Below are 115,343 nucleotides of genomic sequence, written 5' to 3'. Positions count from 1 at the left end.
GGGAATCAATCAACTTTGGTCTTGACCCCAGCAATGTGACCATTGAAAAATTTCCGGTGGTGGTGAATGCGGTGCAACACCCGCCATTGGTAAGGCAATAGCTTAGCAGGAAGTACGAAGTAAGAAGAACCTGACATTCGTACTTCCTAACTTTTATTTCTGATTTTGAGATCTATAGATTTCTGGATCTTATCAGGTTCGGTTCACTGCCAAATCTCAAAATCCCGAAATCCCAAAATCAGCAATTAACGAATTAATCAATCTTATACTCTTCCATCTTCCTGTACAACGTCGTTAGGCCTATGCCTAATAATATGGCAGTCCTCGTCTTATTGCCATTGGTATAGCGCAGTACTTTTTGTATGTGGCTTTTTTCAACACTGGCCAGGGTAAGGTTGGAAGAACCGCCAGACTGTTTCTGAATATCGAAAGGTAAATGTTCAGGCAAAATGGTATCCCCATCGGCCATGATCGTGGCTCTTTCGAGCACATTGCGCAACTCGCGGATATTGCCCTTCCAGGTATGCTGGTTCAGTAACTGAAATGCCTCTTTGCTTATTTGCATTACGGGCCGGTTCTCTTTGGCAGCATAGTATAGTAAAAAATGATTGGCCAGGGCCGGAATATCTTCTGCATGATCACGCAAAGCGGGCAGGGCAATAGTAAACACGTTTAACCGGTAATACAGGTCTTCGCGGAATGTACCTTCTTCTACCATTTTTGCCAGGTCTCTATGGGTAGCCGCAATAATGCGCACATTTACTTTGGTGGTCTTTATATCGCCCAGTTTTATGAACTCGCCATTTTCAATTACCCGCAACAGTTTGGCCTGCAGGTCAATATTCATTTCCCCTATTTCATCGAGAAAAAGGGTACCGCCATCGGCCATTTCAATCAATCCTTTTTTATCTTTTGTAGCGCCGGTATAGGCGCCGGCCTTATGCCCGAACAACTCGCCTTCCAACAGGTCTTTGGCAAACGCACTGCAATTGATAGCGACAATGGCTTTATCGTTCCGCTTGCTGTTTGCGTGAATGGCATTGGCAAATACTTCCTTACCCGTACCGGTTTCGCCCAGCAGCAACACGTTGGAACCGGCAGGAGCAATTTTCTGCGCCAGCTGAATAGCTTGTTTTATCAGCTGGCTCTCACCAATAATGTCACTAAAGGTAAAGGCGCCTTTTTCTTTTATTTTTATGGCCGACTTCTTCTGCGCCATGGCTTTTTCAAAGGCCTGGTACAGGAGGGGCACAATGCGGTCATTATCGTTGCCCTTGGTGATGTAATCAAAAGCCCCGTTCTTGATGGCCTGCACGCCGTCGGGAATATTGCCGAAAGCCGTTAATAAAATGATCTCGATCAGGGGATGTTTTACCTTTAATTCCTTTACAAAATGAACCCCATCGCCATCGGGCAGTTTTACATCGCACAAAACGATGTCGGGTTCCTTTTGGGCAAGCGATGCCCGGGCCGCTTTCAACGTGCCCGCCTGTTCAACGGTAAATCCTTCGAGTGAGATAATTCGGCTTAATAATTTCCTGAGCTGTTCTTCGTCATCGATCAATAAAATGGAACCGGGCATATGGTAGTTTAAGAGCCTAAAGGTAGCTGTTCTGGAAAAAACCAGGAAGGTATTCTATTATCCACCATTATTAGTAATCCTTTACATATTGAATGGAAGCAAATTTAATCAATTACAATTCAATCAGGCGAAATGGAACCAATGTCAATCATTTTACACAACAGATAGATTATCTGGAATTGTTCCTGGAAAGTTCGGTTGGAAGGTTGCTTAGGACGCCGCATATGTTGCAAACTATGGGGCACTTGTTGCAAACGATGGGACACTTGTTGTAAACGATGGGACACTTATTGCAAACCATGGGGCACTTGTTACAAATGATGGGGCACTTGTTACAAATGATGGGGCACTTGTTACAAATGATGGGGCACTTGTTCGCAACTTTTTGTGGAAAGTTCAAAACATCGCCTGGAAAGTTGCGAAGATTGTGTGGAAAGTTCAAAACATCGCCTGGAAAGTTTCGAAGATTGCCTGGAAAGTTCAAAACATTGGGGCGTAAGTTGCGAACAGTGGGGCGAAAGTTGAGAACTTATGATCTTCAAAATCCGAAATCTGTTTGTCAAATTATATAACCACGACAATGTTCGAAAGTTAGCAATAATATTCAATAATTATTATTACCCCAAAACGAAAAAAGCCTCCCGATGCATCGGGAGGCCCTTTCTATACCTATGAAGACTATATTCTTTTGCTGTTATATATAAGGCAAGGCCCATACCATGCCAAAGCTACGGCCGGGTTCCCCAAACGCCCACAATGGCAGAACCGCCCACCACCCGTTGATTTCCAACTGGTTGACCTCAAAAAGAAGGTATGAAAATAAATAAAACAATGCATACTTACCAGCGTAGGAATACGCAAATTTGTTTCAAAACCGGAATTAACACCTTTTTTTGGGAAAGAAAATCATCATTCCGACCATACTCTGGACAAGTTTACCAGTATTCCTTTCTGTTATACCCTTATTCAGCTTCTATTAGCCAGTAAGAGGTGTTGATACCCTGTTTCTTATTATTTTTGGCCATCAATACATAGAAATGACTATAACCCTGATCATTATCATTATAACAGTCCTGGTTTCCGTTGCAGCGTTTACGAATGATAAAATAATGAACGATTTCATTTTTGATCCGCCCGCCGTTACCTATGACAAACAATGGTACCGCTTTTTGACCTGCGGGCTGGTGCATGCTAATTTTCTGCACCTGTTCTTCAATATGTACTCATTTTACATGTTTGGCGATATTGTAGAGCAACATTTTATACTTATTTTCCATGAAAAAGGGAAGCTGTTTTACCTACTATTGTATGTTACCTCGTTGATTGCCTGTTTAGTTCCCACCTATCTGAAACATAAAACCGATAACCACTACCGCAGCCTGGGCGCTTCCGGTGCTGTTTCGGCAGTGATCTTTGCGTATATTATTCTTAATCCGCTGAATGATCTGGGATTGATCATTGTACCGGGGTTCAGATTACGTGCTTTTATTTTTGGGTTTATATACCTGGTTATTTCTTCTATTCTCGATAAACGGGGCGGCGGCAACATCAACCATTCGGCCCATATTTTTGGCGCCCTGTATGGCATCGCTTTTTTAATTGCCACCAGTTATTTGTTTTCAGAATACCATGTGCTGGATGAGTTCATTCAAAAAGTACGGGCATATGCCAACAGTTTTTAACCGGTAACTATATTCAGGACTTTACAAATTGTATTCGTAATACCTGCCGGGTGGCATCGGTGAGTTTAAAGCGGTCGTCTATACGAAGACCAACCACCCATGCTATCTTTTTATTGCTTTCAAGCACCCATACTTTTTCCTTATCGGTCAATGATAGTTTTTGGTCGATAAAGAAACGCGCCAGTTTCTTTTTCTTTCTTAATCCCAGCGGATAAAAATAATCTCCCTTTTTCCATTTTCGCAACACCAGCGGATATTGCAGGGTGTCATGGTCAATTAATGCAATGGCAGCATCGTTGACCAATTGTATATTTTTATTTTTCAGTTGCTCAAAATAAAGTGATCCGTTTTCAAATACGACCTGGTCCTCTTCTTTGTCAATAACCAGCGTTTGTGCCTGCTCCGATTGAGCGCGGGCTATGATGAGCCAGCGCCGGTTCTTAATAATGCGATGGGTAGCCGATTGTACATACCGGCCCGACTCACTTTTCATCAGGTGGATCACTTCCTCTATCTGTGCTGCAGAAAAACCAAAGTCATTGATGATCTCATACACAATGGAATGCAGGGGCTCCGACTTTTGCAATTTCAGGATGGATATATGTACTTCTTCACCTTTATACTCAAGCAGTTTCTTTTTATGCAATGCAAGGGCTTGTTCGTACAATTGTTCCATATCGGCAAAACGGCGCAGGTTAGCCGCCAGGTTATTTTCTGCTTCGGGATAAATTTGCTGAACCAGCGGAATTAGCTGGTTGCGGAAATAATTACGTGAATATTTGTCAAGGGCGTTTGAGCTGTCTTCGACCCAGCTCAATTGGTGTTCAACAGCAAACTGTTTCAACTCCTGTTTACGGGCAAAAAGCAATGGCCGTACGATGGGGCCTTTTTTGGGTAACATGCCCCGCAAACCATGGATGCCGGTACCTCTGAAAAAATGCATCAACATGGTTTCTATGTTATCATCGAGGTGGTGGGCGGTGAGAAGGTGGTGAATGGTCAATGGTGAATGGTCAATGGATTCCCGCATTTTCGGACCACCGATTGCAGGCTTCAGCAACTCTGCAAACCAGGTATACCTCAATTCCCTCGCAGCTTCTTGTATCGACAACTTATTATTCTCTGCATATTTCTGCGTATCAAATTCCTTTATTAAAACAGGAACGTTATACTTTTGCGCCAGTTGTTGCACAAAAGCGGCATCACGTTCGCTTTCTTCTCCCCTTAATTTAAAATTGCAATGCGCTATCACAAATTGAAAGCCGGCCTGTTTGCATAGTTCACATAGTACAACCGAATCAATACCGCCACTCACGGCGAGTAATAATGTATCCTTTGGTGAAAAAAGATCATGCGCCGAAATGTATTGCTGAAATCGTTGCAGAAGATCCATGCAGTAATTTAAAAAGTGAGTTCCTCATACGCGCTCCGCAGCTCCCCATACGCATGCTTATCGCCCGCTTTTTTGGCGGCTTCCATCCCCTTTTCGTACCAGGCTATCGCCGCATCGGTATCACCGGTGCGTTCGAGCAATTTAGCCAAATGATAATAAGAACCAATATAATTGGGGTCCTGCGTCAATATTTCCTCAAAAATTGACTTCGCCGTATTATCCTCGCCAATTTTTATGTATTCCAGTGCCAGTGCGTGTTTCAGAAAATTATCGCCGGGGTTGGCCTGCAAAAATTCCTTCAGTTGGGTGATGCGGTCCATAATTCCTCAATTAAAAAAAACCATAAAATTTCAAAATGTATCTTTACGGCACTTATATTTGTATACAATATGGTTGCATAAACAACCAATAAATTAATTGCCAATGAAGATATTAGTTTGCATCAGCAAAACGCCGGATACCACGGCAAAAATAGCTTTCACCGATAACAATACGAAATTTGCACAGGACAACGTACAATGGATCATCAATCCGTATGACGAATGGTACGCTTTGGTTCGCGCTATTGAACTGAAAGAAAAAGATCCTGCTACTGTTTTACACCTGATAAATGTAGGCGGGGCCGATGCCGAACCAGTCATTCGCAAGGCCCTTGCCCTGGGCGGTGATGAAGCCATCAGGATAAACACCCCCAGCACCGATAGTTTTTATATTGCTTCGCAAATTGCCGAAGTGGCCAAACAAGGCAACTACGATCTTATTTTCACCGGTAAAGAAACCATCGACTTTAATGGTTCTTCCATTGGCGGTATGGTGGCCGAACTGCTCGACCTCCCCTATGTATCGCTGGCCATAAAGTTTGAATTGAATGGCACTACAGCTACCATTACCCGCGAAATAGAAGGCGGCGAAGAGGTTTGCGAAGTGAATTTGCCCGTAGTCGTTAGCTGTCAGAAAGGGATGGCCGAACAGCGTATCCCCAACATGAAGGGTATTATGAGCGCCCGTACCAAACCCTTAAAAGTGCTGGATCCTGCCGCTGCCGGCACGTTAACCACAGTGGCCAGCTTTGAATTGCCGCCAGCCAAAGCAGGTGTAAAACTGGTTCCGGCCGATAACCCCGCCGAGCTGGTGCGCTTATTACACGAAGAAGCGAAGATCATCTAATGCAATAATTATGGGCCGGGCTGTTGTACTACTATTCAACACCGGTTGCGTCGCACCCTTGTACATTTAGTTCTTTACTCAACAAAAACTACAATTGCTGATGAGCTTGCATCAGCAGATTATCAAAATTACTATCATGTCAGTATTAATATTCATCGATCAGGCCGATGGCCATGTTAAAAAAGCCTCTTACGAAGTATTAAGCTATGGCGCCAAAGTAGCAGAACAATTAGGCACAACTGCCGAAGGTGTGGTGTTGGGCGCTGTACCCGCCGATCAACTATCGGCATTGGGTAAGTATGGGGTAAAAAAGATACACCAGGTGGCCAATGAAGCCCTTAATCACTTCGATGCACAGGTTTTTACCAAAGTTATTGCCCAGGTGGCGCAGGCTGCCGGGTCAAATGTGGTGATCTTTTCGAACAATGTGGATGGTAAAGCTATTGCGCCCCGGCTGGCGGCCCGCCTGAAAGCCGGCCTGGTACCCGGTGCAGTTACCCTGCCCCAAACCACCAATGGATTTACTGTAAAGAAAAACGTTTTTTCGGGAAAGGCTTTTGCCAATGTTACCATAAACTCCGATATAAAGATCATTTCCCTCAATCCCAATTCGTACCCGGTAGTGGAAGGTTCGGGCTCAGCGGAAGTGGTGCCGTTCTCAGCAACGGTTGATGCGCCAAAAGTGAAAATAAAATCTGTGAATAAAGCCTCCGGCGAAGTACCATTAAGCGAAGCTGAAGTGGTAGTAAGCGGTGGCCGTGGATTGAAAGGCCCCGATAACTGGGGACTGATCGAGAACCTGGCGCATGTGTTGGGCGCCGCCACCGCCTGCAGCCGTCCGGTTGCCGATGAGCACTGGCGCCCGCATCATGAACATGTTGGACAAACAGGCCTTACTATTGCGCCTAATTTATATATTGCAGTCGGTATTTCGGGCGCCATACAACATTTAGCCGGAGTGAACCGCAGCAAGGTGATTGTGGTTATAAATAAGGATCCCGAGGCCCCCTTCTTTAAAGCGGCCGACTATGGTATTGTGGGTGATGCATTCGACGTTCTACCCAAAATAACGGAAGCGGTGAAAAAGCTGAAAGGAATGGCATAAATTAACCCGGTATATTCAATGAAATGAGGTTAAAGGATTTGGGCTCATTTTTTGAAGAAAAACCCTTAGTTTCGTGCTTTCGTTATGAAGAAAATAGAGTTGGAAATAGTTGCCTTGTCACACAGCATTACCCAAACTCATTCGTATGCTGTGGTGTTGGGAGAAGTTAATGGGTTGCGCAGGCTTCCGATCGTTATCGGGGGTTTTGAGGCGCAGGCTATAGCCGTGGCCCTGGAGAAAATGCATCCAAGTCGCCCACTCACACATGACCTGATGAAGAATTTCATGAATGCCTTCAACATTGATCTGCAGGAGATAGTGATCTGCGATCTGCAGGAAGGTATTTTTTATTCGAAGCTGGTTTGTGTAAGTGAACATGATACTGTAGAAATTGATTCCCGTACATCCGATGCGCTGGCCCTGGCCGTTCGCTTCGGATGTCCTATTTATACCTACGATAATATTCTTGAAAGCGCCGGTATTTTGATGGAAGACCCATCGGGCAAGAAAAAACAGCCCCGCGAAGCAGTGGCCGCTGAATCTTCTGCCGGTACCGACGACCTGAAAACACTGACGCTGGATGAGCTGAACACCTTGCTAAATGAGGTGCTTGACATGGAAGATTATATCAGGGCCATTGCTATCCGCGATGAGATCAACAGCCGAAAAAGAAACAGAGGCTAGATCTTGATTTCTGATTTTGTGATTGGAACATTTAAATCACAGATAATTAAGCAATTTCTGATTTTGAGATTTTTAGATTTCGGGATTTGATCAAGTCACAGATCCCGAAGGCATTTTGACATTAATCCAAATCTCAAAATCCCGCAATCCCAAAATCACAAAATTCTCTCAGTGGTAGTATTTCCCAATTGTAAAATAAATCTTGGACTTCACGTAGTTCGCAAGCGCGAAGATGGTTACCACGACCTGGAAACCATCTTTTATCCCCTGCCCCTGCGGGATGTACTGGAAGTAGTCAATGGTCAATGGGCAATGGGCAATGGGCAATTACCAGACTCTGACTCTTCGCAGCAGCCTGGCAAGGCAGAAAAACAACCTGAATCCGTTGTCCTTCATATGAGTGGTTTACCTGTACAGGGCAAACCCGAAGACAATCTCTGCATAAAGGCCTACAACTTACTTAAAAAAGATCATCCGCAACTCGAAGCCATCGACCTATACCTGCACAAGGTAATTCCTATGGGCGCCGGCCTGGGTGGCGGTTCTGCAGATGGCGCTTTCACCCTGCAATTGCTCAACGATAAATTTCAGCTGGGTTTATCAACCGAAAAATTGCTCGACTACGCGTTGCAACTCGGCAGTGATTGCCCTTTCTTCCTCATAAACAAACCCTGTTATGCTACCGGCCGTGGCGAGCTCATGCAGGGCATTCAACTCGATCTTTCGGCTTATTCTTTCCTGGTGGTGCATCCTGGTGTTCATATCAATACCGGCTGGGCTTTTTCACAGCTCACTCCTGCCCCATCGGCCCGGTCTTTAAAAGAGATCATACAGGAACCTGTTGCCAACTGGCGCACCGGTTTGAAAAATGATTTTGAAGCGCCCGTTTGCAAACAACATCCCGACCTGCAAGCCATAAGGGAAAAACTGTATGAGGCCGGCGCCCTTTACGCCTCCATGACGGGCAGCGGCTCCTGCTTTTTCGGCATCTTTCCCAAAGAACAACTCCCTGCCATCCAATGGCCTGCACAATATGCAGTATTTCAACTGAAATGATTTGTCTAGTTATTCAGTAGTTTAATACAAGCGTCATTTTAGCCCTCGCCAAAATTGATTATATTTGCCGGAAATAGCTTGTTATCAATTACAAGGCCTACATACCGCATTTTCTTCACTACAACCTCGATTTCCTGAATCATCGAGGATAATTACCAGTTGTCCGCCCCCCGGCGGACGGGCCAGGGTATTGTATCAGTCATACCTGATCGACTCTTTACTTACATATTTTACTATTCATTGTTCATTTATAATTTCTTTATTTCACCCCTTTATGGTTTCTACTTTATCAAACAAAACAAAGTATTATCTCGATCTGGAAGAAAAATACGGAGCGCATAATTATCATCCTCTGCCTGTTGTGCTGCAAAAGGGAGAAGGCGTGTATGTATGGGATGTAGATGGCAAACAGTATTATGATTTCCTGAGCGGTTATTCAGCCGTTAACCAGGGGCATTGCCATCCGAAGATCATTGCGGCCTTTATGATGCAGGCCCAACAACTCACCCTCACCTCCCGTGCATTTTATAACGATGCACTGGGTGAATATGAACAATTCATCACCAATTATTTTGGGTACGATAAAGTGCTGCCGATGAACACGGGCGTTGAGGCTGTTGAAACAGCCATTAAACTTTGCCGCCGCTGGGGCTATACCGTGAAAGGCATTCCTGAAAATAAAGCTACAATCATAGTATGCGGTGAAAATTTCCACGGCCGTACCAGCACCGTTATTTCCTTCAGCACCGATCCTTCTTCACGTGACAGGTTCGGCCCCTACATGCCAGGCTTTACGGTTATTCCTTATAACGATCTGCCAGCGCTTGAAAAAGCCTTGCAGGACCCTAACGCAGCCGGTTTCCTGGTTGAGCCTATACAGGGCGAAGCAGGCGTGGTAGTGCCCGATGAAGGTTACCTGTCGCGCGCCAAACAATATTGCGAAGCGGCCAATGTACTGTTCATTGCCGATGAAATACAAACCGGTTTGTGCCGTACGGGTAACATGCTGGCCTGTGACTACGAAAATGTACAACCCGATATACTGATCTTAGGAAAAGCATTGAGCGGGGGTACCCTGCCGGTATCAGCCGTACTGGCCAACGACCCAATCATGCTCACCATTAAACCGGGCGAACATGGCTCAACGTATGGCGGCAATCCGATTGCATGCCGGGTGGCTGTTGAATCATTACGGGTGCTTAAAGAAGAGCAGATGGCAGCCAATGCCCAGGCCATGGGTGAACTATTGAGAAAGGAATTACAGGCCCTGCAATCGCCTTATATTTCGGTTGTACGTGGAAAAGGATTGCTGAATGCCATCGTTATTGAACATCCTGATAAAAATGCCGCCTGGAATTTATGTCTAACTTTAAAAGACAACGGGCTTTTGGCCAAGCCAACACATGGTGATAAAATTCGTTTTGCACCACCGTTAATTATTAATAAAGAGCAAATCCTTGATTGTATAAATATCATTAAGAGAAGTTTGGATACTTTTGCATAAATGTTACAGGTTATTCAGTTAGAGAGTTCGTAAGTTTAAACCAAAGAGCTTAAAATGGATCACAAGGAAGAACACCTGCAAAGTTCGGAAATGCTCAGGGATATTGTAATAGGGATGAGCGATGGGCTCACTGTGCCTTTTGCACTGGCGGCCGGCCTAAGTGGTGCAGTTAGCTCAACCGGCATCATTATAATTGCTGGTATTGCAGAAATTGCCGCCGGTTCCATTGCTATGGGACTGGGCGGTTACCTGGCTGGTAAAACAGAAATTGACCATTATAACAGTGAGCTGAAGCGCGAGTACGAAGAAGTAGATGCGGTGCCTGAAAAAGAAAAAGAAGAAGTGCGGGAGTTTTTTGGAAATCTGGGGCTTAGTGAAGAAGTACAATATAAAGCGGCAGAAGAAATTGCAAAAGATAAAAAGGTATGGGTCGATTTTATGATGAAGTATGAACTTGGGCTCGATAAACCCGATCCCCAAAGAGCTACCAAATCGGCGCTGAACATTGGACTTTCGTATGTAGTTGGCGGGTTGGTGCCTTTAAGTCCTTATTTTTTTATTGATACACCGGTAGAAGCGTTGAAGATATCCGTGCTCGTAACCTTAATTTGCCTGTTCGTCTTTGGTTACTTTAAAAGCCGGATGACAGGTGTGCATCCCCTGGGCGGTGCATTAAAAGTGATGCTGATTGGCGCAGTGGCTGCAGGGGCAGCTTTTGGGGTGGCGAAGATATTTGAATAATTTGTATATTAGGGTATGGAAAAGAAAAACGAACCAGCAGAGGACAACAGCAAAAAACGCTATACCCTTGAAGAATTCTTTGGAATGGAACGCTCACCTAATGTGCAGTACCAATACCACAACGGTGAAATCTGGGAAGTAAAAGAAGCTGCGGTGTCGTATAACAAACAACACTATACCATTGAAGAATACCTTGAAATGGAGCGTGCTTCCAACGAGAAGCATGAATACTACCAGGGCGAAATATTTGCCATGGCTGGCGCCACCCCCAGGCACAACTTTATTTTTTCAAATGTCTTTGGAGAATTGTGTATACAATTGAAAAATAGCGCCTGCCGTCCTTTTGGGAGCGATATGAGAATGCATATTCCCGAAAATACATTATTTACCTACCCTGATATCTCCATCTATTGTGGCAATCCAACTATTATAAATGAAGATACAGTTACTCAACCCACCATCATCATTGAAATACTGTCAAAAAGCACCAGGGATTATGACCGGGGCACCAAATTTAATTTATACCGCGATATACCCACATTAAAGGAGTACATGCTTATTGATACCGAAAAAATTACAGTCGAAGTATTTCAAATCAATGCGCTTAACCGGTGGGTACTGCAAGAATGCAAAACGCTGCAACAAACGGTTCAATTACCTACTGTAGGGGTGTCTCTTTCCATGCAAGCCATTTACAGAGGTACCCGCCTGGTAAATGCGGTTAAGTAAATTTTAAAAGGTGCCTATTGCCCCTGCTTATTGTCTTCTGTCAACTTCATATCAGGAAACAACGCCATTCCCATCATAACGAAGGCAGATATCAGCATCATCCATAAACCGGCTTTTTTATCGGGACAAATACCGCGGTAACAACCTGAATATACAATATAACTTCTTATAGCATATGCCACAACGAGGGCGCAGATGAACATGTTCCAGCGTTTGGCCCAAATACGTTGGATGGCAAAAAATACTACGGCCATCGTGCAAATAACGATAAAAACAATTCCAGGCTTTCCGTAAGCTTTATTTTCTGAAAAGAACCCGGTAAAGTTCTTATCCAGGTCGGGATGATAGGTCCAGGGTAAAAAACCAGCCAAAACAAGACAAATGGCCGCTGCAATGCCGATCCATTGAGAATATTTCATGGCGCAAACATACTACATTCAGGGTATTCTTTACAACGTACTTATCATCTCCACATCTTCCTCTTCCACCGCCGTGGCGCGGGCTTTCTGACAAATAATATTCCTTCCCAACCTGAAAACAGAGAACGCCCCGATGGCGCAGCAGGCCATTACAGCCGCCATGGGCAATGCCGTATTATTCTGGAATACGCTTACCAGGGCCGATGTACAGGCGCCAATACTCATTTGAATGGCGCCCAGTAATGCCGATGCGCTGCCCGCATTATGGCCAAATGCGGCCAACGAAAGCGCCGAGGCATTGGGGAACGTAAAGCCCTGGCAACACAAAAACAGAAAGATGAGGAAGATGGTGATGAACAGATCGTTCCAGCCCAGTAAAGTGAGCGCCACCAGCACCACACCGATCGTGCTTTGACAAGCCAGGGCCACTTTAATGATCTGTTCGCTGGAATAAGTTTTCAGGATCACGGTGTTGATCTGGCTGGCGCCAATAAGGCCCATGGCAATCAACGCGAAGATCCAGCCATATTGCTTCTCACTTACATGAAAGATACCCATGAACACAGAAGGCGAACCGCCAATATAAGCGTACAGGCCTGCGGCCGAAATGGCTGCCGTTAATGCGTAGGTGTAAAACTGTGGGTGTTTTATAATGCCTGCAAAATTACTGATGATAGAAACCGGCTTTAAAGAAAAATCTGGATTGGGTTGTTTGCTTTCGGGTAATAAGAAATAGATACCGGCCAAAATAATTACATCAACGATCATCAACAGTACAAACACCCAGCGCCAGCCTAATGCAGCGGTGATATAACCACCTGCTGTAGGCGCAATAATGGGCGATACCGCAACTACCAGCATCAACATGGAAAATACTTTGGCATTCTCCGAAACATCAAACAGGTCGCGTACCATGGCGCGGGCCGCTACCATGCCTACACAACCGCCCAGGGCCTGTAACAAACGCAGCACTATCAATGCCTGCACCGAAGCGGCCAATGCGCAACCCAGCGAAGCCAGCAAATAAATAGAAAGGCCCACGTACAATGGTTTCTTTCTGCCGAAGCGCTCCAGCAAGGGGCCGTAGATCATTTGCCCCGCAGAAATACCAATGAAAAAGCTTGATAATGACAACATCACCTGCGCAACGGTTGTATGCAGCCCTTTGGCAATATCAGGAAAGGCCGGCAGGTACATGTCGATCGAAAAGGGCCCAATGGCGGTCAGGAGGCCCAGGATGAGAATCAGATAATAGTTCTGGGTGGGTCGTTTATTATTCATTCGTACAACAAAGTTATTATAACAGGCCTCAACTTATCAAAATAAAAATCGATGAGAATTCGTGACAAACTGCATTTCGGCTGCAAAAAGGTACTTGTTAAATTAGCTGTCTCAACTAACCGTTAACCATAAAGCCCTGCCGTAAGAGGGCGCCTTATCCTTGTTGTTATGGTATACGATCTATTCACTACAGGGGTATTTGTATATAAAATATCACTGGTGTTTAGAAGCAAAACGGGAAAGCTCTCCGGCTCAGCCGCGAGGGCTTTTTTTCAATAGGGCATTTATGAATTCGTGACCAACTGCATTTTTTCGGCAAATGCGCGCACATTAATTTAGTGGTATCATTTAACCATAAGAAATCGCCTTGTCCTTTTTTTATTCTTATGGTACTTCCGAACCATTCATAGTGGTACTAACAACAGAAGGCCCGCCCGATGTATCGGGCGGGCTTTTACTTTCAACTCATCCCTTACTGATCGCATTGATTAAACGCAGATTCAAATTGTAGAAATTTTTCCCCTAAACCTATCATTTCTTTCACTGGCTCCATTTTTATGTAATTACATGCTACAGTATTAAATCGCGTTTTTGCATGTCACGTTCAATAAATAAAAATAATACGACTGTATTAAAGAAGACCCCCACCGGTATAAATGGTTTTGATGAAATCACTTATGGTGGCCTGCCCACTGGCCGCCCCACACTTATTTGTGGCGGTGCCGGTGCAGGTAAAACACTTTTATCCGTTGAATTTATAGTGCGCGGCGCGTTGGATCATAAGGAGCCCGGCGTTATTATGGTTTTTGAGGAAAAGGCTGAAGACCTGGAACAAAATGTAGCATCCCTGGGTTTAAATTTAAAAAAGCTGCAAAAAGACGGGTTGCTGTGGATCGATCATGTGCATGTAGACCGCAGTGAAATTGAAGAAACCGGGTTGTACGACCTTGATGGATTATTTATTCGCCTGGGGCATGCTATTGACAGCATTGGCGCCAAACGGGTAATGCTTGATACGATCGAGAATTTATTCGGCACTTTCGATAATGAAGCCATTCTGCGTGCAGAATTGAGAAGGCTTTTTAGCTGGCTCAAGGACAAAGGCGTAACCGCTATCATTACCGCCGAAAAAGGAACAGGGATGCTCACGCGGCATGGATTGGAAGAGTATGTTTCGGATTGTGTGATCCTCCTGGAGCACCGGGTTATCAATCAGATCTCGACCCGGCTTTTGCGGGTGGTCAAATACCGGGGTTCCCTGCATGGCACCAATGAATATCCCTTCCTCATTGATGAAGACGGCATATCTGTTTTGCCGGTTACCTCCTTATTACTGGGACGGGATGTTTCTTCACAACGGATCTCCAGCGGCATTGATTCCCTTGACGGCATGTTGGGTGGAAAAGGATTTTACCGGGGCAGTTCTATTTTGGTATCGGGTACGGCAGGTACCGGTAAAACCAGCATTGCTGCTTATTTTGCCAATGCCTCCTGTGGTCGCAAAGAACGTTGCCTTTTCTTTGCGTTTGAAGAATCGCCCCAGCAGATCGTCAGGAATATGAGATCGATCAATATCGATCTGAATAAATATATTGATACCGGATTATTACAGATCGTTGCCACCCGCCCTACCCTGCATGGGCTGGAATCGCACCTGGTGGCCATTCACAAAAAAGTAAAGCAGTTCAAACCCCGTATGGTGATCCTTGATCCCATTACCAACCTGGTGGCCGTTGCTTCACTCGGCGAAGTAAAATCCATGCTGATGCGTTTACTCGATTTTTTACAGAATGAAGGCATCACCGTGCTTTTCACTGCGCTGACCCACGATAAGGAAAATTTGCCACAGACCGATGAGGGCATTTCTTCCCTTGTAGATGCCTGGGTTCAGGTGCGCGACATGGAAAACAACGGGGAACGCAACCGGGGCATTTACATCATGAAATCAAGAGGCATGGGCCATAGCAACCAGGTACGGGAATTTGTGATCACCAGTAAGGGACTGGAACTGATAGACGTTTACCTGGGCCCCGACGGCATATTGATAGGTTCGGCCCGGGAAGCACAGGAATTGCAGGAATATACCGGCGCCGCCATACGCAGCAATGCAGCTAACCGCAAGAACCGGGAAATTGAGCGCAAAAGACTGGTGCTTGAAGCGAAGATCGCGTCCCTGAAAGAAGAATTTGAATCGGTACAGGAAGAATTGAATAAAACTTTTGTAGAAGATGATCTGAAGAAAGAGATCATGGAAAAGAACCGGCAACAATTAACTCAAAACCGCAACAGCCGATATACAGAAAATGGCAAAGTCAACAAAAAATAATACGGAAAAACAACTGATGCAGCGTGGTGCAAGAACCAGCAGGCCCAGGGAAGAAAAATGGATGTTGCGGTTATATATAGCCGGCAATACCCCCAAAAGTACCGCTGCGCTCATTAACCTGAAAAGATATTGTGAACAACATTTAAGTAACCGGTATGAGCTGGAAGTGATAGACCTGTTATTGAACCCGCAACTGGCCGCCGGCGATCAAATACTGGCTATTCCAACGCTTGTAAGGAAAATGCCGGTACCGGTTCGAAAAATAATCGGCGACTTATCAAATGAGGAAAAAGTGCTGGTAGGTCTTGACCTGAGGCCCATAAAAAAATAACATGAAAAAAAAGCGCCCGGAAACCGAAGCGAAAAAAACAGATAGACCACCCACAGAATACAAGCTTCGTCTGTACATTACAGGCGCATCGCCCAACTCAGCGAGGGCTATCATCAACATTCGTAATATATGCGAGTCGTATTTAAAAGACCGTTACGATCTGCAGGTCATTGACGTTTATCAGGATGTTGAGCTGGCACAGCAGGAACAACTCATTGCCCTGCCTTTGTTAATAAAAAAGCTTCCATTACCCGAACGAAAACTGATTGGTGACCTATCCGAAACTGAAAAAGTTTTAAAAGCCCTTGAGGTGAATATGTGATGGAAAGCAATGCAAAACTTACCAATGGCCTGAGCCGGGAACTGGAAGATACCCGCCGCCAGTTATACGAAGCACTCGAAACTATTGAGGCGCTTCGTACGGGGCAGGTAGACGCCATTGTAGTGCAAAACGGTTCAACCCATGAATTATATACGCTTAAAACGGCAGATCATGCTTACCGGGTATTCATTGAAAAAATGACCGAAGGCGCCTTAACGCTTAGCCAGGAGGGCATTATTTTATTTGCCAACTCACAATTCAGTGAAATGACCGGCCTGCCGCTTTCAGCCATCATCGGGCTTCCCTTTGAACTGTTCATTACAAAAAGCGACCTGTCATTTTACCAACAACTCTTTGCCAACTCCTGGAAGGGGTATTGCAAGGGGGAAGTAGAGATCGTTTACCAGGAACGCCGCACGCCCGTTCAGCTGTCATTAACGGCGCTTGAGCTGGCAGATGGGATTTCATTAAGCGTGATCATCACCGATCTCACGCTGCAAAAAGCAACACAAAGAAAACTGCAGGAAAACAACCGGCAACTGGAACATTTAAACAAAACCCTGGAGGCCAGCAACCACGACCTGCAGCAATTTGCGTCGGTGGCATCCCATGATCTGCAGGAACCCTTGCGGAAAATTCAAATGTTTTCCAATTTCTTAAAAAATAATGCAGGTAATTTAAACATGGAGCAAATGGCGCACCTCGAAAAGATCATTGGCTCCGCCGACAGAATGAAATCATTGATCATTGATATCCTCAATTACTCAAGGCTCTCTGCCGATGATGGTGAATTTTCACCAACCGACCTGAACATCATATTGAAAGAATTGCTCGATGATTTTGAATTAATGATAGCCGATAAAAAAGCAAAAGTCCTTTATGATAACCTGCCGGTTCTGGAGGTCATCCGGGGACAGATCCGCCAGGTTTTTCAAAACCTGATCTCCAATTCATTAAAATTCTCAAAAGAGGACGAACCACCCATAATAAAAATAAAAGCAAGTTATTTGGCCAGTAAAAGTTTCACGAGTCCCGAAAAAACGGCCGGGCCCTTTTGCCTGCTGACCATCGAAGACAATGGAATAGGTTTTGAAGATAAATATGCAGGTATCGTTTTTTCCCTTTTTCAACGCCTTCATTCGAAAGATTCTTTTGAAGGTACAGGCATTGGATTGGCCATTACCAAAAAGATCATTGAAAAACACCATGGCCTTATCCAGGTAAAAAGCATCGTAGGGAAGGGAACAACGTTTATGATCGTATTACCGCTAAAACAACAGTTGAATGGTAACACCGGATAAAATAAGAAAAAAAATATTATTGGCCGAGGATGACCCCGACGACCGCGGGTTCTTTTTTCAATTTCTCAATAACCGGGCCGACCTTGTGCTGTTACCACCGGTTGAAAACGGCGAAGAGGTGTTCGAGTACCTGGCAAAAGCGCATAATGGCACATTTCCCGATCTCATTATCCTTGATCAGAATATGCCAAAATGCAATGGGTTACAAACCCTTACGATATTAAAGAACAACATTCAGTATAAAAAGATCCCGGTATTTATGTATTCAACCTATACCGATGATTACCTGGTAAAAAAAAGCATGCAACTGGGCGCGCGGTCGGTGCTGGAAAAACCATTTTCACCGGAAGGGTATCATAAAATGATCAATGAAATGCTGGAGCTGATCTAAAACAGGCTTAATGATCCTAACTATACCGTATTTTTTAATCTTTAACAAAGAACATTGATCCGAAAATTTTTTTTGGCCGATGATGATCAGGATGATACAGAATTATTTGAGGAAGCCCTCAGGAATATCGACACGCATATTGAATTTTACAGAGCAACGAATGGTAAAGAATTGATCACTCAACTTTCAGCTGCCCGCATACCTCCCGAGATCATTTTTCTGGACATCAATATGCCCGAACTCGATGGGTGGGAAAGTTTGAAAACCATAAAAAGGGACGATCGCCTGAAGGCTATCCCCGTAGTAATGTACTCCACCTCTGCTGCTAAAATTGACGGTAACAAAGCCATTAAAGCAGGAGCCGTTTGCTATCTGGAAAAACCGCACAGCTTTATCAAATTGCAGGATTTCTTAGAAAAGATCAGCGGCTCCCCGAAAGACAAACTGGTAGCCACACTGAAATCAATTGAAGCTACCAGAAGTCACAATATTATTGTTGCCTAAAAAAGATATGCATATACCCGTAATACGCATACCTTAGAATTAAATATGAAATTATGAAACTTAAAAGTGAAAATGCGCCAGACTATATCCGTTTGGCCGAAGAGTTGCGAAGAAGCGAAGAACGGTACCACAAAATGATTGCTGAGGTGCAGGACTATGCGATCTTATTACTGAATAAAAACGGGGATATACAAAACTGGAACATCGGTGCCGAAATGATCAAAGGGTACAAAGCCAGCGAGATCATAGGAAAGAACTTCAGGCAATTCTATACTGCGGAAGATGTTAAAAATGGTTTACCCGACCGGCTCTTACAAGCTGCTTCAACAACCGGCAGGGCAGCTGCCGAAGGCTGGCGCGTAAAAAAAGATAAAAGCCTGTTTTGGGCGAGCGTGGTGATCACAGCTCTTCATGATGAAAGTGGCGAAATAATCGGTTTTTCAAAAGTGACCAGGGACCTTACCGAACGGAAAAAATATGAAGACCGGCTGCTCAGCAACGCGCTTGAACTGGAAGCAAAGAACCAGGAGCTGGAGATCCTGAATGCAGAACTTTCCTCGTTTGCTTATATAGTAAGCCATGACCTGAAAGAACCGGTGAGAAAGATCAGGATCTTTGCCGACCGGCAACTGGAAGAAAATAAATCACCAGAGGAGAATCGAAAATTTACACAAAAGATCATTACTTCTGCAGAGCATATGCAGGCATTGATGGAATCGGTGTTATTGTATTCAAGGGTATCAATTGAAAGCGCGGCACCTGAAACTATAGATCTGAATGAAATTTTACAGACGGTAAAAAACGATCTGGAGTTAACCATCCAGGAAAACAACGCACGCATTAAAGCAGAAAAACTTCCTGTTATAAACGGTATCCGGTTCCAGCTTTATCAGCTTTTTTTAAATCTGTTATCAAACGCCATCAAATTTGCCAAACCCGGAGAATTGCCGGAGATCTCAATAACATCAACGCTGTTAACAAAAGACCTGCTGCCGGCGGAGTTGCCGGTTAAAACCCGTTCCTATTACCAGATCACTTTCGCTGATAAAGGAATTGGCTTTGAACAACAGCATGCTGAAAACATCTTTGATGTATTTAAACGGCTGAAAAAAGATGCATTGGGAACCGGCATCGGGCTTTCCATTGTAAAAAAAGTAACGCTTAATCACCATGGCTATGTAACAGCAACATCGGAGCCCGACAAAGGCGCGGCATTTCAGGTATATCTTCCGGCAACCTGATCCTTTTATTTTTCGCCCAGCCAGCCTTTGAAGATCATTCTTTGCAAAGGGCTGTTGCCCCATCAACAGCATGGCATGTAAAAAAGCGATAAAAAAAGCTGCCAGTCTCCACATCATAAAGCCGTTATTAATGAAATGATTGTGAATAAAAATAATCAATGCAGCCTTCTTTGCACCAACCGTATTTGATGAGTTTTAAGGAGAAATTAATCTAAATCAAAGACCAGCTATCTCTACTTTCACTTAAATTGTATAAATTACACTATACAATCCTGACTATCCTGTTTTAACATTCCTATCTTACCCGTCACCAAACCAATTCCTTCATAGAATAAGTGCCCGACCAATTTTTAACGTAATGACCCGTAGTGAATTATGAACGTCCAAATGGCTCTTGAAGAAAGCAGCATGCATAAGTATGCCGTGAAAAGCCTGGTGCAGGCAGTGCAGCATTTATCGCTTGCAAGGAACATTGAAACTGTAATGCATATTGTTCGAAGAACAGCCCGTGATATAAGCGGCGCCGACGGCGCCACCTTTGTTTTGCGCGACAACGGTATGTGTTATTATGCCGATGAAGACGCCATTAGCCCATTGTGGAAAGGGCAGCGCTTCCCTATGCATAGCTGTGTAAGTGGCTGGTCAATGCTGCATCGCGAATCGGTTGTCATTGAAGATATTTATGCCGACAGCCGCATACCTATAGATGCCTACCGCCCTACCTTTGTCAAAAGCCTGGTGATGGTGCCCATAAGAAGTATAGAACCCATTGGCGCTATTGGTACTTACTGGGCGCATCAACATTTGCCGGCGGAAGAAGATGTGATCATGTTGCAATCACTGGCCGATATTACGGCCGTGACCATGGAAAATATACAGGTGTATAATGAGCTGGAAGACCGGGTGAAAGAACGCACCCGGGAATTGATCAATTCACTGAACCGCGAAAAAGAAATGAGCGTGCGCAGAAGACAATTCTTCTCTATGGCTTCCCATGAATTAAAGACCCCGCTTACCAGCATATTGACCAGCGCTTCCATTCTGGAAGATTATAACGAAGGACAATATGCCGAACAACGGGCAAAACACATAAGCCGGATCAACGCTTCTTCTCAACAACTTATAGGCATTGTTAACGATTTCCTGGCATCAGACAAGATCGAAGAGGGAAAGACCGAAATGGTCTTTGAATTTTTTGACATAAAACAATTTGCCACAGCCGTAATAGAGCAAATGGACAGCTCGCTGAAGAACGGACAAACCATTCGTTACACCCATCGCGGTGATACAACGATCGTACTGGTTAAAAATATCCTTCATAACATTTTATTGAACCTGCTGTCAAACGCCAGTAAATATTCCTGCGAAGACCAACCTATTGATCTTTATATTGAGATCGCCGACAATGAGCTCACCATACAGATCCGAGATCAGGGCATAGGTATTCCTGCTGAAGACCAGCCCTATATCTTCAATAATTTTTTCAGGGCAAAAAATACTGCCGGCATTGAGGGCACCGGATTGGGCTTACATATCGTTAAACGGTATATGGAACTACTGAATGGCTGTGTTCATTTTTCGAGCCGTGATAAGGAAGGGACCGTATTTACGGTGAGGTGTAGGGGAAGGCAGTAGATAGTTTGTTAGTTTTTTAGTTTTTTAGTTCGCAGTTTATAGTTCAAAGTTCGCAGTTGGCCCTTCGCTTCGCTCAGGGTGAATAAAAAAGACCATCCCGGTTAAACAGGACGGTCTTTTTCTATTTCAGAACATACATTTTCAGTTCTTCTTCAAAACAACCGGCTTTATTCCTTCATGCGTTGGCTTCGTTTGTTTAATACTGCCATCGCTGTTGAATTCCAGCTTATCGATGCACACTTCCCTGTTGAAACCAGCCGCCCGTCCCATATTGATGCCATTGGGATAATTAAACCGGTGATACACGATGTACCACTCGTCTTTACCCGGCACCTGAATGGTTGTATGATGGCCCGTTGCATAAATGCCCTGTGTTGCATCCTTTGCTATCAGGAGATTATTTTCCGGGATATTGATCTTTCCCAATGGGCCGTCAGCCGTTCCATAACGAACCCGGTAATCGGGATCGCGGGTATCATTCTCTGACCAGGAAAAATAATACGTTCCATTGCGGTAGAAGACATGGGTGCCTTCGCGAAAAGTAGCACCGGGTTGTAAAATGGTCCGCGTTTCCTGTTTAATGGAAGTCATGTCATCATTTAATTCAGCTCCTGCCATAAATCCATTTCCCCAATACAAATAGGTTTTATTGGTTTTGGGATCGGTAAATACATCCGGGTCAATCACCTGTCCGCCTTTAACGCCTTCCGGTTTGTCGGCGATCAACGGCTTTCCCGCATCAACAAAAGGTCCGGTGGGATTGTCGCTTACTGCCACGCCCACTTTTTGTGCAGCGGTGAAATAGTAAAAGTATTTGTACTGTCCGTTTATCTTCTTTTCTACAATACAGGGCGCCCAGGCATTCCGGTTAGCCCAGCTTACATCCTTATTCAGATCGAGGATAATTCCTTCATCTTTCCAGTTCACGAGATCGCTGGAAGAAAAACATTTGAAATAAGTACCTGACCAGTTGTTAAACCCATCGCTGGTAGGATAGAGATAAAACTTACCGGTTTTCTCAGCATATAAAATATCGGGATCGGCGTAAAAGCCTTCCAATGCAGGGTTATGGTATTCTTTTGCCACTACCGAATACTGCAGTGATCCCCTGCCTGCAATAGAAACGGTATAAGTAACTGCACCAGTCGAAAAATTACCGGGTTTTGCAGTGATCGTTACACCCGGATATGTTACCATACCTGGATTGAAATGTTTCAGATCGGTACCGGGCTTTACCGGAAGCACCAGCGTTTTCTTTGCCGTATCCAATGCCACATTGATACTTTTTATCTGCTTTGAAGATACATTGGTAATGGCATCATCGAAAGGTAACCATTGTTTCACCAGGCGTTCCGCTTCTTCCTTTGTGATCGACATTACAGTACCATGCCGCGGATGAAAATTCATGGTAACCTCCTGGTCAATGGCTTTAAAATGTTCCAGATCGCTGGTTTTGGTGAACTGGTATTTCCCTTTCATGTATACATCGTACATCAGGATCCATTCGTTCACGTTGTTCAGCTTAAAGGTGCCCGCCCCTTCCACCGCCTCGGTAGTTTGCTGCAGGTATTTATCTTCCAGCACATAGCCTTCGGTTAGTTTAGCTGAAACCGCTTTCTTAATTCCATTACCCTCCCCTTCCGTTTTAAAGAAGAGATGGAATTTGCCAAATGCATACATAATATCTCCATCGATACAGGACTTATTTTGCGGATGAAAGAAAAGCTGCCTGGGTTCGGCTTCCAGGTCGGTAAAGTCTTTGTTGGCATACGCATAATAGATCTTGTCGGGATCATTACCATGCTTCATTGAAAAATAGACCATGTATTTTCCGGCTTTCGCATCATAGATGGTTTGCGGCGCCCATACGCGGAGCAGGCTGTCGTTCCCCGGAAAACGTTTTTGAATATTCACTACGCTCGAAGTCCAGTTAATGAGGTCATTTGACTTCAATAAAACCATGGCCCGGTTCGAATTCCAGCCAAGGTCAGATGTCATATCGGTAACTACCATATAAAAGGTTTTACCATCGGCGCCGCGAATGATATGCGGGTCGCGAACACCACCGGTTGAACTGATCTTTTCAGAAGAAATAACCGCTTTATCGCTGTTTAAAGCCCGGAAATGATAGCCATCATTACTAATGGCAAAACGAATGGCTTCATCGCTTTTGCTGTTACCGGTAAAGTATACAAAGAGGTAAGCCTTATAGGGTTCCTTAAGAGCGGGGCTATTGGTTTTACCGGCAGCCTTGCTTTTTGGTTGCTGCGCCTGTGCAAATAAAACCATACTCAAGGCAAGCCAGATGGGAATAACCTTTTTCATCTGAAAATTATTATTTTTTTTTGCCAGATGGAATTTACCATGGCAAAATTTTCATTAGCCAATTATAATAATGAAAATTTTGCCATGGACATTTCATCGTTATTTTAAATGTGTAATTGACGTTTTAAAGGGCAATATAACAATTAATCGCTTTTGAAAGGTAATACCCCCCAAATGTAATAAAAAAGGCCACCCCGATTAACCGGAATGGCCATGGCTCTGCGCTTGTGAACGTCCAACTTATATTTTTATTGGGTGGGTCAGCCATTGGGGCTGGGTGGGTCAGCCTTAGAGGCTGGCTCACCCTGATTTTAGGTGAGCCGCTCTGTAAGTGCGACCCACCTAAAGGGCGACCCACCCTATTTTTACCAGTTACTATTCTGGATCAACACCCCATTTGAGGATGTGATGTAGGTAGCCGGAATGGGGAAACGGCTGAATTTGGCATAGCTGAAACCAGTTCGGCCATATACATTCTTCAACAGGTTCTCCGTGTATCCTGTACCACTGCTGCCATCGGCGGCCGCCACTTTGTTGTAACGCACCAGGTCGAACCAGCGGTTGAATTCCAGCGCCAGCTCAATGCGGCGCTCTTTCCAAATGGCCAGGCGCAATTGTGTTTTATCGGTGGTTGTTACCTGCGGAAGAATTCCGGCGCCGCCATTCATACCTGCAGTCACAGTAGCAGCAAAGGTCATATTGCCCCGCGCGCGGTAACGGATCTGCTCCAGGTATTTCAATGCATCGGCCGTATTGCCCTGTTCATTGCTGGCTTCCGCATCGATCAATATAATATCGGCATAGCGCAGGAACATAGGGTTTACATTCTGGAACGAGAAGTTCGATTGATTCCAGTATAAGTAAGGCCAAATGACCTTTTTGTTGGCATAATTTGAATTGGAAGGAAAAGCAACCGGTTTGTTATTGTTGTATCCAATAATGGTATCGGTTTTGGTAAAGATGGTGGCTGTAAAACGCGGGTCGCCGCTTTCATAACTATTCACGAGGTTAGGCGATGGGTATATTACACCGTTGGCAAAAGAAGGCAAACCCTGGTATTGCAGGTAAGGGTTGTACCAGCGGCCGCTCCAGATAGAGCTGTTGAAAATATAGCCGCCCGGCATCATGTTCTCTGAGCAATACAAATTATCGGGACTAAATAAATTGCGATAGTTGCTGAACAGGCTGTATTCGCCGCCGTTGATCACGGAGTCGGCATACAGTTTCGCATTCGCATAATCCTGCTCGTACAGATATACTTTGGCCAGCAAACCCTGTGCGGTGCCTTTTGTAATGCGGCCCAGTTGGCTGGTGCCCCACTGTTGCCGGGTTGGCAGGTAAGCGCTGGCAAATTTCAGATCTGAAATAACCAGCTTTATAATATCGGCATGCGAACTTTTAGGAATATTGTATTCTTCTGCTGATGGGTCGTGGTCGCGCATGGGCGCATCGCCAAATACATTCGTGAGATCGAAATGATAGTAAGCGCGGAAGAATTTCCCCTGTGCTTCATACAAGGTTCCCGAAAACGGTGCACTTTTACCTACGGTGGGTGCATTGTCGATCACCACATTGGCATAGTGAATGTTCTGATAGGTTCTGTCCCAGTATTGTTGAATATACCCATGATCTGCCGGATAGGTATAATTCTGAAAGAAATTCATAGCGGCGTCGGAACCGGGAATAAAATCGTCGCCGCAGAGTTCATGCGTGCTCCATTGCTGGCGGCCCAACGTGTATTCGCGCCAGGCCAGTGAACCATACAGGCGGTTCACGGCCATGCCTAATGTAGTAGTGTCAGAAGTAATGGTGGCCGTTGAAAGCACCCCCTGGGGCGCTTTGTCGAGAAAACTCTTGCTGCACGATACCGTTCCCAAAATGGCCAGTGATATATAAATGTTAGCTAATCGTTTCATTTTCGCTCAAATTAAAATTTGCAATTGTTAGAAGGTTACATTCAGTCCTGCTTTCACAGTTCCCGAAACAGGGTACGTACGGAAGTCGTCGCCCATGGTGCTCACACCGTATGAGTTCGATACTTCAGGTGAAAAACCTTTGTATTTGGTTATATAAAAAGGATTGGTAGCGCTGATGTACAGGCGCAGCCTGCTGGCTGAAATTTTTTGGGCAATGCTTTTATCGAAAGTATAGCCCACTTCAATATACCGTGCTTTGAAATAAGTGGCATTGGCGATATTAAAGTCGCTTTGCTGCGAAGTTGACGTATTCACTGCATAGCGGGGAATGCTGGTATTGGTATGGGTGGGCGTCCAGGAATCGAGCCATTCCACATTCATATTGCTCAAACCGGAGGTCAGGAACTGGTTGCGGGTGGCGTTATAAATTTTGGCGCCATAGCTGTACATGAGGTCAATGGCCGCATCGAACCCTTTCCAGGAAGCATTTAAGGAAAGGCCGCCAATAAATTTCGCATGGGGCGAACCGATATCTGTTTTATCTTTTACATCAATAAAGCCATCGCCATTCAGATCCTGAAAGATGAGGTCGCCGGGTTTTAAGCCGCTCCAGTATTGTTTACCGGCAACACCCGATTTTTTCACCGCATCATCATTCAACGCATCGATCTGGGCCTGGGTTTGCGCAATGCCGGCTACTTTATAACCGTAGAAGTCGCCGATGGGCTGGCCTGCCACTGAAATGTGCGTAGAGGGAACCATCCAGTCGCCGGTGTAAACAGTTTGGTTGCGGAAGTCAATGATCCGGTTCTTATTGGCGCTACCGGTTACCCGTACGCCATAGCTCAGCTCGCCTATTTTATCACTCCAATCTGCTGAAAATTCTATACCGGTATTGCGTACTGTACCAGCATTGGTATAAGCAGCAGTGAGCAAACCGGTGCTTCCGCCGGGAATAGGCAATTGCAGCAACAGGTTCCTGGTTTCGCGGTTATAGTAATCAAATTCCACTTTCAACCGGTTATTGAGGGTGGCGAATTCGGCGCCGAGGTCGGTTTGTTCAGCCACTTCCCAGGTAATACCGGGGTTGGCAGCAGCCGTAATGGTAGCGCTGTTGTAGAATACGCTGTTGAACACACCAGAGTATACGTTGTCTTGTGTAAGCGTGCTGTATGTTTGATAGTTCGGGATCTTGTTGTTACCGATCTGGCCCCAGCTGCCACGCAGTTTCAAATTATTGATCCATGAAACGTTCTTCAGGAATTCTTCTTCCGATGCCCGCCAGCCGAGTGCTACAGAAGGAAAACTACCCCACTTCTTGCCATCGGCAAATTTTGAAGAACCATCGGCCCGGTAAGAGGCGGTTAAAAAATAACGGTTCTTGTAAGTATAGTTGGCCCTGAACAAATAAGAGAGGATCGATTCGCTCGAAGGCATCCCCCCCGTCCAGGTAAGGCTGGTAGTGGGCAGGGCATTTATATACCGGTAATCATCGGCGGTAGACAACAGACCCGAACCGGTTAAGTCGATCGATCTGTAGTCGCTGTTCTGCGCGGTATAACCAGCCAGCAGATCGATCTGGTGATCGCGGGCAAACGTTTTATTATAGTTAAGGGTGTTCTCCCAAAGCCAGGTATTGGTGGTACTGAACCCATCTTCAATTGAATTACTGGCCTGGATCTGGTTGGGGCTCGAAATATTAAATGCCGGAATGTACGCATCAACACGGCCAAGGGTGAAATCGGTACCGTAGCTGCTGCGGAAGGTAAGCCCGTCTACTATTTCAAAGTTCAGATAAGCATTCCCTACAAATTGCAGGGGTTTTGATCTTACATCCTGGTTCAGGTAAAAAGATGCATAGGGGTTGATGATATCGGGGTCCTGACCGGGCGTAAAGGAACCGTCGGCTTTACGCACGCTTAACAGCGGCGAAATGCGGTACATGGAATTCAGACCGCGGCCGCCGTTCCATTGGGCGGTACCAATATAACGGTTGTTGGCAATCGCCAGGTTGTGCCCTATTGTAATTCGTTTGTTCAATTTGTATTCGTTGTTGGCGCGCAGGGTAATGCGGTCGAAGCTGGTGAATTTGATCACGCCATCTTCTTTATGATACGAAGCGCTGATATTATACTTTACATTTTCAGAACCGCCCGATACGCCCAATGAATAATCGCTTACGATACCTTTTTGGGTGACTTCTTTTGTCCAGTCGGTTCCACCACTGATAGTATCCAGATTGTATGCAGCCGCTTTGCCGGCATTGCTGTTAAAGAGGTTTACCAGTTCGGCATACTGACGGGCATTGCCCACTTCATACTTGCGGGTAAGAAATTGGAAACCGTGTGATGTATTAAATGTAACCACAGGTTTACCACTGCGGCCTTTTTTAGTGGTTACGAGAATTACGCCATTTGCGCCGCGTGAACCATAGATGGCGGTAGCCGATGCATCCTTTAAGATCTCCATGGAAGCAATATCCTGGGGCGCCAGGTAAGCGATGCTGGAGACCATCATACCGTCGACTACAAAGAGCGGACTGGCATCGCCATTGGTGCCCAACCCTCTTACAAATACAGTGGGCGTTGCACCGGGACCACCCTGATTAAGGAGCGTTACACCGGGCGCTTTCGCCTGCAAGGCCTCGGCAGCATTGCTGCCGCCTATTTTGGTAATATCACCAGATTTAATACTTGTTACCGCACCGGTGAGGTCGCTTTTTTTCCTGGACCCATAACCAATGATCACCATTTCGTTCATGGCAAGTGGCGACTGGGTTAATTTTATGGAGAGCTCTGTTTGGTCGCCTACTTTAATTTCGCGGCCATCATAGCCAACATAGGAGATCACCAGAATTGATTTCGGTCCATCTACTGTAATTTCAAATGAACCATCTTCTTTGGAGCTGGTGCCATATGTTTTTCCTTTTTCCTGGATATTGGCGCCTGCCAGCGGCGCGCCAGCCTCTGAAAGAATTTTGCCGGTAATTTTTATGGGTGGAACCGGTTCCGGCTTTGGCGCAGGTTCCTCTTTTTCCCTAACCACCACAATGTTGTTACTGAAGATGGAATACGTAAGCGGCTGGTTGTGAAAACAAAGATCCAACACCTGTTGAATGGAGGCATTGGTCACATGCACAGAAACCTTCTCAGCTTTCTGCATTAACACCGCCCGGTAAGCAAAGGTGTAACCCGTTTGCTTTTTTATTTCTTTTAATACCTGTTTCAGCGGCATGTTATCGCCCGAGAGTGTAACCCGCTGGGAGTACACGCCGGCCGATACATTCAAACAGGCAACCAGGAGAAAAATTGATACAAAATTCATTACAAGCAATAGTTTACGCCCAATCCCTCTTTTACGCAAAAAGGGGTTGCAGCATGCAGTAAAATGCATAAATTTGATTTGTTTCGGTTAAACAATAAGAGATACACCATCATTTGTTGGCTTAACCTGACTGGTCCCGATCGTATCGGGATTTCAGACCGCTCCGAGGGCCATCGGGGCGGTTTTCTTTAGGTTAAGCCAATTCGTGAACGGAGAAACGTAAAATGTGAAAGTTCGTTTTACGCGCCGTTCAAAGCGTTATTGGGGGAGAATGCGTTTCGGGAAAAGTTCTTTCAAATGGCTTAAGCATATGTTTGGTTTTTGAGTTACAAAACAGTCACTTTTTTTCCTTCGATCTTTATTTTGATGCCCGCAGTTGATTCTATCACTTTCAATACATCGCTCAAATTGGTATTGCGGGGCACTTCCATATCCAACGAATCATTTTTTATAGCGCCTTTATATTCCACTTCAATGTCGTACCAACGGCTGAGCTGTCGCATCACGGTTCTTATACCAGCGTTTTCAAAGTGAAACATGCCATTTTTCCAGGCCATTACCTCATCTGTCTGAACCGGAATGGGTTGGGATAGTTGGGATGAGTGGGATACAGAGACTTGTTCTCCGGGTTTCAAAATTGCCTGTTGACCATTCAACATCGAAACTACTTTCACGCGGCCTTCGAGCAAAGTTGTTTTCATAGCCTCTTCATCATCGTAGGCGTTTACATTAAAATGTGTGCCTAACACTTCCACTGTAACGTTGCCTTTTTCCACTTTAAAGGGCATTTTTTTTCCTGTAGGAAGTGGCAATGGAACTATTTCAAAATATGCTTCGCCGGTTATGGTCACTTTGCGTTCATCGCCGGTGAACGCGGTTGGAAAGGTGATGGAAGATGCTGAGTTCAGCCATACTTTACTTCCATCGGGCAATGATAATTGGTATTGCCCGCCTCGCGGTGTTGATAAGGTATTATACGTAATAGCTGCTGAAGCATTGCCGCCGGGGGCCGTATACACCAACTGGCCATTGCTTGTTTTTTCCACTTTGGCATTGCCTTCATTGGCCAGGGTGCCATTGGCTGCATTATCCAATATGATGGTGTTGCCGTTAGCCAGGGTAAGCACTGCTTTATTGCCACCGGGTGCTACATCCTGCTTTTGGGCAGGTTTCGTATTCTCCGTTTTTGCCATCTCCTTTTTCGGAGTACGAACCAACAAATAAGTACCCACGCCCAAAATGAAAATAATGGAAGCCGCGGCAGCCATTCGCAACCATTTTTTGCGGTGCGGGTACATTTCTATCACGGGTGTTTCATTGTCATTTTCGTTAGGCAGCGACAGATCGGGCAGCCTGTATTTATCAGGAAATACTTCCAGGCCGTCCCAGGTTTTATCAAACAACTGGGTAACCACTGCTTCATTGACTGCTCCCGGTTCTGCACCCAGTTCATTGACTAAAGCCACCAACTCTTCCTGCGTACACTGGTTTTGTACGTATTTATGATACAGATCTTCGAGTTGTTCTTTGCTTAATGCCATTATTATAATATTAAATATTCCCTTTTGCTTATAGGTACGCTTGAGAGAAAAAGAAATACTACCTGGTTTTAAAAAAAAGTTACCAGTTACCAGTTTCCGGTTACCAGGGGCCCCGCGACTGGTATCCGGTAACCGGTAGCTATTAATGCCAGGATAAGGCAGGCCAGGTCGGCATGGGTAGTAATATAATTCCTGATGAAATGAATGGCCTCGGTCATGTGGTTGCGTACGGTATTTTTACTTATGCCCATTTGCAGCGCTATTTCTTCATAGCTTAAATGTTGTTCGCGGCTGAGGGTATAGGCCGTGCGTTTTTGGGGTGGCAGCTGTTCAATAGCCAGCTGATACAATTTATTCAGTTCTTTTTGCAACAGTTCGTCTTCATTGGTATTGCGCAACACTTCCATGTTATGGGCAAGGGTTTGCTGTAAGGTCCTATCGAGCTTTACCTTCCTGAAAAAACTGATGATATAGTTGTAAGTGATCTTTTTTATGTAGGGCGTTAGCGGGTAAGTGGCATCGATCTGGTCGCGCTTTTCCCAAAGCTTTATAAATACTTCCTGGGTAGCTTCTTCCGCTATTTCCTTCGACTTGGTGAGGGTGTAGGCGAAGGCAAAGATGCGGTCTTTGTACAGGTCATAAATTTCCGTAAAAGCGTCGGCATCTCCTGCTATGATCTGAAGCAGCAATCCTTTTTCATTATATGACAATTCCGACGGCACGGGTAGTTTATGGCAGTTTTGGTTGTTAGTGGAAGTGAATCTTTTCAGGTAGGAACAGGCTTAAAACCAATGGTTAACGAATATTAGTGTTTAGCAAATATACACGATTTTAAGTGGCTGATCGGCTGATAAGGTATTGTTTGCACCCAATGGTATGTTTACAGTGTATGTTTACAATTTTTGGGGCATGGTTTACAGCTGCAAATGGAGTGAAAATAATTGGGAGCAACCCGGGAGAAGTTTTATATTTAATTGATAATCAAAAGCTGTCAAGATGAAAGAACTAAAAATATTGTTGGTCCTTTTACTGTTAGGAATGAAGGCTGCCCTGGCTCAAACTGCCGATGCCATATTAGGCAACTGGCTCAATGAAGAAAAGGATGCCAGGATCCAGATCTACAAAAGCGGCGCTGCCTACTTCGGCAAAATCGTTTGGCTGAAAACACCCAATGAAGCCGATGGAACTCCCAAAATAGATAAGAAGAACAGTTCCGCGGCTTTAAGGACCCGGCCCATCATGAACCTGGTTATTCTTACAAAATTCAATTTCGATGATGGAGAATGGACAGCCGGTGAGATCTATGACCCCAAAAGCGGGAAAACATACAGCTCAAATATGAAGTTGAAAGGTGATAAACTGGAAATTAGAGGCTATGTGGGGATATCGTTATTTGGTAGAACGACTGTGTGGACGAGGGCCATGTAGCGTGCTCCATTTTGGATACAACAAGGTCCGGTTTGGCAACATGCGGCAAAAGCAGGCGATAGAAATTTGTTCTTCAAATTTAAAAGACAATGAAGACAATTTTTATCACCGGCGCCTCTACCGGCCTGGGAAAAGCAACCGCTAAATTATTCGCCGCCAAAGGCTGGAAGGTGATCGCTACCATGCGTAACCCCCAAAACGAAAAAGAACTCACTGCCATCGACAATATTACCGTGTTGCCGTTAGATGTTACCAATGTAGACCAAATTAAAGAAACAACGCAAAAGGCCATTGCCCTGGGTCCTGTTGATGTGGTATTTAATAATGCAGGATATGGATTGATGGGCCCCCTTGAATCAATTACCGATGAACAACTGGTGCGCCAGCTGAATACAAATGTGTTAGGTGTTATTCGTGTTACGCAGGCATTTATTCCTTACTTCAGGGAAAAACAAAAAGGACTTTTTATCTCCACTACATCCATCGGCGGATTGATCACTTTTCCATTCGCCTCGGTTTATCATGCAACAAAATGGGCGTTGGAAGGCTGGAGCGAAAGTGTGGCTTTTGAGCTGAAAAAAGTGGGAGTTGGTATTAAAACGGTTTCTCCCGGTGGTATTAAAACCGATTTCCTGAGCCGTTCTGCCGACATGTCATCACACCCGGCCTATCAACAATGGGTAGAAAAAATGTTTGCGGGCATCAACGAAGATCATTTCTCGCAGGCTGAACAAATTGCTGCCGTGGTGTATGAAGCAGCTACCGACGGAAAGGAGAAATTAAGGTATGTAGCAGGTGAAGATGCAAAAGCGCTGTATGCACAACGGTTGCAGCTGGGCGATGAAGCATTCCGGGATCAAATGGAACAAACCTTTCTGGCAAACTAAATTACCTAACTTTATACAATGAAAAAGGAAGAAAGGGCTCCTTATCAATTCAACTCTATATCCGAATTACACCGGGTGCTGGGCTTACCAAAGCCTTTGCACCCGTTGATAACCGTCGTTGATAATTCCCTGATCGCTGTTGAAAAAGATCAGCTGCCCTCCTCCTTCCTGCTCAATTTTTATAAGGTCTCTTACAAAAAAGGCCTGCGCGGTAAAATAAAATATGGGCAGCATTATTATGATTTTGAAGAAGGCGGACTGGTATTTACCTCCCCCAACCAGGTGTTGGCGGTTACCGATGATACAGAATACCTTGGTTATACATTACTCTTTCATCCTGACTTCATCAGGAATTATCCATTAGGAAAAAATATTAATAATTTTGGCTTCTTTTCCTATTCAACCAATGAAGCATTGCATTTATCGGAAAAAGAAAAAGGGATCATCCTGGGGATCTTAAAAAATATTGAAGATGAATTACAATCAAACATTGACGATTTCAGCCAGGATGTGATCATCTCGCAAATTGAGTTGTTGTTAAATTACAGCAACCGTTTTTATAAACGCCAGTTTATAACCCGCAAGGCAACAAACAATGATCTGCTGGCAGAACTCGAAAAGCTGCTCCATGATTATTTCAACAACGAAACCGGTTTAACAAAAGGCCTGCCCACCGTTCAATATCTTGCAGAACAACTGAATGTTTCGCCCCATTATTTAAGCGATATGCTTCGCACCCTTACCGGGCAAAACGCACAGCAGCACATCCATGAAAAACTCATTGAAAAAGCAAAGGAGTTGCTGTCTACCACCAATTTATCGGTTGCAGAAGTAGCGTACCAATTAGGTTTTGAACACCCGCAATCGTTCAATAAACTATTTAAAAGAAAAACGGATCAGTCGCCGTTGGAATTCAGGCAGTCGTTTAATTAGTTGCCAGGAATTATCCAGCCTTTCTGGCCTGTACCGGACCCTGCCCGGGGTTTCGGGTGACATGCCCGGAATTCCCCCGTGCTTTCCAATTTGTCGGAATCGCCCCCCTAAATTGTCGCACTCACCCATTTACAGCAGTAAACTCAGCGTTAGTTTTGAGTTTCTAAAATTTTATTAAAAAAGGATTCTTTTTTAAAACAAAAACAGGCATAAATGAAACTTCAAAACAAAAACGCGATTATATATGGCGGTGCAGGCTCTTTAGGCAGCACTATTGCCAGTGCATTTGCCACAGAAGGAGCAACTGTTTTTCTTGCTGGCAGAAACATCAATTCGCTTCAAAAAATAAAAAATGAAATTATAAAAAACGGTGGCAAGGCTGAAGCAGCACAGGTGGATGCTTTGAACGAGCAATCAGTGGCTACACACATCCATGAGATAGTAAGCAAACATGGAACAGTTGATATTTCGTTTAACCTCATTGGGTTTGAAGTGAAGCAAAATATTCCGTTAATTGAATTGACACTGGATGATTTTGTGCATCCAATTACAACAGCAATGACCACCCATTTCCTAACTGCCACTGCAGCAGCGAGGGTGATGGCTCAACAGCGTTCAGGCGTTATCCTCTCGTTAAGTTCTACTCCTGGCGGAATAGGTTATCCTTTAGTAGGCGCATGGGGAATTGTTTGCAACGCTATCGAAAGCTTTTCAAGAAATCTTGCAACAGAGGTTGGGATCCATGGTATACGTGTTGTAAGCATTCGCTCTGCAGGCTCACCAGACTCACGTGTTTTTACCGAAGCAATAGACAATTTTGGAGATCAGGCCAAACTCTTTATAAAAAAACTGGAAGATGATACCATGCTTAAAAAACTTCCGTTAATGAAAGACATTGCCAATGCAGCCATATTTCTCTCGTCGGATATGGCAGATAAAATAACAGGTATAACTCTTGATGTAACTGCTGGATCTACGAATGGATTAAATTATAAGGTACAACCTATTCCTTTGAGCTAAAGATCCGAACCCGGCCTTTACCGGAAACTGCATATTTTGTAATATGCTCCATTTTGAATTGCCTGATTTAAAACATATTCTAAGCGAGCTGTTCCATACCAACGCTTTTAAAGATGATTCTGCTTATTTCGTAAAGACGTTGCAATTGTTAGTAGAAAGATTGACTCCTGAAGCGCTTTTACGGTATGCGGAATACTCTCATGCAATACCAGCATCTGGCCTTCACTTAATTCAACGGTTTTCTGATCCGTCATAAATTGTATCCGGCCTTTCAATACCTGCACATTAATGATGCCATCAGCAATATGCCTGGCCATTTCCGAATCCTGGTGCAAAGCAATAAGTACAATTCTCAGCTCATTGGTTTTAAAAATAGTTATGGCATTCCGTTTGCCGTCTTTCCACGAATTTTCCTCCCTGATTTGTTCCATAAATAACGATAGATCAATACTAACCATTGGGCCGTCAATCATCCGGTTTCCTTCAGGGCGTTGAGAGGTGGGGTCGTTATACTTTTCTTTCATAATATTGTTGTTTAAGCTGATAATCCTGTCATACTACTTGTCCGGTTTTTTTATTTTTAATTGCGACGATTATTTTGTCATAGGCTATATTGAATTTTTCAATTCCTTCATCCTCCAGTTTCCGGGTTACAGCATCTATATCAATATTTGATCCCTTCAGCTGTTCCAAAACCTCTGACGCTGTATCCATGTCTTCCCCGAGACGGTTTCCAGGCAGGCCATGGTCTCTGAAAGCGTCCAATGTTTCGAGGGTTACGGTATTTATCGTTTCCGGACCTATCAACTCAGATACATATTTTATGTCACTGAATGTTGGGTCTTTGGTACCAGTACTTGCCCATAATAAACGTTGCCGTTTTGCGCCTTTACTCTCCAGTGCAGTAAACCGGCTTCCGAAAAATAACTTTTTGTAAATCCCGTATGCTTTTTTTGCAGAAGCGATAGCTACCTGACCTTTCAGCTCATCAAGTCCTTTTAATTTCAATTCCGGATCGATCAGGGAATCTATACGACTGAGAAAGAAACTGGCAACAGATGTAATTTGATCAATAGGTTTATTTGCCTTAACCCTGTCTTCAAGACCCGACAGATATGCCTCTACAACTTCTTCATAGCGCGGCAATCCAAACAGGAGCGTGATATTGATGTTAATTCCTTCACTTATGCATGTTCTGATAGCGGGTAATCCTTCTACAGTTGCAGGGATCTTAATCATTGCATTTTCCCTGTCAACAGCTTCCCATAATTCCCTGGCTTGTTTTATGGTTTTTTCTGTATCATGAGCAAGGTGGGGAGAAACTTCGATGCTGACAAACCCATCAAGCCCATTGGTTTCCTTATATACAGGTTTAAAAAGATCAGCAGCCCGTTTTATATCTTTAACTGCCAGGCTAAAAAAAATAACATCGTAGCTTCTTTTGGTTTGAATAAGTGACCGGAGATCTTCATCATAATCCGAACTGCTGCTAATTGCTTTTTCGAATATGGAGGGATTGGAGGTGACTCCACCGATACCATCTTCTTCAATCATCTTTTTCAACTTACCTGAATTCAGTATTTCCCGGTCAAAGAAATCAAGCCAAATACGCTGACCGAAATCCTGTATTTGTTTTATTTTATTGTCGCTCATGACTTTAATTTTAATGTTATCATTTAACACAAGGTCCATCTACTACAGTTAACACCAAATTATCCCTATTAGTTTTCGATTCCACACTTAATGAGAAATTTTTGATCCTATACGATTATTTGCTGCATAATATATATCAAATGGCCGATTATGAGCTGGAGGCTCGGCAGTTGCAGGAGACCATTAAAAGAGCCATAACCGGCCAATCATTAGACCAATGACAGGTTATTTATTGAAAAACAATATGCTTCTTCCGGCGAACATTTGCAATTGCCAGTAACAGTAAGGGTAATGTGATAACAAGGACCCAGTACCATTTTCCATTGTTGGTATACCCCTCCATTATCGCAATAACATTTACTAAAACAAGAATTATTATTGTAATTCCGATTGCACGAACCGGCTTTTTATTGTGTATCATGACAATTCGTTTAATAATTAAAAAATATTCATTCCACCACCATCTGGCACTGCCGATCAGGATGAGTGATTGCCATTTTAGAAAGGATCAGCTGCCAGTTTTTAGCATTTCGCTCTAACCTGGGCAAATTCCGGGAATCGTCTTTCTCACAGTCAAAAAAGGGTAAACAAATTGTTCGTTTATTATTGTATTCAAACTGCAACTCAATAGTTTTTAAAAACTCTTCAATGCCTTTATTAATTAATTCTCCTGGCCTGATACTGCTATAGGTCTTTTTGACAGATACCGAGGCCACTTTTTCCAATTCAATAATATACGATCTGTTGTTTCTTTCCAGCACCAGTAAGATCTTCTTCCTTCCATCCAAAGCAATTAATTTATTGCCTATTACCATATGACTCGAGAAAGATAAACCAAACCTGGACCCGAGTTCACTTAATTGCTGATATTTGTCTTTATCAAAATTTATTTTCATATTGCTCATACCGATAGAATTATTATGCAAAATTGTATACTTCCATTATGATGAATTTCTTTTTCCCTGATGGAACTTTCCAGTTAATCTGCCGGCCTTTCTGAAAACCCAATAAGGCTGTTCCTATAGGCGCCAGCACTGATATTTTGTTCCGCCTTATATCTGCCTTGTCTGGTGTAACAATTGTAATTGACAGTACGCGGTTTGTTTCAATATCTTTTATGACAGCCGTGGAATTAAGACCTACTGTTGTATCAGGGAAATTTTCCTTACTTACCAATTTTGCTTTTTTTAACTCCGCCTCCAGCTCCATAACATTATGCCGGTCAAACGAGGAACGGGTCTCTCCCGTTTTTAGATATGTTGTGATGATATCAAAATCATCTTTTCTTACAATTAGTTGTTCTTTTGTTTGCATGTCTTTCACTTTACATTAATTTGAGCAATAGCATTCTATGCTACTACTAATAGTAGTAGTATACTGCCTGTTTAAATAAGTTCTATTCCGGTAAATAGTATAAACTTTTAACACCTTGATTACCGTAATAATCAGGTGCAAAGTCATTGATCCCAAGCCTTTAGAATCAGGCCTGGGCTAACCTGTTGAAGTCTTTAAAATTGGAGAAGTAATACAACTGCAGACAAAATGGAATGAATTCTGGGAATGACCAGGTTACAGAATTACTTATGTCAAGTATTATGTGCCTGACAAAATGAGTAATATATGTATGTAGAGGAGTCCCTGTCATTTGATCTAAGTTACTAAATATATGTGCTGTCACCTCATCAAATCATTAATACTTCGTTAAAGCACGCCGGTGAAAAACTACTTTCTCCACGAGATAGTTACTTTTTTTCGACGATAATTACTTTTTACCGGGTCATACTTACTTTTTGGGGGCAGATAATTACTTTTTGCCGGGAGATAGTTACTTTTTGGGGACGATACATACTTATTGCCGGGAGATAGTTACTTTTTTGAAGAAGATAATTACTTTTAACGGGCGATAACTACTTTTTCTTCGGATATAACTTCATTGTTGGCAGCTATAACCTTTTCCTGCATTGGAGATAGTTTTTTTTAAAATAGTTTACATTATTTAAAGAATAGATAGTTACTTTTTTCCGGATGTAACATCATTTTATTTTAAGTACATTACTTTTTCGTAAGAGTTGATCACTTTTTGATAGGAATAATTTTTTTTACCGTTGGTAGATCCCTTTTTCTTACCACATCATTTTTTAAAGTAAAAGTTCACTTTATGATTGCAGAAGTATATGATGATGACGTAACCAATGACCACCGGTTGTCTATTGATATTTTCAAACATATCAACATTGCAGCAAGCGAGAAAGATTATATTCATGTAAAAGCATCTACTATTGCAGGATATCAGTATGTGGCAGACCACGTAGCTCCCAACAGCCGCAGCGCCTATGATGCACTGGATTACTATGCGATCTACCGCTTGCTTGATGCACTGATCGATTATAGTTTTAATGGCAGTGCAGCCGGTAAAAAAGTGGCGTTGGGAAATGGCTCTTCCGAGCAGGTGACCATGCCAGGCTATAATGGGCAACTGATGGTGCCGCTGGAGGTTACTGATAACCCGGCGCCGAAATATGCCCAAAGCAAATACCAGTTTCCCTGCAGCAGTTCAACCAATCTCAGGACAAACTATTGCGAATAAATACCAATGAAATACAGTATTGCTTACATCCTATTATTAACGGTTTTGCATATGTCCTGTACATTTGTTTACGGACAAACGGCACCCACTTACACCGGCCCTATTGCCAAACCCATCGATGGATATGGACAAGACGGGGTATATACGGTGGCCACGATCAGTTTTCCCAGCCCTGCCTACAAGGGTAAAAATGTGGAGGTCTTTTATCCCAGGGAATCCATTGGTCCAAGGCCGGTTATTTTTTACAGCCATCCATTCGGTGGGGAACAGAGTGCTTATAATATCGGCCTGTTTAATTTTATTGCAAAGAAGGGCTATGTGGTTGTGTTCGCTCCGTATGCCACATTCGGTGTAAGCATAGAGCAACGCTACAATACATTGTGGCAAAGTTTTAAAACGGCTGTATCGCTGTACCCGAAGCTTATTGACACCACGAAGGTTGGTTTTATGGGGCATTCCTTTGGCGGTGGCGCCTCCTTTGCACTGGCCTACAAAGGTTTTGTGGAAGAAGGCTGGGGCGCCAATGGCCGTTTTATCTTTGTGCAGGCGCCCTGGTATGCTTACCAGATCACGCAGCAGCAATTACAAAGCTTTCCGGCCAATACCAGGCTGATTGCACAGGTGTATGATGATGACATTACCAACGACCACCGCATAGCAATTGACATGTTCAAAAGCATCAGGATCCCTGATACTGAAAAGGATTTTATCCTGGTCAAAAAAACTGTGGTGGATAATTATACGTATACAGCCGAACATAATTTGCCCAATACCCGGTCGGCCTATGATGCATACGATTATTATGTGGTGTACCGCTTACTGGATGCGCTGATCGATTACAGTTTCAATGGCAATACCAATGCAAAAGAGGTGGCATTGGGCAACGGGGCCGCCTCGCAGGTAACCTTACCAGGCGGACTTACTCCGCTGATAGTAACAGACACTCCTGTTGCCGCTTATGCACAAAGCAAGTACCGGTTCCCATGCAACAAGCAGTGGAACCCAAGGGCAAATTACTGCGGGGACGATGCCCCGGCCACTGGCAGGCTAAGGGACAGATTAGGGAGATGGAGATCACAATAATAATATTAACGGGCGATATGGCACACAACTAAAAGCCCTCCCGATGTGCGGGAGGGCTTTTTATTATAAGTTATTATATAAGATCTTACAATTTAGAGATGGTAACATCTTCTACCACTCTTGATGTCGTTGTGATCTTATATTGCTCCAAAGATCTTGCTCCTGTTTTCAATTTAATGGTGTACTCGGCGATATTATTGGCTTTAGGAAATCTTACTCTGGAATGAAGACCTGCTTTATCAATATCCTTCCTGTATAACTCGTCGCCACGTTCATTTTCAATAACGAGTACAAGTCTTTTAGATTCTTCGTTGGAAACTTTTACTTCAATCAGCATGTCTGCATCAGTCGTTTCGGCCATGTGAACTTCCATTTGACCGGCATTTATTTTATCTCCACCCTCATGCGTGGGCGTTGCATTTACAAATGTAGTGAAGGTAATTGCTGCTGCAAATAATACGGCTTTGATTAATTGGTTGGTACGATTGTTTGTCTTTTGCATATATTAACATTAAATGTTACAATGGAAGGCAAACAATCTTTTAGAAGAAAAAAACTATCTTTCGTTTACACCACAAATTTAGCACACAGCTTCATTTGATAGTTTTGACGCCGCAAAGTTAAGTCATTGTTGAGATGAAAGCAATAGGGAAGTAACCATCTGCGTATATCTTTTTATTCACTAACGCTCATTTATACATTAAGTTAATCAACAAGCAAGCTGAAGCATTTCGCTGAGTATAAAAAAACTATCGTTTTTGACTGTTTTATTCTTTTTTTCATGACCCTCTCAATGATTATTAAAGCTAATGTACCATTAGCATCACTTTATAAATAATACTAATGCGGTAATTTAATTTGTTAAAACTTATTCACAATAAAACGCTGTCACCTGTAACAGGCATCTTAGTTGAATGACCCCGCTCAATACAACTCTATTAATTTGTGCGGAAATGGCAACAACATTATTACGACAAAATCAAGTGGTATGCCTCAAAAGCGAAAACCTGCAAAATCAAATGATTTTGCAGGTTTTAATTTCTTTATCCGTTGCCAGCAAACTGAATTTATTTACTTTTTCGCTTTACCAGTTTTAGGTAAACCATACATTTTTATAAGAGCAGTAGCGCTAGCCACCTTTTTTTGACAATAGAATTCAACTGACATTTCAGCCTGGCTCACATCTGAGTACAGATAAAAAGTAAGGGTAAGTAGACACAACCCTTTTAGGGAGAAACTAAACCTAAACTATGAACAGTTTTGAACCGCGGGTCTTAATTCCGGGCTTGCAGAAGAGCAGCTGACACTTCCGGGAAATGCAAATTACCGGCTGCACCCTCATTCAATTTCTTTGAAACGTAACGCTGGTATTTTCGGATTGATAATACACGGGCGAGCAGGTAGCTATAAGAAGTGTTTTCAGCTCGCTTGTTTTCATTGATACCGAAAATAAGCGGGTGCTGGTTGTTCTCCTGTACAAAATAAACAGGGTCCATGCTGCAGTTACCCTGTTCATAATAGCGACAGAAGGTTTTATGCTTCAATAAAAAGTTTTTGCAGGTGGTGAGCTCACTTTTCCAGTACTCCTTTTTGCCGGTGGTATCTTCGGGTTGAAACAACACTGATCTGTATAATAAGGTAAAGAAATCCATCAGGGCGATAAACTTTGGTTTCAACGTTTTGTAAAAACCGATCTCTTCCTCCTGATCAGTGAATTGATAACCTTGTACCGTTTCCTGAATATATAACCAGGCTTTTGTGGTGATGCTGAAGCCCCACTCTATCCATTTCTTTTCATCGGTTGTGGTGGTTTCATAACAGGCAATTTGCCTCACAATCTTTTTGTACAGCCGGCCACATTGTTCCTGTAAGCATAGTTGGTTTGTCATAACATGGTTTTTCAAATAAGCAAAAGAAAGGTAAGTAGATACAAACCCTGACTTCCGCTTTCACCCGGTACAGATCGTAATCTAAAACACTAAAAAACAAAAGTGTGAGTTGCTACTGACAAGACTATTAATAATTGATCTACTGTTGATTACCGCGTGCTGCCAACTAATTATCTTCAACTCACCATCGGGGTTTTCACAGGTGCATTACTATAGATACGAATGCTAAATGAGTTTATACTATATCAAATGAAAATAAAATTCAACAATCACCTCCGTGTTACGCCATTGTATGTACCCTTTATAATATGACGAATGCCAAAAGGCTCAACACTACTCTGTTACCAATAAATTTTTAAAAAAAGTTCATTTCATTTTCGCCGGGCTGAAAACTGTTATCTTTTTTCAGCGTGCTCATTTAATAATATGTACCCAAAAGAGGTGGTTGCCCCCAAAGGCGGAAATCATTTTTTGTGAGGTTGGAATGGCCAGGCAGAAAAGAGGCGTACTATATTAAAACGAATGAAACGTGGGTTTTAACTAAAAGACGGGAAAATTTTAATGTCGGCTTACTTCCTGATCATTGCTGACCTATGATAGATCATTACCTCATTGCAGTAGTTATTTGTTGGCTGATTCTGGATCATTGTCGACCACGGATGCAGGATGCAATGAATGATGCAAAACTTCCTGCACCTGTTTTCACAATGGGAGGGTTCTTTACTGCTATGCTTTACAGGCTCGTTGATTTTAAAGAATGGATTACATCTGTAAAAGATAAGTTGAATGAGAACCAGTATTACATTTTACAACGGCTTAATAATTTTCCGGAATCTACCATTAAAACAATGGCGGAGGTTCTTAACACTACTACCAGGACAATAGAACGAAATATTACTGTTTTGAAAAAGCTGGGATTACTGGAGCGTATTGGTTCAGATAAAGAAGGCTATTACCGTATAAACAAAATTTCTCAGTAGCGTCGGAGTAGATGTCGAAGTAAGTCACCGACGTACATGACACCTCCCACTCAATTCATCGCCCTGTACTCATTCGGCGTTTGCCCTACCCGTTGTTTGAACAGGCGCGTAAAATGCTGCGGATATTTAAATCCCAGCTCATAGGCAATTTCACTGACCGATTTACCCGGCTGAAATATTTTCTCCTTGGCTATATTGATCAACTTTGTTTGAATATATTCCTGTGCCGATCTTCCGGTTTCTTTTTTAATAAGATCGCCAAAATAGTTGGCACTTAAATGCAATTCCCCCGCACAATACCCAACCGATGGCAGGCCTACTGTTTGTGGTTTATCGGATCCAAAATAATCGCTCAGCAAATTTTCAAACCGTTCCAGGATGCCCTTGTTTGCCGTATCGCGGGTTATGAACTGGCGATCGTAAAACCGTACACAATAATTAAGGAACAGCTCAATGTTCGAAACGATGAGCCGTTTACTGTGTTTATCTACCGCATGTTCGAGTTCGAATTTAATCTTCGAAAAACAATCCATTACAACGTCCCGCTCGCGTTCCGACAAATGCAACGCCTCATGTACATCATAGGAGAAAAATGTATACTCGCTCATCTGACGGCTGAGTGATGTACCATGGATAAGGTCGGCATGAAACGCCAATGCATACCCTTTCGGTTGATAAAATGTTTCGTGACTCTCTACACTAACTACCTGCCCCGGCGCAAAGAAAACCAGCGTACCTTCTTCGTAATCATAATAATTACAACCGTACCGCAGATCACCGCATTTTATATCCTTCAGGATCACGTTATAAAACCCATAGCTTTGCCGGGTATAGGACCTCGGGTTTGCCTTCGACATATCAATAACACTTACCAGCGGATGCAGGGTCTCATTATTATTAAATGCATTGTACTGACTGATGGTATCAAACCGCAACAAATTATCCATATACCTTCTTTTTTTGACCTACCAAAGTTACTGTTTCGCCGGGTGTAAACAGCGGGCGCTTCCCTAAATCAGTGATTTTGGTAGGTAATCCAGTAATGCGTATAACTGCCAACCCAAAAATGAGGCCGACATTTGCATTGTCCTTCGGCGCCACTCAGGACGCTCAGGACGATAACAGTTCAACAATAATAAAAAACTCAATATGAAAAAAAGAAAACTTGGAAACAGCGGTCTCGAAGTTTCCGCCATTGGATTGGGATGTATGGGCTTAAGTTTTGCTTATGGTACCGAAACCAACAAAGCCGATGCCATTCAATTACTGCGGAAAGCAGTTGAAATGGGCGTTACCTTCTTCGATACAGCTGAAGCGTACGGTCCGTTCACTAATGAAGAATTACTTGGCGAAGCCCTGGCGCCGTTCCGCGACGAAGTAGTGATTGCCACCAAATTTGGTTTTGCCGCGGGTGAAGCCCATAAAGGTTTGGACAGCCGGCCAGAAAACATCCGGGCAGTTACAGAAGCTGCTTTAAAAAGATTACAGACCGATCGCATCGATCTGTTATACCAACACCGGGTTGATCCTAATGTACCTATTGAAGAAGTGGCCGGCACCGTAAAAGACCTGATCAAAGAAGGCAAGGTAAAATATTTTGGCATGTCGGAAGCCGGGGCTCAAACCATTCGCAAGGCGCATGCCATACAACCGGTAGCAGCCTTACAAAGCGAGTATTCATTATGGTGGCGGGAACCGGAGCTGGAAATATTTCCCGTGCTGGAAGAACTGGGTATCGGTTTTGTTCCATTCAGTCCGTTAGGTAGAGGTTTTTTAACCGGTGCTATCAATGCAAACACCCAGTTCGACAAAAACGACTTTCGCAATACGTTACCCCGTTTTGCAGAGGAGAACAGAAAAGCGAACCAGGTACTGGTTGATACAATCGCCGCATTTGCTACGTCAAAAAATGTAACACCCGCGCAAATTGCGCTTGCCTGGGTGCTGGCGCAAAAACCCTGGATCGTTCCAATTCCCGGCACAACGAAGATCCATCGCCTCGAAGAAAATCTGAAGGCTGCCAGCATAACACTTACCCCCAATGAGCTCAACGAGATCGACAGTACGTTTGCAGCCATACAAATACAGGGCGCAAGGTATCCGCAACGGTTGCAGCAACAGGTTAGTAAGTAATGCAATCATGGGCGTTGATGCTACATAATGGCCAGTCTTTATAAAACAAGGCTGGCCATTATGTATTATCTACAAATTATTTCTGCCAATTAAGTAGAACAAATAAGCAACGGGAAAGAATATCCTACATGTTTTCACCTACAAAAACTGTGTCACATATACGCTGTTAACGATCTGATAATATCCTTTTAATATTGCCTTAACTCTATTACAGGCGTGGCCTTGTAGCTTGCGAAAAATATTTAATCCATGCTGCGAAAACCACACCTGCCAGCAAAAACAACACGGCGTACATTTCTGAAATCTTCAGCAGCGATCGGTATTGGATTAGCCATTTCTCCCAATACAATTTTTAAGAACCGATCAGATAAACAGTTTGATTTTATTATCATTGGCGCCGGTTCAAGCGGTTGCGTAATTGCCAACCGGCTTACAGAAGACCCCGCAGTAAATGTATTGTTGCTGGAAGCGGGTGGGCCAGATACAAAACGCGAGATACATGATGCCAGCAGGTTTCCTTCACTTTTGGGATCTGAGGTAGATTGGAAATATATAACAGAAGAAGAACCCTTCCTGAACAGCCGTAGGATCAACTGGCCAAGAGGTAAAGTATTAGGGGGAAGCAGTTCTATCAATTCCATGATCTATGTTCGCGGTAATTATCTGAATTATGATCAATGGGCAAATGCTGGAAATTTTGCCTGGAGCTATAAAAATGTTTTGCCCTATTTCATCAAACTGGAAAGCATTTCAAATGGAGATACTGCTTTCCATGGTACAACTGGGCCATTGAGTATTACAGGAAAAAAATGTTCGGAAGGAAGTTGCACGCCTTTTATCGAAGCTGCCATGGAGCTGGGTTACAAAGGTCCTGATTGGGATTTTAATGGCGCGCAACAGGAAAATGGGGCAGGCCTGTATCAGTTAAATATGAAAAATGGCAAACGTCAAAGTGCGGCCACCGCTTTTCTTTCCCCTGCATTATCCAGACCCAATCTTACTATACAAACTTTCGCCCAGGTTTCGCGGTTGTTGTTTACAGGTACGAGCGCAAGCGGAGTTGAATACCTGAAAGATGGAAAGCTTCAGCAAGCCTATAACAGAAGTGAAATAATACTTTGTGCAGGTGCTGTAGAGTCACCAAAGATACTGATGCTTTCAGGCATTGGCGCAGCAGAACAATTACAGGCATTCAACATAAAAGTAATTGCCGACCTGCCTGGTGTTGGCCAAAACCTGCAGGATCATGTTACGGTTGGTCTTGATTATAAGTCCACATTATCACATGCCAATTTACCGCTGCCAGCATGTGCCGGATTATTTACCCGAACAAAATATGCAGGCGCTAACGAAGCTCCCGATCTACAATATTTGTTTTATCATGAGTCTGTTGATAACAGTACTTTTTACAGGTTTCTCCCGGTAGTTGCCACACCTAAAAGCACGGGCAATATAGCACTCCGGTCCAATGATCCCCTCCAGGCGCCTTTGATCAAAGCAAATTATCTGCAAAAGGAAATTGATCTAAAAGTATTGATTGAAGGGTACAGGTTAACCCGGGAACTGGCTTTTACGAAGGCATTTTCCAGGCTTCGCAACGATGAAGGACAAAAGCTCTCTTCTGACAAACAAATAGAAGAACATATCCGGGAAAACGCTTCTACCCTGTCTCATCCGGTAGGCACCTGTAAAATGGGCGTTGATAAAATGGCGGTTGTAAAACCGGACTTAAAAGTTCACGGTATAAAAGGGTTGCGCGTGGCAGATGCCTCCATAATGCCAACCCTGATCAATGCGAATACCAATGCCACCTGTATGATGATTGGTGAATACGCTGTTGATATGATTAAAAGTGATTTTTATTAGACATTTTTCTTATTTTATATAACGCCGGCCAACTTCCAAAGAAAAAGGACCGCATTACGCGATCCTTTTTCTTTTTTAGTAACCTGTACACATAAGCATTTCACCTTAACCAACCCTAAATTTTACAGTCATTACCGCAGTTTACAGCGTTGTAATGTTGCACGCGCCGGTCATTACTATATATTTTTACTGTGTTACCCCAAACCTCCTTCCTGCAATCAATACCCTGCGAAAGACTAATTCGTATCCGTGATGAAACCGTGGATTATTATATTATTCCTTTTTATGCTGCACCTAAGCAGCTTCTGCCAGTTAAACACCGGCGGTTTTCATGCGGGCTTTGGCGTGGATGCAGATACGAGAGCAGGCTATCTTAAGTATGGCCCCACCACAGGCACCATCAGCAGCGACGACTGGTTTTCTTCCCCCACCGCTTCAGGCACTAATGTGATCGACACTTCAAATGCTTCTACCTATAGAACCCGGCTACAGGCAGGCAATAATATTTCGTTTGTAAAACGGATGTCCGTTCCTTTATATACCAATGTAAGCGGAAGGATCTGGCTCGATGCGATCTATACCCGTGATTATATTACCGGCAATACCGACTCCACTACTTTTACCGGCGGCGGTAAGAACGGCGATGACCCGGCCAACTGGCATGGCATTGCCTCTTCCATTCCCGACAAAACCGACCTGATCGATGTATTCGGACATATGCGCCGTAACGGTATCAACGTACACGACTCCCTGTGGTTCTTTACCGGTGTTTCCACTGTAGGCACTTCAGGTTCCCGGTACTTTGATATAGAATTGTATAAAAACCATATCACCTATAATTCAACGACCGGCAATTTCACTACGGGCGGCCCCAACGCCGGTCATACGGCCTGGCTGTTCGATGCGGCAGGTAATATTACCCAAACCGGCGACATGATCGTTGCTGTTAGTTATTCATCGGGCGCACCAACAGTTGAAGTGCGCATCTGGACCAGCAAAACCACCTATAACACTATAACCCCCAGTTTATTTAATTTCGGAAGCAGCTTCGATGGTTCTACTACTTCATATGGTTATGCCTCCATTGTATCAAAAAGCGGCACTACGGCTTTTGGATCAGGTATTGCCAATTTATCAGCCACGCCTGCTGCCGACACCACGTATGCAACGCCCTGGGGTTCCAACAATACTTCGGGCTGGTCGGCACAATACAATTCATTACAATTTATTGAAGTGGGGTTGAACCTTACCCGTATTGGCATTGACCCGGCCTTGTACTCCTCTGTATTGAGCTCAGGCGCCTGCGGCTCTTCCTTTGCTTCCATCTTTTTTAAATCGCGTTCATCGGCCTCTTTCACGTCGAACCTGCAGGACTTTGCAGGGCCTTTTGATTTTTTGCAAACACCGGTGCTGGATTATTCATTGACCGGTCCATCGCTTTCATGCGCCACCACAACGGGAACCATCAATGTAACTAATAATACTACCGCCGGCTATTATACTTTTTCAACTACCAACGGTACCATCACCGGCACCAGCAGCAACAGCGCGCAGTTGAGTAAAGCCGGCACCTATTTTGTGCAGGCTGCTGTGGCGCAGGGTTGCCCCGTAACCAGAACAGATACGGTAACGGTTGCCACTGACACCTTTCCGCCCGTGGCTTCCTTTTATGCATCTGTTACAGCCGATCTGGCGCATTTTGTTTTGCATGGTGGCAATGCCAGCGCCAGCAATTACGCCACACCTTTTGGCGGCTCGCAGGGATTGTTATGGAACTGGAGCGGACCAAAAGGTTTTACTTCCTCCACACAAACTCCTACCACTGATACATCCAGCGGTCTGTATCAGTTGACAGTAACCGAAATAAGGAATGGCTGTACGGCTACTGCCAGTAACTATATTAGCCTCGCTGTATTGGTTAAAGGTAACCCCGTATTGAGCGATCCGCGCAATACAACAACTCTTTCCTGCCGTTTAACAAATAATGGCCTGCCAGGCAATACACATTTAGTTGTAAATACGCCCACTACCAATAATGCCACGCTGGTCATACACGATGCAACAGGCGCTGTTGTATATAACAGGAACCTGATCTTACAAAAAGGCCGGAATGATATTGCATTATCATCCCGGCTCAGGAACCAACTGCATGTGGTTACGCTTTATATCAATAACCAGTTAACCTTTATCAAAAAAGCGATACTCTAAGCTCATTTTACCAAATTCAATTTTTTCAGTTCGGCCATTGCTTCAAATAACATGATACCGCTTAACTGTATGGTACAATCGGTTGTATTGTCCGGTGCTTTGTCCCAGGCGCCGCCAAACAATACCAGGTTCTTATTGGTGCCTTTGCTCCAAAGCGTAGCCGCATTGCTGGTAATAAAACTCAGGTAGCCTGTTTTTTTCGTTGCATCTATGTTTCCATCAACGATCAAACGGGTGAAATAACGAATGAAGATCCCTTTGAACAAACCGCCATCGCCCCCACCCTCATCCTTGAGCACGCCATTGTTGGTGAGGAAACCGCTGTTGAGGGTATAGTCGGTTACCTTATAAGCGTCGTTCAGGTAGGCGGTGTTATTAGTGATCAGATACAACTCCAATGCGGCGCCTAAGAATGTACCCTGGTTATAGGTAAATTTCCAGGAAGTATTCTTTGTACCGGCCTTGTCGAGATTATCATACACCCAGCCGCTGTTTGCATCATACAACACTTGTTTTTGCCAATCGTAGATCTTTTGCGCCCATTGCAGGTCATCGGCGCGGTTGAATTTTTTATACAAACGGGCAGCCAGTATTGCTGCGGGCATATTGGAAGGTGTGTTTTTCGACGGATTGTCTTTGCGCCACCAGATACCGCCCCCCAGGTCACTGCTCCAGCCGTTCTTAATATCATTCCATAACAGATCGGTCACATCTTTGAATTGTGAATCGCCTGTTGCATTGTATGCACGTAAACAAGCCAGGGCCATCCACTCCATATCATCGTAATAATAATTGATCATGGTGTTGCTGTTCTTTGCCTTTACCCCACCAATGAGATCGAGCATTTGCGATTTCAGGGAGGCGGCCGGGTTGCGCAGGTAAGCATCTACCAGCACATCCAACGCATGGGCATTGGGCCAGTATTGCGCCCAATCGGAGCTGGCGTTGCTGGCAAAATAATATTTACCCGATGCCGACCAGAAATAATTGAGTGAGCGTTCGGCCGAATCGGCAATAGCCGGCCAGTTATAAGTTGGCTTGGCACTGCCTTCATCGGGCGGCGGCGGATCATCGGGTTTCTGCTTTAAACAGCAGGATAAAACGCATATCAACAATGCTGTAGGAATGTACCAGAAAATAGAAAATTGTCTTTTATGCATAATGCTTTTTTGATTGATCTTGTAGTATTGAGACTGAGGGCCCCTCCGGAGGAGGGGGAGACGGATTTCTAATGTTTTTGATAGTTCACAGTATAGGCAGCATCGGTGGCGCGCATGGAAACCCAGAAATCGGCTACGCTGCCCTGTGTTAAATAAGTACGGTCAAATTTCCAGCTCCAGTCCCACTGGCTGTCATCATTGCGGTCCATATTGATGGTTTTGTAAGTCAGCGTAGAAGGATATTGACCATCCTGGTCGGGGCTATCGGTTGCCGCATAGTTCAGCCAAAGATTTTTATCCCCGCTTCCATCGTTCAGCACCATTTTGTATTTATGCCGTTGCTCAATACCCCAGGGCATTACCGTATAATTTACCGTATAGCTATTGTATCGCCACACCCCATTGCCTGCATAAGGAAGCGTCATCCAGAAGGTATTGCCTGCACAATACCATAACTGTACCGATTTCACTTCGGTAAGCGAAGCAGCGATGTTGTTGAAATCAATTGTTATGCGCATTATTTTATCGGCGCCTGTAACCGTGGTTTGATTGTTCATACCAATGGTATTACTGCCATTGTCATTATAGATATAATATTGTTTCGGCGTGCCGCTGTTACCATCGACTAATTTATACGTGCCGGCTTTCAGTTTTGTGAAGATCTCAAATACGCCGTCTTTCAGTTTTTTCATTGGCAATGCATTCGCCAGTACATCGCCGTTCTCGGTGGCAGTACCTGAAATGTACAGGCTGGCAGGTAATACGTCAAAACCGCCCGGCCGTTCCAGATCGATGATCCTTGCACTGGCAGCCTGTTTTACATTGGTGCCCTTGGTCGCCAGCACCGTCCATTTGTATTTCTTTCTTACGTAAAAATCGGAACCGCCCAACGTTGCGATCCGGTTGAGGTCGGCGTGGGTAAGCGTGAGTTTATTCAGCACGCCTTTGTTATCAGATACCACTGTATAAAAGGGATGCGAAAAATCGCCGTTCTCCTGGTCGAACGCTACTTCATATAATACCAGGGAACCATCTTCGGCCTTAGCCTGGCCCCATTCAAAACTTTCTGTGGCGCCCGATTTGGGATCGAGCTTGATGTATTTTGCATCGGCAGGAGTAAACAGATCGTTTACGCCCGACAAATTCAGATTAATGTCGCGTTCGTCTTTTTTACATTGTATGTTGAGCAAACTGATGCAGGTCAGGAAGAAGAACAGAATGATATTTTTTGGCATAGCAATTTTTTTTAGCAATTTGTTATTGGTCAATGGTCAATCGTCAATGGTCAATAGTACCCGAATATTTAGGCTTCGAAACTAATAGCAAAGCGCAAAAATTGAGCGGCGCATTCACCATTGACCATTCACCATTCACGATTAATAGCCATCGTTCTGGCTAAGGTTAGTATTCAGGGCTCTTTCAGAAGGCGGCACAGGCCACAGGTAATGGCGGCTCTTATCAAATACGCGTTGCTGTACCTGTATATAACCGTTATCAGTGGCAGGGTCGCCGTATTTAGCACCGTGCACCCAGCCGTTCATTACGGTTTCGGCAATTTTCCAACGGCGGATGTCATCTACCCGTATGCCTTCCATCGCAAACTCGATCCTTCTTTCATTTCTGATAATATCTGTCATGTTACTTACGCTGCCGGGGAAATTGAGCGCGCCTGCATCGGTAAAGCCGGCCCGTGCGCGAATAGGCTTAATAGTTTTATCCCATACATCGGCCGTCATTTGCCCCAGGGAGTTTTTTGCTTCTGCATACATCAATAACACTTCGGCATAACGGATCAGGTGCAGGTTCAACCCACTGCTGAAACCCGGCGCGGCATAATTGGGGTCCCAGTATTTTCGCCAGTAATACCCGGTGGCAGTACCCTGCCCTGCCCGGCTGTATTCATTGGCCGCCTGGCCTGCAGGCGCAGAACCCGGTTTTATATAAATGGTCTGGCTGGAACCGTCGGGGTTCGTCCATTTGTATTGATCGAAAACAATGGTGGCCGCCAACCTGGGATCGCGGTTATTGTAGGGATTGCTTTCATCGTAGCCTGAACCGGCATCGGTGATGGCCTTACCATTGGTCATGATATAGGCATTTATCAGCTCCTGCGTGGGCGATAGATTATTGGTACGGGCGCCGGCCGAAATGGGCGCGAAGTCGAGATAATCGCCCCACACCTTTAACTGCGGAACATATTGTAACGACAGCATCGGTTCGGCGCCTTCCTTGTTCGCCACTTTATCGCTGAACACATTGGTATAATTATTAGCCAGCGCATAGGTACCATTATGCGCCTGGTCGTTTATCAATTGCTCGCAAACAGCCACCACATCGCTCATGCGGTTCCCTTCGTATAACAATACGCGTGCTTTCAAAGCTAATGCGGCGCCCTTTGTAATGCGGCCCAGATCAGCCTTTGCATATTGCGTATTGGTGGGCAGCACTGCGGCCACGGCATCGAGCTCGCTCAAAATAAATTGTAATACTTCGGCCCGGGGTGTGCGTGCTACTGTTTTTGCTTCATCGGGTGTAATGTCTTTTTGCAACAGCGGCACATCGCCCCACCATTTCATGAGGTTAAAATGATGCCAGGCCCGTATAAAACGGGTTTCGGCTTTCATGCGGTCTTTAACGGTTGCGGCCAGCGTGCTGTTCTTATCAACATTCTCCAAAAAAATGTTGCACGATTTAATGCCGCTGTAATAATATGTCCAGTCGTTCAGAAAACGCGGCAGCGAAATGGTAAAGTTGCCGCTCGAAAGGGCATCTACGCCCGACGATACGCCCAGTTTGGTAAATGCATTGTCTGAAAGGGCGTCATTGTAAAAGATGCGGTCGCTGGTGTACAGTCCGTGGTAAATATTGTTCAGGGCGCCGTTGACGTTATCGGCGCTTTGCCAGAATGTCAATTCTGTATACCGGTCGCTGGGCGCCAGGTCGAGTTTTTTGCAGGCAGTAACCAGGAATAACAGGGCTACAAATATTTTTTTATTACACATATGGTCGTGCATTTTCGTTGTTAAAAGGTCACATCCAATCCGAATCCATAAAATATGGGCATAAAATAGGCCCGGGCGCTGTTGGCGCCTGCGCCCAGGTTGGTGTTATTATCAAACTCGGTGATCTCGGGATCGAGGAAACTTAATTTGGTCAACGTAACCAGGTTTTGACCGGTAAGGTATACCCGCACTTTCTGAATATTCGCCCTGGAAGTGATAGCGGCCGGTATGGTATAACCTATCTGTACATTCTTTAACCGGGCATACGCTGCATTGAAGAGGTACAGGTCGGAACCAACGCGGTAGTTGTTCTTGTTGGCAGCGGAACCATTTTCGGCCAGCCGCGGATATTTTGCATTGGGGTTGGAAGGCGTCCAGTAATCGGTTTGATGCGTATACATGGTACCGCCATAGCCTACGTGAAAAGGTTCAACCTGTTCGCCCCTGATCATGGCATCTCTTTTTCCAACACCCTGGATGAAGAGCTGTACATCAAACCCTTTTGCACTTGCTGTGTACGTGAACCCGAACGTGTAACGCGGGAATGGATTTCCCAGGATGAATTTATCTTTATCATCTATGATATTATCACCGTTGCGGTCAACATATTTGATATCGCCCGGTCCTACCACTGAATTCTCAAACTTCGGCGCTTTATTGATATCATCGAGCGTTTGAAAATAACCATTGCGTTTATAGCCACGATAAACGGTGATGGGTTGCCCTACCTTTCTTACGATCTCAAATTCTTCCTTGGGTTCTTTTTGTTCCGTAGCGCCGGAAGTGAGGGCCATCAGTTCGTTCAGGTTATCGGCCAGGTTAACGGAGAAGGTCTGGTTAACAATTTTACCGGGCCAGTTGTACGAAGCGCGGATCTCCCAGCCGCGGTTCTTTACTTTGGCTACATTATAATCGGGAAAGCCGGCGCCAAACAATTGGGGCACATCTTTGCGGGTGTATAAGATATCACTGGTTGTTTTATTGAACCAGTCGTACGAAAACTCTAACCGTTTGTTCAACAAACTAACATCAAACCCAATGTTGAATGTGGCTGCTTTTTCCCAGGTAAGTTCGGGGTTACCGAGGTTAAAGCCGGCGCCGCTTACCACCGAGTTATTAAACCCGTAGGCGTTGGGATAGCTGCTAAAAGTGGTTTGGTACTGATAAGCGTTTACATTCTGATTACCCAATATGCCATAGGAACCGCGCACTTTCAGGTTGTTGATCGTAGCGCGCAAATCATCCATGAACGCTTCTTCGCTTATGCGCCAGCCTGCTGAAACCGAAGGAAAGAAACCCCAGCGATTGCCTTTTGCAAATTTGGAAGAACCATCGTACCTGAAATCGACTTCCGCAAAATAGCGGTCGTTCCAGGAATAAGCGCCGCGGCCAAAAATAGAGTTGATGCTTGTTTCAATAGTGGCCGGTTGCCCGTTCGACAGATCGGTACCATTGGAGTTGAAGCTGCGGCCGGCATCTATTTTAGTGCCGGTAACCGGGATGCCCAATGCCGGATCGGTCAATGTTTGGTATAGCTCATTTTTCTCAGACCTGAACGATTCATTGGCTGCACCCACCAATACCTGGATATAATGTTTTTGAATGGTCTTCGTGTATTCTGTGATCAACTGCAGGTTGGTAAATAAAGATTTGTAGTTTTTATCAGAGACCTCCCGATCGTCGCCATATACGCCGCCCGGAATAAAATTCAATTGCATGCGACGGCCAAATGTATGGTTCGAGCGAAGGTCGCCGCCAAATACGCCTCTTATTTTCAGGTCTTTTAATATTGGGTATTCTGCGCTGAAGTTCCCGAACACTTCATCGTCGTTGTTTTTGCGGTAACCGCCTTTTTCGAGAATGGCCTTGGGATTGAACTGGGCCGAAACCGGATTGGTGAGATAATTGCCGGCGCTGTCCTGGAAAGAATAATACAAAGGCACGCGGCTTGCATCTACGATGAGTGTACTGGCATAATACGAGTGGTCTTTCCCCTGCACTTTCACATAACTGAGAATGGTATTCAGTTTCAGCTTGCCTATTTCATTGGTTTGGTTCAGCCGCACATTGTACCGCTTGTAGCCGTAATTAGGGCCAATGAAATTATTCTGCTGATCGAGATAGCCGAGCGATAACAGATAGGTATTACTGGCGCCGCCACCGCTTACGGTAACGTTGTGGGTTTGCTGGGCCGCATCGTGGAAAATATTATCAACGCGCCAGTCGCCATCGCCCTTTTGTTTAAACACCTGAATTTGTTCGGGCGTAAAAGCGGGCGCCAGGCCTGAATTTACCAGCGATTCATTTTTGTAATACGCATTTTCCCAGGCATGCACCGGTTTATAAGTGATGCGCGGTGTTTGCGTACCATAGATGCCGGTATAGGCAACAGTGGGTCTTGACCCCTTTTTCCCCTTTTTGGTAGTGATCAATATAACGCCATTGGCCGACCGCGAGCCATAAATGGCGGCTGTACCGGCATCTTTCAGGATTGAGATGTTATCAATATCATTGGGATTGATGAGGTTGAGATCTCCGCCCGGAATACCATCGATAACCACCAGCGGCGTATTATCGCCCAGCGTGCCGAGGCCACGGATGTTGATGTTCACGCCCTGCCCCGGTTCAAAATTATTTTGCTGAATGATGAGGTTGGGCGATACGCCCTGCAAAGCAGTGCTTAGGTTGGTGACCGGCCGGCCCTCGATCGCTTTTTTGCCGATATTATCAACCGAACCTGTAACTGATACCTTGCGCTGGGTGCCGTACCCCACTACCACCACTTCGCCCAGGTCTTTACTTTCTGCTATCAGTTGTACCAGCAATGGGCGGCCATCGAGCCGCACTTCTTTTGATACATAGCCAATAGAAGAGAATACCAGCACCCCGTTCTTTTGCTCATCAGGGAGGTGTAATGAGAATTGTCCCCGGGGATTGGTAATGGTACCCAATGAAGTGCCTTTTAGTTGCACATTGATATTGGGCAATGCATTCTTATTTTCATCAACCACCCTTCCTTCGATCGACGTATCTCTTTTCACCGGGGCAGTAACAGCCTCAAAGGATAGGTTATTACTTAAACCACTACTGCCTGCGGCTAAAGGGATGGATGCTTTTTCGGCTTTTAAAATGATCTTGTTCTTAATGATCTCGTACCCGATGTGAAGTGGCGTCAATAATTCGCTTAGTACATCAGACAACTCCTTTTCCTTTACCTGCAACGAGCTCTTTTGCTCCCCATCTATTTCATCATTTGAGTAAACAAATGAATAGCCCGACCGCTTTTCGATCTTCGCCAGTATTACCTGTAATTTTTCATTTTTAATTTGCAGGGTGATCCGGTTGTCTTTTGCCTGGTAGAAGTTCGTGGGTTTGAACGGGCCCGCTTTGGCTACCTGGGCCGGCAACGACAAAACAGTTAACAAAAGGAACGAAGCCACGTAGATACCCGAGAGCGCATAGAAGCGCAGGCGCAATGGAATGGCATACATTGCATTGTTCATATAGCAATTGTTTTAGAATAGCCGTTTGGCTATTGTGGTAGTTTAGTTCTATTGGTTGCTATCAGCAACTCACTGTTGGTGATCGTGTAATTAAAGTTTTTTGTTTTTGACAGGTAAAACAAAATATCTTCCAGGCTGTTGTTCTCAAATGTGCCGGTAAGCCGGTATTGTTTTGGTTCCTCATCCACAAAAACCACTTTCTTACCAAAATTCCTTTCCAGCTCAATGGCAATTTCTTCGAGCGTAAGCGCTTTGAAGATCAGTTTACCTTCCGTCCAGGCTTTGTCTTCCGCCGCTGCAGTCGGCTCAACCTTCACCTGGTCGTCGTTCAGGGAGTAACGAACTTTATTGTTTGGGGTTATAAAAATTGTATCGGGTTGTTGAACAGCTTTGGTACGCGCAGGAATAAATGCCACGCGGCCGGTACTCACAGAAGTTTCGATCAGCTTTTCGTTTTCATAGGCACGGATGTTGAATGAAGTGCCTACCACTTTAACCGTACCCTTGCTCAGGTGGATGATAAAGGGTTTTGTTGCATCTTTGGCCACGTCGAAAAATGCTTCACCGCTTAAGTATACTTCGCGCAGGCGGCCGGCAAAAGCGGGCGGATATTTTATTTTGCTATCGGCATTCAGCCAAATTTTGCTGCCATCGGGCAATACAATGGTGCTCTTGGTACCTCTGGCATTATGCTTCTCAAGCAATGCAACGGCGGCGTTATGGGCGTTTTGCCTGCTAACATACCAATAGGCAATGCTGCCGAGGACCATTATAATTACAGCCGCGGCGATGCCTCGTTTCCATATGGGATCTTTTTTTGAAAGTGTGGCAACCGGTGTAGCCGGTACTAATTGTAACTGGTCTAATACCTTGTTCAACCCCTCTTCTATTGCTGCCGGTGACACTGTTTCGTGCTCGTTCCAGAACTGTTGCATCAATTTGTAGCGTTCCAACAAATTGCTGTCTTCCCCAAGCGCTTTTTCCAACGCCGCATGTTCTTCGGGAGCCGCTTCGCCCGACAATACCCTTGACATCAGTTCCAGTATGCTATCGTTCGTCATGAAATTGTTGTTGTGAAATGCTTAGTATAAGACCCGAAAATGAAAGCGATTACGTACAGCGGATAAAAATATTTATTCGAATAACCAGGTGAAGAAAAGCAGCCAGCCGATCAGGAAAAAATAATTCCGTTTTTTACGGGGCGCATTCAGGTACGCCCCTACTACTTTATCGAGCTTTTTAATGGCGCGGAATAATTGGGTTTCAACGGTGCGGGAAGAAATGTTCAGAATTTCCGCCACCTGTTTATAGCGGAATCCCTCTTCTTTTATCAGTTTAAACACTGTTTTGCATTGTTCGGGCAACTGGTCAATGGCCTGGTTGAGATGGAAACTGATCTCTTTCCATTCCAGTTGTTTTTCGGGATCGTTGAGGTTGATGATGGCGCCCTGCTCAAAAGTAGAATCGGGCAATACATGCCAGGAAGAATTTTTCGACATGTAATTGAGCGAGCGGTTCCGCACGGCGGTAAAAATATAGGTTTCTAGATTTTGCACCTGGTGCAGGTCCTGCTGTTTGTTCCAGATATTGATCATTACATCATTCACCACTTCTTCGGCAATCTCTCTTTTATGCACATATAGCAGTGCGAAGTTCAACAAACGGGCATAGAACAACCGGTAGAGGTCTTCAAAAGACCGCTGGTTTCCCCTGGCAATCTGTTGTTGCAGTTGTTGTAAATAAACGGAGTCAATTTTCATTAGCAAAGCATTCAGTCGTTACCTGATACATAAAGACCGGATAATTGTCCCGATTACTTACAACAGTACAAAATATTTATAGAAAACATAGTGGCACAAGCTGCTAATAAAGTTTAGCGGAAGATCATTGTGGACAAAAAAATCCCCCCGGCAAAGCCGGAGGGAGGGCTCTCTGATGACACAAAAAAAATAATTTACTGCATAAGCTTGTATTGATTATTACTGCGCCAGCTTTACCTTAAACCGTCCCATTAAGGAGGTCTTCGAGGTTAGCATGGGGCCATAGCCGGCGTCAGTGGCATTAAAAGTTCCTTCAGCCCAGCCATCACTCACTTTCGTTACATTTACCGATCCGCCACTGGGCGTAAGCTCAGCATCTGCCCGTGTCCTGTACATGCTGGTATAGCTGTTTTGCGGCGTAATGAAATGCATATAGGTGCCGGTAGTCGACAGGCCGAAAGGATGAATACCGATCCCATCTATCCATGTCAGCAGAAAATAACCACCGCCTTCATCCTGCGGATTCGCCAGCATGTACTGGTTGCCGTTTTTCACTACCGGAGTGGCCGGAAAAGTAACCGGCGTAGCACCGCCAATACTCAACTCAACAAAGCTGCCGCCAATGATATTGATATTAGACACCAACAGATATTGTCCTGGATATTCATCAGGAGCCTTAAGCTCCAGCGATACCGCCGCGGTGGCGTAATTATTGGCTGAACCCGGCGCCGTATATTCCACCACGGTAGGTCTGATGGTGGCGAGCGAACCAGGACCGTTCAGGTGCCATTGTTTAACATATTCATTTGGCAAAGGCACAGGATTACCTACCGGGTAACCAGGTTCATCATACATTCCGGTCGTACTCTTTAAGGGAATAAACAAATCATCATCTTCGTCTACTGATGAAAACAGCAATGCAGCAATGGTTTGTTTTTCACCGGGATTCAGATCTGCATGATAAGGAGCAAGCGATACCTCGTTCATCAACGACCAGTCACTGAAATGTGTGGTGTTAAATGTGACGGTTTGATTTCCTTTGTCAAAGCTGTTGCTCCCTACAAATTTCCAGATGCCGTTATCCATTTGGTAAGCCAGCCCCAGGGTTTGCAGCAGGCCAATGGTATCGGCATGCGCTGCCCACGAAAAAGTGATCGATACCGGTTTATCAAAATGCTGACCATGTGGCGTTAACCGGTATGCAGTACCAATGCCGGCAATATTGGTATTGGTAATGGGTTCAATACCAATAGTAGTATTGCCGCTTACTGCCCCCGCCGGAACGGAAATGGTAATTTTCTGATCGGCTGATGTAATGCTGCCGCCTGCAGCTCCTATTTGTTTTGTCACTCCCTGACCTTTAGATGTGCCTACCGGTGTTGCCAGCCCCTGAACTATGGGTGCTTTTTCATCATCTCCTTTTTCTTTTTTGCATCCGGTGCCCATTGTTAATATGGATACACTTAATACCAGACTTATCAATAACGGGTGTCCTGATCTCATACGTTTAAATTTTACGCAAGATGTATAAACCAGAACAGTACCTGAGATAAAAAGGAATAAACTGTCGTATTTTAGGAATGAACAGCCCAAACAGGTATTATTGCACCATCAACCTGTACGTCGACTTCACGCCATTACTGGTTGTTATCACCACATTATAGATGCCCGGTCTGTTCCCTTTCACATTGTACGGAATGCTTTGCGTGCCGGCTGTGGTGGCCGTAACGGTTTGCAGCACATTTACCAGGCGCCCCTGTGTATCGTATATTTTGATCTCCGCCTGTTCATTCTTTTTCAATGCAACGGCTATCATTGCTTTGTCTTTGGCCGGGTTGGGATAAATAACAGTGCTTTGTATTTCTTCACTCGTTGTGAGTTTGTTCTTCGTTGGCAGATCGAGTACGATCATACAATCTGACGACAGCGTAGCGCCGGCGCTTGCCATCACGGTGCTTTTAACATTGGCAACCGGTGTTATGGTCAATGTATAAGGTGGCGTAAATGCCGTGCCGCTTCCGGTGGTATTGCCGGTTGTATTAGTAAAAATGTTATTCTGTTCAGTAATGGCCGTAAAGTCATTATTCATTTTGTCGATGGGCTTCGTGACATTTTCAAACACGTTGCTTTCGATCAGCAAATCGGCTTCAAAACCTGCCTGCACACATTGTTTGGCCACCGTACTGTTAAACAGGTTGTTCACGACGTGTACCTGACCGAACCGCACGCGGGGCATACGGGCCACACAACCCTGTGCCCACCAGTTGTTTTGCATCGTAATGCGCAAATGTCCTCTGTCGGCAGTAGCCCCATCACTTGAGCCAAAGAGATCACTGAAGCGGTGATCATCGGCGCCACCGGGTCCACCGGGAATGGGCGCTTTGTTATAGATGAATTTGCACCAGGTTACGGTGATGTAATCACTCATATTTTTAATATCGAAATTACCGTCGAGGCCATCCTGAAATTCACAATGGTCAACCCATACGTTGCTGCAATTGTCGAGGGTGATGTTATCCCAGCCATCGGTATCATACGCACCGGGGCCTTCAAAGGTGAGGTTCCTTAAAATTATATTGGTGCATCTTTTCACGTAGATGATGCCGGAATTATCTTTTGTAAGATCGGTTGATACGAGTTTGGAACCGGGCAGGCCGAAAATGGTTTTGCCGCTTTGGTCCTGGAAACTGATACGGCCACCCGAAGGAATGGTGATGGCGCCTGAAACGACTATATTTTTTACGGAAGTTGTTGTAATAGCTGTTTTAAGTTCTGCGTAGGTGGTCACTGTTGTGGCAGTGGCTGTACCGCCACCGGTTACCCCACCGTTTTGACTGGCCCAGCCAGTAACGGTACATTGACTTTTTGCATACAGGCCGGAAAGGCATAAGGCTACCCCTAGTACCAGGGGTACGATGTGTTTTCTCATGGGAGCGTTTAATTTGTTCGCATATACATCAAGTCTGATACCAGACTTTAATTAGTGCAAAACTTAATTAGCATTTTTTATGCAAACGTTCCCGAGATAGTGCAAGGTTGTTAATGGGGCGATATGTTGAACATAAGGCCAGTTGCTCAAACGCTAATGCGCAATTGTAATTAAGAAACAGCCGCCTCCCTGTTTTGCGAACAAAGGAGGCGGCCATTTTCTCAATACTCAAAACTATTTTTTACAGGCGCTCGTACACACATGCCCTTTTTCTCCGTGGGCATACACATGTTTACCGCTATCATGACATGCCTGGGTACATGCATGATCTTTGAGCTTCACTTTCTCTGTTTTGTTTTCTTTCTTAACCTGCTTTTTGTTCTGCGCCTGGCTAGCCAGAGAAAGGTTTACCAGGATTAGGCTTGCAACGAGCATTTTGCTGATCAATTCCATGTTTCTTTGTTTATGTTATTATTGAATACTTACTTTAATGATGTTGTTGATGGCAGGTAACGTAGTAAATGCATTAGGATTAGGTACCATTTGTATTGGCGTTGATTCGTTCAACGGCGTGCCTGCCAGGTTAAACTGGGTAATACCGGCGCCGGGGAATTGATTTACAGCTGTACCATCATCATACAGCCCTACAGAGGAGGATACGTCTCCTTTTTGAGTGGCATCCAGATCATTTCCTGAAGTGGCAAAGAACCAATCGTTCGAAAATCCATACATCGTAGCAATAGCAATTCTATCACCTTTCATTACCGATAACATTTGCGAAACCATCCCGCCTGCAGCACCGTCAACTCGTGGAAGTAGTACAGTGCTTTTACCTTCCTTAAGAACATACACTGCTTTAACCCCCGGCTTTGCTTTTAAAGCGGCTGCCAGCATATCGGCATTTCCTTTTTGTGCCAGGTCTTTCAATCCTTCGCCGCGATCATTTTCACCGGCTTTAAAGAAAGGGTTTTCATGACCGTTATATACAACAACCAACACCGGCGACAGTGGGGTAAATATCCCTGTCTTTCCCGTTAAATAAGTGCTCAGCACCGAGTTATCGCCCATTTCTGCTATATTGGTGAGGCCGTTTGCACTCAATTTACCAACTGAATATACAGGCTCCGGCAATAACAGGTTACCACCGGCCATATACGAGATGGCCCATACGCCCGGACTGAATGGGGTTTGATTGGCTGTACCACCTGAGATATTAGTAATAGTAATGGTGAAGGTAGAATTGCCGTTATAAGCGAGCGATGCCTGCATCAATTTTGAAGCGGCCAGGTAAGTATTACCATAATCATCCATCCCATTTACTTCTTTGATATTCTTAGGTGTGGCTTCGGCTGTTCCCGGGTGAACTACTGCAGATCCCGGGACCTGGTTCACGCGGGTGCCATTATCCCACAATTTTATCTGGGCCGATACATCACCGGTTATGGGCGAACCGTCATCATTGTATAATTTGATGCCCGGGTTTTCCGGTGCAAAAAACAGGTCATTGCTCCAGCCATACATAGTGGCAAAGGTCAATCGTTGATTTTTGGCTGCGGAAAAACTAAATGAAACCGACTGACCCGGGAAGATAACGGGCGGGGTGCCGCTCCCTTTGAAAGTGCCCGATTCAACCAGTGGTTTGCTATCGAGGACATTTTCAATGGTAATAGTCTCTGAATGAGTGGGATTATCATTATCTTTCTTACAGGAGGCCATAAACAGCACAGAAGCTATTAACACACAGGTTTTTAGTGAATTGTATTTCATTTGTGGTGTATTTTAATAACACAAAGCAAATAAAACAGTATCGCAGGGGTGTTGCAGAATTATAACAAAAGTATCACAGCGCGTAACACACCGTTTTATTTAGCAACTTTGCCATATACCATTATGGATAATAAATCAGTATTGATCATCGAGGATGATCCCAACATTGTGGAACTGCTTAAAATTCACCTGCATGACCTGGGTTGCAAGGTATCGGCTGAAAGTGACGGGCTAAAGGGATTATCGGCTGCTAAAGAGGGTCGTTTTCATTTGATCATATTAGACATCACTTTACCCGGCCTGAACGGCCTGGAAGTATGCAGGAAACTAAGACAAACAGACCGGCAAACCCCGATCATTATGCTTACGGCCAGGAGTGAAGAGATCGATAAAGTAATGGGGCTCGAGATCGGCGCCGATGATTATCTTACCAAGCCTTTCAGCATCAGGGAATTCATTGCCCGCGTAAAGGTTGTCTTCCGCAGAACTGAAGATCTGTCGCAGGAATCAGCACATGTGCCGGCAGCTGCTGCCATAAATTGTGGCGGGCTCGAAATAGACCTTGACAAGCGTAAAGTAACGCTTAACAACAATCGAATCGACCTTTCGCCAAAAGAATTTGACCTCATCACACTGCTGGCATCCAATGCAGGTAAAAGCTACAGCCGAAAACAATTGCTGAACCTGGTATGGGGATACGATTTTGAAGGCTATGAACATACAGTGAACAGCCACATTAACCGGTTACGGGCAAAAATTGAAGAAGATATCTCCAATCCGCGATTTATTTTAACTACCTGGGGTGTAGGCTACAGGTTTAATGAAGAATTATAACATGCCGGCAAGAACAATAAAAGGAAATCGTCTTTTCTGGAAGATCACCGCCGTATTTACGGGGCTTTTGATCGTATTGGGAATCGTATTTGTGATCATCGCTTCAAAATACTCACGATCTTATTTCACCGCAGCCCACCAGGAGTTGTATGGCGATGTAGCCAACCACCTGGCCACTTTTACGCAGCCCTTTAAGAATGGCCAACCCGATACCACGGTAACACACGATATCATCCACTCAACTATGGTAGCCAATCCCAGCGTGGAAGTGTATTTACTGGATACTGCCGGTAACATTAAAGATTATGTAGTACCCGATAAAACGGTGCAGATGCACCAGATAAATATTGCAAAAGTAAAGCAGTGGCTGTCGGCAGCTAACATGCAACGGCCAATGGGCGATAACCCCAAGCAGCCGGGCGAACCCAGCATTTTTTCTGCTGCGCCGGTCTATGAAAAAGGACGGCTAGTGGGATATGTATATGCCGTTCTGGCCAGTGAGCGGCAAAAGGCCATTCTGCAATCCTTAGACAACAACTTATATTTTCGCCTTGCCGGCTTTATATTTTTTGCTGCCCTTGCAGTGGCTTTTATCGTAGGCATTGTTACTTTTTATTTAATAACAGACAGTATACGCCGTATTGCTGGCGTGGTGAGCCGGTTTAAAGAAGGAGATTACACCGCCCGCATCGAGGGTTATGCCAAGGGTAACCTGGGTATGCTTGCATCCACCTTTAATGAAATGGCAGTTGTGATCGTTGACAATATTGACAAAATATCGGCGACCGACAAGTTCCGGCAGGAGCTAATTGCCAATATCTCACACGATCTCCGAACTCCGTTATCCATTATGCAGGGGTATGTAGAAACGCTGATGATGAAAAAAGACCAGCTTTCAGCCACTGACAGCCAAAAGTACCTGGCAATAGTATACGACAGCAACCGCAAGTTATCGGTACTGGTAGAACAATTATTCCAGTTTGCCAAACTGGAGGCCAACCTGGTAACGCCGCAAAAGGAATCCTTTATGATCTCTGAGCTGGCATCAGATATTATGATGGCCTACCAGTTGAAAGCAGACAATAAGGGAATCCGGCTGAACTTAGAAGCACCGGATAACTTACCACTTGTATTTGCAGATATTTCACTCACAGAACGGGTGCTTCAAAATTTGCTGGATAACGCTTTTAAATTTACGCCCGCGGGCGGAAGCATTACTATTATTTTATCGGAAACGAATGCCGGGGTGAAAGTGGCCGTAACAGATACCGGAATTGGTATTTCTCCCGAGGACCTCACGCATATTTTTGAACGTTACAAGCAGATACATCCCCGGGCTGCCGAATCGAAAGGCATGGGAATTGGGCTGGCCATCGTAAAGAAAATATTAGAGCTTCACCAGGCGCCTATAGCCGTATTCAGCGAACCTGGTAAAGGCACTACATTTAAATTTGAGCTGCAGGTTGTTCGTTCAGTATAATAATGTAGCTCATTATAATTTACCTGCGAAATTCATCCGTATTATTAAAATATTCTGATTCAATTCCTGTATTCGCTTCTGATCAATTTTTCTTCCGAAAGCGAAACAAGCAGGACTTTATTTATTTCATAATCAAAAAAGCCATATTTCCTGACCTGTAAGTACAAACCAACCATCATTTTGATAAAAATGCAGCGGCACACCACAATACCGGAGCCTGGCCATGCATATCGCCTGTTATACGTTTACGTTCCAGATAATACTGGCGGCTATTTTCTTTGTTTGTGCCTTCGCAGATCTCGCGCACATCGCCATCGGAATTAATATAGGTTACCAATGCCTGCCAGGCTTTTAATGCAGCCGTCGTATATTGTTCTTTATTCAACCAACCTTTCTTTACACCGGTGATCATAGCATAGGTAAACATTCCTGTACAGGAGGTTTCAGGCCATGCCCTGCTATCATCGATCAATTGGCGCCACATACCATTCGCCAATTGAAAATTGAGCAATGAGTTCATCATGGTTTTATAACCTTTTAAAATGGCAGGCCGGTACACGCTGTTGGAAGGCAGGGAAAGCAGTAGCTCTGTCATACCTGCGGCCATCCAGCCATTGCCACGTCCCCAATAGAAAGGAACATCAGGCGCGTGATAAAATAATCCATTGGGTTGTTGCAGGCGCTTCAGGTATTCGATCATTTCCCTTGCCGCCCGGTTAATATAACCAGTATCGCCGGTTATGCGATAAGCCCCGGATTGAATGAGGTTGATCATAAACATATCGTCGATCCAGAAACGGGTTTGCCATGAAAAGCCACGTTGCTGCAGTTCGATATATTCCGGCTTTGCGTTTACAGGAAGCTTCCATTGCCCGTCGGCAAAACGTTTGCCCATGTTGAACAGGGCGGTATCTTTTTTTATTCTGAAGAGTTCAAAGGGAATGGCGCCAAAAACAGTATGATCAACATGGTCGGCTGCAGGCACCAAGTTTTTCTTTTCATTCAGCAATGGCAGAAAGCGTTGGTACAGGCGTTCCTGCAGGTCGCGGTCGTTGGTAGCTTCAGCAAACTTCAGCGCGCCGTACCAGGCACATACTTCTGAATAGGTAATGGAGGATGGCGGCGTATTGAAACCAAAGTTGGTATAAGGTGCATTAACAAAGCGGTTGGCTACCAGCCTGCCCACTTCGCGGTACGTTGTGGCAGCTGGCTGATTAATACCGGCAGTCAATGCGCTTTTCGGCTTTTCGAATTCAAGCACCTCCTGTTTACCCTTCCTGTCAATAGCAATTGAACCGTTATCGAAACCCGCATGTGAGAATTGATTTTCATACCTGGGAAAACGCCTTAGCTCAAGTTCCCTGCCATTGACTGTAAACGCATCTTCCCAGCCAAAAGTCACCTGCCCTTGTGTGGGCGACTGATACACTACTTTCAGCCCTTCGCATTTTACCGGTGCACTGGAAATGGCATTGACAAATGCTTCGAAATTTTTCCATTGCGATGCACTGCCCATTTCGCAGATCCAACTGTTGTCGCCGGATGCTGCCCTCAATTCATCAGTAGCGCCTTCATTCTCTGTCTCCCATTTCAGGGGCTGTTTTGAATATAACGCAATGTACCCATCTCCTTTCTTACCCAACACCCAGCCGTTCTTTTGCAGCACCGTGTCAAATGCACGCGTGGGAAAATAGGCGTGTGAATATGGAAGGTTAGTTTTATCCGGAATCCGGTAAATACATATCAACACGTTTTTTGTTTGCGCCGACCTGGGTAAAATGGCATTCCCTGCCCATTTGTTAGGGGTAACCCCCAGTTCATCAGAAGCTGGATGATTGGTGAATACCACCGCATCAACGCCCAGGGTTGCCTGCCAGATATGTTGCTGATAGCCCGGGCTGCCTTTGCGATAATCCTGTACGCTGCTCAGCATATACCCGGGTGTTCGCAGGGTGATCATGTTGGCTTCAGACAACGCAAAACGATCGAGGTAAGGATTTACAATTTTACCGAACTGCGCCACCTGTGCCTGGTATTTTTGTTTATAGTCGTCGTAATTTCTGTAAGGCCAGGTGTTGTAACGATTGGAAATAGTTTGTGACATATCGATCACATCGGGATGAATAAATTCCTGCATCCCCCAGAACAAATTGGTGGTCAACTCATCCTTCACGTTAAGCCCATACTTCGCCGCATCGGCCACTTCAATACTCTGTCGTTGCCGGCTTAGTATGGTTTCCTGATAATCAGTCGCAATATCTTCAATCACTTTGGGACAGTGATAGGAACCGGTTGCCAGTGCTACAGCTCCCATTGACCTGGGTGAATGAAATACGCCCACTCCAAACATCAGTTTCATTATCGAAGCTGTTGATTCCTGCCAGGCGCCGGTGATCATGTGCGCATACGTACGGCCATGAGTAGCGCCAAAAACGCCATGAAAATTGTTCAGCGCCAGATCGTACAGCAGGCCATTGAGCAATTGTACGGCGGCTTCACGTACTGCGGCCGGCTCAGCAAAATCGTGAAGGTTGGCCAGTGTCATCATCTCCACATCGTAATATGCATTCGAGAGCCATTCACTGAAGCCAAAACGCATGCGGTAAACCAGCCAGTGATCGAGAAGACCAATTGCATGTGCGTAATGTTCCTTACCGCTTTTACCGTCAGCGAATGTGCTGCCGCCTAACAGTTGTGCAGCCAGCAGTTCATTCGTATGATAAAGTCCCTGATGATTTTCAGTATGATAGCAGCGGTATTGAATATCCTTCCTGGGGTCATCCCACCAATACTTGAAATCGAGCAGGCATTTTTCAAGGTTGGCGACCAACTGTGCAGACAACCGTTTCTTTTTCTTATTAAGATACAGCAAGCGCAGAATGCCGCCGATCGTAAAGTCGCAACAATCTTTCCCGGTGTATACGAAAGCAATGCCTTCCCGGATAAGCGCTTCATCAACCGGCTGATCTAACTGAAATCTGGCTAACTGGCTAAATATGCCATCACGTCCGCCTTCGGTGCCGCGTGCTGCACAAAAAGAAAGGTATGCGCTTCGCCTGTTTTCAAAACCTTCCTGTGGTTGCAGCCAATAGCTATCGCCACCAGCCACGGGGTTGGGCAATACAGCATCCGGCATGTGTTGCGCCCTGGCGCAGAGGCACAACACACACAAGGAAAATATTTTTACTAATGTCTTCATTCAGTATTATTGTTTAATTTTTATTCCTTCACCAATCTGGCCACATACCCTCCGCCGGGAGCCATTTTGATAGTGAGGGCACTGCTTTTATCTGCTTCAATAGTATCCATGGCAAAATCTTTGGCTTTGCGGTCTGCATTGAGACCGTCTTTCCAGATATGCATTTTGTATTTCCCATCGCCGAGGAAAGAAAGGTCGACAGTGATTTCCCGCGCCGTCCAGTTCGTCATGGCGCCAATAAACCAGTCGCCGTTAGCAGCCTGCCGCGCTATCGCGGCATACTCTCCAATAGCCGCCGTCAGCGGAATGGTTTGCTGCCAAACCGCAGGTACTGCCTGTAAGAATTCCATACACTCCGGTTCGCGGTAATAATGGGTGGGGATATCGCACAGCATTTGCAAAGGGCTCTCGTACATAACGTACATGGCCATTTGATTGCAACGGGTGCCCAGTGTCATGGGCTCGGCCGGCTGGGCCGCAAATGCATTTTTTTGTACGTTCAGCATACCGCCCGGTGTAAAATCCATGGGGCCGGCGGCCATACGGATAAAGGGTATGGTCAACGTATGTTCGGGATCTATAACATCTGAAAATTTACTTATCTCGTTACCCAATACCCCTTCGGAGGTCATCACATTGGGATAGGTGCGGCTCCAGCCCGTGGGTTTACAGGCGCCATGAAAGTCTACCATCAGTTTATGACTGGCGGCGGCTTTCGATACTTTCTCATAATAATTCACCATATCCTGGTCATCGCGCTGCATAAAATCAACCTTGATGCCTTTAATGCCCCATTTTTCAAATTGGTCCAGGGCCCGGTCGAGTTGCTGATCAAGCACCAGCCAGCTGGTCCACAGCAAGAGGCCTACGTTCCTGCTGTGCGCATAAGCGGCCAGCTCTTCTATATTGATGTGTTTTGATTGTTTGAAAAGATCGCGGGTATCGCACCAGCCTTCGTCGAGCAATACATACTCAAGATGATATTTTGCGGCAAAGTCAATGTAATACTTATAGGTATCGTTGTTGATGCCGGCGCGGAAATTTACATTGTAAATATTGTTGTAATGCCACCAGTCCCATTGCACCTTGCCGGGCTTTACCCAGCTGTAATCGCTGCCGGGTGCAGGCGGTGTGCCTAACAAATAAGGCAACTGGTTGGTCAGCAATTCTCCGTCGTCCTTTGCTACCATAACGATGCGCCAGGGAAAATTCTGCGGGCCTTTTATTTTCGCAATGAAATCTTCACGGCTCACTACAAGTTCTGAGCGATCGCCTTCTATTTTTTTCTCTCTTGGATAATGCGGGAACACGCCGCGTATGCTGCCTTTTCCATCACCCTGCACCCACATACCCGCATAATTGAAAAGTCCCGATTCGGTCAGCAGCAGCTTCGCGCCTTTTGTTTCAAACAACACGGGCAAACTGGCCAACTTCCCGGCATCGATGTCCCCTACCCTGTATTTTCGGTATTGACGTTCATTGTGTGAAAAGAAGCCGTCTTCCTGCGGATACCAGGCCCGGGCCTCCGGGCCCGGGTTCAGCGTGGCCAATTCATCCGTCACCTTGCAGGCTTTTGCAAGATTGTTTATCCACCGCCAGGCTATACCGTTCTTATAAACGCGCCATTCCATGGACAGCTTGTTGCTGAAATCGAGCCGTAACGAGGAATAATCATCGGCTATCGTTTTTGCTTTTTGCCACACTACAGGTGTCAGGATACCACTGTGCGTACCGGCCATAGCCTTGCTTACCCTGAAACCGGCAGCATTTTGATCGGTGGTGAACGACAAGGCAGCGGCTTCCGTGAGCACATTACCGTTTCGCATTACCTGGTAATAAATACTATCAGAAACAGTCACCTGCACGCTCAGGGTTTTATCCGGCGCGTTAATGGTATACTTTTTTTGCGCAAGGGCGGGCAGGGCAAGAATGCAGCCGGCCATCATCATGATTGCTTTATTTGTCATGTTCTTGTTCATGGGTGTAACTTGCTAATTTGCATTTCATAAACCATTCAGCTGTTTTATCAGATCAACTTCGTCCTGCCGGTATGGTGTGCCGTCTTTTTTAAAGATGTCGTGAAACCATTCGGCAGGCAGGCGGCCATCAGATAATTTTTCTTCCCACGAATAAATGGTATTGGTTTTACCGGCCACTAACCCCCAGTTAATGGCGCCGGTATTTTCTTTTTTCAGCATGGGCAATACATTATTGAACCGGCTGTTGTGTGTACGAGCCATGTACTCGGTACAGATCAGTGGCCTGCCAAATGATTGCAGTATCTGTATCACTTTCTGGTGCGCCTGCGGTTCTTCATAATTATGATAAGTGATGATGTCGGAATTGGCAATAAGGAAGCGGTTAATAGTTTCAAGCCGCCACGACCAAAGTCCTGCCGTTACCGGCTGATCGGGATTAACAGCTCTCGCCCAATAGAATACTTTTTGCAGCAGCGGCAGTACTGCATCATTCTTTCCCTGATTGCCCGGTTCGTTGTACAGGTCCCACATCAAAATGCGTTTGTCGTGTGCAAAGCTGAACAAGATATCCCGTACGTACATTTCCAGTTCCGCAATTCGTGCTGAATCTTTATAACCCGGATCGCCCGGGTCCTGCATCCAGCCTGAATTATGCATCCCCGGCTTCGGTTCAGGCTGTTTACCGGGTTGAGGGTCCCTGTTCCAGCAATCATCAAAGAATACGAACAGCGGTTGTATGTGGTGTTTATCTGCTATCTGCAAAAAGCGGTGTATGCGGTTTTTGAATCCCTGCGCGTCCTGCTTATACACAATGCTATGGAGGAAAACACGTAAGGTGTTAAAGCCTATACTTTGTGCCCAGCCCAGCTCTTTATCGATGGTAATGGGGTCGAAGGTATCGGCCTGCCACATTTCAAGCTGGTTGACAGCATTGGCAGGAATATAATTGGCGCCGGTTAGCCATTTGCGGCGTTTGTACCATTCATTGGCCTTTTCAGTTGTCCATACTTTACCGTGGTTGTCGATTATTTTGTATGATATTGTTTGACTAAAGACGGTGATCGCAGTAAAGATGAATAAGAGAGATGAAAAGATATATTTAATGTTCATATTTCGTTGGCAGAAAAGTAGTGCAAGGCCTGCAGCCCCGCACTACTGTTTTATTGATCTTGGTAATGACCTACTTCCACCCCATATTTTGCGGATAGGGTGTGCCGGTAATAATGGCGTCTATCTGCGATTGTGGTATGGGGCGAAGTTTATGAAATTCCTGGATGTTATTCCTGGCTTCCCAGTCGTCGTGTTTCTTCACCCGCTCAAGCAGTTTATCGGTACGCACCAGGTCGAGCCAGCGAATATTTTCCGCACACAGTTCGCGGGTTCTTTCATCAAGTATATAATCAATGGTTACATCGGCCGGTGTGATCTCCATTTGCAGCTGGTGTCCCGGAACTGCTGCCCTTCTGCGAATTGCATTTATGTAAGTGGCGGCATCGGCCGGCCGTCCCAGCTTCAACGCCGCTTCTGCTGCTACCAGGTAAGTTTCGGCCAGCCTGAACACAATGATGGAACGATGAGAATTTTCATTCGGTACATCACGGTTAGGGTCGAGATACTTGGTCATGGTTGGATAAATGGTAGAGTTCGTATACGTTTCCGGTGTATAGATGTAATATTTCCGGTTTTGCATCTGGCTGGCGGGCATATTAAATCCGGGCATATACATAGCGGTATCCCCTTTTTGAAAATTATAATTCAGGGTATAGTTTGTACCGCCCACATTCACGGTGTAGGTGCCGCTGAGGGGTTTGGTGGCAATCCAAACCGATTGAAAAGTTTTGAAATAACGAATGTCATTTACTTTATCGGCAAAGGCGGTATCGTACAACCATTTGGTAGCCCTGTACCAGCCATAAGAGCGGCCGTCGTTCACATTGCGTTCACCCAACTGGTTCGGATATAGATCAACGTACAGATGATTCCAGGAATGGTTGCCGCCGTAAGTCAGGTCTTTTGAATACTGCACATTGAACAGTACCTCGCGATTATTTTCGTTCAAAGGTTTATGCACATCACCATAATTGTCAAGTAATCCCAATCCAAGTGAAGGCGCGGCATCGATCAATCCTTTAGCCATGTCAAATGCATTCTGAAAGTCGTCTGTTTGTGCTGACGGTGACCAGCCTCTTGTTAAATATACCAGCGCCAGCAAATGCCTCGCTGCAGCGGCAGAAGCTTTTCCGGGTAGGACCCCGTTCTGTTGCGGACTGGGCGTGAGATCGGTAATGCACGTTTTTAAATCATCGATGATGAAATTGTATACGTCTGCGATTTTATTGCGTTCGGCAGCAGTATTAGGACTATTGGAATAATGTGTATTGAGCGTAACATCGCCAAAGAATTGCGCCAGTTTAAAGTACAGAAAGGCGCGCAGGAATTTGGCTTCTGCAATCTTTGCTTTTTTTTGCACATCGGTTAAACCGGTAATGTTCTCACCAAAGTCAACCAGGCCATTACAAGTATTTATGTATTTGTAAGAGGAGTTCCATACTCTTGCCGAAAATTCATTGGCAGGTGTGTATGAACTGTTGTAGTTGGCGACGTTAGTGGTACGGTTCCCATTGGCGATACGGAATTCATCGGTGCCTACGACGGTAAAAGCTTCCAACCCTTCTTCAGGGCCATACAGTTCACGCAGCCCGGCATACACGGCGTTCACTCCTTTATCTATGCCATCGCTGGTAGAAAAAAATGACTCGGTTAGTTTGGAGTGGTTCTCCTCTTCCAGTTTGCGGGTGCAGCTGTTGCCCGCTGCCATGAATACCGCACAAATCGTAATATGATATATAATCTTTTTCATGTTTAATTCAATTAAACGATTAACAATCTGGCTTGATTAGAAAGAAACATTTAATCCGAACAGCATCTGCCACATAGGTGGTGTATTCACATCCACGTTATTATATGTTTCAGGATCCAGACCTTTGAATTTGTTTTTGTATTCAGAGAAAAAGACAAACGTGTTGGAGGCGGTAGCGTAGAACCGCGCCGATTTTGCTCCCAGCAATCGCAGTTTTCCCGGATCAATGGTGTACCCCAGGGTCATGCTTCTTATTTTCAGGTAAGAGGCGCTCATGTAGGTAAGCGTTGATTTATAATTCGGGTTCTGCAAACTTGCATTGGGTTTGGGCCAATAGTTCTCGTGGTTGGATGGCGTCCAGTAATTTACATCGAGGTTATTGTAACCCGCCTGGAAGGTATTCATCCATCCGCCTACCACACCTGAGCTTAGTAAACCTCCGGATTTAAAATAGGCTATGAAGGAGAAGTCGAAGTTTTTATAGGCGAAGCGGTTGGTAATGCCGCCTTCAAAATGAGGCTGCCTTGAACCGATTATCACCCGGTCATTATCATCGATCTTTTTATTTCCATCGATGTCTTCTACGCGCACGCCCCCGATCACCGAAGAAGTGCCGGTAACGGTTAAGCCAAATTGTTTGGCCAGCGCGCTGTCGTCCGGTGTATTCTGCCAGATGCCTGTTCTTTTGTAATCGAATATGGCGGAGCTGGGTTGGCCCACAAACCAACTGTTGTTGATATCGCGGGTAGCACCGGAAGCCAACTGCACAATTTTATTCCGGTTAAAGAAAAGGTTCAGGTCGGTCGTCCAACTGAATGTATTTTTACCATCGCCGTTAAAGTTCACGGAACTGATGTTGAATTCCATACCCCAGTTCTCTGTTTTACCCACATTGGTCCTTATGCCTGAAAAACCCGAAGTAGCAGGTAATCGCTGACTCAGCAACAGGTCGTTGGTGTAGGTTTTATATAATTCTATTGAGCCATTGATACGATTGTTGAACAAACCGTAATCGAGGCCAAGGTTGAGAGAAGTAGTGTTTTCCCATGATAAAGTTACGTTTGGCGGCGAAGTGGGATAAGCGCCCAGCACATTGGTGCTGCCATAATTGTAATACACCTGGCTCAATCCGCCAACGGTTTCGTAGGGACCGATAGCGGTATTGCCTACAACGCCATAGCTGGCACGAAGTTTTAAAGCAGAGACCGTTTTCGACTCATTCAGAAAAGGTTCGCGTGCTATATTCCAGGCAATAGCGCCTGAAGGGTAAGTATGCCATTTATTACCTTGCGCCAGCCGCGACGAACCATCGGCTCGTACTGTGAAAGTAAGCAGGTATTTGTCTTTAAACCCATAGTTCAGCCGGCCCATGTAGGAAATGATATCCCATTTTTGAAACGAACCGTTGCTGGTGACATTTGAAGCGTATTGAGGATTATAGTATTGTATATAATCCGCCAGCACATCGCGGTATTCGGTATTGTTTACCTCGGTTTTTGATTCCTGGATACTGTACAATCCGGTAACATTGATGGAATGGTTACCGGCAATCGTTTTATCGTAGGTGAGAATGTTTTCGAGTGTGTAATTGTATCCTGCGGTTTTTCCATTATAACCGTAGTTCTTCTGACCCGTTTGTTTGGTTGTTTGACTGGCATAGAATTTACCGGCGGTTTCCGGGGCTATCTGTATACCGCCATTGAATTTGTATTTGAAGCCGTGGGTGAAGTCTACTTCGGCATAGGCGTTCGTGAAAGTGGCCAGCCTGGTGCGGTTGTCTACAATGGCGCCGGGCACATAATCAACAAAGGGATTGATAAATCCGTTCGGCATATAAATGCGCATGGTGCCATCGTCTTTATAGGGTCCTACAAAAGGCGTTTGCTGCAAAGCTTCACTGGCCGAGTTGTAGTCCATTCCCTTTAAAGTAGTATAATTATTGAGGGAACTAATACCTGCTTTGAAGAATTTGCTGAACTTCTGGTCGATGCTCATTTTTAAAGTGTAGCGATCCATACCCTGGTTACGGCTTACACCATCGGCGTTGTAGTAACTAAGCGACATATCGTATTTCGTACTTTCGTTACCGCCCGAAATGCCAACCTGGTGATTCGTCAGGAACCCGTTCTTATACATAAGCTTTTGCCAATCTACATTATTGCCGGCGAGGTAGCCCTGGTATTCATCATCGAAGGTAAAAGCATCTTTCAGCAATTTCGGGTCATCAATACCCGTATAAGCACCGGGAGCCGACGCGTTCAGCTTTGCCCATTTGCGCATCAGGGCAAACTGTTCGGCATTCATGAGGTCATATTCACCCATCACCCGGTTAAAGCCGGCATAGCCATTGTAAGTGATGGTGGGCTTGCCGGTTTTACCGCGGCGGGTATTGATAATGATAACGCCGTTAGCCCCCCTGGAACCATAAATGGCAGCAGCAGAGGCATCTTTCAGCACAGAAGCAGACACTATATCGTCCTGACTGATATCGTTCAAACTGCCATTGAAAGGAATACCATCTACAATTATCAGCGGATTATTGAGACCACCGCCAGGATCAAGCGACCGTTCGCCACGTATCCTTATCACCGGAATAGCGCCGGGATGGTTATTACCACCGCCCTTTTGGATCTCAAGACCAGGTACTGAACCCTGTAAAGCAGCGGCTACATTACCGGCAGGAATTTCATGTATCGCTTTTTCGTTCACAACCGACACGGCGCCCGTTACATCAGATTTTTTACGGGTACCATAACCTACGATCACCACATCATCAAGCGGATTCTGTGCCTTTTTCAGCACCACTTCAATATTCGTATTGTTGTTTACAGGTATTTCACGTGTTGCATATCCTACAAAGCTCACCACCAGAACAGCCTTTTCATCGGGTACAACAATAGTGAATGTTCCGTTGGCTCTGGTGACAGTAGCATCTATGCTATTCTTTACACGCACGGAAGCGCCCTCCATAACTTCCCCATTCTCGTTTTTCACTATACCGGTTATCCTGATAGTAACAGGCGCCATCGCCTGATCTTCAACCATCGGTTTTTTTTGCGGCTGCTCTTTTTCTTTTACCGTAATGATCCTGCTGCCGATGATCTCATAAGAGAGCGGCTGATGCTGAAAAATGAGATTGAGCGCTTCCTGCAAAGGCTTGCTTCTTATGTCAATATCAACAGGGATGCTTTTTTGTAAAAGCTGATCTTCATAAAATACGGCATAACCGGTTTGCCGTTTGATCTCTTTCAGTACTTTCTTCAGGGGTGCATTTTTTTCCGAAAGGGTCACTGTTTGGGCAGTTCCTTTGGCATAGATCTGCAAACAGGTGGCAAGTAGCAGAACAGCTGTGAGCTTCATAATCACAAGCATTTTTAGTACAGGCCGGTGAAACTTTCGCGCATGATGGGGCGAAGCTTGGCGGCAAGCAATCAAATTCATAGATTTGTTCAGTTTAGGTTATTACAATAGACAAGTCTCCACGACTTTTAAGTTTATCAGGGTAACCTGAATACCAGCCGGCCTGCCTGCACGCAGGGCGGCTTTTTTTCAGTATCCCTTTGTTTTATGGCATTACAGTTAGTTTCTTCTTTTGTGTATCCATTGAAAAATGAATTTTAGCTACTTCAAACAATTTCAGTAATTCGGATAAGTTGGCGCTGCGCGGTATTTCGCCGGTGAAAGTGCGGGCGGGCATGGCGCCTTTAAATTCCACGTCGATATCATACCATCGCTCTACCTGCCGCATAATCATTTTTATATCGGCGCTTTCAAAGGCCTGAATGCCATTTTTCCAGGCTACCACCTGATCTACGTCAACTGTATGAACCGCGATCGGTTGGGTTGATCGGGATGCTTGGGATAAGATTGCCTGCTGCCCGGGCCTGAGTATTGCCGATTGCCGATTGCCCCCGCCCGGATGATCCGGTGGAAGTGCCGATTGCCGGTTCACCACTTTCACCCTTCCTTCGAGCAAAGTGGTTGCAATGGCTTCTTCGTTTGGGTAGGCATTGATATTAAAATGGGTACCGAGTACCTGTACCTGCATGCCATTTACATTTACCATGAATGGCGCAGCGGGGTTCTTTGACACTTCAAAATATACCTCACCTGTTATCTCTACTTCACGAATGTCAGGCGCAAATGCTGTAGGGAACCTGATAGAGCTTTCTGCATTCAGCCATATTCTGGTGCCGTCAGACAGCACGAGCTGCTGCTGCCGGCCCCTGGGTGTAACAAGTGTATTGTATTCATGAATGGTGGCATCATGTTCACTGGCAGCAGTAAAAGCTACGCTGCCATCGGTTTTGGTAATATGAGCAGCTGCATCGGTCATTAGCCGGCCATTGCCGGCAGTATCGAGCACAATGGTTTTGCCATTAGCCATTGTGAGTACGGCTCCATTGACGCCTGGTTGCACGTCAATTACGCCGGTGCCGGTAGTGGCGGCAACAGGGATGGGGGGCGGAGTGCGGTTAAAATACCGCCAGGCAACGCCTGCGATTATGATCAATACGGCGGCAGCTGTTATTTTATAAAGGAGTGAAGCCGGCAGGGATGCCACGCGTGCCTTTTGCCGGTTGATCCGTTTAAGCAGCTTTCTGCGATGGTCTTCCCTGTCAGTGGCCCATTCTTCGGACACCTTCAGCCCGGCATTGTCGTCCAGGTTGTTATACCACCCGGCATATTCCTTTTCCTCTTCGGGCGTAATAGTTCCATTCAGCCATTTTTCGGCCAGTTCAAGCATTCGTTTGTTAAGGGATGATTCCTCCATATTGTCAATGGTATATTACTTTGTCAACCGGGAGGAGCCGATCCCTACATAAAAAAAAATTAAAACAATGAAGGGTATGAGCCTCAGCCAGCAACCGAAAGCAGTGTTTAGAAATAAAAGAAAACCGACAGGAAGTTTTTCAAACTCGTTTTCAGTATTTTCAGCGCCCGTGACAAATTTGCTTCAACTGCTTTTTCTGTCACATTCAGTCGTCGGGCTACTTCCTTTTGCGGCAGGCCTTCTTCGCGACTGAGTTGATAAGTAATGCGGCATTTTTCAGGTAGCCTGTTCACCAGTTGCGATAATCTTTCCTGCAGTTCCTGAAAACTGAGCCATTCTTCGGTAGACCGGTCCTGCGCTGTTTGCCGCCCTGCTTCAAATTGCTGGTATTCGAGTAACCGCTTTAAACGCGCCTGTGCGTTGATTACCCTGTATTTGACGCTCACAGCCAGGTAGGCTTCGAGTTCGCCGGTAATTTCGAGTTCGGCGTGGCGGCGCCAGATATCGAGAAAGATGTCCTGCACAATTTCTTCTGCAATAGCAATACTGCCACATTTAACGCCTGCAATGAAGAGCATTTTATCCCAGTAACGATTATAAATTTCGGTAAAGGCGTCGTGATCTCCCGTTTTTAATAATGGCAGCAGTTGATCATTATTATATGTGCTGTAGAGGCTGGTCATGCAACAAAAACAAGTCAAAAATATATAAAACCAGGTGACTTTATAGTGCTAAAATAATACAGCAGTAATTTTTCCGCAATATATAAAACCTGAGATGGGCCGGTAAAAACCGACCCCGACGTTACTAATTGTTACAAACGAAATAACCAATCCTAATTTTAAAAGGAGGGGTAAGTAGACACAAACCCCCGATCTCATTTCAAAAGAAAGCAACCAATGAGAAAACTTATATCCTTAAACACTATGGCAAACCTGCTGTATTTGTTCATATAGTTAAAATTGGGGCCGGAAGAAACCGTCTCCTTATTTCAGAACGTACTTGAGAAAAAAAACCAGGACGAGCTATCAGAACTGTAATTGTTTTTGTTTTAACTTTTGTTCCACCGCATGAATAGCCTTTATAGTTTTGATCACTGAATCAGGTGTAACCGATATAGAGTCAATGCCCTCTTCTACCAGAAACTGGGCAAAGTCGGGATGGTCGGATGGCCCTTGCCCGCAAATACCAACTTTCACTCCGCACTCTTTCGCTGTTTGAATAAGATGCGCCAACATTCTTTTCACCGCAGGATGCCGTTCATCATACAAATGTGCCACCAGCGACGAATCACGGTCTAACCCTAATGAAAGTTGCGTGAGATCATTTGAACCAATAGAAAATCCATCTATATGCTCCGCAAATTCTGCGGCCATAATAATATTGGAAGGAATTTCAGCCATTAAATACAACTCCAAACCAGCTGAGCCCGGTACCAATCCATATTCAGCCATAACTGTTTTTACTTTCAACAACTCTTCAACCGTTCTGCAAAACGGCACCATCACCACCACATTGGCCAGCCCTATTTCTTCGCGCGCTTTCTTTATGGCTTTACATTCCAGTTCAAAAGCAGCTTTATATTCACTTGAATAATACCGGGAGGCGCCCCGCCAGCCAATCATCGGATTTTCTTCCTGCGGTTCAAAATACTTTCCACCCGGCAGGTTGAAGTATTCATTTGACTTGAAATCGGAAAACCGTACGATCACTTTATTGGGATAAAAGGCAGCTGCGATCTTTGCAATGCCATATGATAATTTGGAAACAAAGAAATCTTCTTCATCGTTAAAACCAATGATCCTGTTTTGTATAGCCTCAGATAGTTCCGGATCGTTCAGATCTTTATGGTTCAGCAAAGCCAGCAGATGAATGCCGATGTAGTTATTGATGATGAATTCTTCGCGCGCCAGGCCAACCCCTTTATTGGGAATATTCGAAAAACGGAATGCCAGTGAAGGAGAACCCACATTTAACATCAGTGCGGTTTCTATGGCAGGCAGGTCACCGAGTTTTGTTTGCACCACTTCGTAGGGCAGCAGGCCTTTGTATACAACTCCCAAATCGCCTTCTGCACAGGAAATGGTCACTTCTTCCCCATTGCTCAAAACAGCTGTTGCATTACCACACCCAACAATGGCAGGAATTCCCAATTCCCTGGCTACAATGGCTGCATGGCAGGTTCTGCCGCCTTTATCGGTAACAATAGCAGCTGCTTTTTTCATGATGGGCTCCCAATCAGGATCTGTCATATCAGTCACCAGCACATCGCCTTGCCTGAAATCCCGCGCCTCTATAGCTCCTTTATTTAAAGCAAACATGATCTTCACTTTACCGGCCCCTACCCTGTCACCAACTGCTATTCCTTTCACCAGCGCCGCAGAACCATGGGCCGGCAGCACATATTCAGTAAGCGTATCATGATCTTTCCTTGAATGTATTGTTTCCGGCCTTGCCTGAACAATGAACAGCTTATTGCTTATACCATCAACCGACCACTCAACATCCATAGGACACCAGTGGTTTTTGAGAACGGAATAGTAATTTTCGATGTGCATAACCCAACGCGACAGTTGGATGATCTTTTCATCATCCAGACAAAACAACGCTTTCAGTTCTTTATCTACCTCAATGATCTTTACCCTTTCACCATGATCGTCGCTATATACCATCATCTGATCTTTTATACCCAGCTTTTTCTCAATGATCGCATGATAGCCTTCGTTAAGAAGTGGTTTAAAAACAATAAATTCATCGGGAGAAACACTTCCCTGACCAACCATTTCGCCCAAACCATAAGAACCATTGATCACCACAGCATCTTTAAAACCACTTTCTGTATCAAGGGAAAAAGCAACACCACTGGAACCGAGGTCACTTCTTACCATTTTTTGAATGCACACAGATAACCCCACAGCAAAATGATCATACTTAAACGTTTCCCGGTAAGAAATTGCCCTGTCTGTAAACAGGGAAGCAAAACAATTGCGAACAGCATTTATCAATTCGGCGGCGCCACGAACATTCAAAAAGGTTTCCTGCTGCCCCGCAAAAGACGCATCAGGCAGGCCTTCTGCAGTGGCCGACGATCTTACCGCCACATCAGTGTTATTTTGACCGTACTCTTTTGACAACTCAAAATAACAATCGATGATCTCTTGTGAAAGTCCGGACGGAAAGTTTCCATTACGAATGAGGGTCCTGATCTGAAGCCCGGTTATGCGGAGTGATTCAACAGAGGAGTAATCAATGTGCCCGATAAGTTCCCTGATCTTTTCATCGAGCTTGTTATACCGGATGAAATCCTGGTATGCATTCACTGTAATAAAAAACCACCAGGAATATTCACACCCAGCGTCGTCAGGTGTTGGATCATTTAACCAAGGGATGCATTCTTTCCGCCTACCAGGTTGATGTCATTTATACCAACCTGGTTCAGCCGGACAATCATTGTTGACATATCAGCAATCGTTTTTGTTTTTTATTGTTTTTCTTTGGCAGGGCAACGGCAGTTACAAAGGCAATAGCCTTCCGTGATATGAATGAATATAACAACTTCCTTATGGACAAACTGGCTAAACTGGCCAATATCGGTTCAGTACAATCCCATTTTGTGCTTTCGGAAGGCAAAACAGAAACGGCCTATCCGCTTACACAAAATATTCAAAAAGAAAAGGGTAAGTAAAAACAAACCCTTTTATGAAATAATAATTGTCACATGAGAAACTATGTTACAGAATTAACCATCGTTGACTCAACGGTCGTTTTTCACAGGTGCATTTCTATTAATTGAATGCAAAATGGGTTGCTGTTAAAGTATCCCATTTTTTCTGTTACTTTTTTAACGCGCCTTTTAATTCAAAGGCCACATTAATAGCTCAATACTTCTTCCAACTTCTTATTCAATTTTTCGCCTTTCAGGTTCTTTGCAATAATTTTTCCCTGTGGATCAATGAGAAAATTTTGGGGAATACCCATGATCCCATATAGCTTCGCTACAGCATTATTCCAGCGTTTTAAATCACTGACATGCGTCCATGTAAGACCATCTTTATGAATGGCATCCAGCCAGGCCTGTTTTTTCCCGGGCGCGTCGAGTGATACGCTGAGTACTGTAAAATTTTTGTCTTTGTATTGATTAAAGGCCTTCGCTACATTAGGATTCTCGGCACGGCAGGGGCCACACCAACTCGCCCAAAAATCGAGCAGTACGTATTTACCCCTGAAAGAAGAAAGGGAAACCGGATTATCGAGTGTATCGTTTTGGGTAAAGTCCAAAGCATATGCACCCACACTTGTGTTTTTTGCTACTTCAAGCTGTTGTTTAAACTCAACACCCGAAGGAGAGTTTTTCACAGAGGCTGGCAATTTGTCGAACAGAGGGCCGATTTCCGGAACGTTGATATCAACGCCTGCGTATTCTTTCAATACATAAAATGCAATAGGTGATCCGGGGTTGTTTACAACAAAAGAACGCCACACTTCCTCTTTCTTTTTTGTTTCAATGCTATCATATTGTTGTTCTATTTGTTCCATTCCGGCTTTATTGTTTTCCTTTTGATACTGGAAATATTTTGGTCTCAGCCTTGTTTGGGCGTCTGTAAAGGGCTTTTCAGACCGGGTAAGCTGCTCAAATGCAGTATGCGCTTTGGATCCGGTTACCCTGGCAGATTTCAATGAGTCGCGAATACTGATGTTTATTTGTCCTGGCTCCAGGAACAATTTCATGTAATCGAAGCTGTCCTTACTTTTACCATTATCCTTTTCAAACGCAATCACAAAAGTAGCCAGCGTAGGTTCTGCTACCTGTTCTTTGAATTGAAATCGTCCGTTTAACAAAACAGCGCTATCATTTACTGCTCCCTCTTTTGTTCGAAAGGATAAATAAATCTTCTTTACAGGATCGGGGCTTTGTACACGGCCTTTGATGATTACCGGTTTAGTGTGAGGTGTAAAAGCCAGGAACGGAATAAGAAAAAAGACAATCATTTTTTTCATATTTATATTATTTTATTTTCGGATCTCTCAGTTATTTTTCGGATGTAAAGCATCTTCGATCCTTTGACTGCTAAACTGCAAATGCGCTTTGCTCACCGGGTCTTTTTCGGGCAGGATAGCTGCTTTGATCTCTTGTTGCAACGCCTTTAAATGCGCCCTTGCGATCGCTATCATTTCCACCTGTGTGCTGCCGACCGGTTTGTTGGCAGGCATTTTAATCATTTCAATAAAAGAAGTGACATACGCCGATTGCAGGTCCCTGCGGTAAGCACCTATAGTTGCACCGGTGGCCAGTTCACTCCATACGCTCTTTTTAATATCATTAAAAAACTCATAGATGGGATACTTGCCCGCTTCACCAAACCTGCGGATGTTGTCCTGCAATTTACCTGTCCTGTTTAACAGGCCTGTAAGAATATCAATTCCAACACCGGTAACTTCGGCGGAAGCGGAACTTATCTTAGCCATTATTTCTTTATTGAATAACCATTGCGGCGTTTGAAATACCTGTTCATTCAGGAAAGTCATTGCTTCTTTTTGACGCGCTTTCGACACCGGTTCATACAACACCCCTTTTTCTTCTACCGTTTTACAGGTTGTGTAAACACCGCCTATATTGGCAACCACATGTGACATATATAACCTGTATTGAACTAATAAAGCCTTAAACATTATTTGTAAATTCTCGTATCCTTCGGCAGGCATGCTGGTCCAATCAGGCAATTGAAGTATGATGCGTTTCAGATTTTTTATGCCGTATGTGCCCGCTTTTACCGCATCATCGCCCAGGTCTTCATTCTGGCTTCTGGGATCGGGAGCCCCATACAACTGCGGACCGTACCACAGCCGGTGATTTTTCGACAAACTGTCGATGATCCATTTGTTCAAAAATGTTCTCTCTTCTTTTTCATTTGTAATACCCGGGAATAGTTTATATCCCCATTCTATTGCCCATTTATCATAATCGCCAATGCGGGGAAAAATTCCTTTTTCCGTAATTCCGTCTTCCGGTTGTGCCACGTAATTGAACCGCGCATAGTCCATAATAGAGGGTGTATGACCATGAGCTTCTAGCCAATTTTTATTGCGTAAACTATCAACCGGCACGGTAGACGAAGAACCAAAATTGTGCATGAGCCCAAGCGCATGTCCCACTTCGTGTGACGATACAAACCTGATCAATTGGCCCATTAACTGATCGTCAAATTCCATCTTCCTGGCTCTGGGGTCTACGGCGCCGGCCTGTATCATATACCAGTTGTGTACCAGGCTCATCACGTTGTGATACCAGTTGATATGCGTTTCCAAAATTTCACCGCTTCGCGGGTCATGCACATGCGGACCTGAAGCATTTGCAATATCAGACGGTTTATATACGATCGCAGAGTGGGTGGCATCGTCCAGGCTCCATGTACTATCGTTATCCGGCGCTTCTTTCGCCATGATGGCGTTTTTAAAACCTGCTTTTTCAAAGGCTGCCTGCCAGTCATTCACACCCTGAATCAGGTAGGGTACCCATTTTTTGGGTGTGGCCGGATCGATGTAGATCACAATCGGTTTTTGCGGCTCCACCAATTCACCGCGCTTATAGTTCTCCAGATCTTCCGGCTTCGGTTCCAACCGCCAGCGGGTGATCATCTCTGTTCTTTTCACTCCCTGGGAGTTTGCATCAAAATCAAGATAACCGGTGCCAAGGTAGCCTACCCTGTCATCGGCAAAACGCGGTTTCATGGGCACTTTGGGCAACAGCACCAGGGAATTATTCAATTCAAAGGTGACGGGCTGGCCGGTAGGATCATTAGTTGACGTATAGGTTTTCACCGTTTTGATCTCCACATTCTGTGAAAACGTTTTAATAGATTGAATATAAGAACGGTCGCGTTGAAGCGAACCCACTTTAAGTACTGTCTTATAAAGGATGGATACTGCAAAAATGCCGTTATCGTTGTTGATGATATCGGTTACATCAATTACCGTGGCACTATCTTTTTCATTGTAGGCTTTTACCGGAAACGCAGCCAGAATAGGTTGCACACTTGAATTGCTTAGTGAACGGTACATGCCGTTCCCGGACGAATCGGATGAATGCACGAAGTAAGAAATGCCGCGCATAAAAATTTTATTCGCAGGACCTTTTTCAAATTCGATCACTCTTTCATCAATTTCATCTCCGGCATAATAGCCGCCAACAGCTACCCCATAAACCGGGGACCTTGCGATACGGCTTACCATAAGTATCTCTCTATGCAATATACTATCAGGGATTTCGAGGTAATAATTGTCATCGATATTATGAACGATGAACAACCCTTTGCGGGTGATCGCCTTTGAATTAATTACTTTATCGTACGGTTTAACAGCAGTTGCTTTTGCAGAATCAGCTTTCGAAACGGCCGGTAGGCTATCTTGCTTTATGTCTTTTTTTTGGGCAATAGTTTCCATAGCACAAAGAAGTGCTGCGGCCATCAAGATCGTTTTCATTGATTGTTCCTGAGATAAATTGTTTAGTTAGTAAAAAGAAGCGTAAAACGGCAAACGTGAAAGGCTCTCATGGCTGGCTTTCCGCTTAAAGGCAGGCGCAAAAAGCTCAGCATGCAGCACAGAGGATTCGTTTGCCGTTTCACGTTTCCCGTTTCACGACTCACTAGTAGCCCTCATTCTGCGTCAGGTTCGGATTCGCATCCCTGGCAGATTTTGGTATGGGAAACAAAATGGAAGTTGATCTCCAGGTTGTTTTTAAAGCGCCCAGCACATCATCGGCCCGGGTTTTGGCAGCAGGCGAAGTAAGGCTTGGCCATCGTTTGAGATCGAACCAGCGGTGCCCCCATTCGCAAAACAGCTCATGCCTTCTTTCATTTTCAATAGCGGCCATGGCGGTTGTTTTATCTGAAATGGTGGCAATACCGGGCAGGCCGGCGCGGTTGCGAATGACGTTTATATCGGTTTGTGCGCCACTGAAATTGTTTTGCTGCGCTCTTGCCTCGGCGCGAATGAGGTATTGTTCGGCTACCCGAAGCACCAGGTAATTCTCCCCATTGGCAGCGCCGGTGGAAAATGCATACACTTTATATTTATAAGGCGTGCTTACACTGTTTAAAGTTTTTATCCAGTTGGTTTTTCTTGCATCGCCGCTGTCGAAACTGTTCAACAACCCGGGAAGCACAGGATATCGCAAAAGCGGAGAAGTGTACAAAAACGCAATTCCCTCGTTGGTAAAATTGCCCGCATTTGACTTGTCCCATTCTAAAATGGATTCGGTCTGGTTCTTTCCAAACACATTGTTTATGTTGGCTGTAGTTTGCAAACCATATAAACTACCGTTCGCCAACACCGCAGTAGCCATGGCCTCGGCATTCGCCCAGTCTTTTGTATACAAATTCACCCTGGCAAGCAAGGCGGCAGCCACCCATTTGTTGGCACGGATACGCTTGCCGCCCGAAACAGAATAATCACCTGGCAGCGTATTCATCGCATCTGTGAGGTCGGCTTTTATCTGCACATAAAGATCCGCCTCGGCACTGCGCGGCGCATACATGGTTTTATCTTTTGCGGTAGCAGTAATTAAAGGCACAGGACCGTACAAATTTACCAGGTAAAAATAACAGAAGGCCCTTACGAGTTTCGCTTCGCCGATGGCTTGCGTCTTATACGCCGGCGACATACCGGCAGAAGCCGTGGCATTTTCAATGATAGCGTTGCTCTGGTAAATGACCTTATAGAAATCATTCCAATAAAGCTCTATAGTGCCATCATTAGGCAATACCTGGTTTGTCTGGAACGGGTCGGTGCCTGCGGCAGATGAATAGTAGATCAATTCATCAGCGGCCATGCTTATATTAATGGTAATATACCCATTGAATGACGGGTTAGCAGACAGCACCGTATACAACCCGGTAACAGCAGCCTGTGCATTGGCATCGCTGTTGAATACCACGGCGGTGGTTACGGTGGTTTTGTAATCGGGTTCCAGAAATTTTTTGCACCCGGTTGCCATTATGCTCAATATAAAGCAGCTATATACAATGACCCTTTTATAATTTATTGATCGCATAGTTGAAGTTTTTAGAATGAACATTGAATTCCCGCTGCCAATCTGAGTAATGGAGGCACAGCCTTAACACCCGATTCAGGATCGAAGCCATCGTACCTGCTGATCACAAAAAGGTTCTGTGCCTGCAAATACACCCGGGCGCCGGCCATGTGCAGTTTCCTGAGGGTATTACCTGCGAGGTTATACGATAGTGCTACATTATTGAGGCGAATGAAGGAAGCATCCGTGTAGGTGGCACTACTGAAGTATGCATAATAGAACCAGTCATTTGAGAGGGTAGGCCTGAAAAAGGCATTATCCAGCCCCCGGGAACGATAACCTTCCACTGCTTTACGGGGAACATTCGTAAAGGTGCCCGGTTGGTGGCCCACCAGGAAGTTTTTTTTCTTTAACCCATAGGTGTATTGCAACAGGAAATCGAGCTGGAAATTTTTATAGCTGATGCTGTTGTTCAGGCCACCAAACGCATTGGGAGCAGTTTTTCCAATATATGCCAGGTCGCCTTTTCCATAAGCAGCAAGGCCAAAGAAATCGATAGTGCCGTTCTTGTTAAGGTCTTCATAAGTTGGTTTACCTGCCGCATCAACTCCTGTGAATGGAACAGCAAAAAGGGAGTTAAGCGGCTTGCCAACCACCAGGCTATTGGTGTAAGCGCTGTTTTCGATGCCCTGAAATTTCACCAGCTTGTTCCGAGGCAGGCTTATATTGAAAGAAGTGGTCCATTTAACATTTTTCGTTTGCACGTTGGTGGTATTAAGTTCAAATTCCCAGCCCGTATTTTGCACAACAGCGTCGGTGAGATTCGCAGTGTAACTGTTAAACCCAGTTTGTCCGCTAACGGGAAACTGTACCAATTGGTTGCCGGTACGGTTACGGTACCAGGCTGCAGACAGCAGGATCCTGTCTTTCAAAAAGCCTAATTCCAAAGCGCCTTCCAGCTTACTGGTTGCCTCCCAGCCAAAATCAGGATTTTCCAACTGGGTTGGCGCCAGGCCGGGCAGATCTGCATACCGGTAAAGTGTGGGGCTGTAGGTGGGTAAAAATTTGTAATTGGGAACATTGTCTGAACCAACCCATCCTACGCTGCCCCTTAATTTACCAAAGCTCAAAAATGACAGGTTGCGCCCAAAATCTTCATTGGAGAACAACCAGGCGGCTCCAATGGCCCCAAAATCGCCAAAGCGGCGGTTGGCGCCGAAGCGGGAAGACCCATCGCGGCGAAACGAACCATTGAGAATGTATTTATTGTCCCAATTGTAATTTGCCCGGCCAAAAAAAGAAGCGTATTGGTAAGCATTATAACCTGAGGCTATCTGATAGGTACCGGCCAGCGCTAAGTTGTTGATATAAGCATCGGAAGCAAAACCGGAAGCGATGACATTGAATGGCATTTCGGCAATGTTTTTCATGACGGTACTGCCTGCCAGCAACGTTAGTTTACCACTTGCTATATTGCCTGTATATTGTAACTGGGGCTCTACATTCAGGGTTTGATTAATGGAAATGTTAAGGCTGTTGGATGACGAAATGTTTGCCGGATTAGCAGCTGCTTTAGGTGAGATCAATTGCTGATCGCCCTGTACCCGGGTATATCCGATAGCTACCTTGGCATCCAAACCCTTTAACAGGGTATAGCGAAGCTGCAGGTTCGATGTAACACTAAATGTTTTACTGGAATAGGATGTTTTCATGGCCCCATAAGGATTACCGCCAGTCCAATCCCATGTTAAATTACCTGCCGTGTCATAAGGCTGAAAATGCGGCGGAAGGTCAAATGCAAAAAAGCCATAATCACCACCAGGCAATTTTATGTTAACTGAATTTACCATAGCCGATAAGGCAATATTGAACCTGCCGGAGGCGGATGTATGATTCAGGGAAAAATGGGCTCCGGCTTTGGCCGAACCGCGCCTGTCGGGGTAGATCGTATTCTCGTAACGGTAATTTCCTGAAACCAGGAATGAAGTGCCGCCTGCGCCACCCGACATAGAAACCGTAGCATCGGTGGTTTGGGCCGTATGGCCCAGTAAAGTCTGCTGCCAGTCAGTACTACGGGTAGTATCCCATTTAAACAGATCGATGGCATTGGCGGCCGTAGGTGTAATACCAGCGTTCTTAAACGCTTCGCGGCGCAAAGCCAGGTATTCGGGCGTGCTCAGCACGTCGACCCTTCTTGTATCCAATGCAACGCCCGTATAGGCATTCACTTCGAATTTGGTTTTACCCTGCTTTCCTTTTTTAGTGGTGATGAGCATTACGCCGTTGGCGGCCCTGGAACCATATATGGCCGTAGCATCGGCATCTTTCAGGATCTCTACGCTTTCGATATCGCGCGGATTGAGGTTGTACAGCGGACTTCCATAACCAATAGGTGATGAAGCTCCTATACTGTTGCTAACGCCTGTAACGTCGGAGAGGTTAATAGGCGTATTGGGATAAGGCATTCCATCAATGATCAACAACGGCGCACTGGTAAAATCATTGGCACTGACAGAATTTTGTCCGCGCACCTGGAAAAAAACATCCCCCCCGGGCAGGCCGTTCGCCTGGCTGATACTCATACCGGTTGTTCTGCCGGCAAGCGCCTGCAGCACGTTCGTTACCGGGCTCCTTTGAATATCTTCTGAAGTTACTTTTGTAACAGAGCCGGTGCTGAGCCGGCGGGTGGTAGCGCCGCCATAGGACAGAATTTGCACTTCATCGAGTTTATTTACAGCTACTTTTAGCTGAACAAACACAAAGCCTTTCTTATCTTTTAAAGGTACTGTCTGTGTTTCGTAACCAATGCAGCTGACCACCAGCACATCGTCGTCAATTGCATCTTCCAATTTGAACTGTCCATTGGCAGCAGTAGAAGTGCCTTTGCCGGTTCTTTTGATGATGACGTTGGCACCGGCAACAGGACCGTTCTCGGAAGTGACAATTCCTTTGATGTCTATAACCGGCGCTTCGGTTACAATTATTTCATCGGCTTTAACCGGCGACTTTGGTTTCAGCACCACTGTTTTTTCAATGATGCTATAAGTAAAGGGCTGGTTGCTGAAGCAGAGTTCCAATGCCTGCTCAATTGAGGCATTCTTTACCAACACATCTACATTTTTAAATTCGGGTGTCCATTTTTCCTTGTAAATGAAATAATAGCCCGTTTGCTTAGTTATTTCTTTAAACACCTGCTGTAAGGGCATGTGCTTTCCCGAAATGGTAACGCGTTGCGCGTAGCCTTTTGCACTTACCTGCAAACAGGCTGCTAATAATAAAATGGATGTTAGTTTCATTGCTAACAAAAATTTCCTGCCAATCGTAGGATGGCAAATGTTGGTTGCTTTGGTTACAAGCCCATGCTCCCGAAAGGGCAAAGCATGGTCACTACAAAGAGCCTTTAAATGCATAACTTTGTTTTTTACCCCTGGGAATTTATTACCGGGGGATTGGGTTTAACAATAAGCAGTCTGGTGAGATTGTTTGAATTGACGAACCCAACTATTGACCGCTCCGATGCCAGTCGGGGCGGTTTTGTTTTGCGGGTTGTCGTTCGGGAACAAAACGATTGATTTGAATGAACGAATATTTATTTAGCAATAACAGTAACTTTCTTTCCTTCTATTTTAAATTGTACACCGCCCATCGTTTCCAGAATTTTGAACACATTTGACAGTTGTGATTGCCGGCTCATTTCTCCTGCGTATTTATCTTTTGGTATGCCCTGGTATTCCACTTCTACATCGTACCAACGCGCAATCTGCCGCATGACGGTTTGGATATCTGTATTATTAAAATTAAAGAGTCCGTTCTTCCACGCCATTACAGTCTGAACCGAGATGGGATGGGATGTTTGGGATGAATGGGATAAGGATGCCTGTTCTCCGGGTTTTAAAATGATACTCCCTGATCCCGACTTCACTTTTACAGCGCCCTCCAATAATGTTGTATTTACTGCCGGTTCGTCATCATACGCATTCACATTAAAGTGCGTGCCGAGCACCTCAACGGTTCCTTCGCGGCCGGCTGAAGAAAACTGAACCCTGAAAGGCATCTTAGGATTTTTCTCCACTTCAAAATATGCCTCCCCTGTTATCGACACTTTTCTTTCAGTTCCAACAAACGCTACCGGAAAGGTCAATGAGGAGCCGGCATTCAACCACACCCTGGTGCCATCGGCCAATGCCAGCGTAACTACCTGGCTGCCCCGGGGATTATTTAGCGTGTTGTATTTTATTTCCTCCGTACCAACTGCACTTGTTTTTTTATACGCCAGTTCTCCATTATCCAGTTTCTCCACCTTCATATTTCCCTGCCGCGCCAGTTCACCGGCCACCGCACTATCCAGGTAAATCTTTTCCCCATTTGCCAATACGATCGTTGCACGGGTCAATTGCGGCGCCTTTATATCATGGAGTACTGAATAACGCTTTACAATCTCTTTTGGGCGGCCGGTTTGTTTATTTATTATATAATACCCCAGCAACGAAATTATCAGCAGCACAGAAGCTGCAATTGCCACCCGGTACCAAAGCCGTTTAACCGGCGCCCGGCGCTTTGTTTCAATGATCTGCCTGAACATATGATTCCAGTCAACCGTATCGGCTTTACCGGTATCTGTAATATTATTGAATCGTTCATCCATCAACAGTTGCAGATCCCCCTCTTCCTTATCCTGTATCCACGTATACAACTCTTCCATTTCTTCCCTTGTACAGGTATTCTGCACAAATCGCTGAAACAGTTCATTAATCCGTTCATCGTTGTTGGCCATAAGGTTTGTATTAAAAGGTAATGATCTAAAAAAGGTAACCTTCTTTTAATAGGACGTTTTGGGAAGTATACAATAACCGGGACTGGCAGAAAAAATTATAAAAATTTTTCCCAGGCGGTTATCCAGAAAACGAGTGCGAGATAAGGAGAGTGCTTTTCAAGGGAGGCTTTAATATGTTTGAGCACCTCAACTATAATATTGTTGACCCTGCTTTTTGACAGGCCGGTAGCAGCCACTATTTCTTCCTGCGTCAGGTGCTCTTCGCGGCTGAGGCGGTAAACCCGTTGCTTTTGTTCAGAAAGCTGGTCAAGCGCCTGCTTTATCAGCTCCTGCGATTCTTTTTTTAATAATTCTTCTTCGAGTGAATTGTCTGATTGAGAGAGATTTGCCCATACCTGGTCTTTCAGCTTCCGTTCCCGGGCCGTTTTGCGCATGAGATCGATGGTACTGTTGCGCACCATCCGGTACAGGTAACTGCCCGGGTTTTCTATTTCGGTCAGGTTTTCGCGGTTTTGCCACAACTTGGTGAAGCTTTCCTGCACGATCTCTTCGGCATCGGCGGCCGATTTCAACATTTCTTCGGCAAAGATGAACAGGCGTTTATTATAGAGGTCGAACAAGCGCCGGAAGGCGAGTTCATTCCCCTTCGAGATAAGTATCAGTAGTTCTCTATCAGTAGTTGGCGAAGTGATCAAGGCAGAAATAATTGAAGCTCAAGGTACAATATTTTAAAAAAATAAAAGTAAAAAGGGGACCGGCATGTCGGCCCCCCCTGCACAATTTGTACTTTATAAAATAACTTCAACCGAGTTCCCAGGAATTAACAACTTGTAATCCAGGAATATTTTTAAAGTCATTGACGTTACGAGTAATGAGAACAAACTAATGCAGTAGCAGTAATAATTGCATCAGGTAGTTGCGGTTTTGATGCAATGACTATTGGTGAAATAAAAAAGGGTCTGTAGACACAAACCCTTTGCTTTTTGTATGAGGAGTCACATGAGAGGCTGGATCGCTAAAATCCGAAATCTTTAATTTTTATTTTTTAGGATGCAGGGCATCTTCTATTCTTTCAACGCTGAACTGCAAATGCGCTTTGCTTACCGCGTCTTTTTCCAACAGCAGAGCCGTTTTGATCTCTTTTTGCAACGCACTTATATGCATTCTTACCAACGCTATCATTTCGGCCTGTGTGCTGGTCACCGGTTTATCGGCCGGTACTTTCATAAGGTCAATAAAATAGCTGAGATAGGTTGACTGCAGGTCGCGGCGGTAGGTATTGATGGTTTCACCTGTTGCCAGTTCATTCCACAGGCACTTTTTCACATCATTGAAAAACTCAGGGAGGGAATAGTTATCAGCCGCCGGAAATGTGCGGCTATTGCGCTGTATTTTTTCTGTCTGGTATAACAGGCTTCCCAGGGCGCCGATCCCGAATTTCGTAACATCACTCGTAACCGAACTTAATTTAGCTGCGATCTCTTTATTAAATAACCATTGTGGCGTTTGAAATACCTGCTCATTTAAAAAAGCCACGGCCTGCTTCTGACGGGCTTTGGCCACCGGCACAACCGGATCGCCTTTTTCCTCTACAGTTTTAGCATTTATATATATTCCGCCGACAATAGTAGTTACATGTCTGGTATACTGTCCTAACTGAGTTAACAAAGTGCCATACATCACCCGCAGATTATCGTATCCTTCGTTGGGCGTTTTTGTCCACTCAGGCAATTGCACCATAATGCGTTTCAGGTTCTTTATTCCGTACCCGCCTGCTTTCACCGCATCATCGCCGAGGTCTTCATTCTGGCTTCTTGGGTCAAATGCGCCGAAGATCACCTGCGGACCATACCACAGGCGGTGATTGGTTGTAAGGCTGTCAATAACCCATTTATTCATGAACGCTTTCTCTTCCTTTTTATCTTTGAGATCGGGAAACAATTTATACCCCCACTCTATCGCCCATTTATCGTAATCGCCAATGCGGGGAAAGATCCCTTTTTCTGTAATGCCATCTTCTGGTTGTGCCACATAGTTAAACCGTGCATAGTCCATAATTGACGGAGTATGGCCATGCGCTTCCACCCATTTTTTATTGCGTAAGCTGTCGACCGGAACAGTGGAGGAAGACCCGAAGTTGTGCATGAGGCCGAGCGTATGTCCCACTTCATGCGAGGAAACAAAGCGAATGAGCTGACCCATCAATTCATCATCGAATTCCATTTTGCGGGCCTTTGGGTCAATGGCCGCAGTCTGTATCATGTACCAGTTGTGCACGAGGCTCATTACATTATGATACCAGTTGATGTGCGTCTCCAGGATCTCGCCGGTGCGTGGGTCATGTACATGCGGGCCCGAAGCGTTTGGAATATCAGAAGGTTTGTACACGATGGCAGAATGCGAGGCGTCTTCCAAACTCCAGGCGCTGTCGTTTGACGGCGCTTCTTTCGCCATGATGGCGTTTTTGAAACCTGCTTTCTCAAATGCCGCCTGCCAGTCGTTTACGCCCTGTATAAGATAAGGGACCCATTTTTTGGGTGTGGCCGGGTCAATATAGATCACAATAGGCTTTTGCGGTTCTACCAGTTCTCCCCGCTTATATTTTTCCATGTCTGCGGGCCTGGGTTCCAGCCGCCAGCGAGTGATCATGGTTGTTTGGGCCACGCCCTGCGATTCTGCATCGAAATCAACATAACCTGTACCAAAGAATCCTACCCGCGCGTCGGCATAACGTGGCTTCATGGGTATTGCAGGTAACAATACCAGGGAATTGTTCAATTCAAAAGTGAGGGCATCGCCCGAAGGGTCCAATACAGACGCATAGGTTTTTACGGTTTTGATCTCCGTATTCTGCGAAAATGTTTTAATGGCCTGCACATACGAGCGGTCGCGTTGCAGCATGCCTACCTTGAACCGGGTTTTATCGTTCGCAGCCAGGGCAAAAATGCCATTATCGCTGCTGATGATATCAGTAACATCAATGACGGTGGCCGGATTTTTTTCATTATAGGCTTTTACCGGGAAAGCCGCCAGAATGGGTTGAACGCTTGAGTTGCGTACCGACCGGTACATGCCGTTCTCAGAAGAATCTGTAGAACGCACCTGGTAGCTGATGCCGCGCATCAGGACCTTATTGGAAGGGCCTTTTTCGAAAACGATCACCCTTTCATCAATTTGATCGCCTGCATAATAGCCGCCTTCCCTGCCGCCGGCCAACCCATTTATTGGCGCTTTGGCAATACGGCTAACCATCAGCATTTCACGGCCCAGTAAACTATCGGGAATTTCGAGGTAAAAATTGTCGTCGAGCTGGTGAACGGTAAGCATTCCCTTGCGGGTGGTCATTTTTGAAGTGATCAGTTTGTCGTACGGTTTAAGGGCGGGGGCCGGCTTTGCCGTATCGGCTTTTGGTACGGTATGCACACTGTCGGGTTTCGGGTCTTTTTTTTGAGCAATACCTTCCAGCGCACAAAGCAGGGCTGCGGCCATCATGATGGTTCTCATTGTCGTTTTTGTAATAGATTATTTTAATTAGTAATAATAAAAGCTAACCTCCTTATACCAGGACGGTTGTGGGAATGGAATGATCGGCTGCCGGAAAAAATATTTATCGCATTTTTCCGGGCCGAGGGGGTAACCCATAGGCAGAAATAGGTGAACCTCAACGTATAAGATTTTATATTTACATCAATTACCAGAAAATGAAAGAAGACCTGCTCCGGCTCATCGATATATTGGGCACAGTAACCTTTGCCATTTCCGGCGTATTTGCCGCCATGGAGAAAAAGCTTGATCTCTTTGGCATTTTGATCATTGCTTTTATTACGGCGATAGGCGGGGGTACCTTACGGGACATGCTGACCGGCGACCTGCCCGTTAGCTGGATGCGAAGTATAGAAACGCCGCTGATCATTTTGGCCAGCGCAGCTGGCGCTATTTTATTCAGAAATGTGATCCCCAACTTTCAGAAAACCCTGTTCATTTTCGATTCGCTTGGGCTTGGATTTTTTACGGTACTTGGCATACAGAAAGGGATCAAATTTGGTTTAACACCCGGCATTTGCATAGCACTGGGCACCATCACAGGTTGCTTTGGCGGGGTGATCAGGGATATGCTGCTGAATAATATTCCACTGATCTTTAAAAAAGAGATCTATGCCACTGCCTGTATCATTGGTGGACTGATCTACTTTTTATTGTTAAAAATTGATTTTAATAGAAATTGGATTGACCTTGTGGTGATGCTGCTTGTTTTTTTGATCCGGTTCCTTTCTGTAAGATTTAAACTGAGCCTGCCGGTAATTCCTTCGACTTCGCTCAGGACCCAAAAAAAGGGTAAGTAGACACAAACCCTTTGCTATTTGTTAGTATTGAAACCTTTGCTATTGCTAGCTATTTTAAAAGACTTTAAGAAATGGTAAGCAAACACAAACCTTGAAGAGAACTAAACCTAACTTATGAAATAGCTTTTAATTGGGTTCGGCATTAGTGAGAAAATCTATTTTCTCCAGGATATACCGGTGATATTTTTTGATCGATAATACCCGGGCAAGCAAATAACTGTAAGAAGTGATTGTTTGCCCCTTGTTCTCATGGGCGCCGAACACAAGCGGATGCTGATTGTTTTCCTGTACGAAATAAATATGGTCCATAGTGGTGTTGCCCTGTTCGTAATAGTGGCAGAACGACCGGTGTTTCAACAGAAAGTTTTTACAGATCTCCAGTTCGTGATCCCAGTATTCTTTTATTGCGGGCAGGTCATCGGGCTGAAACAACACCGATTTGTATAAGAGGGTAAAGTAATCCATCAATGCGGTAAACCGCGGCTTTATCACTTTGTAAAAGCTGATCTCTTCCTGTTGATCGCCAAACAAATAATTATCAGCTTCCTGTTGAATACCGGCCCAGGTCTTTGAAGCGATGCCGAACGCCCATTCGATCCATTTTTTTTCATCGGCGGCCATTATTTCATTGGCGGCTAACTGGCAGAGCATTTTTTTGTACAGCCGGCTCCATTGTTGCTGCAAGCATAGTTGGTTTGTCATACGAGTTGCACTTGTTCAATTAGTTAAAGCGTTTTTCTCACATCAGAAAAGAAAGGTAAGTAGATACAAACCTTTATCAGGATATTCAAAGGGCAGAACACCAAACACTAAAAAACAAATCGACACATGGTCTGATTGGTTCGTCTACTGTAGTTTTTCACAGGTGCATTTCTATTAATACGAATGCAAAATGAGTTTATACTATGTCAATTGAAAAAAAATCTCCGTGTTAAACCATTATAGGCCGCCTGCCGGTTGACAGGACGGCCTTCTCCATAACCAACTTCAACCTTCAGGAGTGTTTACCATTTCATAGTCCGGACGCCTTTATTATATGACGATTGAACAAACCGGAAGTACCGTTCTATTTAAAAATAATTCCTGGCCACTAAGGGTAATGCCTTATTGTCGAGCGGCTGTTCAATAATATGTGTTAAAAAAAGGGGGCAATCCCCCAAAGGCTGAAATTATTTTAGTGAATTAACTGCCTGTCATATATAAGACACTTGAGAATGATAAAGAGGGGACCCCGCGAAGAAAGTTTTTTTTATGATTATCGTCAGGAAATGTGAAGCCTTCCCGACAGGCCGGGAAGGCTTCAACCTATTGTTCCAATTTGTTTATTATTTATTCACCGGCACAGGCGCCCAATAATAAGTATGGTTCGCATCACTGGGTTGATTGATCAGCGTTACTTCGCCTGCATCCCGGCCTGCAGTTGCCTTTTGAACAGTTTCCGTTCTTATCAGATCGAACCACCTGATACCAACTTCTGCCGCAAATTCCCAACCTCTTTCTGCTACCACTGAATCCCTGAAAGCTGTTTGTGATAATCCGGTTGGCAAAGCAGGCAAACCAGCTCTTTGCCTAACCTGGTTGATGGCAGCATACGCACTGGCATCAACACCCGACGACATAGCTTTTGCTTCGGCATAGGTCAACAGCACTTCGGGATAGCGAATGATAAATGTAGTGGCGCTGCCCCACCAGTCATTGGCTTTATGCGTTTTCCAATCGTAGCTTTCATCGTCGCGGTATTTCAGGAAATAAGGATGTTTCTGCAAGGTGTTCTGCCAGGTAACTACATTATTGGGATCGTTCTTTACGAAATAAGCCGATTGATACGTGGCGTCTTTCCTGGCGCCAGCCGGAAATTTATTATAGAAGGCAATTTCTCCATAGCCATCATCCCAGCCGCCTTCTTCATAATCGGGTGAGAAGGGATTCGGTCCACACATATTTCCGTTTTCCCAACTCCAGGCCGGAATATCATTATCATAATAACAGGCAAACACCGCTTCTTTATTGTACTTGTTACCAATTTTCCAGATATCGGCAAAATTGGTCATCAGGTCGTATCCCCAGGTTGCTTTTCCATCCATCACTTCTTTTGCTTTGGTGGCGGCCAGTGCGTATTTGTCGGCCTGTTTCAGCGGCCAACCAGCCATAGTCAGGTAAACGTTCGCCAGCAACGCTTTTGCTGAACCTTTGGTAGCGAGGATATCGATGCTGTTCTGTCTTGATTTTCCCGTCCAGTGATCGGGCAGCATGGACTCTGCTTTTTGCAGATCGGCTATTATCTGGTTGTAGATCTCCGCTACCGTTGCATTGGGGCGGTTAGCCTGTGGCACTGCTTCCGTGGTTAACGGTACTTCTCCCCAGGTGCGGGTCAAATAGAAGTAACTGATAGCGCGCATGAAATAAGCATAGCCGGCAGCGTTATTGCGTTGGTCATCTGTTGCCGATGTTGCGTTTGTATAATTCTGAATGAGTGAGTTGGCCGATTTGATGGTGGCATAAAAATAATTCCACCAGGGAGTCATCCTGCTGTTTGATGAATTGGCATTAAAACAATCAAAGTCTGAAAATTCTATTTTGTTGCCATTTCTTTTTGAAGTGATATCATCCCCACCGTAATAGGCGCCTATAATGGTGTTAAAAGCACCGTTGAATTGCAGCGCCAGCGCAGCCTCCGCCATTTCAAGGTCTTCACCTGTTTTATAAAAACTTACCGGGGTAATGCTGCCTTCCGGTTTTTCGTCGAGGAAACTTTTGTTACAGGCTATTGCGAACAGCGCCACTGTCAGCCAGCCGATATAATATTTATTGAATCTTTGCATAGTAATCAGTTTTTAAAATTTCACCTGTAAACCAACGGTAATTGTTTTGGGAGAAGGATAAGCGCCTACATCGAGACCGGCATCGGTATCACTATTTGCGTAGGTAGAAGTAGCTTCGGGGTCAAAGCCTTTGTATTTGGTAATAGTGGCCAGGTTTTGTGCGCTGACAAAAACCTTTGCTGTTGCCAGCTTCAGCCACTTCTGACTTATCTCATACGAAAGGCTTACATTCTTTAAACGCACATAACTTCCATCCTGCAAAAATTGGGTACTCTCGACCCAGCTTTTATTTTTGCTGGCGGGGTTTGCCCAGGTAGAACCGGTATTGGAGGGCGTCCAGTAATTAGCTGCATCTGCCAGGGTAATGAATTTTACGTCACTGGTAGGCACAGCGGTAGCGGCGTAGGTAGCATTGAATATTTTATTGCCATGCGATCCCTGTATAAAAACATTTAACTCGAAGTTTTTATACGCCACCGAGTTATTAAAGCCCCATTGCATTTTTGGCGTTGCGCTTCCTGCAATCACCCTGTCTTCAAACCCAATAGAATTGTTTCCGTTCACATCTCTGTACATAGCGTCGCCGGCTTTATAATTTCCTTTATCGGCCTGGTAAACGCCTTCCCATGGAATGAGGTAAAAAGCGCCGAGCGACTGCCCCACTTTTACCACCTGTATACTGTTCGTAATAAGTCCCCCGCCTACAGTAACCGGGCGTTCCAGCATGGAGTCTGGGCCGAGGCTCATCACTTTATTCTGGTTGAATGAAGCATTAAACGAGGCACTCCAGGTAAAGTTGCCGCTTTTATAGGGTGTTCCGTCGATCACTATTTCAAAACCTTTATTATTCACCTTACCGATATTTTTGAGATAGGTGCCGCCGCCATCATAATTGGCGATGCGGGTATACAGCAGCAGATCGGTGGTGTTTTTATTATAATAATCCACACTTACATTCAGCCTGTTGCCTAATACACTTGCATCGAGCCCAATATTTGTTTGCCTGGAGGTTTCCCATTTTACATCCTTGTTGGCCGGGCTGCCCAGGGTATAACCCTGGTAAGCGGTTGTGGTTCCGTAAGAATAAATAACGGGTGTCAACAGGCCAAGCGTGCTGTATGGGTCTACGGCCTGGTTACCGGTAACACCCCAACCGGCCCTTAATTTAAGATTGGAAAAAATGCCGAGGTCATCGATGAATTTTTCATTGGATAATTTCCAACCAAAGCTAAATGAAGGGAAATTACCCCACTTGTTATTACCCTGGAATTTGGAAGAGCCATCTCTTCTTATGGTGGCGGTCAACAGGTATTTATCATTATAACTATATGCTGCACGCCCCATGTACGACAACAACGACCAGTTGCTGTAGCCCGACGAAATGCCTTGTGAAGCGTTCAGGCCCAGGTTGTAATAGCCGTTCGATAAAGAAGCCAGTCCGCTCCCTGATGCGCTGAAGGTATAGTACTTATTGGAGGTAGCTTCCATTAAGGCAGTACCGGTGAGGCTGTGTTTACCGAATGTTTTATGGAACGTAAGCACATTGCTGTTTTGATAAGTATATCTCTCCGTAGAGCTTTGTCCCGATCCATGATTACCCGGACTGATCCAGTCATTATTTACATACGCCCCTTTCGACAATTGCATATCGAGGCCGGCATTGACCGTCAGCGTGAGCCAGTCGGTAATGGAGTATTTCAATTTGCCATTGAAAATACCCACGTTGGAAAAATTATCGCCGTTGCGCTCCATAATGGTCATGTACGGATTACTCCAGATGGGTGAGATGCCAAAGCGATTATACTGGCCAGGCGCATCATATACCGGTTCTGTTGGCGCCCAGGTAACCGCACTTGTAACCGGGTTTCCTTTGCCGCCGATATCGCCGTTATTGTGCGAATTAATGCGGCCTGCATAAATGTTAACACCAAAATTCAGCTTCTTGCTCAGCTTCAGGTCTACGTTCGACCGTAAACCAAACTTCTTCTGGCCGCTGTTCTGCAATAAACCTTCCTGGTTTATATAAAAACCCGATACATAATACTTTGCATTGTCGGTTCCGCCCGCTACCGATAGCTGATGGCTTTGGGTAACCGAATTATCGAAGATCATACTTTGCCAGTCGGTAGTTTTCCCCGCGAAAGATTGCGGATCGGCAAATACGGTGGCCCCGGCCGTGAGGTTGGCAACGTTCGCATACGTTACCGCATCCATCAATTTGTATTTTTTCATGGGCCGGTTAAAACTGGCAAAACCATTGTACTCAATTTTAGGCTTGCCGCTTTTGCCGCTTTTTGTGGTAATGAGAATTACGCCATTGGCGCCTCTTGAACCATATACAGCAGTAGCAGAAGCATCCTTGAGCACTTCCATAGATTCAATATCGTTGACGTTGATGTCACTGAGCCCGTTGCTGCTGAGGGCAATACCGTCAACTACATACAGGGGATCGTTGCTGGCGTTCACGGAGTTGGCGCCGCGAATGCGAATTTTAACGCCACCGCCCGGCGCACCGGAATTATTGGTAACGGCTACGCCCGCTACCCGGCCCTGCAGGGCAGATGAAGCGTTCACTACCGGCTGGTCTTTATAGGCTTTAGCCGAAAGGGTAGCTACAGAACCGGTAAGATCAGTGCGCCGTTGGGTGCCATATCCCACTACCACCAGTTGTTCTTCAACTATAGCTATGGCAAGGGAAATATTGATAACTTCTGTGGAAGAAGAGATCTTAACCTGTTGTGTAGCATAACCAATAGAAGAGAATTCGAGCACATCACCCGGCTCAGCATCGATGGTAAATTCACCATTTTCATTGCTGGCAACATTGATGCTCCGCGCTTTATTGGAAACCGTTACGGCAGCCAGGGGTTCGCCCTTTTCGCTTTTGATGGTCCCTCTTATTTTAATAAGCGCCGGAGGAGGGGGCGCGTTGTACACTTCAGGCACTTTTTCTTTGATAACGATGGTTTCGCCCAACCGCACGTAAGTGAATGGCAGGTTGGCAAAACACAATTTCAGCACTTCCCCCACATCCATGTTCTTTACATCGAGGTCAACTTTTCCCGCGCGCTGAACGACTTTCATGTCATAGACAAAATCGAGGCCTGTTTGCCGGTTGATCTGTTTGAACACCTCCTGCAGGGGGAGATTCTTTTTGGAGATGGACACTGTTTGGGCATCAGAGCCCACAGCATACACCTGTACAGTTGTTAAGAACATCAAGGCAATCGTTAGTTTCATGCTCATAAGCTTTTGGCTATGGCTACCAGCCCGCCACCAGCGGGCATAGCCATACAATAAAACTTTCATACTTTTGCTTAGTTTTTGGTTTGTAAATATTGGTTGCTGAATCGACTAATAAACGGCCAAAGCATTCGCCGGAGGTGCTCGCTACACTTCCGGTTTTTTTTGGCTGTTTAGTTTTTATTGGAGACTATAATTTTTCTTCCTTCCAGGGTAAAATGCACTTTCCCTGCTATTTCAAAATAATTGAGCAATTGTTTAATATCTTCTTTCCGGGACACCACGCCGCCCAGCTGGGTTTCTGCTGAAATATTCCGGTATTCCACCTCCACATCATACCACCGGGCTATCTGGCGCATGATGACTTTTATATCTGCATTATTGAAATAGAATTTTCCGTTTGTCCATGACACTACCTCTTCTGTCTGAACCGGGATGGGTTGGGATAATTGGGATGATTGGGATACGGAAACCTGTTCGCCGGGCTTCAAGATTGCCGATTGTTTAGTTGATTGAGTGGTAACATTCACCGAGCCTTCGAGCAGGGTAGTTTTAATTGCCTCTTCCTCGTTATACGCCATTATATTGAAATGGGTACCCAGCACTTTTATTTCCACATCGTTCACTTTAACGAAAAACGGTTTTGTCGCGTTTTTCGCCACTTCGAAGTACCCTTCGCCGGTGAGCTCAACGGTGCGGGTGTTGCCGGTAAAGGCTACCGGGAATTTTAAGGAGGAAGTGGCATTCAACCACACTTTAGAGCCATCGGGCAATACTAATTGATATTGGCCACCGCGGGGCGTGCTGATGGTATTATAGATGATCTCTCCGCTACCCTTCTTATTAGGATCGTAGATTATTTTTCCATCCTTGTTTATGATGTTGGTATTTCCCTGTTGTGCCAGCAGGCCGGCGCCTGAGCTGTCGAGATCGATGACGGTACCATTGGACAAGGTTAAGGTTGCCCTGTCTTTACCGGGCAGCACCGGCGATTGATTTGCGGGAACTTTGGTTTCTTTCGATGCAAGTTCCTTCTTATGAGAATCGGTTTGAAGATAGTAGAAGAGCAGAACACCGGCGACAATAATAAGGGAAGCGGCGGCGACCAATTGCCAGGCTTTTCTTTTATAAAAAGGGACCACTTTGGCCTGACCGTTGATGCGGTCTTTCAACGCCTGCAGGATCTCTGCGCGGAGTTCTTCAGCATGTTCCGTTTTTGAAACAACGGTTTCTTCTTCATCGGTCCATTGGTCGTACAGCTGGTGTAACTGCTGCTGTTCTTCGTCAGTAGCTGTGCCGGCCAGGAATTTTTCGGCCAATGCGGCTAATAGTTGTTCCTCGGGAACACTCATATGGCAAGTTTTATACACTATTGAGTGTTGAACAAACAATTTACCCTTAGTCCTTTCAAACTTTTTTTTCTTCGGCTTCCCGCCAGTGGTCGGGCACGCGCTCAGGACAATTACAGCATCAGGAAGAAGGCCACATCGCCCAGTTTATCCCTCATGATCTTCAATGCTTTGGTAAGGTGGGCTTCGGCGGTTTTTTGGGAAATGTCGAGGTCGGCCGCCACCTGGGAGAGTGATTGGTCGAGCAATTTATTTTTAATAAAAACGAGGCGGCATTTTTCGGGCAGGGCAGTTGATAAGGCGGAAATTTTTTCGAGCAGCCATTTATTTTCCAGGAGGTCGGCAAGCGCAGCGGGAAGGGTTTGCTGTTGGATGGCTTCCTCGCTTATTTTTTCAGCCTGTCGTTTTTTGCGGGCGAGGCTTACATACACGGCATAGCGGGCCATGGAAGCTATATAAGCGGGAAACGATTCAATGGCTAAAGAACGCCGCTTTGCCCAGATGGTAAAAAATACTTCCTGTACGATCTCCCTTGCTTCTGAGTCACTCTTCAGGTGCTTGTGTGCAACAAAATACAATTTTTGCCAATACCGGTTGTATAGCTCGGTATAAGCCAGCTCATTATCTTTTTTCACCAAAGCAAACAGCTCGTTATCGTCATTAACATTGTACAAAGGCAGCAATAAGTTTAAAGGCGTGCAGTTTAATCTCTGCACAGCTAAGTTGCTAAAAAATATTAAAACGAGCTAAAATTATTAAGCAAAAATTAATGCGCCATTGCAAATGCAACTATAGCCAGGGCGTGAATGAATGTGGTATCGAAGGTTTTAACGGGAACATTTGTATCCTTTAACAGGATGGGAATTTCAGTACAGGCGAATACTATGCCTTCGGCGCCTTTACTGATGAGCCGGTCGATCAGTTCCAGGTAGGTAGCTTTTGTTTCGGCCGTAAAAACGCCTTTGGCCATTTCGGAAAAAATAGAATTGTTAATATAAGTGCGGTCGGGTGTGCCGGGAACTATTGTTTCGATACCGTGTTGGGAAAGTATCTCGCTATAAAAAGTATTTTCCATAACGAACCGGGTGCCGAGCAAAGCCACTTTTTTGATGCCCGTTTCGCTGATCGCTTTTGCGGTTGCCTGCGCAATATGGATCAACGGCAGGTCCACGGCTTGCTGTAATTTACCGGCAATCATATGGGGTGTATTGGCAGCAAGGGCGATACATTCAGCACCTGCTTCTTTTAATACCGTTGCTACACTTATATAAATTTCGGCTATGCGTTCCCAGTTATCCTCATCGAGCAGCGCTTTTATTTCGCCAAAGTTCAGGGAATAAAGGATAAGTTTGGCAGCATGCACACCGCCCAGTTGTTCATTTGTCAATTGGTTGATCAATTTGTAATAATCGATCGTGGATACCCAGCTTGTACCGCCGATGAGGCCTATTGTTTTCATTACATGGTTAAATTAAAGATGGAAATTACATTATAATTCACCGTTGCCCACCGCCTATTTTTCCAAACTTCTTGTTACCCGGCAGGGATTTCCGGCAGCATTATAGAGTTCCCCGGCGAGCATTTTTTGTTTTTCGGATTTCATAAACATTGTGGTTTTAAAATCGCCTTATTGCAAACTTAGGAAATTAAGGGATGGGCCTTTTTCGTAGTTAAATGCAATAGTTCATTTCACGAATTAAGAGCCTTTGGGATTAAACGGAACAGCGTTTCGATTTAATTAAATGTGTTTTGCTTTAAAAAGAATGAACGTTTCGTTTAATTAAAAGTGTTTTTCTTTTTAAGAATGACCATTTCGTTTAATCAAAAGCTGTTTGGATTAAAAGGAATTGACTTTCGTTTAAATTAAAACTGTTTTTCTTTTAAGAGAATGACCATTTCGTTTAATCAAAAGCTGTTTGAATTAAAAGGAATTGACTTTCTTTTTAATTAAAACTGTTTTTCTTTTAAGAGAATGACCATTTCGTTTAATCAAAAGCCAGTTTAATTAAAAGGAATTGACTTTCTTTTTAATCGAATTGGCCTTGCCTGAAACTTAACCAGCCTGACCATCAAACACTTAGCTCAAAGGTTCAATTTTAGATAGCTGATCACTCACACAAATGCGTACTCGCGACATTAAAAATACTTCATTTAGTTATTTGATCCGGGATCAGGTTCAGCCTCAGGATCGATGTGGTGGAATTGAGGTAAGCCAGATCAATTAGATGACCAGGATCAGCTAAAATAGCTATTATCAATTGATAAATTATATCGGAAAAATTCCGTATGGGCGGTCATGCATTGCTGTAATAAACTACTTCATCCATGCCTTTTTTGTTGCAATTTTTAAAGACTTGTTGCAAAAATAAATCTTAGCCAAGTTGGCTACATCTTGGCTAATCGTTCCGCTCAAATACACCAGCTTTGTGATCATAAAACAACCACCATGACAAACTCTTACAATATAGCTGGCGCAGATGGTAGCGTAATGATACCGGTAATGTCCGTAACTGGTAGTATAATGGCCTCACTATTGTACACGGCCCCTACGGCGATCCTACAGGACTACTACCCGCAACTGTTTATGCCTATAGTTATCGCAGTGCAGTCTCAGCGCTTTTCATTACAGCGCACTACTCATTCGAAAACATCCCCGCATATATATAACTAATTAATTTACATCACTATATACATTTTTTAAAACACCATCTTCCTGATACTCATTTTGTTAAGAAGATAAATGTGCCGATTATAACTTTTTTTAAAATTTTTCTTCCTGATAGTCATTGCGTTAGGAGGGGTACTGGTACCGGTTATAACCCTTATCAATTTGTTTTCTAACCTATATTTGAATTGTCAATCGATCAGGCATGAATAAGCGTAGTAAATATCATGACGATGGTTAGTTTTTAGGGAGAAAAATTTATACTCTTTACCTAATTTTTAAATTTTTTCTCCTTCATAATCAATGAGGTACAACAGGTACTGGTAGGGTTGGTAGGTTTTTCAATGTGTTTGCTAACTTATATTTGAATTGTCAATCGGTCAGGTATAGATAACCGTAGTAAATGTCAGTTTTTCGAGCTCGTTTAAAAGTGAAATTTCCTGATGAGTCAATAAGTAGTTCTATTTAAAGACTGCCAAGCGTCGCCAATATCTGGAAACTCCTTTTCCGCCACCCTATATTTGTTATGAACAAATGAACAATGATGTATAACCGAACAGATGGGTACTTGCAATTGACAAAGTTCATTATCGTTCCCGCTCCCCAAAACAGTTAGCAGCTTGCAATCAGTAATCATTGCATCTGCTCATCCCGATGGCTATCGGGAAAACCAGGATGCGATGAACGCAATGTGATTTCCTTTTTGTAAAAAGTACGAAGGATCCAACATCTGCATCCCGATATGCCGGGATTCATTTGTATGCACTTTCATTGGCCAATGAAATCCCGACGCGTCGGGACAGGGTACGTTGGGCTCGATTTGTAGCCTGACCTGAATCTTTATTTTTTAATTTTTAAAATTTTCTATCATGAAAAAAGGTATCATTATGTTTAAGAACGAACACGATTTGGTAACGCTTATCAAACGTGTTATTGAAAAATCGAAAGGCAATCCGGCGTTCCCCAATCTGCCGGCAGCTTTGGCAGACCTCGAAAAAGTGCTTCCTGAATTAGAGGAGGCGCTTGTAAAAGCCAAAAGCCGCGATAAAGAATGGGTGGCCATTAAAAACAACAAGAAGGCCATTGCCATAGCATTACTGGAAGAACTGGCAGCATATGTGATCGCCGCCAGTAAAGGCGACCAGGCATTGATCTTAAGCAGCGGCTTTGATGCTATTAATGGACAAGCCACTCCGCCTGCAACTGCTATTGAAATAGTGGATGTTCAACTGGGTGCACCCGGCGAGGCTATTGTACGCGTTAAAAAAGTAGCAAGCGCCGTTGCTTATGTACATCAGTATACAACCGAATTACCGGGGCCCAATACCGTGTGGGTCAGTGAAGAAAGTTCCATCCGTGAACACAAGTTCAAGGGACTGGCTTCTGACAAGCGGCACTGGTTCCGTGTAATAGCGATCGGCCGCAAAGGTCAAAAGGCCATTTCACCGGTTGTTTCCAAATCGATACAATAACCGATCAAGACATATCATAATAGTGAACGGGACTGCGAAGGGCGGTCCCGTTGTTTTTTTGAGTTTCCCCTGGTGTGTTTTTTGAATATACATTGGTGTGCACCTTGAATAATAATTTCCTTAAAAACAACAATCATGAAAGCAAAAATCGTTTTTCCTGCTTTAATAGCCGGTCTTACTATTGCCACTTCATGCAAAAAAGACCTGACTAACAATAATAATCCTGATAATACCATTCAGGAAGCATCAACAGTAACAACGGAACAAAATCTATTAGAGATAAATTTTAACTCAGCCGTTTTCACCAACCCTACTTTGCTAAACAATACATATTTCCCTTATAATACTATCGGAAGAAGGTATGTATTTGAAGGCGAATCGGCCGATGGTTTTGAGCACGATGAATTACAACGCATCGATGCCAACAAGGTAATTATGGGCATTCATGTTGCAGTAATTAAAGATTCGTCCTCTTTGAATGGGATCGTAGACGAAGTTACCCGCGACTGGTATGCCCAGGATGATGCAGGTAACGTTTGGTACATGGGTGAAGCAACGGACAATTACAATCCGGATGGCACCATACGGGATCATGAAGGTTCCTGGGAGGCTGGTATAAATAATGCTGTAGCAGGCATCATCATGCTTGCCGACTTAAAGCAGGGAGTTTCGTACCTGCAGGAATTTGCTGCAGGTATTGCGGAGGATAAGGCAAAGATCGAAGCAATTGGAGTCACCGTGCAGGTACCTTTTAATACCTACTTTGATTGTTTGAAAACAAAGGAGTGGAGTGATCTTGAAAAAGGCACCATTGAGTATAAATTCTATGCCCCCGGAATAGGCATAATTAAAGAAAGGCATCATAATGAACCGCTTGAATTGGTAAATATTAGCGGATAGATGGTGGAAGCCTTCCGTTTCCTAAGGCCGTTTCGCCATACCCATAAAAGTATTCTTTTCCATCTACCATAATTCCGATACTGAGCCCTACCGTATTCTCCTGTTCCATATAGGCGCGGGCTATTCCTTCTACTAATCTATCTATATCCGTTCGCAAGGGATTGGATGATGCAACCTTGCCATTGTCTTTCCCTTTTCTTAGCCTGAAAAATCCAAGCTTATCCTGCTCGTCGAGACTAATGATCAGGGTTAAAGTTTGTGAGGGGAAAAACATTTTATACCAGGTGGTTTCTCCGGCACTTCCTTTTAAAATCGTTTTCTCCACTTTTCCTAATGGAGGATACGCCTCTTCAGCAATGCGTTTGAAACTACTGGCTGATATCCTGGTACGGAAGACATGTCCTGTTAACTGGTACAGGCTATCGTATGCCTTATCGTTCAGGTATTTTGTTATCAGGTTACAAACCGAATCTATTTTCTTTTGACGGGCTGATTGCGCCGCAACAGAAAAGGAAAGGCCTAAACAAAAGAATAAAGTTATCCCCTTCATGTAAGCAATATACTGTAATATTCTGTGAAGGTCAGCAGTCGATACCCAATAACAAAAAAGACCATCCCAACCGGAATGGTCTTTGGCGCTTATAGGTTATCAAAAAAGCTGGAAATATTCTTTACAATTTCGAGATCGTAACATCTTCTACCACTCTCGATGTTGTTGCAATCTTATATTGCTCCACTGATCTCATTCCTGCTTTCAATTTAATGGTATACTCGGCGATATTATTCTCTTTGAGAAATCTTAATCTTGAATGAAAGCCTGCTTTATCGATTTCCTTCCTGAATAATTCGTCGCCACGTTCGTTCTCAATAACCAGTACCAGTCGTTTCGCATCTGAAATGGATACTTTCACATCAACCAGTATTTCCCCATCGGTAGCACCCGCCATGCTAACTTCCATTTGCGCTGCTTTTGTTTTATCGCCATCATGACCAGGCGTGGCATATACAAATGAAGTGAAGGTTACTGCAGCTACAAATAATACTGCTTTGATTAAATGGTTGATGCGGATGTTTGTCTTGCTCATATATTAACGTTTATTGTTACTATGGAAGGCAAACAATCTTTCTTTTTCGTTTACAGCACAAAGTTAATGCGCGCCTGCATTTGGCAAATTGTATGCCATAGAGTTAATGCTTTGTTGATGGGGAAGTAATAAGAAGATAACAACCTGCATAAAATATTTTCGCTTACCTTAAACGCCATTAGTATTATACTAATCAATAATTAATACAAAGCAGGTGAACATACAATAAAAAAAGGCTATCCCTGACAGCCTTTTTCCAGATCAAAAGGCATTGCCGCCCTTTTTTCCAACAATTTAACCTCAATACGTCACTTATAAATTATTTCTAATCTTTACTGGCCACCTTTTTCTCAAATCGCTTTCTTGATCTCAGGATCTGGTCTACATGCTTACTGGCCCAGTTTGCCAAATTTTCAATATGTGGTACCAGGTCCTTACCCAGATCAGTCAATTGATATTCTACCCGTGGGGGTATCTCCTGGTAATATTTCCGCGCCACCAGGCCATCTGCCTCCAGCGTACGCAACGTAACAGTCAGCATCTTTTGCGTAATATCATCAATCACTTCTTTTAATTCACCAAAACGCATCAATCCACCATGGGTGCCCAACACCATTAAAACCAGTACCGACCACTTGTCGCCAAAGCGATCAAAGACATTTCTTATGGGGCAGGTTGGCGAATTTGAAAATATTTCCAGATTTTTTTTCATGCTACAAAGTTAGTTTTCAATAATAGTATCCTTTTAGTAACCAAATGACGAAAAAGTGCCATCTTGGTAGACTTACAGGCTACTTCTACCTTTAGTATACAAAAGTAACTAAATACCCAAATATTAAAAACATGAAAAAGATCATGGTAGCCTTTGCTTTCGTTCAAACATTACTGACCCAGGCCATAGCCCAGGAATTACCCAAAGCATCGATCGTGCTGGCAGCAAAATCAAAGAACGTAACCATCCATACCCTTGTTGCGCCCGATGACATGTTCGCCAATACCAGTCATGTTATTGAGTTGCCGCATGAACTGATCGTCGTAGACGGACAGTTCTTTGCTCCCTATGCCTGGCAACTAAAAGCTTTCACCGACAGCCTGAAGAAACCGGTTACCCGGTTTTATATTTCACATGACCATCCCGATCACTACATTGGCTTTGGCGATGCATTCCCTAATGCAGAAGTATACGCACTGGAAGAAACAAAGACCGGTATTGAGAAAACAGGTTTGGAAACCTTAAAACAAAGACAGGAGCAATTTGGCGCTATCATCGCAAAAACACTTAAAACGCCTACGCATGTACAGCAAGAAGGTAAAGAGACCATAGATGGGGTAACCTTTCTCTTTGAAAAGTCTACCGACAACGAAGCGGCAGTATCCCTTATCATCAAGATCCCTGAGGTAAAGGCCTATATTGCCCAGGATATAGCTTACAACAAGATCCATTTGTTTATCTCGGGCAGTACCCTCGGCTGGCGGAAAGCACTCCAGCAAATTAAAAACGAATCCCAATATACCCTCATCTTACCCGGTCACGGAAAGCCAACTGACCGTTCGGTTATTGATGAAGACCTGAAATACCTCGATGTTGTTGACAAGATACTGGCAACCACCAACACAAAGGCTGCCTATAAGTCCAAAATGCTGGCAGCCTATCCCAACTATGGCGGCGTGCACCTGATAGATATCTATCTTGGGTTTTACCTGAAAAATAACTGGCAGGATTAAAATAATGAACGGGGCCGTGCATACGGTCCCTTTCTTATTCACCCGCATCCTTCTTCAACCACCTGTTGAAAACAACCAATTCTTCCGGCGTAGGATTTTTTTTGGGCCTCATCAGGTGTTCTTTTGGCAAATATTCAACTCCTGCCAAATCAAAAAAATACTCATACGGTATGGGCCTGGCGCCTGCCACATAATCGGTAAAAAATTGCCCGATCTCCGGGTAGGTCATCTGCACAATGGTTTCAAAAAGCTGGTCATCATTAAAAAAACGTTCCCGGCCGTATTTGACACCCAGCTCGTGCACAAGGTTTTTAAGACCATACGTTCCTTTTGACAAATGAAGCAGGTATATATCGAGGCAGGCGCCTATCATAGCGCCTTTCAGGTATACATTTAAAAACTGGGAAGCATACCTGCCGGCGCTTTCTTTACTGAGATCGGTAAATGATAAGCTATCATTTAATAACTTGCGCGAGGTAGCAATTTTTTCGGTAAGTATGTCATAGAACTCCTGCGGTGTGATCAATTCTCCCTTCACCTGTATATGGTGAGCCGTATACTCTGTTACGCCTTCATACAACCATAAATGTTTGGAAAGGTGGGGCTGCAGGTAGTTAAATAATTTTACTTCTTTGGAAGCAATGGTGAGCGGCGTAATAATGTGCAGGAATTCATGTGATGACATGTCGATAATCGATTGCTTCAATTCCTGCTCAGGTTTTACCTTCACATAATAAAAAGAAGAGGTCGTATGTTCCAAGGCGCCCGTAAGATTTGGCGGAAAGGTATGCTTAGCCGATTCAGGTTTGAAATAATAAATAAAGGCATATTTATCAACAAGCAGCTTTCCGTTCAAATAATCAAGCGTGGCATGCAGCATTGTTGACAACCATCCAGCAACCGACGAGGCCTTTACCAGTTTATTGGGAGAATATACCGAAACCAGCACCGAACAAATGCCCGCCTGTACCGTTGCCGTATCGGGCAGGTTGTACATAAGCGGCTGGTCATATGCTTCATGAATACTGTTATATGCAAATTCATCTTCCGTTTCGCCAGTTCTCACCGGTATGGCGGCGGTAGAAGCATAAAATGAAAGCGGCTTTTTGAAATTTATATGAACAGGCAACCCTTCAAACCCTTCAAAAAAGCCAACAACGCCCGGCAAATTCAACACATAATCCTGCCCCGCTTCAAAATTGGTAGCGGCCATTGGATAGATGATATGCTTTTGCCGGGTATCAAAAATATCTTCAACACTGTAGGTTATCTTCCGCAGGTTTGCGGCGTTTGAGATCGTCCAGGTATCTTTTGTTAAATGTTGAACCGCCAATTTTTTACCGGTTCTATCCCATGCATGCAGCTCGCTTACAAATTTTCCAAAATCACTGATGTTATAAGTGCCGGGAATAATTTTTGGGAAGGCAAACACCAGGTTTTTCTTTGATAACGGTGGAACATTTAACGACACCTGGAGTTTGTCGTTCTTTACTGTTGTAAGATCGATAGTATAAACAAGTGGCGTATTGGCCTGCGCCATTAAACCGGTGGCGGTATAAATAAGCAGGACGGATATCAGTAAAATATTTTTCATATTCTTAAGGGCTAAGTACTGAAAATATAAAATGCGATTATAAATGGTGCATTTTTTTATATGAACAGCCGGAATTGAAGGCTGAATGAAACAAAAAGCCCTATCCGCCAACGGGCGAACAGGGCTCACTCTCTTTTATAACCGATAGAATGCTATTTGATAATATGCTTCGGCAGGTCAAAGATGTTCTCACAACAAACCTGTTCCATTACCTGCTGTAACTGGGTTTTCAGCATGGCGATCACATGGTCGCCGCCTTCGTCGCCCAGTGCAGCCACGCTGTACATAAACGAACGGCCCATAAAGGTAAAATCGGCGCCGCTGGCCATTACCCGCGCCACATCGGGGCCCGAACGCAGGCCACTGTCCATCATGATCTTTAATTTTCCTTTATACTTATCGATGATGGGGTGCATCGATTTTATGGCCGACTGCCCGGCATCGAGCTGTCTGCCGCCATGGTTCGACACAATAATACCATCCACACCCAGCCTGATGCACATTTCGGTATCGGCCTCGGTGGCAATTCCTTTCACTACGATCTTTCCTTTCCATTTATCGCGGATGGGCGCTATTTTTTCTGCATTCAGCCGTCCTGCAAAGGTGCGGTTCATGAACAGTCCCAGCTGTTTCATATTTAATCCCTTTGGCATATAGGGCTTCAGCGTGGCAAAATTGGGCGTACCGTACTTCAGGGTTTTCAACGCCCATTCGGGCCGGCCCATGATCTGGAGGATATTCCTCAGGGTCATCCGGGGCGGCATGGCCAGTCCATTGCGGATATCCCTTGGTCTGAACCCGAACGAAGGCACATCGCTCAGCAGCACCAGTACTGGATACTGAGCGGCTTCAAGCCGCTTTAAGATATCGTCGCGCACTTCATTTTCGGCGGGGTGGTACAGCTGGTACCAGGCCCGGCCCTCGGTTATTTTGCTGATGGTTTCAATATCGGCCGTAGTAACTGTACTGAGTATAAAGGGAATATTGTGGTCAAGGGCGGCTTTGGCAAGTATTTGGGGCGAATTGGGCCAAATAAGGCCCTGTAAGCCAACGGGCGCAATGCCAAAAGGGGCGTCGTATACGTGGCCGAACAATTCGGTTTGCAGGCTCGACCCCTTGTGTTTGCTCAGGTAATAGGGGGCTAATTCCACTTCCCTGATCTCTGCCGTGTTCTTATGCAGGTTCACATCTTCATTACAGCCCCCATCGAGGTATTCAAAGGCAAATTTTGGGATCTTGCGCCTGGCCTTGTCGCGCAGGTCTTCAATGGAAGGATAACTGGTGTTATACTTCACTTTGACAACTTGTTTACTCATTGACAATTTGATTTCAAGGCCGCAAAATTAGTTCTTTTTTGAAGGACCGCATCCTGTTCCATATGCTTCCTATTCATTCTTTTATTCAACAACCCTGCATAAAAAAGCATCCTCCCGGAAACCAGGAGGATGCTTTTATGATACTATCCCAAAAAACTATTTACCAACATTTGCTTTTGTTAAAACAGAAGCTACGTTCTTAAGAATACCTGTTGCATTTTTCATTTGATTATATGCTGACTGAGCGACCGCAGGATATTCATCCATATAGGCTTTCAGCATTTTCTGTTGTTCGGGCGGAAGTGTTTTGAGAATTCTGTCATCAATATTGATCCGGAATGCAGGGCCTGGAGGACCAACCGGGTGAGGCCAGGGCGTTCCGCAGTAATCATCTATTACCCATTTTCCTAAGGAATATTCGATCCTCTCAATAATCGACACGATATCGCGTGATGGTGGTATTCGCTGATAAAAAGCAAACCAGATCTCACCGGTTTCATTCTGCGCCAGGTTAAAATCGGCATCCGTTGAAATGGTTTCAACCGGTATGATCCTTTTCCATTCCACAAAAGGAACACCGCCATCAATTGTTGCGCTGGCCCTGATATGTTCA

89 protein-coding genes (2 of these 89 cut by a window edge) are annotated in these 115,343 nt (G+C 44.8%); 35 read left to right on the top strand and 54 right to left on the bottom strand.

What is annotated here, in order from left to right:
- Positions 1-101, top strand: the 3' end of a protein-coding gene (locus A3860_RS13735) for a KUP/HAK/KT family potassium transporter (RefSeq protein ID WP_081147275.1). 1,849 nt of this gene lie to the left of the window's left edge; the window shows 101 of its 1,950 coding nt (coding positions 1,850-1,950); its start codon lies off the left edge, out of view; its stop codon occupies positions 99-101.
- A 152-nt stretch (positions 102-253) separates the two neighbouring features.
- On the opposite strand, the gene A3860_RS13730 is transcribed toward A3860_RS13735, so the two are convergent.
- Entirely contained in the window at positions 254-1,582 is a 1,329-nt protein-coding gene (locus tag A3860_RS13730) for a sigma-54-dependent transcriptional regulator (RefSeq protein WP_081147274.1), read from the bottom strand.
- A gap of 1,037 nt (positions 1,583-2,619) precedes the next feature.
- On the opposite strand from A3860_RS13730, the gene A3860_RS13725 reads away from it, so the two are divergent.
- A complete protein-coding gene (locus A3860_RS13725; protein WP_081147273.1) occupies positions 2,620-3,264 on the top strand; it encodes a rhomboid family intramembrane serine protease in 645 nt (214 codons plus the stop codon).
- 13 nt (positions 3,265-3,277) lie between these two features.
- On the opposite strand, the gene tilS is transcribed toward A3860_RS13725, so the two are convergent.
- A complete protein-coding gene (gene tilS, locus A3860_RS13720) occupies positions 3,278-4,657 on the bottom strand; it encodes a tRNA lysidine(34) synthetase TilS (protein WP_081147272.1) in 1,380 nt (459 codons plus the stop codon).
- Positions 4,658-4,665: 8 nt separating this feature from the next.
- Positions 4,666-4,977 (bottom strand): tetratricopeptide repeat protein, encoded by a 312-nt coding sequence (locus A3860_RS13715; protein ID WP_081147271.1) that lies wholly within the window; start codon positions 4,975-4,977, stop codon positions 4,666-4,668.
- A gap of 103 nt (positions 4,978-5,080) precedes the next feature.
- Here A3860_RS13715 and A3860_RS13710 point away from each other — a divergent pair, with 103 nt between their 5' ends.
- The 7 genes from A3860_RS13710 to A3860_RS13680 all read left to right on the top strand — a co-directional run bounded on the left by A3860_RS13710 (position 5,081) and on the right by A3860_RS13680 (position 11,643).
- Positions 5,081-5,824: an electron transfer flavoprotein subunit beta/FixA family protein gene (locus A3860_RS13710; protein WP_081147270.1), complete on the top strand. Its 744-nt coding sequence runs from the start codon at positions 5,081-5,083 to the stop codon at positions 5,822-5,824.
- Positions 5,825-5,960: 136 nt separating this feature from the next.
- Positions 5,961-6,929: an electron transfer flavoprotein subunit alpha/FixB family protein gene (locus A3860_RS13705; RefSeq protein ID WP_081147370.1), complete on the top strand. Its 969-nt coding sequence runs from the start codon at positions 5,961-5,963 to the stop codon at positions 6,927-6,929.
- Between the two features lie 84 nt (positions 6,930-7,013).
- Positions 7,014-7,613 (top strand): bifunctional nuclease family protein, encoded by a 600-nt coding sequence (locus A3860_RS13700; protein ID WP_081147269.1) that lies wholly within the window; start codon positions 7,014-7,016, stop codon positions 7,611-7,613.
- Positions 7,614-7,784: 171 nt separating this feature from the next.
- Positions 7,785-8,669: a 4-(cytidine 5'-diphospho)-2-C-methyl-D-erythritol kinase gene (gene ispE, locus A3860_RS13695; protein WP_081147268.1), complete on the top strand. Its 885-nt coding sequence runs from the start codon at positions 7,785-7,787 to the stop codon at positions 8,667-8,669.
- A 274-nt stretch (positions 8,670-8,943) separates the two neighbouring features.
- A complete protein-coding gene (gene rocD / locus A3860_RS13690; protein WP_081147267.1) occupies positions 8,944-10,173 on the top strand; it encodes an ornithine--oxo-acid transaminase in 1,230 nt (409 codons plus the stop codon).
- 54 nt (positions 10,174-10,227) lie between these two features.
- Positions 10,228-10,914 carry a VIT1/CCC1 transporter family protein gene (locus A3860_RS13685; protein WP_081147266.1) on the top strand — a complete coding sequence of 229 codons (687 nt, stop codon included), beginning with the start codon at positions 10,228-10,230 and terminating at the stop codon, positions 10,912-10,914.
- Positions 10,915-10,929: 15 nt separating this feature from the next.
- Positions 10,930-11,643: a Uma2 family endonuclease gene (locus tag A3860_RS13680; protein WP_081147265.1), complete on the top strand. Its 714-nt coding sequence runs from the start codon at positions 10,930-10,932 to the stop codon at positions 11,641-11,643.
- 14 nt (positions 11,644-11,657) lie between these two features.
- On the opposite strand, the gene A3860_RS13675 is transcribed toward A3860_RS13680, so the two are convergent.
- Together A3860_RS13675 and A3860_RS13670 are read right to left on the bottom strand one after the other, a co-directional pair.
- A complete protein-coding gene (locus tag A3860_RS13675) occupies positions 11,658-12,062 on the bottom strand; it encodes a hypothetical protein (RefSeq protein ID WP_081147264.1) in 405 nt (134 codons plus the stop codon).
- Positions 12,063-12,092: 30 nt separating this feature from the next.
- A complete protein-coding gene (locus A3860_RS13670) occupies positions 12,093-13,343 on the bottom strand; it encodes a multidrug effflux MFS transporter (protein WP_081147263.1) in 1,251 nt (416 codons plus the stop codon).
- A gap of 595 nt (positions 13,344-13,938) precedes the next feature.
- On the opposite strand from A3860_RS13670, the gene kaiC reads away from it, so the two are divergent.
- The 8 genes from kaiC to A3860_RS13630 all read left to right on the top strand — a co-directional run bounded on the left by kaiC (position 13,939) and on the right by A3860_RS13630 (position 21,394).
- Positions 13,939-15,669 (top strand): circadian clock protein KaiC, encoded by a 1,731-nt coding sequence (kaiC, locus tag A3860_RS13665; protein WP_081147262.1) that lies wholly within the window; start codon positions 13,939-13,941, stop codon positions 15,667-15,669.
- Positions 15,647-16,000: a circadian clock KaiB family protein gene (locus A3860_RS13660; RefSeq protein WP_081147261.1), complete on the top strand. Its 354-nt coding sequence runs from the start codon at positions 15,647-15,649 to the stop codon at positions 15,998-16,000. Before kaiC ends, A3860_RS13660 begins: the two co-directional genes overlap by 23 nt.
- Before the next feature lies 1 nt (position 16,001).
- The gene (locus tag A3860_RS13655) at positions 16,002-16,322 is read left to right on the top strand and encodes a circadian clock KaiB family protein (protein ID WP_081147260.1); all 321 of its coding nucleotides are present in this window, start codon (positions 16,002-16,004) and stop codon (positions 16,320-16,322) included.
- On the top strand, positions 16,322-17,623 hold the full coding sequence (locus A3860_RS13650) for a sensor histidine kinase (RefSeq protein WP_081147259.1): 1,302 nt from the start codon (positions 16,322-16,324) through the stop codon (positions 17,621-17,623). The genes A3860_RS13655 and A3860_RS13650 overlap by 1 nt, the downstream gene beginning before the upstream one ends.
- Positions 17,607-18,014: a response regulator gene (locus tag A3860_RS13645; protein WP_081147258.1), complete on the top strand. Its 408-nt coding sequence runs from the start codon at positions 17,607-17,609 to the stop codon at positions 18,012-18,014. The genes A3860_RS13650 and A3860_RS13645 overlap by 17 nt, the downstream gene beginning before the upstream one ends.
- 54 nt (positions 18,015-18,068) lie before the next feature.
- Positions 18,069-18,518, top strand: a complete 450-nt coding sequence (locus A3860_RS13640; RefSeq protein WP_081147257.1) for a response regulator — start codon at positions 18,069-18,071, stop codon at positions 18,516-18,518.
- Positions 18,519-18,571: 53 nt separating this feature from the next.
- Positions 18,572-19,759 carry a sensor histidine kinase gene (locus A3860_RS13635; RefSeq protein ID WP_081147256.1) on the top strand — a complete coding sequence of 396 codons (1,188 nt, stop codon included), beginning with the start codon at positions 18,572-18,574 and terminating at the stop codon, positions 19,757-19,759.
- A gap of 375 nt (positions 19,760-20,134) precedes the next feature.
- Positions 20,135-21,394, top strand: coding sequence for a sensor histidine kinase (locus tag A3860_RS13630; RefSeq protein WP_081147255.1), 1,260 nt, complete (start codon positions 20,135-20,137; stop codon positions 21,392-21,394).
- Positions 21,395-21,535: 141 nt separating this feature from the next.
- Here A3860_RS13630 and A3860_RS13625 read toward each other — a convergent pair whose 3' ends face one another.
- The 5 genes from A3860_RS13625 to A3860_RS13605 all read right to left on the bottom strand — a co-directional run bounded on the left by A3860_RS13625 (position 21,536) and on the right by A3860_RS13605 (position 31,222).
- On the bottom strand, positions 21,536-23,719 hold the full coding sequence (locus tag A3860_RS13625) for a family 43 glycosylhydrolase (protein WP_081147254.1): 2,184 nt from the start codon (positions 23,717-23,719) through the stop codon (positions 21,536-21,538).
- 365 nt (positions 23,720-24,084) lie between these two features.
- A complete protein-coding gene (locus A3860_RS13620; RefSeq protein ID WP_081147253.1) occupies positions 24,085-25,635 on the bottom strand; it encodes a RagB/SusD family nutrient uptake outer membrane protein in 1,551 nt (516 codons plus the stop codon).
- 27 nt (positions 25,636-25,662) lie between these two features.
- Positions 25,663-28,959 carry a TonB-dependent receptor gene (locus A3860_RS13615; RefSeq protein ID WP_158085240.1) on the bottom strand — a complete coding sequence of 1,099 codons (3,297 nt, stop codon included), beginning with the start codon at positions 28,957-28,959 and terminating at the stop codon, positions 25,663-25,665.
- A gap of 326 nt (positions 28,960-29,285) precedes the next feature.
- Entirely contained in the window at positions 29,286-30,500 is a 1,215-nt protein-coding gene (locus A3860_RS13610; protein ID WP_081147251.1) for a FecR family protein, read from the bottom strand.
- 86 nt (positions 30,501-30,586) lie between these two features.
- The gene (locus A3860_RS13605) at positions 30,587-31,222 is read right to left on the bottom strand and encodes an RNA polymerase sigma factor (RefSeq protein ID WP_158085239.1); all 636 of its coding nucleotides are present in this window, start codon (positions 31,220-31,222) and stop codon (positions 30,587-30,589) included.
- 274 nt (positions 31,223-31,496) lie between these two features.
- On the opposite strand from A3860_RS13605, the gene A3860_RS13600 reads away from it, so the two are divergent.
- The 4 genes from A3860_RS13600 (at position 31,497) to A3860_RS13585 (ending at position 34,768) form a co-directional block, all read left to right on the top strand.
- Positions 31,497-31,928 carry a DUF2147 domain-containing protein gene (locus tag A3860_RS13600; RefSeq protein ID WP_081147249.1) on the top strand — a complete coding sequence of 144 codons (432 nt, stop codon included), beginning with the start codon at positions 31,497-31,499 and terminating at the stop codon, positions 31,926-31,928.
- Positions 31,929-32,017: 89 nt separating this feature from the next.
- Positions 32,018-32,815 carry an SDR family oxidoreductase gene (locus tag A3860_RS13595; RefSeq protein WP_081147248.1) on the top strand — a complete coding sequence of 266 codons (798 nt, stop codon included), beginning with the start codon at positions 32,018-32,020 and terminating at the stop codon, positions 32,813-32,815.
- An 18-nt stretch (positions 32,816-32,833) separates the two neighbouring features.
- Positions 32,834-33,748 carry a helix-turn-helix domain-containing protein gene (locus A3860_RS13590; RefSeq protein WP_081147247.1) on the top strand — a complete coding sequence of 305 codons (915 nt, stop codon included), beginning with the start codon at positions 32,834-32,836 and terminating at the stop codon, positions 33,746-33,748.
- Between the two features lie 213 nt (positions 33,749-33,961).
- Entirely contained in the window at positions 33,962-34,768 is an 807-nt protein-coding gene (locus A3860_RS13585; RefSeq protein ID WP_081147246.1) for an SDR family NAD(P)-dependent oxidoreductase, read from the top strand.
- Positions 34,769-34,875: 107 nt separating this feature from the next.
- On the opposite strand, the gene A3860_RS13580 is transcribed toward A3860_RS13585, so the two are convergent.
- The 4 genes from A3860_RS13580 to A3860_RS13560 all read right to left on the bottom strand — a co-directional run bounded on the left by A3860_RS13580 (position 34,876) and on the right by A3860_RS13560 (position 37,735).
- The gene (locus tag A3860_RS13580) at positions 34,876-35,292 is read right to left on the bottom strand and encodes a cupin domain-containing protein (protein WP_081147245.1); all 417 of its coding nucleotides are present in this window, start codon (positions 35,290-35,292) and stop codon (positions 34,876-34,878) included.
- Positions 35,293-35,320: 28 nt separating this feature from the next.
- Positions 35,321-36,421: a transaldolase gene (gene tal / locus A3860_RS13575; protein WP_081147369.1), complete on the bottom strand. Its 1,101-nt coding sequence runs from the start codon at positions 36,419-36,421 to the stop codon at positions 35,321-35,323.
- A 449-nt stretch (positions 36,422-36,870) separates the two neighbouring features.
- Positions 36,871-37,326 carry a hypothetical protein gene (locus A3860_RS13565; RefSeq protein WP_081147243.1) on the bottom strand — a complete coding sequence of 152 codons (456 nt, stop codon included), beginning with the start codon at positions 37,324-37,326 and terminating at the stop codon, positions 36,871-36,873.
- Positions 37,327-37,339: 13 nt separating this feature from the next.
- The gene (locus tag A3860_RS13560; RefSeq protein WP_081147242.1) at positions 37,340-37,735 is read right to left on the bottom strand and encodes a GreA/GreB family elongation factor; all 396 of its coding nucleotides are present in this window, start codon (positions 37,733-37,735) and stop codon (positions 37,340-37,342) included.
- 844 nt (positions 37,736-38,579) lie between these two features.
- On the opposite strand from A3860_RS13560, the gene A3860_RS13555 reads away from it, so the two are divergent.
- Both A3860_RS13555 and A3860_RS13550 read left to right on the top strand, forming a co-directional pair.
- Positions 38,580-39,008, top strand: coding sequence for a hypothetical protein (locus A3860_RS13555; protein ID WP_216823435.1), 429 nt, complete (start codon positions 38,580-38,582; stop codon positions 39,006-39,008).
- Positions 39,009-39,014: 6 nt separating this feature from the next.
- Positions 39,015-40,091 (top strand): alpha/beta hydrolase family protein, encoded by a 1,077-nt coding sequence (locus tag A3860_RS13550; protein ID WP_216823434.1) that lies wholly within the window; start codon positions 39,015-39,017, stop codon positions 40,089-40,091.
- Positions 40,092-40,176: 85 nt separating this feature from the next.
- On the opposite strand, the gene A3860_RS13545 is transcribed toward A3860_RS13550, so the two are convergent.
- The gene (locus A3860_RS13545) at positions 40,177-40,593 is read right to left on the bottom strand and encodes a hypothetical protein (RefSeq protein ID WP_081147241.1); all 417 of its coding nucleotides are present in this window, start codon (positions 40,591-40,593) and stop codon (positions 40,177-40,179) included.
- A gap of 486 nt (positions 40,594-41,079) precedes the next feature.
- Between A3860_RS13545 and A3860_RS41085 the strand changes: the two genes are divergently transcribed.
- Complete coding sequence (locus tag A3860_RS41085) at positions 41,080-41,238, top strand: hypothetical protein (RefSeq protein ID WP_158085238.1); 159 nt, start codon at positions 41,080-41,082, stop codon at positions 41,236-41,238.
- A gap of 127 nt (positions 41,239-41,365) precedes the next feature.
- Here the strand turns inward: A3860_RS41085 and A3860_RS13540 are convergent, their stop codons facing one another.
- Positions 41,366-41,980 (bottom strand): RteC domain-containing protein, encoded by a 615-nt coding sequence (locus tag A3860_RS13540; protein ID WP_081147240.1) that lies wholly within the window; start codon positions 41,978-41,980, stop codon positions 41,366-41,368.
- A gap of 593 nt (positions 41,981-42,573) precedes the next feature.
- Here A3860_RS13540 and A3860_RS13535 point away from each other — a divergent pair.
- Positions 42,574-42,960 (top strand): HTH domain-containing protein, encoded by a 387-nt coding sequence (locus tag A3860_RS13535; protein ID WP_081147239.1) that lies wholly within the window; start codon positions 42,574-42,576, stop codon positions 42,958-42,960.
- 50 nt (positions 42,961-43,010) lie between these two features.
- Here the strand turns inward: A3860_RS13535 and A3860_RS13530 are convergent, their stop codons facing one another.
- Positions 43,011-43,907, bottom strand: a complete 897-nt coding sequence (locus A3860_RS13530; RefSeq protein WP_081147238.1) for a helix-turn-helix domain-containing protein — start codon at positions 43,905-43,907, stop codon at positions 43,011-43,013.
- A 202-nt stretch (positions 43,908-44,109) separates the two neighbouring features.
- On the opposite strand from A3860_RS13530, the gene A3860_RS13525 reads away from it, so the two are divergent.
- The 3 genes from A3860_RS13525 (at position 44,110) to A3860_RS13515 (ending at position 49,167) form a co-directional block, all read left to right on the top strand.
- The gene (locus A3860_RS13525) at positions 44,110-45,093 is read left to right on the top strand and encodes an aldo/keto reductase (protein WP_081147237.1); all 984 of its coding nucleotides are present in this window, start codon (positions 44,110-44,112) and stop codon (positions 45,091-45,093) included.
- Positions 45,094-45,342: 249 nt separating this feature from the next.
- Positions 45,343-46,959, top strand: coding sequence for a GMC family oxidoreductase (locus A3860_RS13520; RefSeq protein ID WP_081147236.1), 1,617 nt, complete (start codon positions 45,343-45,345; stop codon positions 46,957-46,959).
- A gap of 285 nt (positions 46,960-47,244) precedes the next feature.
- Positions 47,245-49,167 (top strand): hypothetical protein, encoded by a 1,923-nt coding sequence (locus A3860_RS13515; protein WP_143774086.1) that lies wholly within the window; start codon positions 47,245-47,247, stop codon positions 49,165-49,167.
- Between the two features lie 2 nt (positions 49,168-49,169).
- Here the strand turns inward: A3860_RS13515 and A3860_RS13510 are convergent, their stop codons facing one another.
- The 10 genes from A3860_RS13510 to A3860_RS13465 form a co-directional block, all read right to left on the bottom strand.
- Positions 49,170-50,327, bottom strand: coding sequence for a glycoside hydrolase family 76 protein (locus tag A3860_RS13510; RefSeq protein ID WP_081147234.1), 1,158 nt, complete (start codon positions 50,325-50,327; stop codon positions 49,170-49,172).
- 68 nt (positions 50,328-50,395) lie between these two features.
- A complete protein-coding gene (locus tag A3860_RS13505) occupies positions 50,396-51,562 on the bottom strand; it encodes a SusE domain-containing protein (protein ID WP_081147233.1) in 1,167 nt (388 codons plus the stop codon).
- A gap of 141 nt (positions 51,563-51,703) precedes the next feature.
- On the bottom strand, positions 51,704-53,329 hold the full coding sequence (locus A3860_RS13500; RefSeq protein ID WP_081147232.1) for a RagB/SusD family nutrient uptake outer membrane protein: 1,626 nt from the start codon (positions 53,327-53,329) through the stop codon (positions 51,704-51,706).
- A 20-nt stretch (positions 53,330-53,349) separates the two neighbouring features.
- Positions 53,350-56,832, bottom strand: a complete 3,483-nt coding sequence (locus A3860_RS13495) for a TonB-dependent receptor (protein WP_081147231.1) — start codon at positions 56,830-56,832, stop codon at positions 53,350-53,352.
- A 29-nt stretch (positions 56,833-56,861) separates the two neighbouring features.
- Complete coding sequence (locus A3860_RS13490; protein ID WP_081147230.1) at positions 56,862-57,893, bottom strand: FecR domain-containing protein; 1,032 nt, start codon at positions 57,891-57,893, stop codon at positions 56,862-56,864.
- Positions 57,894-57,965: 72 nt separating this feature from the next.
- Positions 57,966-58,592 carry an RNA polymerase sigma-70 factor gene (locus A3860_RS13485; RefSeq protein WP_081147229.1) on the bottom strand — a complete coding sequence of 209 codons (627 nt, stop codon included), beginning with the start codon at positions 58,590-58,592 and terminating at the stop codon, positions 57,966-57,968.
- Between the two features lie 219 nt (positions 58,593-58,811).
- Positions 58,812-60,095, bottom strand: a complete 1,284-nt coding sequence (locus A3860_RS13480) for a hypothetical protein (RefSeq protein ID WP_143774085.1) — start codon at positions 60,093-60,095, stop codon at positions 58,812-58,814.
- A 97-nt stretch (positions 60,096-60,192) separates the two neighbouring features.
- Entirely contained in the window at positions 60,193-61,521 is a 1,329-nt protein-coding gene (locus tag A3860_RS13475; RefSeq protein ID WP_158085237.1) for a T9SS type A sorting domain-containing protein, read from the bottom strand.
- A 234-nt stretch (positions 61,522-61,755) separates the two neighbouring features.
- Positions 61,756-61,974 carry a hypothetical protein gene (locus tag A3860_RS13470; protein ID WP_081147227.1) on the bottom strand — a complete coding sequence of 73 codons (219 nt, stop codon included), beginning with the start codon at positions 61,972-61,974 and terminating at the stop codon, positions 61,756-61,758.
- 18 nt (positions 61,975-61,992) lie between these two features.
- Positions 61,993-63,288: a spondin domain-containing protein gene (locus A3860_RS13465; RefSeq protein WP_081147226.1), complete on the bottom strand. Its 1,296-nt coding sequence runs from the start codon at positions 63,286-63,288 to the stop codon at positions 61,993-61,995.
- 123 nt (positions 63,289-63,411) lie between these two features.
- Between A3860_RS13465 and A3860_RS13460 the strand changes: the two genes are divergently transcribed.
- Both A3860_RS13460 and A3860_RS13455 read left to right on the top strand, forming a co-directional pair.
- Positions 63,412-64,122, top strand: coding sequence for a response regulator transcription factor (locus A3860_RS13460; RefSeq protein WP_081147368.1), 711 nt, complete (start codon positions 63,412-63,414; stop codon positions 64,120-64,122).
- A 1-nt stretch (position 64,123) separates the two neighbouring features.
- On the top strand, positions 64,124-65,602 hold the full coding sequence (locus tag A3860_RS13455; protein ID WP_081147367.1) for a sensor histidine kinase: 1,479 nt from the start codon (positions 64,124-64,126) through the stop codon (positions 65,600-65,602).
- A 175-nt stretch (positions 65,603-65,777) separates the two neighbouring features.
- Here A3860_RS13455 and A3860_RS41865 read toward each other — a convergent pair whose 3' ends face one another.
- The 8 genes from A3860_RS41865 to ppsA form a co-directional block, all read right to left on the bottom strand.
- Positions 65,778-68,801 (bottom strand): glycoside hydrolase family 88/105 protein, encoded by a 3,024-nt coding sequence (locus A3860_RS41865; RefSeq protein ID WP_245843540.1) that lies wholly within the window; start codon positions 68,799-68,801, stop codon positions 65,778-65,780.
- Between the two features lie 20 nt (positions 68,802-68,821).
- Entirely contained in the window at positions 68,822-70,780 is a 1,959-nt protein-coding gene (locus A3860_RS13445; RefSeq protein WP_245843539.1) for a glycoside hydrolase family 97 protein, read from the bottom strand.
- 24 nt (positions 70,781-70,804) lie between these two features.
- Positions 70,805-71,890 (bottom strand): glycoside hydrolase family 2 TIM barrel-domain containing protein, encoded by a 1,086-nt coding sequence (locus A3860_RS13440; protein ID WP_143774084.1) that lies wholly within the window; start codon positions 71,888-71,890, stop codon positions 70,805-70,807.
- A gap of 70 nt (positions 71,891-71,960) precedes the next feature.
- Entirely contained in the window at positions 71,961-73,640 is a 1,680-nt protein-coding gene (locus A3860_RS13435; protein WP_081147225.1) for a RagB/SusD family nutrient uptake outer membrane protein, read from the bottom strand.
- Positions 73,641-73,676: 36 nt separating this feature from the next.
- Positions 73,677-77,000, bottom strand: a complete 3,324-nt coding sequence (locus tag A3860_RS13430) for a TonB-dependent receptor (RefSeq protein WP_158085236.1) — start codon at positions 76,998-77,000, stop codon at positions 73,677-73,679.
- A gap of 205 nt (positions 77,001-77,205) precedes the next feature.
- The gene (locus tag A3860_RS13425) at positions 77,206-78,414 is read right to left on the bottom strand and encodes a FecR family protein (protein ID WP_081147223.1); all 1,209 of its coding nucleotides are present in this window, start codon (positions 78,412-78,414) and stop codon (positions 77,206-77,208) included.
- Between the two features lie 107 nt (positions 78,415-78,521).
- A complete protein-coding gene (locus A3860_RS13420; RefSeq protein ID WP_081147222.1) occupies positions 78,522-79,097 on the bottom strand; it encodes an RNA polymerase sigma factor in 576 nt (191 codons plus the stop codon).
- Between the two features lie 345 nt (positions 79,098-79,442).
- Entirely contained in the window at positions 79,443-81,734 is a 2,292-nt protein-coding gene (ppsA, locus tag A3860_RS13415) for a phosphoenolpyruvate synthase (RefSeq protein WP_245843538.1), read from the bottom strand.
- Between the two features lie 164 nt (positions 81,735-81,898).
- Between ppsA and A3860_RS42090 the strand changes: the two genes are divergently transcribed.
- Entirely contained in the window at positions 81,899-82,099 is a 201-nt protein-coding gene (locus A3860_RS42090; RefSeq protein ID WP_262497300.1) for an Lrp/AsnC ligand binding domain-containing protein, read from the top strand.
- A 185-nt stretch (positions 82,100-82,284) separates the two neighbouring features.
- Here the strand turns inward: A3860_RS42090 and A3860_RS13405 are convergent, their stop codons facing one another.
- The 7 genes from A3860_RS13405 to A3860_RS13375 all read right to left on the bottom strand — a co-directional run bounded on the left by A3860_RS13405 (position 82,285) and on the right by A3860_RS13375 (position 95,720).
- Positions 82,285-83,412 carry a TlpA disulfide reductase family protein gene (locus A3860_RS13405; protein ID WP_081147219.1) on the bottom strand — a complete coding sequence of 376 codons (1,128 nt, stop codon included), beginning with the start codon at positions 83,410-83,412 and terminating at the stop codon, positions 82,285-82,287.
- Between the two features lie 27 nt (positions 83,413-83,439).
- Entirely contained in the window at positions 83,440-85,893 is a 2,454-nt protein-coding gene (locus tag A3860_RS13400; protein WP_173820213.1) for a zinc-dependent metalloprotease, read from the bottom strand.
- Positions 85,894-86,056: 163 nt separating this feature from the next.
- The gene (locus A3860_RS13395; RefSeq protein ID WP_158085235.1) at positions 86,057-87,463 is read right to left on the bottom strand and encodes a RagB/SusD family nutrient uptake outer membrane protein; all 1,407 of its coding nucleotides are present in this window, start codon (positions 87,461-87,463) and stop codon (positions 86,057-86,059) included.
- Positions 87,464-87,474: 11 nt separating this feature from the next.
- Positions 87,475-90,738 (bottom strand): SusC/RagA family TonB-linked outer membrane protein, encoded by a 3,264-nt coding sequence (locus A3860_RS13390; RefSeq protein ID WP_158085234.1) that lies wholly within the window; start codon positions 90,736-90,738, stop codon positions 87,475-87,477.
- A gap of 293 nt (positions 90,739-91,031) precedes the next feature.
- Complete coding sequence (locus A3860_RS13385) at positions 91,032-92,216, bottom strand: FecR family protein (RefSeq protein ID WP_081147216.1); 1,185 nt, start codon at positions 92,214-92,216, stop codon at positions 91,032-91,034.
- Between the two features lie 95 nt (positions 92,217-92,311).
- The gene (locus A3860_RS13380) at positions 92,312-92,911 is read right to left on the bottom strand and encodes an RNA polymerase sigma factor (RefSeq protein WP_158085233.1); all 600 of its coding nucleotides are present in this window, start codon (positions 92,909-92,911) and stop codon (positions 92,312-92,314) included.
- A 343-nt stretch (positions 92,912-93,254) separates the two neighbouring features.
- Positions 93,255-95,720, bottom strand: coding sequence for a zinc-dependent metalloprotease (locus A3860_RS13375; RefSeq protein WP_245843537.1), 2,466 nt, complete (start codon positions 95,718-95,720; stop codon positions 93,255-93,257).
- 197 nt (positions 95,721-95,917) lie between these two features.
- On the opposite strand from A3860_RS13375, the gene A3860_RS13370 reads away from it, so the two are divergent.
- A complete protein-coding gene (locus A3860_RS13370) occupies positions 95,918-96,559 on the top strand; it encodes a trimeric intracellular cation channel family protein (protein ID WP_081147214.1) in 642 nt (213 codons plus the stop codon).
- A 126-nt stretch (positions 96,560-96,685) separates the two neighbouring features.
- On the opposite strand, the gene A3860_RS13365 is transcribed toward A3860_RS13370, so the two are convergent.
- From A3860_RS13365 to A3860_RS13340, 6 genes are all read right to left on the bottom strand, one after another.
- The gene (locus A3860_RS13365; protein ID WP_081147213.1) at positions 96,686-97,261 is read right to left on the bottom strand and encodes an RteC domain-containing protein; all 576 of its coding nucleotides are present in this window, start codon (positions 97,259-97,261) and stop codon (positions 96,686-96,688) included.
- Positions 97,262-97,884: 623 nt separating this feature from the next.
- Entirely contained in the window at positions 97,885-99,381 is a 1,497-nt protein-coding gene (locus A3860_RS13360) for a RagB/SusD family nutrient uptake outer membrane protein (RefSeq protein WP_081147212.1), read from the bottom strand.
- Positions 99,382-99,393: 12 nt separating this feature from the next.
- Positions 99,394-102,690, bottom strand: a complete 3,297-nt coding sequence (locus A3860_RS13355) for a TonB-dependent receptor (RefSeq protein WP_081147211.1) — start codon at positions 102,688-102,690, stop codon at positions 99,394-99,396.
- A 107-nt stretch (positions 102,691-102,797) separates the two neighbouring features.
- Positions 102,798-103,976 (bottom strand): FecR family protein, encoded by a 1,179-nt coding sequence (locus A3860_RS13350; RefSeq protein WP_081147210.1) that lies wholly within the window; start codon positions 103,974-103,976, stop codon positions 102,798-102,800.
- Between the two features lie 110 nt (positions 103,977-104,086).
- Positions 104,087-104,647, bottom strand: a complete 561-nt coding sequence (locus A3860_RS13345) for an RNA polymerase sigma factor (protein WP_216823432.1) — start codon at positions 104,645-104,647, stop codon at positions 104,087-104,089.
- A 92-nt stretch (positions 104,648-104,739) separates the two neighbouring features.
- On the bottom strand, positions 104,740-105,432 hold the full coding sequence (locus A3860_RS13340) for an aspartate/glutamate racemase family protein (RefSeq protein ID WP_081147209.1): 693 nt from the start codon (positions 105,430-105,432) through the stop codon (positions 104,740-104,742).
- 2,075 nt (positions 105,433-107,507) lie between these two features.
- Here A3860_RS13340 and A3860_RS13335 point away from each other — a divergent pair.
- Positions 107,508-108,110, top strand: a complete 603-nt coding sequence (locus tag A3860_RS13335; RefSeq protein WP_173820211.1) for a hypothetical protein — start codon at positions 107,508-107,510, stop codon at positions 108,108-108,110.
- Positions 108,111-108,245: 135 nt separating this feature from the next.
- On the top strand, positions 108,246-109,010 hold the full coding sequence (locus A3860_RS13330) for a hypothetical protein (RefSeq protein ID WP_081147208.1): 765 nt from the start codon (positions 108,246-108,248) through the stop codon (positions 109,008-109,010).
- On the opposite strand, the gene A3860_RS13325 is transcribed toward A3860_RS13330, so the two are convergent.
- The 3 genes from A3860_RS13325 to A3860_RS13315 form a co-directional block, all read right to left on the bottom strand.
- On the bottom strand, positions 109,000-109,560 hold the full coding sequence (locus A3860_RS13325) for a hypothetical protein (protein WP_081147207.1): 561 nt from the start codon (positions 109,558-109,560) through the stop codon (positions 109,000-109,002). The two genes, A3860_RS13330 and A3860_RS13325, sit on opposite strands and share 11 nt — an antisense overlap.
- Before the next feature lie 121 nt (positions 109,561-109,681).
- On the bottom strand, positions 109,682-110,095 hold the full coding sequence (locus A3860_RS13320; protein WP_081147206.1) for a hypothetical protein: 414 nt from the start codon (positions 110,093-110,095) through the stop codon (positions 109,682-109,684).
- A 325-nt stretch (positions 110,096-110,420) separates the two neighbouring features.
- Positions 110,421-110,807 (bottom strand): winged helix-turn-helix transcriptional regulator, encoded by a 387-nt coding sequence (locus A3860_RS13315; RefSeq protein WP_143774083.1) that lies wholly within the window; start codon positions 110,805-110,807, stop codon positions 110,421-110,423.
- 131 nt (positions 110,808-110,938) lie between these two features.
- On the opposite strand from A3860_RS13315, the gene A3860_RS13310 reads away from it, so the two are divergent.
- Positions 110,939-111,820: an MBL fold metallo-hydrolase gene (locus A3860_RS13310; RefSeq protein ID WP_081147205.1), complete on the top strand. Its 882-nt coding sequence runs from the start codon at positions 110,939-110,941 to the stop codon at positions 111,818-111,820.
- Between the two features lie 34 nt (positions 111,821-111,854).
- Here A3860_RS13310 and A3860_RS13305 read toward each other — a convergent pair whose 3' ends face one another.
- From A3860_RS13305 to A3860_RS13295, 3 genes are all read right to left on the bottom strand, one after another.
- On the bottom strand, positions 111,855-113,414 hold the full coding sequence (locus A3860_RS13305; protein WP_143774082.1) for a M61 family metallopeptidase: 1,560 nt from the start codon (positions 113,412-113,414) through the stop codon (positions 111,855-111,857).
- A gap of 152 nt (positions 113,415-113,566) precedes the next feature.
- Positions 113,567-114,730 (bottom strand): alpha-hydroxy acid oxidase, encoded by a 1,164-nt coding sequence (locus A3860_RS13300; protein WP_081147203.1) that lies wholly within the window; start codon positions 114,728-114,730, stop codon positions 113,567-113,569.
- A gap of 156 nt (positions 114,731-114,886) precedes the next feature.
- A protein-coding gene (locus A3860_RS13295) for a hypothetical protein (protein ID WP_081147202.1) crosses the window boundary here: on the bottom strand, positions 114,887-115,343 show its 3' portion. It continues 494 nt past the right edge of the window; 457 of the gene's 951 nt are visible here — the last part of the coding sequence; its start codon lies beyond the right edge, outside the window; the stop codon is at positions 114,887-114,889.

The sequence above is a fragment of the Niastella vici genome (assembly GCF_002077945.1).
Taxonomy (GTDB): domain Bacteria; phylum Bacteroidota; class Bacteroidia; order Chitinophagales; family Chitinophagaceae; genus Niastella; species Niastella vici.
The sequence above is the reverse complement of the archived record's forward strand: the minus strand, read 5'-3'. Positions and strand labels throughout refer to the sequence as shown.

What these genes read in the sequence shown, in the direction of transcription:
- A3860_RS13730 (WP_081147274.1), bottom strand. Translation starts at nt 1,582, where the DNA reads ATGCCCGGTTCCATTTTATTGATCGATGACGAAGAACAGCTCAGGAAA.
- A3860_RS13725 (WP_081147273.1), top strand. Translation starts at nt 2,620, where the DNA reads ATGACTATAACCCTGATCATTATCATTATAACAGTCCTGGTTTCCGTT.
- tilS (WP_081147272.1), bottom strand. Translation starts at nt 4,657, where the DNA reads ATGGATCTTCTGCAACGATTTCAGCAATACATTTCGGCGCATGATCTT.
- A3860_RS13715 (WP_081147271.1), bottom strand. Translation starts at nt 4,977, where the DNA reads ATGGACCGCATCACCCAACTGAAGGAATTTTTGCAGGCCAACCCCGGC.
- A3860_RS13710 (WP_081147270.1), top strand. Translation starts at nt 5,081, where the DNA reads ATGAAGATATTAGTTTGCATCAGCAAAACGCCGGATACCACGGCAAAA.
- A3860_RS13705 (WP_081147370.1), top strand. Translation starts at nt 5,961, where the DNA reads ATGTCAGTATTAATATTCATCGATCAGGCCGATGGCCATGTTAAAAAA.
- A3860_RS13700 (WP_081147269.1), top strand. Translation starts at nt 7,014, where the DNA reads ATGAAGAAAATAGAGTTGGAAATAGTTGCCTTGTCACACAGCATTACC.
- rocD (WP_081147267.1), top strand. Translation starts at nt 8,944, where the DNA reads ATGGTTTCTACTTTATCAAACAAAACAAAGTATTATCTCGATCTGGAA.
- A3860_RS13685 (WP_081147266.1), top strand. Translation starts at nt 10,228, where the DNA reads ATGGATCACAAGGAAGAACACCTGCAAAGTTCGGAAATGCTCAGGGAT.
- A3860_RS13680 (WP_081147265.1), top strand. Translation starts at nt 10,930, where the DNA reads ATGGAAAAGAAAAACGAACCAGCAGAGGACAACAGCAAAAAACGCTAT.
- A3860_RS13675 (WP_081147264.1), bottom strand. Translation starts at nt 12,062, where the DNA reads ATGAAATATTCTCAATGGATCGGCATTGCAGCGGCCATTTGTCTTGTT.
- A3860_RS13670 (WP_081147263.1), bottom strand. Translation starts at nt 13,343, where the DNA reads ATGAATAATAAACGACCCACCCAGAACTATTATCTGATTCTCATCCTG.
- kaiC (WP_081147262.1), top strand. Translation starts at nt 13,939, where the DNA reads ATGTCACGTTCAATAAATAAAAATAATACGACTGTATTAAAGAAGACC.
- A3860_RS13660 (WP_081147261.1), top strand. Translation starts at nt 15,647, where the DNA reads ATGGCAAAGTCAACAAAAAATAATACGGAAAAACAACTGATGCAGCGT.
- A3860_RS13655 (WP_081147260.1), top strand. Translation starts at nt 16,002, where the DNA reads ATGAAAAAAAAGCGCCCGGAAACCGAAGCGAAAAAAACAGATAGACCA.
- A3860_RS13650 (WP_081147259.1), top strand. Translation starts at nt 16,322, where the DNA reads ATGGAAAGCAATGCAAAACTTACCAATGGCCTGAGCCGGGAACTGGAA.
- A3860_RS13645 (WP_081147258.1), top strand. Translation starts at nt 17,607, where the DNA reads ATGGTAACACCGGATAAAATAAGAAAAAAAATATTATTGGCCGAGGAT.
- A3860_RS13635 (WP_081147256.1), top strand. Translation starts at nt 18,572, where the DNA reads ATGAAACTTAAAAGTGAAAATGCGCCAGACTATATCCGTTTGGCCGAA.
- A3860_RS13630 (WP_081147255.1), top strand. Translation starts at nt 20,135, where the DNA reads ATGAACGTCCAAATGGCTCTTGAAGAAAGCAGCATGCATAAGTATGCC.
- A3860_RS13625 (WP_081147254.1), bottom strand. Translation starts at nt 23,719, where the DNA reads ATGAAAAAGGTTATTCCCATCTGGCTTGCCTTGAGTATGGTTTTATTT.
- A3860_RS13620 (WP_081147253.1), bottom strand. Translation starts at nt 25,635, where the DNA reads ATGAAACGATTAGCTAACATTTATATATCACTGGCCATTTTGGGAACG.
- A3860_RS13615 (WP_158085240.1), bottom strand. Translation starts at nt 28,959, where the DNA reads ATGAATTTTGTATCAATTTTTCTCCTGGTTGCCTGTTTGAATGTATCG.
- A3860_RS13610 (WP_081147251.1), bottom strand. Translation starts at nt 30,500, where the DNA reads ATGGCATTAAGCAAAGAACAACTCGAAGATCTGTATCATAAATACGTA.
- A3860_RS13600 (WP_081147249.1), top strand. Translation starts at nt 31,497, where the DNA reads ATGAAAGAACTAAAAATATTGTTGGTCCTTTTACTGTTAGGAATGAAG.
- A3860_RS13595 (WP_081147248.1), top strand. Translation starts at nt 32,018, where the DNA reads ATGAAGACAATTTTTATCACCGGCGCCTCTACCGGCCTGGGAAAAGCA.
- A3860_RS13590 (WP_081147247.1), top strand. Translation starts at nt 32,834, where the DNA reads ATGAAAAAGGAAGAAAGGGCTCCTTATCAATTCAACTCTATATCCGAA.
- A3860_RS13585 (WP_081147246.1), top strand. Translation starts at nt 33,962, where the DNA reads ATGAAACTTCAAAACAAAAACGCGATTATATATGGCGGTGCAGGCTCT.
- A3860_RS13580 (WP_081147245.1), bottom strand. Translation starts at nt 35,292, where the DNA reads ATGAAAGAAAAGTATAACGACCCCACCTCTCAACGCCCTGAAGGAAAC.
- tal (WP_081147369.1), bottom strand. Translation starts at nt 36,421, where the DNA reads ATGAGCGACAATAAAATAAAACAAATACAGGATTTCGGTCAGCGTATT.
- A3860_RS13565 (WP_081147243.1), bottom strand. Translation starts at nt 37,326, where the DNA reads ATGAGCAATATGAAAATAAATTTTGATAAAGACAAATATCAGCAATTA.
- A3860_RS13560 (WP_081147242.1), bottom strand. Translation starts at nt 37,735, where the DNA reads ATGCAAACAAAAGAACAACTAATTGTAAGAAAAGATGATTTTGATATC.
- A3860_RS13555 (WP_216823435.1), top strand. Translation starts at nt 38,580, where the DNA reads ATGATTGCAGAAGTATATGATGATGACGTAACCAATGACCACCGGTTG.
- A3860_RS13550 (WP_216823434.1), top strand. Translation starts at nt 39,015, where the DNA reads ATGAAATACAGTATTGCTTACATCCTATTATTAACGGTTTTGCATATG.
- A3860_RS13545 (WP_081147241.1), bottom strand. Translation starts at nt 40,593, where the DNA reads ATGCAAAAGACAAACAATCGTACCAACCAATTAATCAAAGCCGTATTA.
- A3860_RS41085 (WP_158085238.1), top strand. Translation starts at nt 41,080, where the DNA reads ATGCCTCAAAAGCGAAAACCTGCAAAATCAAATGATTTTGCAGGTTTT.
- A3860_RS13540 (WP_081147240.1), bottom strand. Translation starts at nt 41,980, where the DNA reads ATGACAAACCAACTATGCTTACAGGAACAATGTGGCCGGCTGTACAAA.
- A3860_RS13535 (WP_081147239.1), top strand. Translation starts at nt 42,574, where the DNA reads ATGATAGATCATTACCTCATTGCAGTAGTTATTTGTTGGCTGATTCTG.
- A3860_RS13530 (WP_081147238.1), bottom strand. Translation starts at nt 43,907, where the DNA reads ATGGATAATTTGTTGCGGTTTGATACCATCAGTCAGTACAATGCATTT.
- A3860_RS13525 (WP_081147237.1), top strand. Translation starts at nt 44,110, where the DNA reads ATGAAAAAAAGAAAACTTGGAAACAGCGGTCTCGAAGTTTCCGCCATT.
- A3860_RS13520 (WP_081147236.1), top strand. Translation starts at nt 45,343, where the DNA reads ATGCTGCGAAAACCACACCTGCCAGCAAAAACAACACGGCGTACATTT.
- A3860_RS13515 (WP_143774086.1), top strand. Translation starts at nt 47,245, where the DNA reads ATGCTGCACCTAAGCAGCTTCTGCCAGTTAAACACCGGCGGTTTTCAT.
- A3860_RS13510 (WP_081147234.1), bottom strand. Translation starts at nt 50,327, where the DNA reads ATGCATAAAAGACAATTTTCTATTTTCTGGTACATTCCTACAGCATTG.
- A3860_RS13505 (WP_081147233.1), bottom strand. Translation starts at nt 51,562, where the DNA reads ATGCCAAAAAATATCATTCTGTTCTTCTTCCTGACCTGCATCAGTTTG.
- A3860_RS13500 (WP_081147232.1), bottom strand. Translation starts at nt 53,329, where the DNA reads ATGTGTAATAAAAAAATATTTGTAGCCCTGTTATTCCTGGTTACTGCC.
- A3860_RS13495 (WP_081147231.1), bottom strand. Translation starts at nt 56,832, where the DNA reads ATGAACAATGCAATGTATGCCATTCCATTGCGCCTGCGCTTCTATGCG.
- A3860_RS13490 (WP_081147230.1), bottom strand. Translation starts at nt 57,893, where the DNA reads ATGACGAACGATAGCATACTGGAACTGATGTCAAGGGTATTGTCGGGC.
- A3860_RS13485 (WP_081147229.1), bottom strand. Translation starts at nt 58,592, where the DNA reads ATGAAAATTGACTCCGTTTATTTACAACAACTGCAACAACAGATTGCC.
- A3860_RS13480 (WP_143774085.1), bottom strand. Translation starts at nt 60,095, where the DNA reads ATGAGATCAGGACACCCGTTATTGATAAGTCTGGTATTAAGTGTATCC.
- A3860_RS13475 (WP_158085237.1), bottom strand. Translation starts at nt 61,521, where the DNA reads ATGAGAAAACACATCGTACCCCTGGTACTAGGGGTAGCCTTATGCCTT.
- A3860_RS13470 (WP_081147227.1), bottom strand. Translation starts at nt 61,974, where the DNA reads ATGGAATTGATCAGCAAAATGCTCGTTGCAAGCCTAATCCTGGTAAAC.
- A3860_RS13465 (WP_081147226.1), bottom strand. Translation starts at nt 63,288, where the DNA reads ATGAAATACAATTCACTAAAAACCTGTGTGTTAATAGCTTCTGTGCTG.
- A3860_RS13460 (WP_081147368.1), top strand. Translation starts at nt 63,412, where the DNA reads ATGGATAATAAATCAGTATTGATCATCGAGGATGATCCCAACATTGTG.
- A3860_RS13455 (WP_081147367.1), top strand. Translation starts at nt 64,124, where the DNA reads ATGCCGGCAAGAACAATAAAAGGAAATCGTCTTTTCTGGAAGATCACC.
- A3860_RS41865 (WP_245843540.1), bottom strand. Translation starts at nt 68,801, where the DNA reads ATGAAGACATTAGTAAAAATATTTTCCTTGTGTGTGTTGTGCCTCTGC.
- A3860_RS13445 (WP_245843539.1), bottom strand. Translation starts at nt 70,780, where the DNA reads ATGAACAAGAACATGACAAATAAAGCAATCATGATGATGGCCGGCTGC.
- A3860_RS13440 (WP_143774084.1), bottom strand. Translation starts at nt 71,890, where the DNA reads ATGAACATTAAATATATCTTTTCATCTCTCTTATTCATCTTTACTGCG.
- A3860_RS13435 (WP_081147225.1), bottom strand. Translation starts at nt 73,640, where the DNA reads ATGAAAAAGATTATATATCATATTACGATTTGTGCGGTATTCATGGCA.
- A3860_RS13430 (WP_158085236.1), bottom strand. Translation starts at nt 77,000, where the DNA reads ATGAAGCTCACAGCTGTTCTGCTACTTGCCACCTGTTTGCAGATCTAT.
- A3860_RS13425 (WP_081147223.1), bottom strand. Translation starts at nt 78,414, where the DNA reads ATGGAGGAATCATCCCTTAACAAACGAATGCTTGAACTGGCCGAAAAA.
- A3860_RS13420 (WP_081147222.1), bottom strand. Translation starts at nt 79,097, where the DNA reads ATGACCAGCCTCTACAGCACATATAATAATGATCAACTGCTGCCATTA.
- A3860_RS13405 (WP_081147219.1), bottom strand. Translation starts at nt 83,412, where the DNA reads ATGAAAAAAATGATTGTCTTTTTTCTTATTCCGTTCCTGGCTTTTACA.
- A3860_RS13400 (WP_173820213.1), bottom strand. Translation starts at nt 85,893, where the DNA reads ATGAAAACGATCTTGATGGCCGCAGCACTTCTTTGTGCTATGGAAACT.
- A3860_RS13395 (WP_158085235.1), bottom strand. Translation starts at nt 87,463, where the DNA reads ATGCGATCAATAAATTATAAAAGGGTCATTGTATATAGCTGCTTTATA.
- A3860_RS13390 (WP_158085234.1), bottom strand. Translation starts at nt 90,738, where the DNA reads ATGAAACTAACATCCATTTTATTATTAGCAGCCTGTTTGCAGGTAAGT.
- A3860_RS13385 (WP_081147216.1), bottom strand. Translation starts at nt 92,216, where the DNA reads ATGGCCAACAACGATGAACGGATTAATGAACTGTTTCAGCGATTTGTG.
- A3860_RS13375 (WP_245843537.1), bottom strand. Translation starts at nt 95,720, where the DNA reads ATGAGAACCATCATGATGGCCGCAGCCCTGCTTTGTGCGCTGGAAGGT.
- A3860_RS13370 (WP_081147214.1), top strand. Translation starts at nt 95,918, where the DNA reads ATGAAAGAAGACCTGCTCCGGCTCATCGATATATTGGGCACAGTAACC.
- A3860_RS13365 (WP_081147213.1), bottom strand. Translation starts at nt 97,261, where the DNA reads ATGACAAACCAACTATGCTTGCAGCAACAATGGAGCCGGCTGTACAAA.
- A3860_RS13360 (WP_081147212.1), bottom strand. Translation starts at nt 99,381, where the DNA reads ATGCAAAGATTCAATAAATATTATATCGGCTGGCTGACAGTGGCGCTG.
- A3860_RS13355 (WP_081147211.1), bottom strand. Translation starts at nt 102,690, where the DNA reads ATGAAAGTTTTATTGTATGGCTATGCCCGCTGGTGGCGGGCTGGTAGC.
- A3860_RS13350 (WP_081147210.1), bottom strand. Translation starts at nt 103,976, where the DNA reads ATGAGTGTTCCCGAGGAACAACTATTAGCCGCATTGGCCGAAAAATTC.
- A3860_RS13340 (WP_081147209.1), bottom strand. Translation starts at nt 105,432, where the DNA reads ATGAAAACAATAGGCCTCATCGGCGGTACAAGCTGGGTATCCACGATC.
- A3860_RS13335 (WP_173820211.1), top strand. Translation starts at nt 107,508, where the DNA reads ATGAAAAAAGGTATCATTATGTTTAAGAACGAACACGATTTGGTAACG.
- A3860_RS13330 (WP_081147208.1), top strand. Translation starts at nt 108,246, where the DNA reads ATGAAAGCAAAAATCGTTTTTCCTGCTTTAATAGCCGGTCTTACTATT.
- A3860_RS13325 (WP_081147207.1), bottom strand. Translation starts at nt 109,560, where the DNA reads ATGAAGGGGATAACTTTATTCTTTTGTTTAGGCCTTTCCTTTTCTGTT.
- A3860_RS13320 (WP_081147206.1), bottom strand. Translation starts at nt 110,095, where the DNA reads ATGAGCAAGACAAACATCCGCATCAACCATTTAATCAAAGCAGTATTA.
- A3860_RS13315 (WP_143774083.1), bottom strand. Translation starts at nt 110,807, where the DNA reads ATGAAAAAAAATCTGGAAATATTTTCAAATTCGCCAACCTGCCCCATA.
- A3860_RS13310 (WP_081147205.1), top strand. Translation starts at nt 110,939, where the DNA reads ATGAAAAAGATCATGGTAGCCTTTGCTTTCGTTCAAACATTACTGACC.
- A3860_RS13305 (WP_143774082.1), bottom strand. Translation starts at nt 113,414, where the DNA reads ATGAAAAATATTTTACTGATATCCGTCCTGCTTATTTATACCGCCACC.
- A3860_RS13300 (WP_081147203.1), bottom strand. Translation starts at nt 114,730, where the DNA reads ATGAGTAAACAAGTTGTCAAAGTGAAGTATAACACCAGTTATCCTTCC.